We start from the raw sequence: 113,359 nt of genomic DNA on the forward strand, positions 1-113,359 counted from the left end.
GGCACCGTGCACCTCCCACCCATGACAGTTGTCATGCCACCCCCGCAAGCCCCGCGATCTTGCACTTTCCGTCGCTGCATAAGCCGCATAAGCCGTGTATCGGCGACCGAAGGTGCAAGATCGCCGAGGGGAGGAGGTGTTGACGGCACTATTCCTTGGGGGAATAGTGGAGGGATGTCGACCACGCATGTTTTGCTCGGGGTGCTTGCGGCGCAGGGGGTCAGCCACGGTTATGAGCTCAAGCGTGAGCATGACCGCAGGCTGTTCGGAGTCCGGCCGCTGGCCTTCGGGCAGCTCTACTCCACACTGGCCCGAATGCTGCGCGACGGACACATCGCGGAAGCGGCGCACGAGCGGGCAGGCGGGCCGGATCGGGTGGCATACCGGCTGACCCCGCAGGGCAGGACCGAACTCGACGGGTGGCTCAGCCAGGCGATGCCGCCGGCGGTGCACATCTCCGCCGAGCTGTTCGTGAAGGTCATCGTGGCGCTGCTCGCCACCCCGGACGAAGGCACCGCCCGGTCGTTCCTGGCCGCGCAGCGCGCCGCCCACCTGGCCCGGATGCGGGAGCTGACCGCGGTCAAGACCGGCGGACAGGCTTCGGTGACCGAGCTGGCCGCCGCCGACTACCTGCTCAACCACCTCGACGCCGACCTGCGCTGGATGGCCACCACGATGGACCGGATCAGCCAGCTCCGGGCGGAGGTACGGTCGTGACCGAGGCCATCCTGCGCGCCGAGCAGATCGAGAAGTGGTACGGGCCGACCCCCGCCCTGCGGGACGTGTCGTTGCAGGTGGACCCGGGTGAGATCGTCGCGGTCACCGGCCCCAGCGGCTGCGGCAAGTCGACCCTGCTGCACTGCCTGTCCGGCATCCTGCGCCCCGAACGGGGCAGGGTGTGGTTCCAGGAGCGGGAGATCAGCGCCGCTGGTGAGGCGGAGCGCTCCCGGTTGCGTCGTACCGTCTTCGGGGTGTTGTTCCAGTTCGGCCAGGTCGTGCCGGAGCTGACCGGGATCGAGAACGTGACCCTGCCGCTGCAACTCGGCGGCCTGCGCTACCGGGAGGCGGCCCGGCGGGCCCAGGACCTGCTCGACCGGCTGGCCGTCGGCGACCTGGCCGACAAACGCCCCGGTGAGATGTCCGGCGGCCAGCAGCAGCGGGTGGCCCTGGCCCGCGCCCTGGTCACCGAACCTCAGGTGCTCTTCGCGGACGAACCGACCGGGGCCCTGGACAGCCTGGCCGGTGAACAGGTCATGGTGGAGTTGGTCCGGCTGGCCCGCCAGCACGGCACCACCGTGCTGGTGGTGACCCACAACGCGCAGGTGGCCGCGTACGCCGATCGGGAGATCACCCTGCGCGACGGCCGGGTCGACAGCGACGGCCGGGTCGACAGCGACGGCCGCTTCCACGGCGGCGGTCGGGTTCTGGCCCGGGAGGAGGCGCGGTGAGACCGGCCAGCCTGTTCCGCCTGGCCTTCGTCGGTACCCGCACGGACCGGGCCCGGGTGCCGGTCACCGCTGCCGGTGCGGCGATCGCGGTGCTGGTGCTGCTCTGCTGCGCCACCGTGCTGGCCATCGCTCCGGCCGTCGGGCGGTACCACAACCGGATGCTCACCCAGCCGAGCCTCCTGCTCAATGTCGCCGTGGCGATGCTGCTGTGCAGCATCCCGATCCTGTTCCTGGTGGCACAGTGCGCCCGACTCGGGGCGCCCGCCCGCAACCGCCGACTGGCGGCCCTGCGGATGGCCGGCGCCACCCCTAGGCAGATCACCTGGGTCGCCGCCGTGGAGACCGGGCTGGCGGCGATGATCGGCTCGGTGGTCGGCGTGGTCGGGTACCTCACCGGGCGGGTGCTGCTCGACCGCCCGAACCCCGAGGGGGTACGACCACTGCCGACGGACGTGCTGCCGTCGACCACGGTGATCGTCGCCGTAGCGCTCGGGGTGCCGTTGCTGACCACCCTGCTCACCGTCGTCCTGCTGCGTCGGGTGGCGATCACCCCCTTCGGGGTGCTGCGGCAGAGCCGACAACAGCCGGTACGGGCCTGGCCTACCCTGCTGCTGGGGCTCGGCCTGGCCGGCCTGGTGTCGATCAGTGCGGTGATGCGCAGCGAGTACGTCCGGCAGGGCGGGTTCGGTGCCAACCGGGACGACCTGTTCGTCATCGCCCTGCTCGGCTGCACCGTCGTGATGCTGCTCGGTCTGATGTTCACGGTGGCCTGGATCGGCTACCGCAGCGCCCGGCTGCTGCTGCGGGTGACCCGGCGACCCAGCGCGTTGATCGCGGCCCGGCAGATCCTCGCCGACCCGCACGCCGGCAGCCGCAGCTTCACCGTCATCCTGGTCGTCACCGCCTTCGGTGCCGCCGCGATGATGCTGCACTCCTGGCTGGACACCGAGGTGGCGGTGCGGACGGCCGCGATGCTGGACCCGGCGCTGGGCTACGACACCCCGCCTTTGGACCTCGGGGGCACCGCGGCCTTCCGGTCGGAGGTCCGCACCCTGGTCGACGCGGTGCTGGTCAGTCTCATCGGGGTGGCCGCCCTCACCCTGCTGATCGCCCTGGTCGAGGCCGGGGTGGCTCGCCGCCGGGCCATCGCCGCCCTGGTGGCCGGCGGCACCCCGAGGGCGGTGCTGGCTCGCGCCCTGTGCTGGCGGGTGCTGCTGCCGGCGGTACCCGGCATCGCCATCGCGGGCCTGGTCGGACTGGCCGGGATGCGGGCCTTCACGACGACCGCCACCGCGGGTTGGAGCCGGATGGTCTGCGTCGGCACCCCGGCCGAGTGCGCCGGGCCGGACGCCCAGCGCCACCTGGAGTACCGCCAGGTCACCCACACCCTGCAGACCTCGGTGCCGTGGGCCGATGTCGGGGCGGTGATGTCGATCGCGCTGCTGGCCGTGCTTCTGGTGATCGGGGCTAGCGTGCTGATGCATCGCTCCGCCACCGATCCCGCCGAACTGCGGGCCGGCTGAGCCCTCGGCGTCGGGGGTGGGCGACCGTCGGGGGCGCTGACCAGGTTGCTGTCCTTTGTGGCCGGTCCGGATGCGGGTCCTTTCCAGGGGTGTCATAGGCTGCCGTCCGGTCGTAGCCGGGCGAGGAGTGAGATGACGCGCACTGTCCGTGGTCCGTTGCACCGGCTGGCCGCCCGGTGCCAGGCCCTCGTCGGCGCCTCCTGGTTCAACCTGGCCAGCTTCGCCGTGGTCATCGTCAACGCGGTGGCCCTGGGCCTGGAGACCTACGGTGTCGTCGTAGCGATCGTGGGCAGCGCGTTGCGGGCGGTCGAGTACGTCTGTCTCACCCTGTTCGTGCTGGAACTGCTGGTGCGTCTCGGTGCCCACGCACCGACCTTCGGCGGGTTCTTCCGGGACCGGTGGAACGTCTTCGACCTGCTGATCGTGGCCGCCCCGCTGCTGCCCGGGGTGCGGGAGAACGTGACCCTGCTGCGGCTGTTGCGGCTGGCCCGCATCGTCCGGGCGTTCCGACTGTTCCCCAGCCTGCGGGTGATCCTGGTCGGCATCCGGCGCAGCCTGCCCGGACTGGCCAGCTTCCTGCTGGTCACCGCCCTGCTGCTGTACGGGTACGCGATGCTGGGCTGGATGCTGTTCGGCACCGCGTACCCGGAGGAGTACGGCAGCGTCGGGCAGGCCATGCTCACCCTGTTCCTGCTGCTGTCGCTGGACGGCATCACGGACACCCTCCAGGCCGGCCGTGAGGTGACCGGCTGGGCGGTGCTGTACTACGTCTCCTACATGGTGGCCGCCTGCTACCTGCTGACCAATCTGCTGGTGGGTCTGGTGCTGACCGCTCTGCAGGAGGCGCACCAGGACGAGCAGGTCGCCGCCCAGCGGGGCGACCGCCCGACCGGTGGGCACGCCGAGGAGGAGCCGTCGGTCCGTGAGCAGTTGGCCCGGGTGCAGGCCATCATCGCCGACCTGGAACGGCGGCTGCCGGAGCAGGAACTCATCGGCACGGCCGCCGGTCGGGTGGAGGCCGCCTCGGCCGCCTCGGCCGCCCCGGTCGCCTCGGCCGCTGACGCCGTTGACGCCGGGTCGGCCGCCGAGGTCGGCACCCTCGTGCTGCCCAAGCCGCCGGTGCAGCGGCGGACCCGGACCAGGGGACGCCGCCGGCGCCGGTGACGGCCCCTACCGGGTGGCGGTCAGGGTCACCGGTACGGAGACCAGCTTCGTGGGGGAGCCGTCGACGGCGGACACCTCGTACGCCTCGATGGTGCCGGGTTGCTCCCGGGCCAGCCGGTAGCGGAGGGTCAGCCGGTAGCCGCCCCGGCAGCCGGTGCCGCAGGTGGCGGTGGTGAAGGCAGTGGCCCAGGTGATCGCGCAGTACGGCTCACCGGTGGCCGCCGTCGTCGTACCGGCGGTGGCGGTCGTGGCGGCGGTGGTCAGGAGTACGACGCAGGTCACCGTCAGGGCGGCCAGGGTTCTGCTGATCCGCATCGCGGTCTCCTCTCTGCCGTCGGCCAGCCCGTGCGGGCCGACGTTCGTGGACTCCACCATCGACACGCCTCGACACCGAGCCTTCACCATGACGTCACAGCGGGGTAACAGCCGGTAAGGCGGTATGACACTTCCGCGATGACACCCTATTGACCGATCTCTACTAACATCCACGGACATCGATCGTGGTGCGTCGATGCGCCACGGGTATCCGCAGGGGAGTAGAGATGATCCGACGACGACTGCTGCGCGCGGCAACCGTCGCGCTGGCAGCGGTGCTGGCCGCGACCGGGCTACAGGTGGCCACCGCCGCCGGCGCTTCCGCCGCCCGAACCGTCTACTACGACGCCAGTCGGGCCGGCGAGTTCCGGACCAACTTCGACCAGGCCGCCCAGATCTGGAACAGCAAGGTCAGCAACGTCCGGCTGGTGCCCGGCACTCCCGCCAACGTGACCATCCTGGTCGACACCGGCTGGCCCCGGGCCCAGGTCACCGGGCTCGGCTCCGGCCGGATCTGGATGGGCTGGCAGGCGGTCAACCAGGGCTACCACCGCACCCGCATCGCCACCCACGAGTTCGGTCACATCCTCGGCCTGCCCGACCGGCGTACCGGCCTCTGCTCGGACCTGATGTCCGGCAGCAGCGCCCCGGTGTCCTGCACCAACGCCAACCCCAGCGCTGCCGAGGCCAGCCGGGTCAACCAGCTCTTCGCCGGCAGCCGCAGCACCGCCGAGGTCGCCGAGACCTACACCTGGACCGGGGACGAGACCGGCGGGATCGGCATCCAGGTGGTCAACGGGCGCCCGGCCACCGAGAACTACCCCTGGCTGGTCTACACCTCCGGCTGCACCGGCACCCTGATCAAGGCCAACTGGGTGGTCACCGCCAAGCACTGCTCGACCCCCTCCTCGGTGCGGGTGGGCAGCACCAACCGCAGCAGCGGCGGCACCGTGGTCCGGGTCAGCCGGGCGGTCAACCACCCGAGCATCGACGTCAAGCTGTTCCAGCTGGCCAGCTCGGTCACCTACGCGCCGGCCCCGATCCCGACCACCTCGGGTGCGGTCGGCACCGCCACCCGGATCATCGGCTGGGGCCAGACCTGCGCCCCCCGGGGCTGCGGCTCCGCCCCGACCGTCGCGCACGAGCTGGACACCTCGATCGTGGCCGACAGCCGGTGCCTGGGCATCAACGGCCCGTACGAGATCTGCACCAACAACACCAACGGCAACGCCGGTGCCTGCTACGGCGACTCCGGTGGCCCCCAGGTGCGGAAGATCAACGGCGTGTGGAACGTGATCGGTGCGACCAGCCGCGCCGGTAACAACAGCTCCACCTGCGCCACCGCCCCGTCCATCTACGGTGACCTGCCCTCGATCCGCTCCTGGATCAACACCCAGGTCGGCGGCCTGCCCGCCTGACCCTGACACCACTCGATCACGTGGTGCCCGCAGGTCCGACGGTGGACCTGCGGGCACCACCCCGCTGCGCGGGGCGGCGGGGGAGGGCGGCTGCCGCCGTGGAATAGTGGCTGGTCGTGAAACGGTATGGGGTACTGATCCTGCCTTCGAGCAACCGGGTGTACTCCGGGGCGGCGGTCGAGCTGACGCGGGCGGAACTGGAGATCTTCGGCGAGCGGGTGCTCGGCGGACGCCTCGGGGCGGTGCAGACGGCCACCGTGGGCGGGGTCGACTACGTCACCTTCGAGGTCGAGGAGGGGCTCAGCGAGCGGGAGGTGGCGCTGCTGAGCAACCTGTCCAGCGCGTACGCCATCTTCGAGTTCGTCGAGGATCTGCTGCGCCCGGTGCCGCTGACCCGGCTGGACCGCTTCGACGACGACCTGATCACCATCCTCAAGTACCCCGGCAAGACCAACGAGCAGTTCACCAAGCTGCTGCTCAACCTCACCCTGCTCGCCTCGGACTCGGCCGACGAGCTGCTGACCCGGCGGTTCCGGGTACTCGATCCGCTGTGCGGCCGGGGGACCACCCTCAACCAGGCCATGATGTACGGCTTCCACGCCGCCGGCCTGGACCGCGACAGCAAGGACTTCGAGGCGTACCAGGCCTTCCTCACCACCTGGCTCAAGCGCAAACGGGTCAAGCACCGGGTGCTGGAGTCCGGTCCGGTACGCCGGGAACGCAAGGTGGTCGGCCGTCGACTGCGGCTGGAACTGGCCGCCTCGAAGGAGGCGCACAAGGCCGGCGACGTGCAGACCGTGGACGTGGTAAGCGCCGACACCACCCGGGTCGGTGAGTTCTTCCGCCCGGAGAGCGTCGACCTGGTGGTCGCCGACGCACCGTACGGCGTGCAGCACGGCAGTCGTACCAACGACGGGCTGGCCCGCGACCCTCTGGCCCTGCTCGCCGCGGCCGTGCCGGGCTGGGCCCGGCTGCTGCGCCCCGGCGGCGCGCTCGGCATCTCCTGGAACACCAATGTGGCCCGCCGGGAGGCCGCCGCCGAACAGCTGACCGCCGCCGGCCTGACCGTGCTGGACCACGGCCCCTGGCGCACCCTCTCTCACCGCGTCGACCAGGCCATCGTCCGCGACATCCTCATAGCCCAAAAACCCACTCCCTGACCCCACCCTGGCTGCCCCTCGCCCCGCCCGCCCTCCCTGTCCGCGCCCCTGTCCGCGCTGATCTTGCACTTTTGGTCGCTGTTACACGGCTTTTGTGGCTTATGCGGCGACACAAAGCGCAAGATCGCCGGGGTGGGTCGGGCCGGCGGGGCGGGGACGGGGCGAGGTCAGCCGTGGCGGGGCGGGAGTGGGAGTGGATGTTGACGGGGGTGGGTGGGGGTGGGAATATCGACTCCTATGAGTGTTAGCGCTCACAGTTTCAGTGAGCTGCGGGACTAGTGGCAGGAGTGGGGATGGGTAGGAAGGCGCGATGGCTTGCGGTGGCGGCTGCGGTCGCTCTCGCGGTCAGCGGTGTGGTGGTGTCGGGCGGGGCCGCCAGCGCGGAGTCCAACGGTGGGGTGCGGGTGATGCCGCTCGGTGACTCGATCACCGAGGGCACCCAGATCCCGGGGGGCTACCGGATCGGCCTGTGGCAGCGCCTGGTCAACGGCAGATACACGGTGGACTTCGTCGGGTCGCAGTTCAACGGGCCGACCAGCCTCGGTGACCGGGACCATCAGGGGCACCCGGGCTGGCGCATCGACCAGATTGACGCCAACATCGTCAACTGGCTGAACACCCAGCGGCCGCAGACCGTGCTGCTGCACATCGGCACCAACGACATACTCCAGAACTACCAGGTCAGCACCGCCCCGAACCGGCTCTCCACCCTGATCGACCGGATCACCAACACCGCTCCCACCGCGGAGGTGTTCGTCGCGCAGATCATCACCCTGTCGAACACCAACCAGGCGGCGGCGGTACGCACCTTCAACGCGGCGATCCCCGGCATCGTGCAGAGCAAGGTGAACGCGGGCAAGCGGGTGCACCTGGTCAACATGCACGCCGCCCTGACCACCGGCGACCTGATCGACGGCGTTCACCCGACCGCCAACGGCTACGACAAGATGGCCGCGGTCTGGTACAACGCCCTGCAGTCCGTGCCCGGCAGCATCGGCACCCCCGGTAACGGCGGCACCCCCACGCCCACCCCCACCCCGGCTCCCGGCACCGGCGCGATCGTCGGCAACCAATCCGGCCGGTGTGTCGACGTGCCGGGTTACAGCACGGCCAACAGCACCCAGTTGCAGTTGTGGGACTGTCACGGCGGCACCAACCAGCAGTGGAGCTACACCTCCGGTCGGGCCCTGACGGTCTACGGCAACAAGTGCCTGGACGCCGAGGGGTACGGCACCTCCCCGGGCACCCGGGTCACCATCTACGACTGCCACGGCGGAACGAACCAGCAGTGGAACTTCAACGCCAACGGCACCGTCACCGGCGTACAGTCCGGCCTCTGCCTGGACGCCAACAGTGGGGCATCGGCCAACGGCACCCGGCTCATCCTGTGGACCTGCAACGGCCAGCCCAACCAGCAGTGGAGCCGACGCTAGCGGCAGCCGGCCACCACCGACGGTAGCCGCATGCGGGGGTGCGGCCGGCGGTACGACCACCGCCGGCCGCACCGTCAGCGGGAGTGGGCCTGCGGGCGGGCCGGGGTGGAGCCGAAGGCGGTGAGGAAACGGTCCCGGAAGGAGTCCATCGGCCAGACCGGGGCGGCGGCATCCGGGGTCAGACCGTCCTGCCAGCCCCAGTCGGCGATCCGCTCCAGTACGGCGGGATCCTTCGCGAGCAGGTGGATCGGCACGTCCGCGCTGGCATTGTCCCCGGTGATCACCGGGGCGGGCTGGTGGTCACCGACGATCACCAGCACGGTGTCGTCGTCGCCGTAGGTCTCCAGGTAGGAGATCAGGGTACGCAGGGTGTAGCTGACCCCGTGCCGGTAACCCGTCCGGGCCTGCGCCGCCGGGGTACCGATGATGCCCTTGCGGAACACCTCGCCGTCGTCGATGTCCGCCCAGTCGACCAGGGAGGGCACCTTGGTCCAGGGGGAGTGGCTGGAGACCAGGGCCAACTCGGCCATCACCGGACGGTCCCGTGTGCCGACCCGTTCCCGCTGGTGGAACTCGTTGATGGCGTACTGGTCCGGCATCGGGGAGAAGGCGAACCGGGGGCCCCGGTAGCCGAGGTCGGGGCCGTTGTAGAACTGTTCGTAGCCGTAGAACTTCCCCTCCGGCCAGGCCTGGTTGACCGCCGGCATCACCCCGACGGTACGCCAGCCGGCGCCCTGGAAGGCCTCCCCCAGGGTGAACCGGTCACTGGCCAGCAGGCTCTTGTGTCGCTGGTTGTTGTCGATCCACAACCCGGACAGCAGGGTGGCGTGCGCCAGCCAACTGCCGCCGCCGATGGTCGGTGAGGTGAGGAATCCGCTGCGCGAGGAGAATCCGGCCGCCTGCAACCGACCGGCGCCCTCGTCCAGCAGCCGCTGCACCGAGGCGAACTCCGGGTCGGAGACGGCGTCCCGGCCGTAACTCTCCACGAAGGCGATCAGGACGTCCTTGCCTCGCAGCCCGGTCAGCAACTGGTCGGCCGGTACGTCCCGGAACTGGTCGGTCCCCACCTCGTTGCGGAAGGCCGCCCGGTCGTTGATCCGCTCCCGTACCTCCGCCACGTGGTCGTAGACGATCGCGCTGGCGTTGGTGTCGGCGACCAGCACCCCGGTCACGACCCGCGCCTGGAAGACGGCGAGCAGAGCCCACACCAGCACCAGCGACGCCAGGACCCGGGTGCTGGCGGTGCGGTGGCGCACCAGCAGCTTGGACAGTCGTACGGTGGACAGGGCGGTCAGCACCGGCAGGGCCACCAGCACCAGCACCACCCCCACGGCGATGGCGGTCGCCGCAGGCCGACCGATCGACTCGGCCAGGAAGGCGAACGCCTCGTCCAGCAGGGACCAGTCCAACACCAGGTCGAACGGGCGCCCCAACGAGGAGTAGAAACCCAGGTCGCCGATCTTCACCAGCACCACCAGGCCGAGCAGCAGCCCGGCCAGGGCGGCGACCATCCGGCGGGGTCGGCCGGGCAGGGCCAGCAGTGCGGCGGCCAGCAGCAGGGCCTCCAGCGGGATCCGCAGGAAGGCCCCGGGCTGCATCCGCCAGGGCTGGTGAGGCAGGGTGAAGGCGGCCAGCACCAGGGTGACGGCCAGCACGGTGACCACTCGGGACAGCACCCGCCGACGCCGGCTGACCGGCTTGTCGACGCTGGTCGCCTCGGCTGCGGAGTCGGTCGTGGGGTGGCTCTCGTCGGTGCTGGTCGTCAGCACCGCATCAGAGGTCGACAACTGGTTTCTCCCGATCAGCGCAGCGACAGCACGGGCGCGGCGGACAGGTCGCGTTCGTCCACCCGGTCGAGCGGGCGTACCCCCCGGGGAGCGGTCGCCACGACGATCGCGGCGGCGGTACGCGGCACCCGGTGCCGCCACAGCCAGACCACGTCCCGACCGAACGACTCGACCAGCAGGCCGAGCGCCACCACCAGCAGCAGGGTGTTCACCGGCGCGGGCAGTACCGGGGAGGCGGCGACGGCCAGGGTGATCCCCTGGACCGCGGCCACCACCTTGCGCCAGTACCGGTACGGCAGCCGGGCGTCCATCCAGGGCAGTACCCCGCCGGCGGCGAGGAAGGCGTACCGCATCAGGCCGATGGCGAGCACCCAGATCCCGACGGAGGGTGCCACGTAGATGCTCAGCACCAGCACCAGAATGGAGTCGACCTCCATGTCGAAGCGGGCGCCGAACGCGCTGGCCGTGCCGGTGCGCCGGGCCACCTTGCCGTCCACGGCGTCCAAGGCCAACGCCACCGCGGCCAGGCCGCCCAGCACCGCCGCCGGGGCGGGCCGCCCGGTGAGCAGGGCCTCGGCGATCAGTGCGGTCACCGCCCCGACCAGCAGGCCACGACCCATGGTGACCCAGTCGGCCGGACCCAGCCGGGATGAGCCGGCGCGCCCCAGTCCCCGTAGCAGCGCCAGGCAGGTCCCGACCCCGTACGCCAGGCCCGCCAGCCAGCCCGCGACACCGAGACCTACCGTCATGGCGAGCCCGGCCAATAGGACAACCTGGACGATCAGCCCGATGTACGGACCGGTTCGAACTGTGGACACCGTGCCTCCGTGTTTATGATCGACGACCCCTGTCGAGAAGTACGGAAAACATGACGGATCGGTTCGGTCCGGACGCAGGTGAGGAGAATTGCCCGTGACGCGACCCGCCCGCGCCTTCTGGCTGCGCGCACCCGGTGCGGGAGAGCTCCGTCCGGTGACGCTACCCGAGCCCGGCCCGGACGAGGTGCAGGTACGCGCCCTGTTCTCCGGAGTCAGCCGGGGCACCGAGACCCTGGTCTTCACCGGCCAGGTGCCGGAAAGCCAGTACGCCACCATGCGCGCCCCCTTCCAGGAGGGCGACTTCCCGGCCCCGGTCAAGTACGGCTACCTCAGCGTCGGCGAGGTCGAGCGGGGGCCGGCCCACCTGCGCGGACGTACGGTGTTCTGCCTGTATCCGCACCAGAGCGCCTATGTGGTGCCGGTCGACGCGGTGACGGTCGTACCGGAGCAGGTGCCGGCCTCCCGCGCGGTGCTGGCCGGCACGGTGGAGACCGCGGTCAACGCACTGTGGGACGCACCACCCCTGCTCGGCGACCGGGTCAGTGTGGTCGGCGCCGGCATGGTCGGTTGCGCCGTGGCGGCCCTGCTGGCCCGCTTCCCCGGGGTGGCGGTGGAACTTGTCGACACCGACCCCACCCGGGCCGAGGTGGCCGCCGCCCTGGGGGTCGACTTCGCCGCGCCGCAGGCCGCGACCGGCCGGCGGGACCTGGTGGTGCACGCCAGTGCCAGCGCCGCCGGCCTGCAACTCGGCCTGGACCTGCTGGCTCCCGAGGGGACCGTGCTGGAACTGAGCTGGTACGGCGACCGCGCCGTGGAGTTGTCCCTGGGGGCGGCGTTCCACTCCGGACGGCTGACCATCCGCAGCAGCCAGGTCGGCCGGATAGCCCCCGCCCGGCGCAGCAGCCGGGGCTACGCCGACCGGATGGCCCTGGCCCTGGACCTGCTGGCCGACCCGGTGTTCGACACCCTGATCACCGGGCGGTCGGCCTTCGCGGAACTGCCCGAGGTCCTCGCTCGACTCAGCGCGGGCAGCCTGCCCGCGCTGTGCCACCTCATCACCTACGACGGGGAGTGAATCCGTGTTCAGTGTGACCGTCCGTGACCACATCATGATCGCCCACAGTTTCCAGGGCGAGGTCTTCGGCCCCGCGCAGCGGCTACACGGTGCCACCTTCGTGGTCGACGCCACCTTCCGCCGCCCGGATCTCGACCCCGACGGCATCGTGGTCGACATCGGACTGGCCACCGACCAGCTCAAGGCGGTACTGGCCGAGCTGAACTACCGCAACCTGGACGAGGAGCCCGCCTTCGCCGGCACCAACACCACCACGGAGGTGCTGGCCCGCACCATCGCCGACCGGCTCGCCGACCGGGTGCACGCCGGTGACCTGGGGGCGGGGGCGCACGGGCTGACCGGCCTCACGGTCACCCTGCACGAGTCGCATGTCGCCTGGGCCAGTTACGAACGGTCACTGTCGGGGGCGAGCGGCACCGGCGCCTGACATGCCGACCGTGCACGTGGTCCTGCCCGGCGACATCGACGACCCGACCACCCCCAGCGGCGGCAACGGCTACGACCGGCGGGTCTGCGCCGGACTGGCCGGCGCCGGTTGGTCGGTGCACGAACATCCCGTACCGGGATCGTGGCCGACCCCGACGGCGGCGGAGCAGGCCCGGCTCGCCGAACTGCTCACCACTCTGCCCGAGGGGGCTCTGGTCCTGATCGACGGGCTGGTCGCCTCGGTGGTGCCGGAGGTCCTGGCGGCACACGCCGGCCGGTTGCGGCTGGTCCCGCTGGTGCACCTGCCCCGCGACGACGACACCGAGGCGCGGGCCCTGGCCGCCGCCGCCGCCATCGTCGCCACCAGCACCTGGACCCGGGACCGGCTGCTGCACCGGTACGCCCTACCGCCGTCCCTGGTGCATGTCGCCGCCCCCGGGGTGGACCCGGCGCCGCCGGTAGCCGGATCGCCGGCCGGGTCGGCGCTGCTCTGCGTCGCCGCGGTCGCCGCCCACAAGGGCCAGGACCTGCTGATCGAGGCGCTGGCGGGGGTGGCCGACCGGCCCTGGACCCTGACCTGTGTAGGCCCCCTGCACCGGGAACCGGACTTCGTCGACCGGCTCCGCACCCGGATAGCCACCCACCGCCTGGGTGACCGGATCCGGCTGACCGGTCCGCTGACCGGTGACCGGCTGGCCGCCGAGTACGCCGCCGCTGACCTGCTGGTGCACCCCTCACGGGGGGAGACCTACGCGATGGTGGTCACCGAGGCCCTGGCCTGCGGCCTCCCGGTGCTGGCCACCGCGGTCGGTGGCCTGCCCGACACCCTCGGCCGGGTGGCCGGGGAACGCCCGGGGCTGCTGGTGCCCCCGGAGCAGCCGCAGGCGTTGGCCGAGGCGCTGCGGCGCTGGCTGGAGGACCCCACCCTGCGCGAGCGACTGCGTGGCGCCGCAGCCCGGCGCCGAGCCACCCTCGACGACTGGACCAGCACCACCGCCCGGATCACCACGGCCCTGGAAGAGGCGATGGCGTCATGACCGAACACCGGACAGTCCAGGAGGTGCCCATCGAGCTGCCGCCGGACTTCGCCCAGTGGCTGGCGCTGCGGGAACCGGCCGACGTGGCCGCCCGCGCCACCGACCTGGTCGAGGCGGTACGTGCCACGTTGACCGGTGACCGGCCGTACGTGGTGCACGACCTCGGGGCCGGCACCGGGTCGTTGGGCCGCTGGCTGGCCCCCCTGCTGCCCGGCCCGCAACACTGGATCCTGCACGATCAGGACCCCGACCTGCTGGCCCGGGCCTGCGCGAACATGCCCACCCGCGCCGCCGACGGCGCCCCGGTGACGGTGCAGACCCGTCGGGGTGACCTGACCCGGCTGAGCGCCACCGACCTGGCGGGTGCGGCGCTGGTCAGCGCCTCGGCCCTGCTCGACATGCTGACCGGAGCCGAGATCGACCGGCTGGTGGCCGCCTGTGCGAGGGCCGGCTGCCCGGCCCTGTTCCTGATCTCGGTCACCGGCACTGTGCGGCTGACCCCGGCCGACCCCCTGGACGCCGAGGTCGCGGAGGCGTTCAACGCCCACCAACGTCGTGCCGTGGGCGGCCGGCAGTTGCTCGGGCCGGACGCCGTGGAGGCCTGCGCCGCCGGGTTCACCCGGCACGGGATGACCGTGCGGACCCGGCCCAGCCCCTGGCGGCTGGGGCCGGAGCAGGCCGCCCTGACCGGGCAGTGGTTCGACGGCTGGCTGGAGGCGGCCTGCGCGCAACGCCCGGAACTGGTCGACCGGACCCGTGAGTACGCCCAGCGTCGGCGACAGGAGGCTAACGCGGGCCGACTCGGGGTACTGGTCGACCACACCGACCTGCTGGCCGTCCCTCGTTGAACCGGCGGCGTGCCGGTTACGTGCGTACAGTCAGGGAAAGATCACCATGCCGGGGAGGCTTGCGTGGCGGATGAAGCTGGTGGCGCCGGGTCCCCGGCCGCCCCGGCCGGCCGGTCCTTCTGGGGCTGGCTGCGTCTGGCGCTCGGGCTCGCCGTACTGGTGGGGCTGCTGTGCTGGCTGGGCATCGACCCCTTCCTGGTCGGGCTGCGGCTGATCGACGCCCCCGCCCTGGCCGCCGCCCTGGCCCTCGGGGTCCTCACCACGGTCTGTGCCGCCTGGCGGTGGAGCCTGGTGGCCGGTGGGCTCGGGGTGCGGCTGCCGCTGCGTGAGGCGGTGGCCCACTACTACCGGTCGGTGTTCCTCAATGCCACCCTGCCCGGCGGGATCCTCGGCGACGTGCACCGGGCGGTGCGCCACGGCCGTGACGTCGGTGACCTGGGTCGGGGCATCCGGGCCGTGGTCTGGGAGCGGGTAGCCGGTCAGGTGGTGCTGGTAGCCCTGGCCGTGGTGCTGCTGTTCGCCTTCCCGTCGCCGGTGCAGCCGTACCTGCCGGTGGCCACCCTGGTCGTGCTGGCTGCCTTCGGGGTCGTGGTGCTGGCCGCCCGCCTGCTGCCGGACTCCGGTGCCTCCCGGTTCACCCGTACCCTGGTCGGCGCCGTGTCCGACGTGCGTCGTGGGCTGCTGGGCCGACGGGTCTGGGTCGGGGTGCTGGTCGCCTCCGCCCTGGTGGCCGCCGGGAACCTGGCCACCTTCCTGGTGGCCGCCCGCACGGTCGGTTCCACCGCCCCGCTGACCCTGCTGCTGCCGTTGACCCTGCTGGCCCTGCTCGCGATGGGGGTGCCGGCCAACGTCGCCGGGTTCGGCCCCCGCGAGGGGGTGGCCGCGTGGGCCTTCGCCGCCGCCGGCCTGACCGCCGCCGAGGGGGTGGTCACCGCAACGGTGTACGGCGCCCTGGTGCTCGTCGCGAGCCTGCCGGGGGCGGCCGTGCTGCTGGCCCGTCGTGTCCGTGTACCCGCCACCGTATGACGAGGAGAGCCATGTCCGAATCACTGCCTGTCGCCACCATCCGGACGCAGGTCACCGTGCCGCTGCGCTTCTCCGACGGCTACCACACCACCGCCCGGCTGCACACCTTCGACGGGCTGGTCGACGGCCGCGAACACCTCGCCTTCGCCCTCGGCGACCACACCAACGGGGCGGTGCCGCTGGTCCGTCCGCACAGCGAGTGCCTGACCGGCGACGTGTTCGGCAGTCAGCGCTGCGACTGCGGTCCCCAGTTGCGCGAGGCCGTGCAGCGCATCGCGGAGGTCGGCGGGTACCTGCTCTACCTGCGGCAGGAGGGTCGCGGCATCGGTCTGTACGCCAAGCTCGACGCCTACGCCCTCCAGGACGCCGGGCTGGACACCTTCGAGGCCAATGTGGCCCTGGGCCATGACGAGGACGAGCGGGACTACACGGTCGCCGCGCAGATGCTCGCCGCCCTGGGGGTCGGGCCGATCGCTGTGCTGACGAACAATCCGGAGAAGACCGACCAGCTCAGCAGGCTCGGTGTCACCGTGACCGAGCAGGTGCCCACCGGGGTGTTCCTCTCCCCGGCCAACGCCGACTACCTGGCGGCCAAGGCCAGCCGCGCCGCCCGCGCCGCCGACCTCCCCGCCGTCCGGTGACCGGCCGGGCCACGGCCCGTCGGCCGTACGTGCTGCTCAGCTGCGCCACCTCGATCGACGGCTACATCGACGACGCCAGCGACGAACGGCTGATGCTGTCCAACGACGCCGACCTGGACCGGGTCGACGAGGTACGCGCCAGCTGCGACGCCATCCTGGTGGGCGCCGGCACGGTCCGCCGCGACGACCCCCGGCTGCTGGTGCGCTGCGCGGATCGCCGCGGCGACCGGATCGCCCGTGGCCTGCCGGAGTCCCCGATCCGGGTGACCGTGACCGGCTGCGGGGACCTGGACCCGACGGCCCGGTTCTTCACCGTCGGTGACACCGAACGGATCGTCTACTGTGCCAGCGCCGCGTGTGAGAAGACCCGGCACCGGCTGGGGGAGCGGGCCACAGTGGTCGACGCCGGTGACCCGATCGACCTGGCCCGGGCCCTGACCGACCTGGCCGACCGGGGGGTACGCCGACTGCTGGTGGAAGGGGGCGCCCTGGTCCACGGCCAGTTCCTCACCGCCGGGCTGGCCGACGAACTGCACCTGGTGGTGGCACCCTTCTTCGTGGGCGACCGCCGGGCACCCCGCTTCGTCGGTGACGGCCGCTTCCCGTGGCATTCCGCTCGACGGGCCCAGGTGGTCGAGGCCCGCCAGATCGGCGACGTGGTGCTGACCCGCTACGCCCTGTCGGAACGCTGCGAGCCGGCCTGAGCGCCCGGGTCCCCCTCTTGGTGGCGGTCTCCGGCCCTGTCGAGCTGATAGCGCAGACGGGTCGAGACGCCGGTGAGCTGGTCGGCTCGGTACCAGCGGCCGTCGTTACCTGTTGGGGCATCGCGCAGCACCCGGGATGTGGTTACCTGCTGACATGCCGCATCCCATCATGTTCGACGAGGCAGACCCGATTCTGGGCCGGGTGCGGACGCTGGCCCTGGCCTTTCCCGACGCGGCCGAGAAGGTCTCCCATGGGCGTCCGGCCTTCTTCACCACCAAGGTCTTCGCCTACTACGGCGGTTCGGTGAAGGTCGACGGCGGCTATCGCCAGCACGATCAGTCGGTGATCGTGCTGGTCGACCCCGAGGAGCGTACGGCCCTGCTGACGGAGGAGCGGTGCTTCGTGCCGGCCTACCTGGGGGCCTACGGGTGGGTGGGGGTGGACCTGACCGACGACACCGACTGGGACGAGGTCGGTGAGCTGCTCGACGCCAGCTACCGACGGACGGCCGGGGCCCGCAGGATCGCGCGGCTCGACTCCCTAGGGTCCTGAACACCCCAGCGGCTCAGCCGAAGGCACCGGCACGGGCGGCGGTGGCCACGCTGCGGGACCGACCTGGCGCGAATCCTCAGGGGATGAGCCGGTCGAGCAGGTCGAACCGCTCGTACGGCTGGTCGTGGTCGCCGAAGTGCCCGTCGTCGCGCACGATCTGGGTGCCGCCGAGCCGCTCGAACATGGCGCGTCCCTGCCGGTCGTCGCAGCCGTACGGATCGGTGCGGGAGTTGATGAAGTAGATGTCCCGCACATGGTCCCGGATCGCGGCCCAGTCGTAGCTCGGTTGCAGGACCGGCTCCTCCTCCGTGTGGGGTGGGGTGCAGTAGCCGGCCACCAGGATCGCCTGGGCCACGGTCACCTCCAGATGTTCCAGGAGGGCCAGCAGCAGGGCCGCCCCGCCGGAATGACCCACCAGGACGGTGTCCTCGTCGAAGGTGTGGCTGCTCAGCAGCTTAGGTAGCAAGGTGGTGATCGGCTCGATGTTGATGCCCGGATGGTGCGGCACCTCGACGGCGTACCCCCGGGTGGCGAGCCGCTCGGCCAGCCACGGGTACCAACAGTAGGTCGGTTTGCCGCCGGTCCCGTGGAAGATGATCGCGTTGCGTCCCACCGTGCCCCCTTCGAGTCCCGCCGATCCAATCACCCGGGTCCGACACAGTGGCGGCCGGATCACCGCCCCTGCGCCGGAGCGGCGGGGTGCGGGGCGCGGTTGAGGAACATCAACCGGGCCCGCTTGTCCGGCAGGTCGATCAGGGGTCCTTCGACGAAACCGGCCCGCTTCAGCCGGGCGATCGCCTTGTCGTTGCGGGCGTCCGGCTCCATCACCAGCCGCCGCCGGGTGGGGTCGGTGAAGACGAAGGCGATGAACTCGGCCAGCAGGGTGCCGGTGAAGCCCGGCTCGGGGCGTACCGGGGTGCCGATCAGCAGGTGACCGCCGTGGTCGCCGGGGCGTACCGGGTAGCACTCGCCGACCGGGTCGTGTTCGGGCTGGTAGGTCTGGAACAGCGCCACCGGCTGCCCGTCGCGCAGGGTCAGCCAGGCGTGGTGGGTGGGCAGGGAGTCGACGTACCGGTAGATCTCGGCCACCCGGTCGCGGTCGGCGTCGCGCATCCCCCAGAACCGGGCCCGTTCCTGGCTGACCCAGCCGTGGATGACCTCGGCGTCGGCCTCCGGGTCGACCGGCCGGAAGGTGACCGTCCCGAAGCCGGGGACCTGCCGTCGGTAGTGGTCAGTCATCGGTCTCCTCGGTCAGCCGGTCCCAGTCGCAGGTCACCTCGATCAGCTCACCGCGTACCCACCGGGGTAGTTGGTCGTCGTGATGCGGCCCGGCGCCGGTGGCGCCCAGCGGCACCACCCACCGGCTGTTCTCCCGCCGGGCCAGGTCCCACACGTAGCGGGCGGACGGGCCGCGCCCGCACAGGTCGGTGACCCCGGGCAGGCTGGAGGTGGCCAGCACGCAGTCGTGGTCCCCGGCCAGTTCCGGTCCCGGCGGGGCGGCCGGGTCGGGCAGGGCCCGCCACGGTGCCAGCCGGTGCCGCTCGCCCCAGGGGCGGGTGTCGTCCGCCGCCGCGACCTGTTCGGCCGCCGCCCGCACCAGCTCCACCGGGTCCAGGCCGGGCAGGTCGGCGCGGAGCAGGGAGGGCAGGGCGTACCCGATCCGGGTAGGCAGGGTCAGCCAGGGCGCGAACACCTCCGGGTGGGCCGGTGGTGCGGTCAGCTCGGCCAGCGCCGGATGGGCGGCGAGGGCGTGGACCACGGCCGCCCGCAGGTCGGCGAAGCGGGCCGCGTCCCGGCTGTCGGCGGCCATCCGGCGGTCCCAGCGCAGCAGCCGGTCCCGCAGCGCCTGCCCCTGAGCGCTGAGTCCATCCACCTCGGCCAGCAGGTCCAGCAGGGGACCGGCCGCCGCCAGGTAGGTGTCGGTGTGTACGGCGGCCAGCTGCTCGGTCCGCCAGTCGGTGCGCTCGCCGAGCAGCTCACGGATCCGGTCGGCCCGGTACGGCGGGGCGTACTCCACCCCCAGCCCGGCGGAGATGCCCCGTTCGTTGGCCATCACCGCCACCTGGTCCACCGGGCGTTTCGGCATCGGATGCCAGCCCTGCCAGGCGTACCCCGGCTCCCAGGCGGGCACCACCCGCAGCCCGTTGTCCGGGTGGCGGCGGGGGACCCGGCCGGCCACCCGGTGCAGCAGCCCACCGGCGGTGTCCGCGGCCAGCACCACGTTGACCGGCTCCACCCATCCGTCGAGGGCGGCGTCCAGGTCGTCGACCGTACGGGCGTGCAGCAGGGCGGGCAGTACGGCGAAACCCAGATCCCCGGTGACCCGGGGCGGATACCGCAGGCTGACGGTCACCTCGGGCTGCTCGTCCGGACCCCCGGAGATCACCGGCCCCCGCTCGGTCTCGATCACCTCGACCTCGACCGGTGCGCCACCGGCCACCTCGATGGTCTCGACCTGCCGGTGCACCGGCTGCCACCCCTGCGGCCCGTACGCCTGCACCAGTTCACCGTCGCGGCGCAGGCGTTCGGCGTACACGTCCTGGTAGTCGGCGGAGGCGTTGGTGATGGCCCAGGCGAGGCTGCCGGCGTGCCCGAAGTGGGCGATGCCCGGCACCCCGGGCACGGCGAAGCCGAGCACGTCGTACGCCGGGCAGGCCAGCCGGATCTGCTGGTAGATGCCGGGGGCCTCGATGAACCGGTGCGGGTCACCGGCGATCAACGCCGCCCCGGTGGCGGTGCGGTCGGCGGCGAGCAGCCAGCCGTTGCTGCCGGAGGTGAGGTGCCCGTCGACGGCGAACAGCCGGGCCGCGCCCGGACCGAGCCGGCGGATCACGTGTTCGCGCCAGAGCTTGCCCGGGAAGCCGGCGAAGAGCACATGGTGGCCGAGCCAGATCGCCAGGGGTGTCCACGGTTCCCAGCGTCCGGGGCTCAGCCCGGTGGCGGCGAACTCGGGGGCCCGCGCCGCCCCGGCGGCCAGCCCGGCGTTGACCCCCTCGACGTAGCGGCCCACCCAGGCGGCGGTAGCCGGGTCGAGGGCGGCGTGGCAGCGGCGGGCGGTGTCGTCCAGGCGTACCCGGCGGGCGAAGCTGTCCCAGGCCAACGCCTCCGGCCCGAGGAAAGCGGCGCTGGTGCCCTGGGACCGGTGCCGTTCCACCTCGATCTGCCAGGCCCGGTCCCGCGCGGTGACCTGGCCCTGGGCGAAGGCCAGCGCCAGGTGATCGTCGGCCCGCAGATGCGGAATCCCGTACCCGTCGCGGTAGCGCTTGCTCATGCCCGGCCTGCCGTGCGGATCCGGGCGGCCGGGATGACCAGGGGGGTGCCGGTCTCCGGGTCCTCGATGACCCGGCAGGGCAGCCCGAAGACCTCCTCGACCAGTTCGGCGGTGACGATCCGGCCGGGTTCCCCGGCGGCCACCACCCGCCCGCCGCGCATCGCGATCAGGTGAGTGGCGTAGCGGGCGGCGTGGTTGAGGTCGTGCAGCACCGCGACCAGAGTACGGCCCTGCTCCTCGTGCAGCCGGGCGCACAGGTCGAGCACCTCGATCTGGTGGGCGATGTCCAGGTAGGTGGTCGGCTCGTCGAGCAGCAGCAGGGGGGTCTGCTGGGCCAGCGCCATGGCCAACCAGACCCGTTGCCGCTGGCCGCCGGAGAGCTCGTCGACCAGCCGGTCGGCCAGGTCGGCGACCCCGGTAGCGGCCATCGCCTCGGCCACGATCCGTTCGTCCTCGCGGGACCACTGACGCAGCAGCCCCTGGTGCGGGTAGCGGCCCCGGGCCACCAGGTCGGCCACCCCGATGCCGTCCGGTGCGATCGGTGACTGGGGGAGCAGTCCGAGGGTACGGGCCACCGCCCGGGCCGGCCGTCGCTGGATGTCCTCCCCGTCCAGCAGCACCGCCCCGGCGGCCGGTTTCAGCAGCCGGGACAACGCCCGCAGCAGGGTGGACTTGCCGCAGGCGTTCGGGCCGATGATGACCGTGAAGGACCGGTCCGGCACCTCGACGGTCAGGTCCTCGGCGACGATCCGCCGTTCGTAGGCCAGCCGTAGTCCGCTGCCACCCAGCCGGGAGGTCGGCATGCTGGTTGCTCCGTTCTCGTTGTCGCCGGTCACAGCCGGCCCGCCCGGCGCTGCGTGGCCAGCAGCCAGACCAGGTACCCGCCGCCGAGCACCCCGGTCACCACACCGACCGGCAGTTGACTGGGGAAGGCCCGCTGGGCCACCTGGTCGGCGACCACGATGATCAACGCGCCGATGATCGCGGCGGGCAGCAGGTTGGTGCCGGGTGCCCGGGTCAGCCTACGGGCCAGGTGCGGGGCGGTGAGGGCGACGAAGGACACCGGCCCGGCGGCGGCCGCCGACAGGGAGACCAGCAGCACCGCAGTGGCCAGCAGCAGCATCCGCAGCCGGGGCACCGGCACCCCTAGCCCGGTGGCCGCCTCGTCGCCCAACTCGGTCATCCGCAGCGCCGGACCGCAGGCCAGCAGCACCGGCAGGGCCACCGCCAGGGCCGCCAGCAGCGGGGTGGCCTCGGACCAGCCCCTCCCGTCCAGGCTGCCGGTGAGCCAGAGCATGGCCCGGGCCGCCTCCATCAGCGGGGCGCGGGTCAGCAGGTAGCCGTTGACGCCGGTGAGGATTGCCGACACCCCGATGCCGACCAGCACCAGCCGGTAGCCGTGGACCCCACGCCGCCAGGCGACCAGGTAGATCAGCAGGCCGGTGAGCACCCCGCCGACCGCGGCGGCCCCGGCCAGGGCGGCGCTGCTGCCGCCGACGACCACCACGATCAGTGCCCCGGTCGCCGCCCCCTGGGTGAAGCCGAGCACATCCGGGCTGCCCAGCGGGTTGCGGACCAAAGCCTGGAACACCCCACCGGCCAGACCCAGGGCGGCGCCCACGGCCAGCGCGGTGACCAGCCGGGGCAGGCGCAGTTCGAGGACGATGAAGTCCTCGGCCGGGCTGCCGCCCCCGGTCAGGGTGCGCAGCACGTCGGCCGGGGACATCGGGTAGTCGCCGTGGCCGACCGCCAGGACCCCGACGGCCAGGGTCAGCAGCACCCCGGTCGCCCCGACGGCCAGGGCGCGCAGGTGCAGCCGCAGCGACAGCCCACCCGGAACCCGAATCACGATCATGGGCGGCCCGTCCTGGTCCGGGTAACCAGCCACAGGAACAGCGGACCGCCGAGCACGGCGGTGACCAGCCCCACCTGCAACTCGCCTGGACGGCCGAGGACCCGGCCGAGCACGTCGGCACCGAGCAGCAGCACCGGCGCCAGCAGCGCACAGTACGGCAACAGCCAGCGCAGATCCGGCCCGGTGAGGGTACGCACCAGGTGCGGCACCAGTAGCCCGACGAAGACGATCGGTCCGCAGGCCGCGGTGGCGGCCCCGCAGAGCAGGGTGATGGCGGCGATCACGGCAGCCCGGATCAGGGTGGGGCGGGCCCCCAGGGCGCGGGCGGTGTCGTCGCCGAGGGCCAGGGCATTCAGGGGTCGGGCGGCGGCCAGGGCGGCCACCAGGCCTACCGCGATGAAGGGCAGGACCCGCCGTACGGTGGCGTCGTCGGCGCTGGCCAGGGAGCCGACCGTCCAGAACCGCAGCCGTTGCAGCCCGGCGGAGTCCAGCAGCATCACCGCGCTGACGTAGGAGTACAGGGCCGCGTTGAGGGCCGCACCGGCCAACGCCAGTCGGGCCGGGGTGGCGGCCCGGCCACCACCGACGGCGTAGACCCCCACGGTGACCGCGGCGGCCCCGGCCAGGGCGAACCACACCTGACCGGTCCCACCCCCCACCCCGAACAGCAACGATGCCGTGGCGATCGCGGCGGCGGCCCCGGCGTTGATGCCGAGCAGGCCAGGGTCGGCCAGGGGGTTGCGGGTCAGCGCCTGCATCGCCGCCCCGGCCATCCCGAGGGCGGTCCCGGCGAGCAGCCCGAGCAGGGTGCGGGGCAGCCGCATCTCGTGCACCACGGCGTAGTCGGGGACCCCGGGGTCGGTGAGGGCGGCCCACACCTGCGGCAGGGGGATCGGCTTGGCCCCGACGGCGATGCTGAGCACCGCCACCGTCACCAGAGCCACCGCGGCGGCGGCCAGGCCGGCGGCCCGGTAGGCCACCCGAGGCGGCCGGGGCGGTGGTTGTGCCCGGGACGGCGTCTCGGCTGGTGAGGACTCGATGACGGACAGGGTGGGCTCCAGTGCGGTGCGAAACGCCGGGCGGGAACTTGACAGCAAGTTAGGTTAGGTTAACCTAACGCCGGTTGTCCATCGCTACCTGTGAACCCGATCGGAAGACGACACCATGCCTGATCCCGTTACCGCACACCGGCTCTCCCGTCGGGGCCTGCTGGCCGCCGGTGGTGCCGCCACCCTAGCCGCCCTGCTCGCCGGATGCGGCCGGGAGAAGGACCCGAAACCCCGCAGCGGCAGCAGCTCCGGACCCTGGTCCTTCACGGACGACCGGCCTGAGACGGTCACCGCGCAGGCCCGCCCGGCCCGGGTGGTGGCCTTCACCGGCTCGGCCGCCGCCCTGGTCGATTTCGGACTAGGGCCCGAGGTGGTCGGGGTCTTCGGCGAGACGAAGAAGGCCGACGGCAGCAAGGAGCCGCAGGCCGGTGACCTGGACGTGGAGAGCGTGGAGATCCTCGGCAACGTCTGGGGCGAATTCAGCGTCGAGAAGTACGCCGCCCTGCGCCCGGAACTGCTGGTCACCCACATGTACGACCCGGGGGCCTACTGGTACGTGCCGGACGAGAGCAAGGACAAGATCCTTCCGCTGGCCCCGGTGGTGACCATCACCACCGCCCGCGTCCCGATGACCAAGCCGATCGAACGGTACGCCACCCTCGCCGAGTCCCTCGGCGCCGACCTGTCGGCACCGAGGGTCACCGACGCCAAGGCCCGCTTCGAGGCCGCCGCCGAGGCGGTACGCCAGGCGGTCAAGACCAACCCCGGCATCAAGGTGCTGGCCGCCTCCGGCAGCCCGGACCTGTTCTACGTCTCCAACCCCAAGGTCAGCACCGACCTGATGTACTTCGCCGAACTCGGGGTCGACATCGTGGTGCCCACCAAGCTGGAGTCCGGCGACTACTTCGAGGCCCTCAGCTGGGAGAACGCCGGCAAGTTCCCGGCCGACCTGATCCTGCTCGACAACCGCAGCACCGCCCTGCAACCGGCCGACCTGGCCGCCAAGCCCACCTGGCAGCAGTTGCCCGCCGTGCAGGCCGGCCAGGTGACTCCATGGGACGCGGTGCCCCGCTTCTCGTACGCCGGCGCAGCCCCCCTGCTCGAAGACCTGGCCAAGGCGATCCAGGGCGCCAAGAAGCTGACCTGATCCGCCACGGACGACCGGCGTGACCCGTGACCGCCGGTCGTCCGCCCACCACCCGCATCGACACCAACCCGCCGCGCGCCGCGCGGGCGGCGGGTTCCGGCTGCCCGAAAACCGAACCGCCGAGCGTGGAGGACACGTCCATGACCCTGCCGGTGCACACCGCGACACCGCCGAGCGCCGCCCGAGCCCACCTGCTGCACGAGGGCACAGTCGACGACTACCGGGCCGCGGTGACAGCCGGTGCCGACCGGGTGGCCCGGCGGATCGCCACGGCGACCGGGCCGTTCACCGGGGTCCGGCCGGAGCAGTTGGCGCCGCTGGTGGCGGCGATCGACCTGGACCGGCCGCTGCGCGACACCACGGCCGCCCTGAACGAACTCGACGAGGTGTACCTGCGCGACGCGGTCTGGTTCCACCACCCCCGCTACCTGGCCCACCTCAACTGCCCGGTGGTCATCCCGGCCCTGCTCGGCGAGGCCGTGCTCAGCGCCGTCAACTCCTCGATGGACACCTGGGACCAGAGCGCCGGGGCCACCCTGATCGAACGGCGACTGATCGACTGGACCGCCGCCCGGATCGGTCTGGGCCCGGCCGCCGACGGAGTGTTCACCAGCGGCGGCACCCAGTCCAACCTGCACGCCCTGCTGCTGGCCCGGGAGGAGGCCCTGGCCGGGGCGGGCCCGACCGACCGTCGGATCCTCCTGCCCCACCTGCGGATCGTCACCTCGGCCGCCGGTCACTTCAGCGTGCAGAAGGCCGCCAAGCTGCTGGGCCTGGCCCCGGAGGCGGTCGTGGTGGTGCAGACCGGCCCGGACCGGCGGATGCGTCCCGGTGCCGTGGCCCACGAGATCAGCCGCTGCCGGCGGGCCGGCCTGACCGTGCTGGCGGTGGTCGCCACCGCCGGCACCACCGACTTCGGCACCATCGACCCCCTCGACGAGATCGCCGAGGTGTGCGCCACCTCCGGGGTGTGGCTGCACGTCGATGCCGCGTACGGCTGCGGATTGCTGGTCTCGCCCACCCGCCGGCACCTGCTGGACGGCATCGAACGGGCCGACTCGGTGACGGTCGACTACCACAAGTCCTTCTTCCAGCCGGTCAGCTCCAGCGCGGTGCTGGTCCGTGATCGGCGTACCCTGCGGCACGCCACCTGGCACGCCGACTACCTGAACCCGGCCCGGATGGTCAGCGAAGGCATCCCCAATCAGGTCGACAAGTCCCTGCAGACCACCCGCCGTTTCGACGCCCTCAAGCTCTGGCTGACCCTGCGGGTGATGGGCCCGGACGCCATCGGGGAACTGTTCGACGAGGTCTGCGACCGGGCCGCCCAGGCCTGGCAGATGGCCGGCGCCGACCCCCGCTTCGAGGTGCTGACCCCCTCGGCGCTGAGCACGGTGGTGTTCCGCTGGCGGCCCGCCGGCACCCCGGCGCACCTGGCCGACGCGGCGAACCTGCACGCCCGGTCGGCGCTGGCCGCCTCCGGCCTGGCCGTGGTCGCCGGCACCCGGGTCGACGGTCGGCAGTACCTCAAGTTCACCGTGCTCAACCCGAGGACCAGCATCGACGACGTGGCGTACGTGCTCGACCTGATCGCCGAACACGCCGGCCGATACGCCCACACCGCGTCCACTTTGGACCTCTCTTGTCCGGTGGGCTGAACATGTCGACGCCGAACCCCAGCCTGGAGGGCCGGATGGACAGCTACGACCTCATCGGGATCGGTCTGGGCCCGTACAACCTGGGCCTGGCCTGCCTGACCGCGCCGCTCGCCGAGATTGACGCGCTGTTCCTGGAGGCCCGCGACGACGTCTCCTGGCACCCCGGCATGTTGCTGGAGTCCTCCCGGTTGCAGACCCCCTTCCTGGCCGACCTGGTCACCCTGGCCGACCCCACCTCGCCGTACTCCTTCCTGGCCTACCTGAAGGAGATCGGTCGGCTCTACCCCTTCTACATCCGGGAGAGCTTCTTCCCGCTGCGCGCCGAGTACGACGCCTACTGCCGGTGGGCCGCCGCCAAGTTGCCCAACCTGCGCTTCGGTCACCAGGTCACCAGCGTCGAGTACGACCCGTCCAGCGAGCAGTATCTGGTCACCGCCACGGTCGGCGGCGACACCGTCACCCACCGGGCCCGGCACCTGGTGCTCGGCACCGGCACCCCGCCGTACCTGCCGCAGGCCTGCGCCGGGTTGGACTCCGACGCGGTGCACAACTCCCGCTACCTGGAACACCGCGAGGCCCTGCGGGCCAAGGACAGCATCACCATCGTCGGCAGCGGGCAGAGCGCCGCCGAGATCTACCACGACCTGCTCTCCGACATCGGCACGTACGGCTACCAGCTGAACTGGGTGACCCGCTCACCCCGGTTCTTCCCGCTGGAATACACCAAGCTGACCCTGGAGATGACCTCACCGGACTACGTGGACTACTTCCACGCCCTGCCCGAGCAGACCCGCTACGACCTGGAGGCCGAGCAGAAGGCGCTGTTCAAGGGCATCTCCGCCGACCTGGTCAACGACATCTTCGACCTGCTCTACGCCACCAGCGTGCCCGGCCCGGTGAACACCCGACTGTTGACCAACACCGAGCTGACTCAGGTCACCTACGACCGGTCCACCGGCCGGCACACCCTGCGGCTGCGCCATGTCGAGCAGGGACGGGAGCACACCCTGGACACCGAGGGGCTGGTGCTGGCCACCGGCTACCGCTACCAGGTGCCGGCCTTCTGCGACCCGATCCGGGACCGGCTGCGCTTCGACTCCCACGGCCGTCTCGACCCGGCCCGCAACTACAGTGTCGACCACACCGGGCGGGGGATCTTCCTCCAGAACGGCGGCACCCACACCCACAGCATCACCTCACCGGATCTGGGCATGGGCCCGTACCGCAACTCCTGGATCATCCGGGAGCTGCTCGGCCGGGAGGTGTACCCGATCGAGAAGTCGATCACCTTCCAGGAGTTCGGGGTGCCGGCGTGAGCGACCTCGTGCACACCCGGATCGACCCGGTGCTGGGGGAGTTCGCCCTGCGTACCCTCGAGGTGGCCGCCGACGCCCCGCTGCTGCACCGCTGGGTGACCCACCCCAAGGCGGGGTTCTGGCTGATGCAGGACGCCGACCTGGCCGCGGTGATCGAGGAGTACGAGCGGATCGCCGCCCACCCGCACCACGAGGCCTTCCTGGGGCTGTGGCGGGGCGAGCCGGCCTTCCTCGCCGAACGGTACGACCCGGCCCAGGTCGAGTTGGTCGGGCTCTACCAGGCCCAGCCCGGTGACGTGGGCATGCACTTCCTCTGCGCCCCCGCCGAGACCCCGGTGCACGGCTTCACCCGCGCCGTGATCACCACGGTGATGTCCTGGCTGTTCGCCGACCCCACCACCGTCCGGGTGGTGGTCGAGCCGGACCTCCGCAACACCGCCGTGCACGCACTCAACGCGGCCGTCGGCTTCGAGGTGATCGGGCCGATCGCCAAGCCGGAGAAGCAGGCCCTGCTGAGCATCTGCACCCGCGAGCGGTTCCTCGCCGCCACCCGTGACCAAGGAGCAACCCTGTGACCACCCTCGACCCGGTAGCTCACCTGCGCCCGCAGACCTGGGAGCGGGCCAACCGGCTGCTGGTGCGCAAGGCCCTGGCCGAGTTCGCCCACGAACGGCTGATCACCCCCGAACCGCAGGGCCCGGCCGCCGCAGGCCGCCGGTGGTACGCGGTGACCAGCGACTGCGGCATGGTCCACTACCGGTTCGCCGCCCGGCTGCGCACCCTGGAGCACTGGGACATCGACCCGGACAGCATCACCCGGCACCGCGACGGGGAACTCCACCCCCTCGACGCGGTCGACCTCTGCCTGGAGCTGCGTACCTCCCTGGGGCTCAGCGACCGGATCCTGCCGGTCTACCTGGAGGAGATCAACTCCACCCTGGCCGGCAGCGCCTACAAGCTGGACCGGGCCCTGCCGGGGGCGGCGAAACTGATCGAGGCCGACTTCCAGACCATCGAGACCTCGATGACGGAGGGACATCCCTGCTTCGTGGCCAACAACGGCCGCCTCGGCTTCGGGGTCGACGAATACCACCGTTACGCCCCGGAGGCCGCCCGGCCGGTACGCCTGATCTGGCTGGCCGCCCACCGCGACCACGCCACCTTCACCAGCGCCGCCGACCTGGACTACGACACCCTGCTCCGCACCGAACTGGGCGAGGCGACCCTGGCCCGGTTCGCCGAGACCATGGCCGCCCTCGGCCTGGACCTGGCCGACTACCTGCTCATTCCGGTGCACCCCTGGCAGTGGTGGAACAAGCTGTCGGTCACCTTCGCCGGCGAGGTGGCCCGCCGCCGCCTGGTGCACCTCGGCGAAAGCGACGACGACTACCTGGCCCAGCAGTCCATCCGCACCTTCTTCAACCTCAGCGCCCCCCACCGGCACTACGTCAAGACCGCGCTGTCCGTGCTGAACATGGGCTTCATGCGGGGCCTGTCGGCGGCGTACATGGAGGCCACCCCGGCCATCAACGACTGGCTGGCCGACCTGATCGCCGCCGACGAGGTGTTCCAGACCACCGGCCTGACGATCCTGCGGGAGCGGGCCGCGGTCGGCTACCGCCACCGGCAGTACGAGGCCGCCACCGACCGCTACTCGCCGTACCGCAAGATGCTGGCCGCGCTGTGGCGGGAGAGCCCGGTGCCGGGGCTGGCCGACGGAGAGCGACTGGCCACCATGGCCTCCCTGCTGCACCTCGACGCCGAGGGCCGGTCCTTCGCCGCCGAACTGATCACCGCCTCCGGGCTGGCGCCGGCGCAATGGCTACGCCGCTACCTGCACGCCTACCTGACCCCCCTGCTGCACGCCTTCTACGCCTACGACCTGGCCTTCATGCCGCACGGCGAGAACGTCATCCTGGTGCTGCGCGACCACGCCGTACAGCGGGTGATCTTCAAGGACATCGCCGAGGAGATCGTGGTGATGAGCACCGAGGCGACTTTGCCCCCGGCGGTCGAACGGATCCGGGCCGAGGTGCCGGAGGAGATGAAGCTGCTGTCGATCTTCACCGACGTCTTCGACTGCTTCCTCCGGTTCCTCGGCGCCACCCTCGCCGACCAGGGCACCCTCGACGAGGAGACCTTCTGGCGTACGGTCGCCGACTGCGCCACCGACTACGCCGCCCGGGTGCCCCACCTGGCCGACCGGCTGGCCCGCTACGACCTGTTCGCCCCCGAGTTCGCCCTGTCCTGCCTCAACCGGCTGCAACTGCGCGACAACCAGCAGATGGTCGACCTGGCCGACCCCTCGGCCGCTCTGCAACTCGTCGGCGCCCTCACCAACCCCCTCGCCCGCCACGCATCATCCTGACGCCGCAGCGTCAACTGGTGGCTGAGTCGTCGTCGCGCCCTCCGGGGCAGGGGGTACGGGCTGGCCCTGTCGAGCTGAGAGCGTGAACGGATCGCGCGGCGGGCGGCAGCGGGCTATGAACTACAGCTCCGATTGCACCCTGGGTCCTATCGGCCTTGCGATAGCACCGACGAATCAGCTCGACAGTGCCCGAAGTGGGTACCCGGCGGCCGGCTGCGCCCGACCGGTGGCCTGCTGTCCGCGCCCCGCCCGGGCGGCCATGACACGGATTCGAGTGGCGTGTGGTCCGGGCACACCTCTGTCAGGGGCGACTCAGGTCCGTCAGGTCTCGGTCGAGTAGCTCGGCTAGCAGGGTGTGTCGGCCGGGGTCGTTGTCCACGGTGATGCCCCGGCTGGGCATCTCCACGGTCATCAGCAGGTGCAGGTGCATCCGGTACAACGCCAACCGGCGGCGTACCCCCTCGTCGAAGACCAGCGGGGTGCCGGTGGTGTCGGCGTAGCCGCGCAGGAACGGATGCTCCGGCTCGTCCTCGGCGCGCCGTAACTGCAGGGGGGAGACCAGGTCCAGCATCGGGTCGCCGTAGAGGAACCGTTCGCCGTCGACCAGCCCGCACATCCGGTACGTCCCGTGCTCGTCCGGCGCGGCCAGCACGTTGCCGTCCCAGCCGTCGTAGTGCAGCAGGGCGGGTCGGCGCACCTGGTCGAGCAGGTCGGCGTGCCGGGCCAGCAGCTCGCGGAACCGCTGCGGCGGGGCGGGAAGGGTCACCTCCCAGTCCGCGGCGTCGGCCAGCAGATCCTCGATGATCGCCGTGAAGGCCGTCGACCAGGTCTCGCCGCCGGTGCGGCCGTCGTCGTAGCCGAACCGGTCGCCGGTGATCCGGTGCAGGGTGGCCATCGCGGCCCCGAAGTCGTAGCGTGCGCCCTCGTCGGCGCCGTCCAGGTCGGGCAGGGCCCGGCCGGGCAGCCGGCCGGTGACCAGCCATTCGCCGAGGCGAGGGTCGTGACCGTGGTGCAGCACCGGGGGCACCGGCACCTGCGGGGCCCGGGCGGCGACCAGCCGGAAGTAGCGAGCCTCCGCGGCGAGCATCCCGGCCTCGTAGCGCAGCAGCGGCACCTGCGGCGGCGGCCCGACCTTCAGGACGACCTGCGCGCCGTCGTCCAGGCGTACCCACCAGACCGTGGCGAAGCCGCCGCCGGTCAGCGGCCCGCAGTCGGCCACCTGACGCGCACCGGAGAAGGAGGCCGCGATGTAGTCGGCCACCTCGGTGGGGGTGAGGACCTGCTGGGTGGGGCTCAGCGGCGACACCGGCACAGGATAGGTGCCGATGCCGCCGCCGCGCCGCCCCGCGCTCAGGTCACCACACCGGTCAGCACCGGCTCTTCCTGGTCGAAGTGCAGCTCGTTCCGCGCACCTCAGCCCGGTGGCGGCCCGGAGCTGTCTCGGCGGACCAGCTCGGCGGCCAGGGTCTCCGCCCGGGGCGCGGCGGAGCCGCCGTCCAGGGCCAGGGCCATCGCCCGGGCCCCCATCTCGACCAGCGGCAGCCGGATCGTGGTCAGGGCCGGGGTGACATCGCGGGCCATCGGCATGTCGTCGAAGCCGAACACGCTGACCTGGTCGGGTACCGCGATCGATCGGGACCGCAGCACCGACAGGGCGCCGATGGCCATCGAGTCGTTCAGCGCCGCGATCGCGGTCAGCGCGGGCTCAGCGTCCAGCAGGGCGGCCGTGGCCTCCGCACCGCTGTCCCGGTCGAAGTCGGCGTACCGGACGAGCTGCTCCGGTAGTTGTCGGCCGTGTTCGGCCAGCGCCTGGCGCAGCCCGGTCAGCCGGTCCGTGGTGGTGGTCAGCACCCGGGGGCCGGCCACCACCCCGATCCGCCGGTGGCCGAGGCGGCAGATCTCCTGCCCGAGCAGCCGGGCGCCGTCGCGGTTGTCCGGCATCACCGCGTCACCGGAGTGTTCGTGGCGACCGATCACCGCTACTCGGCCCCCGGTGGCCTCGTACGCGGCCAGCTTGCCGTTCAGCAGGGTCGTGAACTCGGGATCGTGGTAGCCGGAGCCGGCCAGGATGATGGCGGCCACCTGCTGTCCGCGCAGCAGCTCGACGTACTCCAGCTCCCGCTCCGGGTCCCGGTAGCTGTTGCAGATCATCAGCAGCCGCCCCTGGTCGGTGGCGACCCGTTGCAGCCCTCGGGTGATCTCGGAGAAGTACGGATCGGAGACGTCGTGCACGATGACCCCGACGGCGCCCCGGTGGGAGCGGGCCAGCAATTGGGCGTGGGCGTTGGGCACGTACTGCAACTCGGCGACGGCCTGCAGGACCCGTTCGCGCAGCTCGTCGGTGACCGGCTTGCTGCTGCCGTTGATCACTCGGGAGGCCGTGGCGGGGGAGACTCCCGCCCGCCGCGCCACATCGGACAGCGTCGCCACCGGCGTCCCCTCCCGTGTCGCGTCGGCCGTGCCTGCGACGGCCAGCGTCACCGTACCGCAGGGGGTGTCGCGGGCCGTCGGACGGTTGCGCAGCCCCAGCCGACAGGAAAGCCCTTGCCTGTCGGCTGGGGCTAGCTCTAGGCTCGCAGGAAAGCGCTTACCTGCCATCGCGGAAGGACCCCCATGACCCGCAGGTCGATCGGCATCATCGTCAACGGCGTCACCGGCCGGATGGGTTACCGGCAGCATCTGGTGCGTTCCCTGCTGGCCATCCGGGACGCCGGTGGCCTGCCCCTGGCCGACGGCACCACCATCTGGCCGCACCTGGTCCTGGTCGGACGCAGCGAGACCAAGCTGCGCGAGATCGCCCAACGGCACGGCCTGGAGGACTGGACCACCGACCTGGCGGCGGCCCTGGCCCGCGACGACGTCGAGATCTACTTCGACGCCCAGGTCACCCAGCAGCGGGAGAAGGCCATCCGGGCGGCCATCGAGGCCGGCAAGCACATCTACACCGAGAAGCCCCTGGCCGCCGACACCGCCGCCGCCCTGGACCTGGCCCGGGCGGCCCGCTCCGCCGGGGTACGCACCGGGGTGGTGCAGGACAAGCTGTTCCTGCCCGGCCTGCGCAAACTCAAGCGACTGCTCGACGGCGGCTTCTTCGGCCAGGTGCTGTCGGTGCGTGGCGAGTTCGGCTACTGGGTCTTCGAGGGCGACTGGCAGCCCGCCCAGCGCCCCTCGTGGAACTACCGGGCCTCCGACGGCGGCGGCATCGTGGTGGACATGTTCCCGCACTGGCACTACGTGCTGGCGGAGCTGTTCGGCGAGGTGCGCTCGGTCTCCGCCACCATCGCCACCCACATCTCGCGTCGGGTCGACGAGGCCGGCCGGCCCTACCCGGCCACCGCGGACGACGCCGCGTACGCCGTCTTCGAACTGGCCGGTGGGGTGATCGCCCAGCTCAACTCCTCCTGGGCGGTGCGGGTGTTCCGCGACGAACTCGTCGAGTTCCAGGTCGACGGCACCGAGGGCAGCGCGGTCGCGGGGCTGCGCCGCTGCCGGGTGCAGCACCGGGCCATCACCCCGAAACCGGTGTGGAACCCCGACCTGCCGGTCACCGAGGACTTCCGGGCCCAGTGGTCCGAGGTGCCGGACAACGAGGACTTCGACAACGGCTTCAAGGTGCAGTGGGAGGCCTTCCTGCGGCATGTCGTGGCCGGTGAGCCCTTCCGGTGGGATTTCCTGGCCGGTGCCCAGGGGGTGCAGTTGGCCGAGTTGGGGCTGCGCTCGGCCCGCGAGGGCCGCCGCATCGAGGTGCCGGAGCTGTCGCTGTGAGCGGCACGAGCGTCACCCTGCCCGGCGGACGGCGACTGCGGCTGGCCGGGGGGACCGGGCATCCGCGCCCCGACGGCCCGCCGCGCAGCCGCATCGCGTACGCCGCCGCGCATGTGGTCGCCGACCCGGGGGCGGACAACACCCCGGGCACCTCGGCCACCCTCGACTGGGACCGCACCCTGGCCTTCCGCGAGCACCTCTGGTCGTACGGGCTGGGGGTGGCCGAGGCGATGGACACCGCCCAGCGGGGCATGGGCCTGGACTATCCGACCACCCGGGAGCTGATCCGGCGCAGCGCCGCGCGGGCCCGCGCGGTCGGCGGCCGGATCGTCGCCGGGGTAGCCACCGACCAGTTGCCGCCCGGCCCGGCCACCCTGGCCGAGGTCACCGCCGCCTACCACGAGCAGCTGGCCGACGTGCAGGCCGCCGGTGCCGTGCCGGTGCTGATGTGCAGCCGCCACCTGGCCGCCGCCGCCCGACACACCGAGGACTACCTGCGGGTGTACGACGAGCTGCTGACCGCCGCCGAGGGCCCGGTGGTGCTGCACTGGCTGGGCCCGATGTTCGACCCGGCGTTGACCGGCTACTGGGGCTCGACCGACCTGGACCTGGCCGCCGACACCGTCATCGAGCTGATCAAGGCCCACGCCGCCCGGGTGGACGGCATCAAGATGTCCCTGCTGGACGCCGGTCGGGAGGTGGCGCTGCGTCGGCGGCTGCCCGCCGGGGTGCGGCTCTACACCGGCGACGACTTCCACTATCCGGAGCTGATCCGGGGGGACGAGGCCGGGCACTCCGACGCCCTGCTGGGGGTCTTCGCCGCGATCGCCCCGGCCGCCGCCGCAGCCCTGGCCGCCCTGGATCGAGAGGACCTGACCGGGTACGACGAGATCCTCGCCCCTACCGTGCCGCTGGCCCGGCACCTGTTCGCCGCCCCCACCTGGTACTACAAGACCGGCATCGTCTTCCTGGCCTGGCTGACCGGCCACCAGGACCACTTCACCATGGTCGGCGGCCTGCAGTCCGGCCGGTCCCCGGAGCACCTGGCCACCCTGCTGGCCCTGGCCGAGGAGGCCGGTCTGCTCCCGGACGCCGACCTGGCCGCCGCCCGCGCCCGGGCCTTCTTCACGGTCGCCGGGGTGGCCCAGTGACCGCCGACCGTACGGCGCTGTGCCGCTTCTCCCTGAACCAGGCCACCACCCAACACTGGCCGCTGCCCGAGGCGGTGGCCGGTTGCGTGGCCGCCGGGGTGCCCGGCATCGGGCTGTGGCGGGAACCGGTGGCCGAGTACGGCCTGACCCGCACCGCCGACCTGGTCCACGACGCCGGGCTGGCGGTGACCACCCTGTGCCGGGGCGGCTTCTTCAACACAAAGGACTGGCGCGACGACAACCTGCGGGCCATCGAGGAGGCCGCCACCCTGGGCGCACCCGTGCTGGTGCTGGTCTCCGGCGGGCTACCGGAGGGCAGCAAGGACCTCGACGGGGCTCGGGCCCGGGTGGCCGACGCGATCGCCGAACTGGCCCCGCACGCCGATGCCGCCGGGGTCACCCTAGCCATCGAACCCCTGCACCCGATGTTCAGTGCCGACCGCTGCGTCATCTCCACCCTGGGCCAGGCCCTGGACATCGCCGAACGGTTCGACCCCGGGGTGGTCGGGGTGGTGGTGGACGCCTACCACGTCTGGTGGGACGACACCGTGTACGCGCAGATCGCCCGGGCGGGGGAGTGGATCGCCTCCTTCCAGATCTGCGACTGGATCACCCCCCTGCCGGAGGGGGTGCTGCTCGGCCGGGCCCTGCCCGGCGAGGGCTGCATCGAACTGCGGCGGCTGCGGGAGGCGGTCGACGCGGCCGGCTACACCGGCCCGATCGAGGTGGAGGTCTTCAACGCCGAGGTCTGGGCCCGCCCCGGCGACCAGGTCCTGGCCGCCTCGATCGACGGCTACCTGCGCGAGGTGGCCTGACCGGCCCGTGCACTGCCGACGAGGGAAGGGTGACTACTCGGTGTCTCGGGCGGCCAAAGCGTCGACCAGGCGGCGGGTGGAGCCGGCCAGGTTCCACCGCTGGGCCAGGTCGAGGAGCCGCTCCGGGTCGGCGGGGGCGGTCGGCAACTCGGTGGGCAGCGGCGGCAGCGGCACGTCCAGGGCCACCCGGACCACCTTCGGGGCCACCGCCAGGTAGTCCCGGGCGGCGGCCAGCTTGGTCCGCAGCCCGGGTGCGAAGCCGGAGGCCGGGTCGTCCAGGGCGGCCAGGATGCCGGCGATGTCGCCGTACCGGTCGATCAGCCGGGCGGCGGTCTTCTCCCCGACCCCGGCCACCCCGGGCAGCCCGTCGCTGGGGTCCCCGCGCAGGGCGGCGAACTCGGCGTACCGGTCGGCCGGCACCCCGTACCGGGTCCGCACGGCGTCGTCGTCGCAGTCCTCCAGTTTGGCTACCCCTCGGCCGATGTAGAGCAGCCGCACCCCGCGGGCGTCGTCGATCAACTGGAACAGGTCACGGTCGCCGGAGACCACCTCCACCGGCCCGGGTTGGGTGACCGAGAGGGTGCCGAGCACGTCGTCGGCCTCGTAACCGGCCGCCCCGACCACGGTGATCCCCACCGCCTCCAGCACGTCGAGGATCATCGGCACCTGGGGGGTCAGGGTGTCCGGCACGACCTCACCGCCCTCGGGGGCCACCCGGTGCGCCTTGTACGACGGCAGCAGGGCGACCCGCCAGTCCGGTCGCCAGTCGTGGTCCATCGCGCACACCATCCGCCCCGGGCGGCGGGTCCGCACCAGTTGGGCGAGCATGTCCAGGAAGCCGCGTACGGCGTTGACCGGCTGGCCCTGCGCGGTCTTCGCGGCGGACTCCGGAATGCCGAAGTAGGCGCGGAAGTAGAGACTGGGGGCGTCGATGAGCATGATCGGGGTCTGCGGTGCCACGCTCGATAGCCTGGCACACCGCACCGACATTCGGCGTTTCCGGCACGACCGACCAGGAGGACCAGATGCCCTTATCCACCCGGTTGACGCTGACCACGGTCAACCTGGACACTCCCGACCCGGCCGCGCTGGCCCGCTTCTACCTGCGGCTGCTGGACTGGGAGATCGGTGTCGAGGAGGCCGACGACGTCATCCTGCGTGACCCCGAGGGCGGGGTGGGGCTGTCCTTCCAGCGGGAACGGGCGTACGTGCGCCCCACCTGGCCGGCCGAGCCGGGTCGGCAGCAGATGTCGATGCACCTGGAGATCGGCGTGGCGGATCTGGACGCCGCCCTGGATCATGCCCTGGCCTGCGGGGCGACCCTGGCCGACTATCAGCCGCAGGACGACGTCCGGGTCTGCCTGGACCCGGACGGTCATCCCTTCTGTCTGTGGTTGATGTCCTGAGTCGACATCCGGGTCAGCTCGTGGCGCGTCGCCGTCTGACGGCGTACGGCAGCACGAACAGGTACAACCCGGTGAGCAGGAGTACGGCCAGGGGGAGCAGCGGCAGGTAGAAGACCCACTCGACGGGTTCGGCCCGGGTGGCGGCGACGAAGGCGGCGATGACGGTCACCACGAAGGTGACCGAGATCCATCGATGGGTCTGTCGGACTATGGTGTTCCAGCGCATGGCGACCTCCAGCGGAGACGAGCTGCCCGGCCGGCGTGTGACGCCGAGCGGGATGTCCTGAAGGTCAGCTTGCTGCGTCGCGGCGTGAAGTGCTTCTCGATTCCTGACCGGTCGGGGGGAACCCCCGCGGCGTGACCGTCCACCGGTCCGCCCCCAAACGACCGTTAAGCTGTCCGGGTGGGAATCGACGAACTGTACCCGCCGCAGCGGCTGGTAGCCGCGCAGCGCGCCATCGCCACCGCCGGCCTGGACGCTCTGCTGCTCAGCCCCGGCTCCGACCTGCGCTACCTCACCGGGTACGACGCGCACGCCGGCGAGCGGCTGACCCTGCTGGTGCTGCCCGCCGAGGGTGAGCCGACCCTGATCGTGCCTACTCTGGAACGACCGGCGGCCGAGGCCTCCCCGGCACCGGCCACCGGGGTACGCATCATCGACCACACCGACGGCACCGACCCGTACCCGCTGGTGACCGCGGCCCTGGGCGGGTCGGTCGAGGCGGTGGGACTGGCCGACCGGATGTGGGCCGAGCAGGTCCTGGCCCTGCGTGCCGCGTTGCCCGGCGCCCACCAGCGGCTGGCCTCCGAGGTGCTGCGGGAGTTGCGGATCGTCAAGTCACCGGCGGAGGTGGCCGCATTGGCCGAGGCCGGTGCGGCCATCGACTCGGTGCACGAGCGGATGGGCGAGTGGCTGCGGCCGGGGCGTACCGAGGCGGAGGTGGCCGCGGACATCGCCGCGGCGATCCGGGCCGCCGGGCACGTCACGGTCGACTTCGTCATCGTCGCCGCCGGGCCGAACGGGGCCAGCCCGCACCACGGCACCAGTGACCGGCCGATCGGGGCGGGGGAGCCGGTGGTGGTGGACATCGGCGGCACCATGCCCTCCGGTTACCGCTCCGACTGCACCCGCACCTTCGTGGCCGGTGGCCGCCCACCGGCGGAGTTCGTCGACTACTACACCGTGCTGCGGGACGCCCAGCAGGCCGCCGTGGCGGCCGTCCGGCCGGGGGTGAGCGCCGAGGCGGTCGACACGGCCGCCCGCGAGCCGATCGCCGCCGCCGGGTACGGCGAGGCCTTCCTGCACCGCACCGGCCACGGCATCGGCCTGGACGGTCACGAGGAGCCCTACCTGGTGGCCGGCAACGACCGTCCGCTGGCCGCCGGGATGGCCTTCTCGGTGGAACCGGGGATCTACCTGGCCGGGCGGCACGGGGCCCGGATCGAGGACATCGTGGTCTGCACCCCCGAGGGCGTACGCCGGCTGAACACCACCACCACGGAGCTGATCGAGCTATGACCGTCGAGCGGATCCTGCCCACCGACGAGGCCCACGACCTGCTGGAGTTGGCCACCGAACTCGCCGACCGGGAACTCGCCCCCAAGGCGGTCGAGTACGAGCAGCGCGCCGAGTTCCCCCGGGAGACCCTGCGCACCCTGGGCCGGGCCGGCCTGCTGGGGCTGCCCTACCCCGAGGAGTACGGCGGTGCCGCCCAGCCCTACGAGGTGTACCTGCAGGTGCTGGAGATCCTGGCCGGGCGCTGGCTGGCCGCCGCCGAGGCGGTCAGCGTGCACACCCTGTCCTGCTACCCGGTCGCCGCCTTCGGCACCGAGGCCCAGCGGGAGCTGCTGCCGGACATGATCGGCGGGGAGCTGCTGGGCGCGTACTGCCTCTCCGAGCCCCAGGGGGGTTCGGACGCCGCGGCCCTGACCACCAGGGCGGTCCGCGACGGCGAGGAGTACGTCGTCACCGGCACCAAGGCCTGGATCACCCACGCCCACACGGCCGACTTCTACAACATCTTCTGCCGCACCGGCGGCCCCGGCCCGAAGGGCATCTCCTGCCTGCTGGCCGACCGGGGCACCCCCGGCATCGCCCCGCAGGCCGCCGAACGCACCATGGGGCTGCGCTCCTCCCCGGTGGCGCAACTGGTCTTCGAAGAGGCCCGGGTGCCGGCCGAGCGGCTGATCGGCGGCGAGGGCAAGGGCTTCACCATCGCCATGGCCGCGCTGGACTCCGGTCGGCTCGGCATCGCCGCCTGCGCGGTGGGGCTGGCCCAGGCGGCGCTGGACTACGCGGTGCAGTACGCCCGGGAGCGCCGGCAGTTCGGGCGGGCGATCATCGACTTCCAGGGCCTCGGCTTCATCCTGGCGGACATGGCCACCCAGATCTCCGCCGCCCGGGCGTTGATGTTGGCCGCGGCCCGGCTGCGCGACGCCGGCCGGCCGTACTCGGTGGAGGCGGCCAAGGCGAAGCTGTTCGCCTCCGACGTGGCGATGCGGGTGACCACCGAGGCCGTGCAGGTGCTCGGCGGGGCCGGCTATGTGGCCGACCACCCGGTGGAGCGTTACTTCCGGGAGGCGAAGGTGTTGCAGATCGTCGAGGGCACCAACCAGATTCAGCGGATGGTGATCTCCCGGGCCCTGGCCAAGGGGTGAACGTCGCACATCGGGCGCATTCCGGGTAGGTTGCACGCCGTGGAGGAGATCGATCGGGCCATCGTCGCGGCGTTGACCGCGGACGGTCGGCTGTCGTACACGGACCTTGCGGAGCGGGTCGGCCTGTCGGTCTCGGCCGTGCACCAGCGGGTCCGTCGGCTGGAGCAGCGCGGGGTCATCAAGGGGTACGCGGCCCGGGTCTCCTTCGAGGCCCTGGACCTGCCGCTGACCGCCTTCGTGGCGATCCGGCCCTTCGATCCCTCGCAGCCGGACGACGCCCCGGAACGGCTGGCCCACCTGCCGGAGATCGACTCCTGCTACTCGGTGGCCGGTGAGGACTTCTACCTGCTGCTGGTGCGGGTGGCCGGGCCGGGGGACCTGGAACGGGTGCTCCAGGAGATCAGGACTTCGGCCAATGTGACGACCAGGACGACAGTGGTGCTCTCCACCCCGTACGAGCACCGCCCGCCCAAGGCCGCCCAGCCGATCGAGCAACCCAGGCCGCGGGGCGTCCCCGCCGAGCCTTCCGGTTCCTAGCCGGAGGGCTCGCGAGGGGGCGGTCCGGGGTCGGCGGTGATCAGCCGAGGCGATTGTGTGAAATGGGACGAGATGATCAAGAACATCCGACCCCGGTTCAGTGAACTCACGGGATGCGGAGCTAGGATCCATCCCTGATTCGGCGGAAGTGCGACCCGATCGTGAGCGGCGCGAGCCGATCTGCGGCGTGCCTGCCGGCGCCGCGGCACGGTCTCGTCAGGTGTGTCGTCAAGGGGAGGATTGAGATGTTCCGACCGCTATGGTCGAGGTTCAGCCAGTCGGATTCCGAGGTCCGGTCATGACGCGTATCCTCGTCCGCGCCGGCAAACATCCGGCCACGGTGCTGTCCCACGAGCAGAGCCTGGCCACCTCCCGGCTCGGGGTCTTCGGCTCCAACTCCGGCAACATGCTCTTCTACAGCGCGGTCTTCCGGGCCCTCAGCGTGCCCGGCGCCGAACTGGTCGCCAACTCGTACGTGCACGAGCGTCCGGTGCATCTGGGCCGGTACATCGAGCGGACGAACGAGGAGTTCGACCGGTTCGTGCTGCCGATGGCCAACTCCTACCGGGACACCTTCCTGCCGCACCTGGAACGGCTGGCCAAGGTCATCGAGAAGCTCACCATTCCGGTCACGGTGGTCGGCATCGGCGCCCAGCTGCCGTACGGCACCGAGTTCGACTCCCTGCCCGACGAGTACAAGCGGATCGTCACCCGCTTCACCCGGGCCGTGCTGGACCGCTCCGCCTCGATCGGGGTACGCGGCGAGTACACCGCCCGGATGCTGAAGTACCTGGGCTTCGGGGACGAGCACGTGCGGGTGATCGGCTGCCCGTCGATGTTCGGCAACGGCCCGCTGGGGCCCCTGGTGCGCAAGGTCGGACACCTGCGCTACGACAGTCCGCTGGCCATCTCGTACACCCCCAAGGTCAAGGGGGTGGACCGGCTGGTCGAGGCGAACACCAACCGCTACCCGAACAGCGTCATCGTGCCGCAGCAGCATCACCGGCTGGCCCTCATGCTCTGGGGCGAGAACCCGGCCAAGGTCGGCAACAAGCGGATGCCGATCCACACCGAGCACCCGCTGTACGTCAACGACCGGATGCGGTTCTTCGTGGACGCCTCGACCTGGGTCGAGTTCATGGCCGAGCAGCACTTCGCCTTCGGTACCCGCATCCACGGCAATGTCGCCGCCGTACTGGCCGGCACGCCGGCGGTGGTGCTGGCCCACGACTCCCGTACGGTCGAACTGGCCGAGTACCACGGCATCCCGTACCGCCTCTACGCTGACCTGCCGCCGGACGTCGACGCCCAGCGGCTGTACGAGGAAGCCGACTTCGACGCCTTCCTGCCCCGCCAGGTGCCGACCTTCGAGACCTACCTGCGGTTCCTGGAGCACAACGACCTGGAGCACGTGTTCGCGCCGGGCAAGGAGAACCCCGACTACGACAAGGCCCTGGCCGCCGCCAAGTTCCCCGGCCCGGTGCACACCCTGATGGCCTCGGACGAGGTCGGACGCCGTCAGATCATGTCGCGCCTGCGGTGGCTGCGGCAGGGCCACGAGGGTGACCTGGCCCGGCCTGCCTATGACTTCGAACCCCCCTTCCGCGAGCCCCGCGGATACAAGTCACTCGAGGAGCGGGTAACCCAGTTGGAGAAGGAACTCAAGGTTCAGCAGAACTTCCTGGCGTCCTGGCGTGGCCGGGTCAGCCGGGTGCTGCGGATGAACGGCACGTCGACGGGCGCCCGGCGGTGAGCGCCAAGTCCGGCTTGCGGGGGTGGTTGGCGGGTCGACTGCCCACCCTGGCCGCCGAGGTGGCGGCGGTGGTCGCGCTGTTGTCGGCGGCGGTGGCGGACTCGCCGTTGTGGGCCCTGCCCCCGGCCCTGATCGCGGTCGGTCTGCTCGGCTACACCTGGCGCAACGCCGTCAGGGGCGGCTCGGCGGCCTCCGGTTCGACCATGGTGATCCGGCTGCTCCTGCTGGCCTGCGCCTACCTGCTCGGGGTGGTGCACTCCGGGGCCGGCATCGTCCTGGCCCTGGGGGTCGGCGGGGCCGCTCTGGCTGTGCTGGCCGAGTCCGCGGTGACGGCAACCTCCCGCTCGGTCTATCCGGTGTCGGCGAACCTGCGCGGCAGTGGCCTGCGGCCCAATCTGCGCCCGAACACCAGCCGGGCGGTGCTGGTCAACGGCTTCGCGGTGGTGGTGGCCCTGGGCTGCGGGTTCCTCGGCACCCTGGAGGTGGTCTCCCTGGTGGTGTCGGCTGCCGCGCTGGCCCTGATCGGGTTCACCGGCTGGCAGGCGGTGACCCGGGTACGGGCCCGGCACGCCAGTGAGACGAGGCTGAACGCTGCGCTGGCCGCCTACGAGCCGGCCTTCCTGCTGCACTGGGAGGCACCGGCCGGCACCGCGTACCAGGTCGGCATGTGGCTGCCGTACCTGGAGCGCCTGGGCAAGAAGTTCTTCGTGCTGGTGCGGTCCGAGGCGAACTTCAACGAGGTGCTGCGGCTGACCACGGCGCCGGTGGTGCTGCGGGCCGGGTTGACCCAGATCGACGACGTGATCGTGCCGTCGCTGCGGGCGGCCTTCTACGTCAACACCGCGACGAAGAACAATCACCTCGTGCGGTACACCAACCTGACGCACATCCAGCTCAACCACGGTGACAGCGACAAGGTGCCGAGTCACAACCCGGTCTTCCGGATGTATGACCGGAACTTCGTCGCCGGTCAGGCCGCCATCGACCGGTTCGCGGCCAACGGGGTGAGCATGCCGGCGGAGATGTTCCGCATCGTCGGGCGTCCGCAGGTGGAGAATGTCGCCATCGCCGCGGCCCCGATCGCCTCGCTGACCGCGCCTCGGGTGCTGTACGCCCCCACCTGGGCCGGCTTCTACGCCGACTCGAACTACTCGTCCCTGCTGGTGGGCTACGACATCGTCAAGGCCCTGATCGCTCGGGGATGCAGCATCGTGTTCCGGCCGCACCCGTACACCATTCGCTCGGCGGCCCTGACCCAGGAGTCGGAGCGGATCAAGACGCTGCTGGCCGAGGACGCTCGCACGAGTGGGCGCAAGCATCTGTTCGGCGCCCAGGCCGAGTCGAAGATGTCCGTGGTGGACTGTTTCAACGCCTCGGACGCGATGGTGTCGGACGTGTCCAGTGTGGTGGCCGACTACCTGTACTCGGAGAAGCCGTTCGCCATGGTCGCGGTGTCGACGCCGGCCGACCGGTTCACCGACGCCTTCCCGCTGGCCCGGGCGGCGTACGTGATCGACGCCCACACCGGCCGGCTGTCCGGTCTGGACCTGGTGCTCGACGACCTGCTCGGCAGTGACCCCCTGGCGGCCACCCGCCACGACCTGAAGAAGTACTACCTGGGGGACATCCCCGCCGAGGGGTACGCCCAGCACTTCCTCGACGAGGCCAACAGTTACCTCTGATCGGCGCCAGGAACTGGCTCCGGCATTCGGCGTGGCAGCGCCGGGGCCGGAGCCGGTTCTCGTTGGTGGGTCAGTGCCGGGCCGTGGTGGGGGACAACCTGGCCGGTGGGGTGGGCGGGTGGTTCCAGCGCAGGACGACCCGGCGGGCGTGTTCGTGGCCGAGCAGGCTGAGGGTGCCGGTGTCCAACCGCAGCAGTCCGCCGGCCGAGGGGGGTAGCCCGATCCACCTGGCGGCCAGCACCCGCAGCGAGTGGGCGTGTCCGATCAGGGCCACCCTGCCCTGATCGAGGAGGGGGTGCACCCGGGCTAGCAGTCGGTCGATGCGTTCGCCTACCTCGTTGGGGGACTCGCCGCCCGGGCATCCGTCGGTCCACACGCTCCATCCGGGTTGTTCCTGGTGGATGTCGGCGGTGGTCCGTCCCTCGTGATCGCCGTAGTTCCACTCCGCCAGGTCCTCGTCGGTGTCGGTGATGCCCAGGCCGGCCAGTCGGGCGGTGTGCACCGCCCGGAGCCGGGGACTGGCCAGCACGGCGACGAACCCCTCCTCGACCAGGGCGGGGCCCAGGGAGCGGGCCTGTCGCTCACCGTCCGGAGTCAGCTCCAGATCGGTGTACGAGGTATGCCGGCCGGCGGTGCTCCAGGCGGTGGCGCCGTGCCGGATGAGCGTGATCTGTCCCATTGGCCCAGTCAACCAGCCGCCGCCTTCACCCGACTACCTAGCGTCCTAGGATGCCCTACGCGATGTACGCCCCACCACCGGGTTTTCACCGACGGTGCCCGGGGACACCGACAAGAACGGGGTTCACCCGTCCCGGCCGAGCAGAGGAGGCGAGATGAGCTTCATCGACAAGGCGAAGAGCAAGGTCGAGGAGATGAGCGGCACCGCCAAGGAGCGCATCGGCGACATGGCCGACAACGAGCGGATGCGGGCCGAGGGGGCCGGTAAGCAGGCTGAGGCCCGGGCCCGGCAGGCCGGCGAGGACGCCAAGAGCAAGGCGAAGAACGCCTTCAACAGGTGAGACGCCGACGCCAGGGGCCCCCGGATCAATCCGGGGGCCCCTGGCGGTACGTGTGGTCGGTTGCTACTCGTCGCGGTGGGTCAGCCACCACTGCTGGCCGGCCTCGGGCAGGGTGTCGATCGGGTCGTAGTAGGCGTACCGCTTGTTCAGGGCCGCCAGGTCGGCGGACTCGATCGAGGTGCGGTAGTTCTTGGTCCAGTAGGAGATGCCGCGCTCGCGGTCGTACTCGGTGATCATGTGCACCCAGCGCTTGCCGACGAAGGGCACGTCGCAGACGATCCGGGGGGTGGCGTACCCGGGCAGGTAGCCCATGATGTCGTGCTGGAGCTGCTGGGCGTGCCAGACCGGGACCCGCCAGTGTTCGGCGTTGGGGATCATGTCGCACATATAGAAGTAGTACGGCAGGATGCCGGCTTCCCCCTGCAGGGCGAAGCACAGGTCGAGCAGGTCCTTGCTGGTGGCGTTGACGCCACGCATCAGCACACCCTGGTTGCGGACGTCGCGTACCCCGACGTCCAGGGCGGTCTGGGCGGCCTTGGCGACCAGGGGGGTCAGCGACTGGGCATGGTTGACGTGGGTGTGGATGGCCAGGTTGACGCCGCGGCGGGCGGCGGTGCGGGCGACCCGTTCCAGGCCCTCGACGACGTCGGGCTGGAGCCAGTGCTGAGGCAGGCCCATGAGGGCCTTGGTGGCGAGTCGGATGTCCCGGATGGTTTCGATCTCCAGCAGGCGCATCAGGTAGGACTCGAGATTGCGCCAGGGGACGTTTGCCACGTCGCCGCCGGAGACGACCACGTCGCGTACGCCGGGGTGGGTTTTCAGGTAGTTGATGTGGGCGTCGTACCGGTCGACGGGTTTGAGGCTGAGTTTGAGCTTGTCGACCGCGGGGGTGGAGTTGCCGACCAGGTCCATGCGGGTGCAGTGGCCGCAGTACTGGGGGCAGGTGGCGAGGAGTTCGGCGAGGACCTTGGTGGGGTAGCGGTGGGTCAGGCCCTCGGCTACCCACATGTCGTGTTCGTGCAGGGAGTCACGGCTGGCGTAGGGGTGGGAGGGCCAGTCGGTGCGTCGGTCGGAGGCCACCGGGATCATGTAGCGCCGGATGGGGTCGGCTAGCAGGGCTTCGGTGGTCGGTGGCGCGAAGGGCACCATGGTGTTGATCATCTGCGGTGGCACCAGCATGGACATGGTGGCCAGGGCGCGTTGGTCGGCTTCCAGGTCGGCGTAGAAGCTCTCGTCGACGGTGTCGCCGAGCACGGTGCGCAGTTGTTTGACGTTCTTGACGCAGTTGACCCGCTGCCATTGGGCGTTCTCCCACTGGTCGCGGGTGACGTGGCGCCAGCCGGGGAAGCGGGTCCAGTCGGGTTCGACCAGGGGGGTGCGGCGGTATTCGTAGGGCTGGCCGGGGGTGTCGACGGGGGCCGGCTGGGGTGGCGCGGTGCGCTGCACCGGCGGGTGGGTCTGGGTCACGGCCCCTCCTGGTGGTTGATCGATGACCCCGAAGGGTACTGGAAAATATCCGGTCAAGAAATTAGTCTGCCGTAAGTTTTCCCGCCACGCGACTCCCAGCCGGGGGTTCAGGCGGCCATGCAGGGGAGGTCGGGGTGACGTCACCGGTGGGTCTGCACCGCGTCGTGGAGCCGGCGGGGGTGCTGCCGCAGGCGGCCTGGCGGCTGGATGCGGGTCCGGAGATCGCGGCGAACGAGGTGCGGATCCGGGTGGAGCGGCTGAACCTGGACGCGGCGAGTTTCCGTCAGCTGTTCGACAAGCACGGCGGTGACGGTGCTGCGGTGCGCGCCGAGGTGCTGGAGATCATCTCCACCCGGGGCAAGATGCAGAACCCGGTGACCGGGTCGGGTGGCATGTTGATCGGCACGGTCGAGGAGGCCGGGCGGCGTTCGCCGTTGGGTCTGAAGCCGGGGGAGCGGGTCGCCACCCTGGTGTCGTTGACCTTGACGCCGCTGGTGGTCACGGACGGTCTGGCCCGGTGGGACGGGCTCAGCGAGCAGGTGCCGTGTGAGGGGTGGGCGATTCTGTTCGCCCGGTCGATCGCGGCGGTGTTGCCGGAGGATCTGGATCCGCAGTTGTCGCTGGCGGTGCTGGATGTGTGTGGGGCGCCGGCGTTGACGGCGCGGGTGGTGTCGCGGTGTGTGGCCGAGGGGTCGGGGGATCGGCCGGTGTCGGTGGCGGTGATCGGTGGTGCGGGCAAGAGTGGCTCGTTGTCGCTGGCGGCGGCGCGGCAGGCGGGGGCGGGTCGTACGGTCGGGGTGGTGCCGGTGGCGGCGGAGCGGGACGCCCTGGTGGCGGCCGGGTTGTGTGATGCGGTGGTGTTGGCCGACGCGCGGGATCCGGTGGGGTTGTCCACGGCGGTGACGACCGCGCTGGGGGTGCCGGCTGATGTGACCGTGGTGTGTGTGGATGTGCCGGGGTGTGAGCACGGGGCGGTGTTGGCCACGGCGGACGGCGGCACAGTGATCTTTTTCTCGATGGCGACGAGTTTCGCGGCGGCGGCGTTGGGGGCCGAGGGGCTGGCGGCGGACGTGACGATGCTGGTCGGCAACGGGTACGTGCCGGGGCACGCGGAGTTGGCGTTGGGGTTGTTGCGCAGTGATCCGGGGGTGCGTGGCCTGTTCGAGGCGCGGCTGGCGGCAGACTGAGGCCATGAACGAGAACCTCTCGACGTTGTTCCGCGGTGGCGTGTTGCATTGTCCGGCGGATCCTTCCGCTACGGCGTTGTTGGTGCGGGATGGGCGGATTGCCTGGTTGGGGGCGGACGCGGATGCGCCGCCGGCGGACCGGGTGGTGGAGCTGGGTGGGGCGTTGGTGACCCCGGCTTTCGTGGACGCGCATGTGCATGTCAGTGACACCGGGCTGGCGTTGTCGGGGCTGGATCTGTCCGGGGTGCGGTCGGCCGGGGAGTTGCTGGACGCGGTGTCGGTGTTCGCGGCGGGTTTGCCGGCGGATGCGGTGGTGTTGGGGCACGGCTGGGACGAGTCGACCTGGGCGGTGCCGCAGCCGCCGTCGGCGGCGGAGTTGGGGCGGGCGGCCGGTGGGCGGCGGGTGTACCTGTCCCAGGCGTCGATTCATTCGGCGGTGGTGTCCTCGGCGTTGTTGGCGGCGTGTCCGCAGGCGGCGGAGGCGGTCGGGTACGACGGGTCGGGTTGGCTGCGGCTGGACGCGCACCATGTGGTGCGGGCGGCGGCGCGGGGGTCGGTGACGCGGGCGCAGCGGGTGGCGGCGCAGCGGGTGGCGTTGGCGCATGCGGCGTCGTTGGGGATCGCGGCGGTGCACGAGTGTGGTGGGCCGGAGATCTCCGACGAGGAGGATTTCACCGGGTTGTTGGCGATCTCGGGTGCCGGGGTGCCGGAGGTGTACGGGTACTGGGGTGAGTTGGGTGGTGCGGCGCGGGCGCGGGAGTTGGGTGCGGTGGGTGCCGGTGGTGATCTGTTCGCCGACGGTGCCCTGGGGTCGCGTACGGCGTTTCTGTCGGATGCGTATGTCGACGGTGCGGGCTGTGGGCACGGGTATCTGAGCGCGGAGCAGGTGCGTGATCATCTGTTGGACTGTGCGGCGCATGGGATGCAGGGCGGGTTCCATGCGATCGGGGATGCGGCGATCTCGACGGTGTTGGAGGGGTTCGCGGGGGCGGCGCGGCGGTTGGGTACGGATCGGGTGCGGGCGGCTCGGCATCGGGTGGAGCATGCGGAGGTGATGGATCGGCGGTTGATCGCCGGTTTCGTGGAGTACGGGGTGGTGGCGTCGATGCAGCCGGCGTTCGACCGGTTGTGGGGTGGTGCGGGGCGGATGTATGAGGCGCGGTTGGGGTTGGAGCGGTCGTTGGCGTCGAATCCGATGGGGGCGATGCACGGGGTGGGGGTGGCGTTGGCGTTCGGTTCGGATTCGCCGGTGACGCCGTTGGATCCGTGGGGTTCGGTGCGGGCGGCGGTGGCGCATCACAGTCCGGTGCAGCGGATGACGGTGCGGGCGGCGTTCGCGGCGCACACCCGGGGTGGGTGGCGGGCGGTGCATCTGGACAGTGAGGGGGTGTTGGCGTTGGGGGCGCCGGCGACCTTCGCGGTGTGGTCGACGCCGGCGGGGCTTCAGGGGGGTCTGCCGGTGTTGCAGGCGGAGGATCCGGAGTTGCGGGGGGCGCAGGATCCGACGCCGTTGCCGGTGTGTCAGGCGACGGTGTTGCGCGGTGATGTGATCTTTCAGCGGGAAGGGCTGTCGTGACGGGCAAGCTTGATCTGGATCCGGTGTTGGTGGCGCGGGCGCGGGAGTTGGCGCGTCGGGCGGGGCAGCCGGTGGTGGAGTTGGCGCGTAGCCACACGACGGTGTCGGTGGAGCGGGCGGTGTTGCGGTTGGCGGGGGTGGCCGGGGCGGATCCGGATGGGATTCCGTGGGTTAACCGGCTGGTGGATGCGGTGGTGGCGGATGTGGGGTTGGGGCATGGGGTGGCGGTGCCGGTGTTCGATGCCCTGGCGCGTGAGCAGATCACCGATGTGACGTTGTTGGCGCAGAAGGCGGCGGCGGGGTCGGTGCGGTTCGAGGTGCCGTCTCAGAAGGCGGCGACGGCGGCTCGGCGGGCGGCGCGTAGGGCGGTGGGTGCGGGGATTCGGTTGATCGATCGGCGGCGGGCGGAGCGGGAGCGTCTGGTGCGGCGGTTCGGTGATCCGGTGCGGCGGCCGTGGATTTATCTGATCGTGGCGACGGGGGACATCTACGAGGACATTCCGCAGGCGCAGGCGGCGGCGCGGGCCGGGGCGGATGTGATCGCGGTGATCCGGTCGACGGGGCAGTCGTTGTTGGATTATGTGCCGGAGGGGGCGACCCGGGAGGGGTTCGCTGGCACGTACGCCACTCAGGAGAATTTCCGGCTGATGCGGGCGGCTCTGGATGTGTCCTCGAAGGAGTTGGGTCGGTATGTGCGGCTGACGAATTACGCGTCGGGGTTGTGTATGCCGGAGATGGCGACCCTGGCGGGTCTTGAGCGGTTGGACATGATGCTCAACGACTCGATGTACGGGATTCTGTTCCGGGACATCAATCCGATTCGTACGTTCGTGGATCAGCGTTTCTCGCGGCAGGTGCATGCCCGGGCGGGGATCATCATCAACACCGGTGAGGACAACTATCTGACCACCGCTGATGCAGTGGATGAGGCGCACACGGTGACGGTGTCGCAGTTGCTGAACGAGTACTTCGCGCATGAGGCGGGGTTGGCGGACTGGCAGCTGGGGTTGGGGCACGCGTTCGAGATCAATCCGGATGTGCCGGAGTCGTTGCGGTTGGAGTTGGCGCACGCGTTGTTGGCGCGGGAGTTGTTTCCGGATGCGCCGTTGAAGTGGATGCCGCCGACGAAGCACATGACCGGTGACGTGTTCCGGGGGAATCTGCTCGACGGGTTCTTCAATCTGGTGGGCACGCTGACGGGGCAGGGCATTCTGCTGGTGGGGATGATGACCGAGGCGGTGGTGACGCCGTGGTTGTCGGATCGGGACATCGCGTTGCAGAACGTGCGGTATGTGCTGGGGGCGGCCGGGGGGTTGCGTGAGGATTTCGTGCCGGCGGCGGGTGGGTTCATTCAGCAGCGTGCGCACCGGGTGTTGGGTGAGGCGGTGGAGCTGTTGGAGCGCATCGGGGAGCAGTCGTTGTTGACGGCGATCGCGGAGGGCACTTTCGGGATCATGAAGCGGCCGGCGGACCGGGGTAAGGGCCTGGCCGGGGTGGCGCGGCATGAGGCGGATTACTACAACCCGGCCACGGAGATCCTGGAGCAGCCGGCATGAGCGAGGGTCGTGAGGGCGTGCCCAGCCGGGAGAAGACCGTCGTGCGGCCGTACGGGGACACCACGGGGGACGGCATGGTGCAGGTGTCGTTCACGTTGCCGGTGCCGCATGACAAGCGGGCCGAGGGTGCGGCGGTGCAGTTGGCCAACAAGATGGGGTTGGACCCGGCGATGTTGGTGCACGCCAAGCCGATCGGTGAGGGGTTCACCTTCTTCGTGGTGTACGGGCGGGTGAATCATCTGGTGGACCTGGCGAAGGTGCAGGTGGTGGAGCGGGATTTTCCGCTGCTGAGCGCCAAGGAGGTCAATGCGGTGGTGAAGCGGCGGCTGCGGCGGAAGTTGTCCGTGGTGGGGGCGTGTATCGGCACGGATGCGCACACGGTGGGCATCGACGCGATTCTGAATGTGAAGGGGATCGCCGGTGAGAAGGGGTTGGAGTATTACCGGGAGTTGAAGGTGACGAATCTGGGTGCGCAGGTGAGTGTGCCGGAGTTGGTGGAGGCGGCGCGGGCGGAGCGGGCTGATGCGGTGTTGGTGTCGCAGGTGGTGACGCAGCGGGATGCGCATCTGCACAACACCCGGGAGATGTCGGCGGCGTTCCGGGAGGCGTTGCCGGTTGACCGGCGGCCGTTGCTGATCGTGGGTGGGCCGCGGTTCGACGAGTCGATGGCGGCCGAGTTGGGGGTGGATCGGATTTTTGGTCGGGGGACGACTCCGGGTGAGGTGGCCAGTTACCTGGTCCACGCGTTGATCACGAGCAAGAGGGTGAAGTGATGACTGATTCGCGGGTCGGGTTGACGGTGACCCATCGGCGGTATGTGCCGTATTCGCATGCCCATTACGCCGGGAATCTGGTCGACGGGGCGTACGCGTTGGGGTTGTTCGGTGATGTGGCCACGGAGGTGTGTATCCGTACCGATGGGGATGAGGGTTTGTTCGCCTCCTATTCGGAGGTGCAGTTCCGGGCCCCGATCCGGGCGGGGGATGTGGTGGAGGTGGTGGCGGAGGTGACCCGGGTGGGTACCCGCAGCCGCACCATCGATTTTCAGGCGCGGGTGGTGTGTCGGGGGCGTCCGGATCGGGGTGGGTCGGCGGCGGAGGTGCTGGCGGAGCCGGTGGTGGCGGTGACGGCGACCGGCACGGTGGTCGTGCCGCCGGTGGCGTGAGGGTAGCGGTCTGCGCCGACGTGGGGTCGACGTTCACCAAGGTGTCGGTGGTGGACCTCGACGGGGGTGGTCTGGTGGCGTCGGCGGCGGCGCGTACGTCGGTGGACACGGATGTGTGGCACGGCCTGGAGGTGGCGGTCGGGGCGGCGTTGGCGGGCCGCTGGTCGCCGCAGGTGCCGTGGTTGGTGTGTTCCTCGGCCGGTGGTGGGCTGCGGCTGGCGGTGGTGGGCTATGAGCCGCTGGTGACGGCGCAGGCGGGTCGGCGGGTCGGGTTGTCGGCCGGCGCGGATGTGGTGCATGTGGCGGCCGGTCGGCTGGGTCGGGCCGAGTTGACGGCGTTGCGGGCGGCCCGCCCGGATGTGGTGTTGCTGGTCGGTGGCACCGACGGTGGGGACGCCGAGACCCTTACCCACAATGCGACCCGGTTGGCGCGGGCCCGGTTCCGGGTGCCGGTGGTGTTGGCCGGCAATGTGGCGGTCCGCGACGGGTTGCAGGAGGTGTTGGCGCAGGCGGGGGTGCCGGTGACGGTGGCCGACAACGTGTTGCCGCGGATCGGGGTGTTGGCGCCGGCGTCGGCGCGGGAGGCGATCCGTCAGGTGTTCCTGCGGCATGTCATCGGGGGTAAGCGGCTGTCGCGTGGGCGCCGGTTCGCCCGGTTGGTGCGGGCGGCCACCCCGGATGCGGTGTTGACCGGGGTGGAGGCGTTGGCGGAGCTGGCCGGGGGTGATCTGGTGGTGGTGGATGTGGGTGGGGCCACCACGGACGTGTATTCGGTGTTGACGCCGGACGAGCGGGCCAGTGGGCCGGGTCGGGAGGTGGCGGGGTCGTTGTGGCGGGCCCGCACGGTCGAGGGTGACCTGGGGATGCGGTGGAGCGCCCCGCAGGTGGTGCGGGCCGCGGTCGAGGAGCGGCTGCTGGGGGAGCCGGAGGGGGCCGAGTTGGTGGGGGAGGCGGCGCGGCGGGCCGCCGATCCGGGGTTCCTGCCTGCGGATGCGTCCGGGCGGGCGGTGGATGCGCGGATCGCGGCGTTGGCGGCGACGGTGGCGTTGCGGCGGCATGCCCGTGGGGTGGGCACGGGGGAGCGGTCGGGGCGGGATCTGCGGGATGTGCGGTTGGTGGTGGGTTCGGGTGGGGTGTTGCGGCACGCCCCGCGGGAGGTGGCCGAAGGGGTGTTGGGGGCGGTGTTGACCGATCATGCCGGTGGGTGGGCGTTGCCGCGGGCGGCGCGGCCGGTGGTGGATGTGGACTACGTGTTGGCGGCGGCGGGGCTGCTGGCCGGGGAGTATCCGGTGGCGGCCCGGGGCCTGCTGCGGCCGCTGCTCGGCCCTTCCGCCGGCGGCGACACGCCGGGGTGTGGGGGCGACTCGGCGGTGGCGGGTTGACAAGGGCGGGGGTGGGCCACGTACCGTCTTTGAGTCCTACCACGGGAAGTGGCTGTTGTTCGCTTCGTCCCTTCGTCCGCTGGCCGAGCGAGATGGTGTCGCGGCGGCCAGGTCCAGCGGGCGGGGGTCGGCGGGGCGGCGCGAACCGGCCGCGTTTACCGGTGTACGGGCAGGGTGAGATACACGGCCAGTAGACAACGGCCTGACGGGGGCAGCCAGTCGCCGTCCGGTCGGTCCGAAGGTCGAGGTGTCTCGTTCTCGCCCCACCGGCCGTGGAAGGGGCCTGGGAGCATCGGGGCGCGGCGTACGCCGCGCCCCGACTTGGTTGCCGGGGTCAGTCGGTGGCGGGTCGGGCCCGTACGTGCAGGCGTTCGCCCTGTGGGCCGAACAGGTTGAGCACCTCGACGGGTTCGGGGCCGGGGTTGCTGACGCGGTGCGGGGTGCGGGTGTCGAATTCGGCGACCTCGCCGGCTTCCAGCATCAGGTCGTGTTCGCCGAGTTGCAGGCGCAGCCGCCCGGAGAGCACGTAGAGCCATTCGTAGCCCTCGTGGGACTGAAGTCGCGTCTCGGCGGGGCTGTGTGGGGGCAGGATCTGTTTGAAGGCCTGCAGGCCACCGGGGCGGCGGGTCAGGGGCAGGAAGGTCATGCCGTGGCGGACGATCGGGCGGGGCCGGATCCGGGGGTCGCCGACGGCGGGGGCGCCGACCAGTTCGTCCAGGGGCACCTGGTGGGCGCGGGCCAGGGGCAGCAGCAGTTCCAGGGTGGGGCGGCGGTGTCCCGATTCGAGGCGGGACAGGGTGCTCACCGAGATGCCGGTGGTGTCGGCGAGTTCGCTCAGGGTGGTGCCCCGGTTCTTGCGTAGGGCCCGCAGGCGGGGACCCACCGCGGCCAGCACCACCGCCTCATCGTTTGCCATGTTGGCAACAATACTTGTCGAAGTTGGGGGTGCGGGTGGATGGTGACGCACGAAACCGACAAGGGGAGCACAAGATGGACGACAGGTACGACGTGGTGGTGGTCGGTGGTGGGGCCGCGGGCCTGGCCGGGGCGTTGACCCTGGCCCGGGCGCGCCGTTCGGTGCTGGTGGTGGACGCCGGTGAGCCGCGTAACTCCCCGGCGGCCGGGGTGCACACCTATCCGGGGTTGGAGGGGATCCCGCCGGCCCGGTTGGCGGCGATCAGCCGGGAGGAGGTGACCGGCTACGGCGGGCAGTTGATGACCGGTCAGGTCACCGGCGTCGACCGGGTCGGTGAGGAGTTCACCGTAACCGTCGACGGCGGGCGGCAGGTGCGGGCCCGGCGGCTGCTGGTCACCACCGGGCTGGTCGACGAACTGCCCCCGCTGCCCGGCCTGGCGCAGCGGTGGGGCCGGGACGTGCTGCACTGCCCGTACTGCCACGGGTGGGAGGTGGCCGACAAACGGATCGCCGTGTTGGCCACCGGCCCGCTGTCGGCCCACCAGGTGCGGCTGTGGCGGCAGTGGAGTGACCAGGTGCTGTTCCTGCTGCACGGCCAGCCGGCCCCGCAGGCCGAGGAGGCCGAATGGATGGCCGCCCTGGAGGTGGCGGTGGTGCCGGGCCCGGTGGCCGGGCTGAGGGTGCAGGACGACCGGCTGACCGGGGTGCGGCTGGCCTCCGGGGAGCAGGTCGACTGTGAGGTGCTGGTGGTGGCCTCCCGGCTGACCGCCCGGGCGCAGGTGCTGTCGTCGTTGGGGTTGACGGCCGAGCCGGTGGAGAGGCACGGGCAGGTGATCGGTGAGCAGGTGCCGTCCGGGCCCGCGGGTGCCACCTCCGTGCCGGGGGTGTGGGTGGCCGGCAACGTCGCCGACCTGACCGCGAAGGTGATCCCGTCCGCCGCCGCCGGGATCACGGCCGCGGCGGCCATCAACGCCGACCTGGTCGAGGCCGACACCCGGGAGGCGGTGGCGCGGCACCGGCGGCAGCGGGAGGAGGCCTTCACCGAGGCCGGGTGGGAGCAGCGGTATCAGCAGCGGCCGGCGGTGTGGAGCGGCCGACCCAATCCGCAGCTGGTGGCCGAGGTGTCCGAGGTCACCCCCGGCCGGGCCCTGGACGTGGGCTGTGGTGAGGGCGCCGACGCGGTGTGGCTGGCCGAGCGGGGTTGGCGGGTCACCGGGGTGGACATCTCCACCACCGCCCTGGAGCGGGCCGCCCGGCACGCCCGTGCGGCCGGTGAGCTCCTCGCGCAGCGCATCGAGTGGGTGCACACCGACCTGCTGCACGGCGAGGTGAAGGAAGGCGCCTACGACCTGGTGTCGGCGCAGTTCATGCACCTGCCTCCGCAGGACCGGCGGGAGTTGTACGCGCGGCTGGCTGCGGCGGTCGCCCCGGGTGGGCTGCTGCTGATCGTCGGGCATCACCCGCAGGACCTGTGGTCCCGCGCGCATCGGATGCACTACCCGGAGATGATGTTCACCGCCGAGCAGGTGGCCGCCGACCTGGACCCGCAGCGGTTCGAGGTGCTGGTGGCGCAGGCCCGGCCACGGACGGCCGTGGACCCGCAGGGTCACGAGATCTCGGTGCACGACGCCGTCCTGCTGGCCCGCCGCCGGTGAGGTCCCGCCCCGACCCTGCGGCGGCGTCACCGGCGGTCCGGCCGGTGGTACGGGCCGGGGGTCGGGGCGGGTAGCCTTCGGCGCGTGAGCGCGCCCGATTCGCCCGTGACGACCGTGGACCCTGCCGTCGCGGCCACCCCACCGTCTCGCCTGCCGGCGGTGCCGCTGCCGGTGGCGCTGGCCATGGCGGTGGCCGCCGGGTTGGCGTTGCTGCTGGCCTTCCCGCCGTACGGGTGGTGGCCGTTGGCGCCGGTGGGGGTGGCCCTGCTGGCCGCGGCCACCCACCGGCGGCGGCTGCGGGCCGGCGCCGGACTGGGGTTCGTGACCGGTGTGGCCCTGTTCGCGCCGCTGCTGTCCTGGACGAACCTGCACACCGGCTACCTGCCGTGGGTGTTGTTGTCGCTGTTGCAGGCCGCCTACCTGGCGTTGCTGGGTGTGGCCACGGCGTGGGTGTCGCCGCTGGTCGACCGGTTCCCGCGGGTGTGGCCGGTGGTGACCGGGGTGCTGTGGGTGGGTCAGGAGGCGCTGCGGGACCGCACCCCGTTCGGCGGGTTCCCGTGGGGGCGGCTCGCGTTCGGGCAGGACGGTTCGCCGTTGCTGCGTCTGGCCGCCCTGGGTGGCGCGCCCCTGGTGACCTTCGCGGTGGCGTTGGCCGGTGGGCTGCTCCTCGCCGCCGCCTGGTGGCTGGTCCAGGCCCGCCGGCAGCCCACCACGGCACGCTGGTGGGTTCCGGCCGCCGGGGCCGGGGCCGCGGTGGTGGTGCTGCTCACCACCGCGCTGCTGGTGCCGGTGGGCGGGTCCGCGAGCGGGGGGAGTGTCACGGTAGCCATCGTGCAGGGCAACGTGCCGCGCCTGGGGTTGGACTTCAACGCCCAACGGCAGGCCGTGCTCGACAACCATGTCGACGCGACGATCGAGCTGGCCGCCCAGGTCGGCGCCGGTCAGCGGGAACAGCCCGACCTGGTGGTGTGGCCGGAGAACTCCTCCGACATCGACCCGTTGCGTAACCCGGCCGCCGGGGCTCGGATCTCGGCCGCCGCGGACGCCATCGGGGTACCGATCCTGGTGGGGGCGGTGTTGTCCGGTCCGGAGCCGGGGCAGGTGCGCAACGCGGGGCTGCTGTGGCGTCCCGGGGTGGGCCCGGATTCCGACCAGCTGTACATCAAGCGGCATCCGGTGCCGTTCGCCGAGTACGTGCCGATGCGGGATCTGGCCCGCATGGTGAGCAAGCAGGTCGACCGGGTACGCGCCGACTTCGTCGCCGGCACCGAGGCGGGGGTGGTGCGTACCCCGGCGGTGGTGCTCGGTGACGTGATCTGCTTCGAGGTCGCCTACGACGGGCTGGTCCGGGACACCGTGACCGGTGGGGCCCAGCTGCTGGTGGTGCAGACCAACAACGCCACCTTCGACGAGGCCGAGGCCCGTCAGCAGTTGGCCATGGTGCGGTTGCGGGCCGTGGAACACGGCCGACCCGCCCTGATGGCCTCCACGGTCGGGGTGTCCGGGTTCGTCACCCCCGACGGGCGGGTAAGCGATGCGACCGGGTTCAACACCCGCGCGGTCGTGGTACGGCAGCTGACCCTGAGCGAGGGGCGCACCCTGGCCACCCGGATCGGGGTGCTGCCGGAGGTGCTGCTGGCCGGGCTGGCCGTGGTGGCGCTGGCCGGCACGGTGGTGCTGCGGCGGCGCCCCGTTTAGATCCGCACGCCGGCACGAGGGAGGCAGCGGTGATGCAGAAGACCGACATCCGTCCGGCGACGAACGAGGTACCCGGGGTGGGCCGGGTCCTGGTGGTGATCCCCACCTACAACGAGGCCGACAACCTGTCCACCATCGTGGGTCGGGTCCGGCGGGCCGCCCCGCAGGTGGAGGTGCTCGTCGCCGACGACAACAGTCCCGACGGCACCGGCGACATCGCCGAGGACCTGGCCCGTGGCGACCGGCAGGTGCATGTGCTGCACCGGGAAGGCAAGCAGGGCCTCGGCGCGGCCTACCTGGCCGGGTTCGGGTGGGCGCGGCGGCGGGGGTTCGACGCCGTGGTGGAGATGGACGCCGACGGCTCCCACGACCCGCAGGACCTGCCGGCGCTGCTGGCCGCCGCCGCGGACGCCGACCTGGTGATCGGGTCCCGGTGGACCCGGGGGGCCCGGGTGCTGAACTGGCCGCTGCGGCGGCTGCTGCTGTCGCGGGGCGGCAACCTGTACGCGCGGCTGGCGTTGGGGATGCCGGTGGCCGACGCCACCGGCGGCTACCGGGTCTACCGGTCGAGTCTGCTGGACCTGCTGGACCTGGAGTCGGTGTGCTCGCAGGGCTACTCCTTCCAGGTGGAGTTGTGCCGGTTGGCGCATCGGGCCGGGGCCCGGATCACGGAGGTGCCGATCACCTTCGCGGAGCGGGAACGGGGCGCCAGCAAGATGAGTCCGCTGATCGTGGTCGAGGCGTTGTGGCGGATCACCGGGTGGGCGTTCGACGACCGGCGGGCGGCCGTGCGGCACGGGTGGCGGGCGGTCACGGCGGGGCAGGCCCGGTGGCCCTGAGTCGGATCGTGTCATGCTGGAGGTATGCGGACGGCTGCGCCGCCCCGGCCAGCCGCCGACGATGACACGCCATACGGCGGATGGGGTGATATGCGCCGGACACTACGGTTCGTACCGTTGGCCCTGCTGGTTTCCGTGCTCGTGGAGCTGGCCGTGTTCGTGCTGGTGGGCCGGGCGGTCGGCTTCGGCGCGGCGACCCTGATGGTGTTCGCGGCGTCGCTGCTCGGCATGGTGTTGCTGCGGCGGGAGGGCATCCGCGCCTGGCGGGGGTTCCGGGAGGCCGCGCAGTCCGGTCGGCCGCCGGGTCGGCAGGTGACCGACGGGCTGGTGGGTCTGCTCGGTGCCCTGCTGTTGGCGACCCCCGGTCTGGTCAGCGGCCTGGTCGGGCTGGTGTTGCTGGTGCCGCCGGTGCGGCGGCTGGCCCGCGGCGGCGTGCAGCGGACCGCGGAGCGTCGGGTGTCCTCGATGACCGCCGGTGACCTGTTCGGGCCCCGCCGGGTGCGGGTGTACCGGGGTGCCCCCCAGCCGGGGCAGACCACCCCGGCCGAACCGGCCGCACCGCCACCATCGGCTCCGCCGGTGGCCGACGCGGGTCGGGCCATCGAGGGTGAGATCGTGGAACCACGCTGACGAAAACGCCCCCGGGAGATCAACTCCCGGGGGCGTTTTCGTCGGATCGGTCAGGCGCGACCGCGGCGGGTGCGGACCTCCTGCAGCCGCTCTTCGAGGATGTCCTCCAGCTCGGCGATCGAACGCCGCTCCAGCAGCATGTCCCAGTGGGTACGCGGCGGCTTGGCCTTCTTCTGCTCCGGCTCGGTGCCGTCGACCAGCCGGGCCACGCTGCCGTCGAACTTGCACTCCCAGGTGGTGGGCACCTCGGCGTCGACGGCGAACGGAACCTCGAACTGGTGACCCTTGGCGCACAGGTACTCGCGGGTCTGCCGCGGCGCGAGCTCCGTGTTGCGGTCGGATTCGTAGCTGACCGCGCCCAGTCGGCTACCGCGGAGCATACGCTCGCCCATGATCGACTTCCCCTCTTCGGTGGTGCTGGTCCTGTCGGTGTAACGGTCCGCCGTCGCCGGGCCATTCCCGCAGCCACGTCTGGACGGCCCGCTACCCGCGGGTGCGCAGTCAAGGGTAACCGGCCACAGCAGCCGCCCGGCGGGGTCCGCCCCGGCCGGGTCGTGGCGGCGGACGCCGCCGTCAGCGCAAATGGTAGCCCGACCCGCCACCGAGGCGACGGCACGCCTCGCCACCGGAAGAACCGGTCAGCCTGCGGAGACGTTGCGGGTCAGGGCGGTGGCCAACTCGGCTACCTGACCGGCCAGTTGGGCGACCCGCTGGCGGGCCTCGTCCCGGTCCGCCTCGACCGTCCGCAACAACTGCGCCTGCCGCACCGCCCGACCGTCGGCCTCCGCCGCCGCCTGCTGCCCGGCGGCCACCTCGGCGCGCAGGGCCTCCACCCGGGCCACCGCGGCGGCCAGGTCGGAGCGCAACGAATTCGTGTCGGCCAGGGCGGCCGCCAGATCCAGACCGACCTGCCGGGCGGTGGCCTGCGCCCGCTGCCGGTCCGCCTCGGCCTGGGCCCGGGCCTGCTGCGCCTGATCGAGGTCGGCGCGAACCGCGGTCAACCGCGCGGCCAGATCCTCGGCCTCGGTACGCAACTGGGCCAGGTCGGCCTGGGCCTGCTGCGCCTTCGCCCGGGACTGTTCCACCTCGGCGCGCAGCGCCTCGACCCGGGCGGTGGCCTCGGCGGCGGAGGTCTCCGCCCGGTGGGCCTCGGCCCGGGCGCTGTCCCGTTCGGCGACCAGGGCGGCGCTGCGAGCCCGCTCGGCGTCCAACTCCGCCCGCAGAGCCGCCACCTGGGTGCGGGCGGAGTCCCGGTCGGTCTCGGCCTGAGTCCGCAGGGCCTCGGCGGCGACCGCAGCCCGGCGGGCGGTGTCCCGGTCGGCCTGCGCCTGCGCGGCCCGCGCGTCGGCGTCCTCCGCCCGCTGCACGGCCTGGTCGGCCTCGGCGCGGGCGGTGTTTCGGTCGGCGGTGGCGGCCTGGGCCTGCCGCCGGTCCCGCTCGGCCCGGGCGGCGGCGTCCTCGGCCGCCCGGATCGCCTCGTCCCGTTCGGTCTGCGCGGCCGCGACCGCGGCGGCGGCATCCGCCCGGACCTGGGCCAGTTGCCGTTCCACCCCGGCGGGGGACAACTCGGCGTGCAGGGCCTCGGTCAGGGTCTGCACGATCTGGTCGAGGCGGTCCACCGCCTCCCAGGTGCGGGCCACCTGACCGGGCAGACCGGGGGCGTTGCGGTGGCGCATCCGGCTGTTGCGGGAGGCCCGCTGGCAGGCGCCGTCGTTGTCCCGGCAGTAGCGGAAGGGCCGTCCGGCGCCGGCCCGCTGCGGCACGTCGGCACCGCAGTGGGCGCAGGGGCGGGTGTCGGTGGCGGGCTCGGCGTCCATCGAACGGGCAGTCTAGTGGCCCGCCCGGGCGGTGCTGTCGCGTACGGTCAGCCGGGGCGGCAGCAGGGTGACCTCCGGTACGGGCTCGTCGCGCAGTTTGCCCATCACCAGGGACACCGCCTGCCGGCCGATCTCCTCCGCGGGCACCGGCACACAGGTCAGCCGGGGGCTGGCGTGTTCGGCGAACTGCTCCGGGCAGACCGCCACCACGGACACCTCCTCGGGCACCCGGCGTCCCAGGGCGGCCAGGGCCGCCTGCATCGGCCCGACCGCGGCCTCGTTCTGCACGATCAACGCGGAGATGTCCGGGTGGCGGGCGAACAACCCGACCACCCGGTGGTGGACGTCGGCGGCGTTCTCCTCGCAGGGCAGGGTCACCGCCTCCACCCCGTGGCGGGCCGCCGCCTCGATCACCCCGGCCCGGGTGCGGTGGGCGAACCCGGTGCCCCGGTCGTAGACGGCGGCCGGGGCACCGAGCAGGGCGATCCGCCGGTGACCGAGCCCCGCCAGGTGCTCCACGCACAGCTGCCCCGCCCGGTGGAAGTCCAGGTCCACACAGGTCAACTCGCAGGTGTCGGCGGGCAGGCCGATCAGGACGCTGGGGCGCCCCAACTGCCGCAGCAGCGGCACCCGCACGTCGTGCAGCTCCACATCCATCACCAGCACCCCGTCGACCAGGGCGCCGGCGGCGATGCGGCGCAGCCCCTCCGGGCCCTCGTCGGAGGTGAGCAGCAGCACGTCGTGGTCGTGGCGGCGGGCCGAGGTCACCACCGCGGTGGCGAACTGCATCACCACCGGCACCTGGATGCCGGAGCGCAGCGGCAGCACCAGCGCGATCACGTTGGCCCGGCGGCTGGCCAGGGCCCGGGCCCCGGCGTTGGGGTGGTAGCCGAGCACCCGGATGCTGGCCAGCACCCGGCTGCGGGTCACCTCGGAGATGGCCCGTTTGCCGCTGAGCACGTACGACACCGTGCTGACCGCCACCCCGGCGTGCCGGGCCACGTCGGCGATGGTCGGCTGCCCGGAGGCGATCCGTCCGCGCCCGCTCACCGGGCCCCGCTCGTGCTGGGCAGCCGCGAGGACGACGACAGGGCCTCACCGCGTACGGCCACGATTCCGGTGAGCCGCACATCGGTGGCGGAGCGTCCGACCAGGACGGTGTGGGTGGCGTCCTCCACCACCTGGCGGCCCTGTTCGGCGTCCCACCAGCCCAGCTCGGCGCTGCGCAGCCGCAGGGTGACCGTCGCGCACTCCCCGGGGGCCAGGGTGACCCGGGTGAAGTCCCGTAGCTGCCGCAGCGGCTGCTTGACCCGGGAGCGGCGCTGCCGGGTGTAGAGCTGCACCACCTCCTCCCCGGCCCGCTCGCCGCTGTTGGTGATGTCCACCCGCACCTCGATGTCCGTGCCGACCGGCACGGTCGTGGCGTTCAGCCGCAGGTTGGTGTAGTCGAAGCGGGTGTAGGACAGGCCGTGTCCGAAGGGGTACAGCGGCTCACCCCGGTAGTACAGGTAGGTGAAGTCGGCGCCGATCACGTCGTAGTCGAGCAGGTCGGGAAGCTCGGCGGTGTCGGCGTACCAGGTCTGGGTCAGCCGGCCTCCCGGGTCGGCGTCGCCGAGCAGCACCTCGGCCAGGGCGTTGCCGTGTTCCTGCCCGCCGTGCGCCGACCAGATCACCGCCGGCAGGTGCTGTTGGGCCCAGCCGATCGCGTACGGGTAGCTGCTGGTCAGTACCAGCACGGTACGCGGGTTGGCGGCGTACACGGCGCGCAGCATCGCCTCCTGCCGGGCCGGCAGGGCCAGGTCCACCCGGTCCTCGGTCTCCCGCCCGTTGACCATCGGGTGGTTGCCCAGCGCCACCACGGCCACGTCGGCGGCGGCGGCCAGGGCGGCGGCCTCGGCCGCCCCGTCGACGCCGAGTTCGATGCCGAAGGCGGTGCCGGCCTGCGGGCCGTGACCGTCGACCCGTAGCCGTCCCTCGGTGTCGAGGGTGACGTACCGGTCGGTGGCCAGGTGCCGCAGCAGCACCGTGCCGTCGGGCAGCGGGTCGAACTGGAAGGTCTCCCGCACCACCCAGCCACCGGGCCCGGGGCGGTCGTTGACCAGCACCCCTTCGTCGTCGGCGCCGACATGGCGGCCGTTGCCGACGGCCCGCAGGGCCACCGTGTCCCGGCCCCAGTCGAACACGTCGAACCAGGTGGGTTCGGTCCCGAGGGTCAGCGGGCCACCGGCGGGGTCCTCCGGGCAGCCCACGTAGCCCTGGGCGGCCACCCGCAGGGCGATCCGGTCGGTGCCCGGATGGGTGGTGACCTGCGGCGTGCGGGCGGCCAGGGCCTCGCGCAGGGTCACCCCGTACGGCAGGGTGCCGCTGTACCAGTCGGCGTGGACGGTGTCGGCCAGGGGGCCGAGCACGGCGATGCGTGGTGGTGCGGCCAGGGGCAGCAGCCCTTCGTTGCGCAGCAGCACCACGCCCTGGCGGGCGGTCTCCCGGGCCAGTCGGCGGTGCGCCGGGCAGTCGATCACCTCGGTGGTGGTCGTGGCGTACGGGTCGTGCTGCGGGGGGTCCAGGTCACCCAGCCGCCAGCGCAGGGTGAGGATGCGTCGTACCGCCCGGTCCACCTCCGCCGCACTGATCAGTCCCTGCCGCAGGGCCTCGGTCAGGCGGGCCTGGGTGGGTTCGCTGTCGGTGTCGTCCTCGGTGAAGCTGTCGATGCCGGCGCGCAGGGCGGCGGCGAAGCCGTTGACGTGGTCGGGCAGGTGGCCCTGCACCCCGGCCAGGTTGCTGACCGCTCCCGCGTCGCCGACGACCAGCACCTCCCCGGGCGCCCACCGGCGCAGCTCGGTCTCGATCAGGGGGCTCAGGTGTGCCGGCACCCCGTCGACCAGGTTGTAGGAGGCCATCGCGGCGACCGCGGCCCCGGCGGCGATGGGGGCGCGGAAGGCCGGTAGTTCGTACTCGTGCAGCACCCGGGGCGGCAGGTCGCTGGAGGTGGTGGCCCGGTCGGTCTCGTTGTTGTAGGCCAGGAAGTGTTTGACCGTGGGGGCGGTGCGTAGCCGCTGCGGGTGGTCACCGCGCAGCCCCTGGGCGTATGCGGTGGCCAGGGTGCCGGTCAGCCACGGATCCTCCGACCAGCCCTCCTCGTTGCGTCCCCAGCGGGGGTCCCGCAGCGGATTGACCACCGGCGCCCACACGTTGAGGCCGACCCGGTGCGGGTCGGCGTGGTGTTTGGCGCGTACCTCCTCGCCGATGGCGACCCCGACGGCCCGCATCAGCTCGGGGTTCCAGGTGCTGGCCAGGCCGATCACCTGGGGGAAGACGGTGGCCGTTCCCAGCCAGGCGACACCGTGCAGCGCCTCGGTGCCGGTACGGAAGCCGGGCAGGCCGAGCCGGGGCACCGGCGCCTGCCACTGGTGCAGCAGACCGATCTTCTCCGGCAGGGTCAGCTGGGCGACCAGGTCGTCGACGCGTGTCTGGGGGGAGGGCGTGCTGCGGTCGGTCATGGTGGTTCGCCTTCCAGTGCCCGGCACGCCGAGGGTCGAAGCGCTTCGACGACCGTCGGCCGAGCGGCATCGCAGGTCAGGGTGGGATGACGGTCGTCGGCCCGGACGCTGGTGAAGCGCTTCGACAAACCGTGGAAAGCAAGCCGCCCCGGGTGCCCGAGCGGAGCGGCTCGCTTCGAGGTTGGCACCCGGGACGGGTCCGGTCAAGACTCGACCGTGGTGGGGTCAGCGGGCCGGCAGGCGTCCGGCTTCGACCCCGGCCAGGGCGGCGGTGGCGCCACCCAGCGCCGCCGCGGTGTCCAGGGTGGAGGCGTCCAGCCGGCAGCCACCGGCGCCGGGGGCGTGCGCGCGGGCGGCCAGCCCGGACCGGGCCGCCGGCAGCAGCCAGGGGGCCAGGGTGGCTAGGTGGTCACCGACCACCACCGCCTCCGGGTTGAGCAGGTCCACCAGGACGGCCACCCCCCGCCCCAGGTGTCGGCCGATCTCGGCCAGCCCGCTGAGTACGGCGGGATCCTCCTGCCGGGCCAGCGCCACGATCCGCTGCACCTCCGGCAGGTAGTCGGTGACCGGGCCGTCGGCCTCGACGTCGGGCAGCAGTCGGCGTACCACCGCGGGCAGGCCGACCAGGGCGGTCAGGCAGCCCCGGTTGCCGCAGGAACACGGCGGGCCGGCGGGGTCCAGGCACAGATGGCCGATCTCGCCGGCGAAACCCCGCCCGCCGCGCAGCAGCCGGCCGTCGGCGATGATGCCGGCGCCGACGGCGAGGCCGCCGGTCAGGTGCACCAGGTCGGCGGTGCCGGCGTGACCGCCGTGCCGCTGTTCGGCCAGGGCGGCCAGGTTGGCCACGGTGTCGACACCGATGGTGAAGGCCGGTTCCCGCAGGGCGGCGCGCAGGTCGGCCGCGACCGGGACCTCCTGCCAGCCCAGCGCGGTGGCCGCCGGCACCGTGCCGGCCGGGTCGACCAGTCCGGGCACCCCGACGGTGAGGCCCAGCACGGTACGGCCCTGGGCGGAGACCCGCCCGATCGCGCGGCGGGCCAGGGCGGCCAGCGCGCGCAGGGTCTCGGCGGGGGGGACCGTGCCGGGGGTGAAGGCCCGCCGCCAGGTCAGCAGGCGGCTGCCGGCCAGGTCGATGGCGACCGCGACGAGTTCGTCGGCGCCGATCTGCAGGCCCAGGGCGGCGTACGGTTCGCCGTCGAGCACCAGCATGGTCGCGGGGCGGCCGACCCGGTTCTCGGTCAGCCCGATCTCGCGTAGCAGCCGCTGGTCGATCAGTTCGGCGACCAGGCTGGAGACGGTGGCCTTGTTCAGCCCGGTACGCGCGGCGATGTCGGCTCGGGAACAGGGGGCGTGCAGACGGACGTGTCGCAGCACGACCGCCCGGTTGGCGACCCGCACGTCACCGAGGTCGGTCGGCTGCGGCTCGCTGTGGATGCTGATCACGATCTGCCCGCTCTCTGCGCCGGTGTCGCGGCGTGCGTTCATCATCGCGTACCGCCTGGCGGGGCCGGGCACGCCACCGGCCGCGCTGACTCTTGCCTGTCCTGGGACGGATCGTCGTCGATCGGTCTATTCGATTGGAAACCCAACTAATGCTAGTCGTGGCGCCGGTCGCCGCAAACTCCTCGCCGGGCCCGGTGGGCGGCCCCCTGCGGCTCGGCCTGGCGGGGTGCGGGCACTGGTGGCGGGTACGGCATCGGCGGCTCCTCGAACGACAGCTCAGGGGTGTCGACAGTTTCTTTAACTTTCCAACGAACTGTCAACGACATAGCCGGTCCCGGAAGTATCGGTCGTGTTTGACATGGGCAAATCCGCTCCCTAGTTTGGACGGGCCGCAAACTAAGTGGACGGTGGTGGCATGTTCGACGACGGTCGGCTCTGCTTCGGCGGCGACTACAACCCGGAACAGTGGCCGCCGTCGGTGTGGGCCGAGGACATCGCCCTGATGCGCCAGGCCCGGGTCAACCTGGTCACCGTCGGGGTGTTCGCCTGGTCCCGCCTGGAACCGGCCCCCGGCCGGTACACCTTCGACTGGCTGGACCAGGTGCTCGACCTGCTGCACGCCGGCGGCATCCGGGTAGCGCTGGCCACCCCGACCGCCTCCCCGCCGCCCTGGTTCTCCGTGGCCCACCCGGGAGCCCTGCCGGTCACCGCCGAGGGGGTACGCCTGCACCACGGCAGCCGGGACACCTACTGCGCCGCCGCACCGGCCTACCGCGCCGCCGCGCTCCGCATCGCCGGCGCCCTGGCCGACCGGTACGCCCACCATCCGGCCCTGGCCCTGTGGCACGTGCACAACGAGTACGGCACCATCTGCCACTGCGAACACACCGCCCAGGCGTTCCGCCGCTGGCTGGCCGACCGCCACGGTGATCTGACCGCCCTCAACGAGGCCTGGTGCACCAGCTTCTGGAGCCAGCACTACAGCGACTGGGCGCAGATCAGCACCCCCCGCGCCACCCAGTACCTGGCCAACCCCGGTCACCTGCTCGACTTCCGCCGCTTCTGGTCGGACACCCTGCTGGCCGCCTACCGGGAGCAGCGGGACCTGCTGCGCGCCGCCAACCCGGCCCTGCCGATCACCACCAACTACGTGCTCGGCGACTGGGTGCCGGTCGACCACGCCCGGTGGGCCGGCGAGGTGGACCTGGTATCGGTCGACCACTACCCCTCGGCGGTCGACATCGGCGCGGAGGAACAGACCGCCCTGGTCGGTGACCTGGCCCGGGGCTGGGCCCGGCACGGCGGCCGGGCCCCCGCCGGGGCCTGGCTGTTGATGGAGAGCGCCCCCGGTCACATTCAGACCCCCGGGCGGATGCACACCAGAGAACCCGGCCGGATGTTGCGGCACAGCCTGGCCCATGTCGCCCGAGGCTCGCGGGGGGCGATGTTCTTCCAGTGGCGGGCCCCCACCGGCGGCGCGGAACGTTTCCACTCCGCGTTGGTGCCCCATGTCGGCCCGGACAGCCGGGTCTTCCGGGAGGCGAGGGCACTCGGCGCCGCCCTGCAACAACTCGGCGAGGTCGAGGGGAAAGTCGAGGCCAGCGTGGCGCTGGTGGTGGACGCCGCCAGCGGATGGGCGCTGCACCACCCCGGCCTGCCCTCACCCCGGCTCGACCACCAGCAGGAGACCGCCGCCGTGCACCGGGCCCTCTGGCACGCCGGGTACGGCTGCGACATCCTGCCGCCCGGCGACCCCCTCGACGGCTACCGGCTGCTGATCCTGCCCGCCCTGTACCTGGTCGACGACGCCACCGCACAGTGGGTCCGCGAGTATGTCGCCGCCGGGGGGCACCTGCTGGCCACCTACCTCAGCGGGGTAGCCGACGAACACGCCCGGGTGCGCCTCGGCGGCTACCCGGGCGCACTGCGTGACCTGCTCGGGATGTGGGTCGAGGAGTTCCACCCGCTGGCCGAGCAGGACCAGGTACGGCTGCGCGGCGGGGGGAGCGGGCGGATCTGGGCGGAGTCGCTGCGGCTGACCGGCGCGGAGGTGATCGATGCGTACGCCGACGGGGTGCTCGACGGCCGACCGGCCGTCACCCGGCACCGGGCCGAGGCGGGCACCGCCTGGTACCTCTCCACCCGACCGGACGAGGACACCTACCGGCGGCTGCTGGACGAGGTGGCCCGGAGCGCCGGTGTCACCCCGGTCTGCCCGGGCGCACCGGCAGGGGTCGAGGCGGTCCGGCGGCGCGGCGAGCACGGAAGTTGGCTGTTCCTGTTCAACCACACCGATCTGCCGCAGCAGGTGCCGGCCCGCGGCACCGACCTGCTCACCGCCACCGGGGTCGACGAGGCGGTGCGGTTGCCACCGGGTGGTGTGGCCGTACTGCGCGAGCACTGACCCCCGGCAGGGTCAGGGGACCGCGACCGCGGCGCGAGAACGGTCGGCGGCGATGCGTACGGCCAACGCCGCCAGCACCGTCCCGGTCAGCAGTCGCTGCACCCGCAGCCACACCGGTCGCCGGGCCAGGAAACCGGCCAGGCCACCGGCGGTGAGCACGATCATCGCGTTCACGGTCAACGCCACCGCGATCTGGGTGGACCCCAGCAGCAGACTCTGCACCGCCACGCTGCCCCGAGCGGGGTCGATGAACTGGGGCAGCAACGACACGTACAGGATGGCGATCTTGGGGTTGAGCAGGTTGGTGACCAGTCCCATGGTGAACAGCCGACGGTTCGGGTCCGCCGGCAGCGGAGCCGGGGTGAAGGGTGAGTGCCCACCCGGACGCATCGCCTGCCACGCCAGCCACAACAGGTAGGCCGCCCCGGCCAGCTTAACCGTCGTGTACAGCGCCGGCACCAGCACGAACACGGTGGCGATGCCGGCCACCGCGGCGGCCAGGTAGACCGCGAACCCGGCGGCCACTCCGAGCAGTGACACCAGCCCGGCGCGTCGCCCCTGGGTCACCGACCGGGACACCAGGTAGACCATGTTCGGCCCGGGGGTGAGCACCAACCCCAGAGCGATGAGCGCGATGCCGATGATCCCCGTCGTGCTTACCATCACCGTTCCCCGTTCCCAGTCCTGCCCGGAGCCTAATGCGTCCCGCCGCCGGACCCGGTACCCGTGGTCGGGGTCGCGTTACCGTGGGTGGAGGAGGTGGCGGGGATGGACGGCTGGCAGGCCTCGGTCGAGGCGCAGATCCGCTCGGCCCAGGAACGGGGCGAGTTCGACAACCTGCCCGGTGCGGGCAAGCCGATCCCCGGGCGGGGTCTGCCCTACGACGAGTCCTGGTGGCTCAAGAGCTTCCTGGAGCGCGAGCAGCTGCCGACCGACCTGCTGCTGCCCACCCCGCTGCTGCTGCGCCGCCGCATCGAACAACTCCCCGACGAGGTGCGTGACCTGCCCACCGAGCAGTCCGTACGGACCTGTGTCGCCGACCTGAACGCCGAGATCCTGGCGTGGCTGCGCAACCCCACCGGGCCGCGGGTCGTGCTGCGTCCGGTCGACGCCGACGAGGTGGTACGCCGCTGGCAGGTCGATCGGGCAGCCGCCGGGCCCACCCCGACGGCTGCCCAGCCGCCCCGGCGTGGCTGGTGGCGTCGCGGTCGCGCGGGCACGTGAGCGTCCTGCCCTAGGAGTTGTGGGTCGCCACTGCCCGCTCCCGCCCGGGGTGGAACTCGGGCTCGGCGCGATCGGGGTCAGGGTCGGATCGGCGGGTGCGGCGCAGTTGCAGGACGGCGACGCTGGACAGCACCAGGGTGCCACCGAGGAGCTGGACCGGGGTCAGCGACTCACCCAGGATCAGGGTTGCCAGGGCGGCGGTGACCACGGGTTCGAAGGTGGACAGGATCGCCGCGGTCGACGGGCCGGTGCGTTCGAGCCCGGCGAAGAAGGTCAGCATCGCCACGACGGTGGAGAGCACGGCGATGCAGGCCAGCCAGACCCATCCCGACGCACCGAGGTCGAGGTCGACCCCGCCGGTGAGCAGGGCCCGCACCCCCAGGGTGCCGGCGGCGCCGGTCATCACCAACACCGACAGCACCACCGGGGCCAGCCGGTGCACCACGGTGTCGGCGACGAGGATGTAGCCGGTGTAGGTGATCGCGGAGGCGAAGGCCAGCAGGGCCCCGAGGGGGTGGAAGCTCACCCCACCGGCACCGAGCAGGACCAGCAGGGTGCCGACCGTGGCGGCGGCCAGGGCGACACCGCGGGTGGGGGTCAGCCGGTCACGACCGAGGGACACCGCCGCCACGGTCACCATCACCGGGTAGGTGTAGAGGATCAGGGCCAGCAGGGACGCGTCCATCAGTTCCAACGCGGAGAAGAACAGGCTGGCCTGGGTGGCGTACCCGATGGCACCCAGGCCCACCGCGATGGCCAGCACCCGCCCCCGGGTCATCGGCCGGACGGGCCTGTCGCCGCCGCGCAGGTCCGGTCCCCGACGGCGTAGGCCCGGCCGCACCAGCAGCATCATCCCCAGCAGGACGGCGGCCAGGCTGAAGCGCACCAGCAGCAACGCGGCCGGTGACACCCCGGCGTCGTACGCAAGCTTCCCGAAGATCGCCATCGCGCCGAAGCAGGCCGCGGAGAGAAGACACAGTGCTGCACCCATGGCTGCTAATGATCTTGAGACTGACCCCTCAGGTCCAGTGATGATTCCCGTAGCTGAATCATTAGGATTCCCGCATGATCGAAATGGATCTTCGTCGGCTGCGGTTCCTGCGGGAGTTCGAGGAGCGCGGCACCCTGGCCGCCGTCGCCGCCGCCCTGGGCTACAGCCCCTCCACGGTGTCCCAGCAGCTGACCCTGCTGGAGAAGGAGGTCGGCGCCCGGTTGCTAGCCCGGGCCGGGCGGGGGGTACGGCTCACCGACGCCGGGCGACTGCTGGTGCAGCACGCCCGGGTGCTGCTGTCGGCGGCCGAGGCGGCGGCGGCCGACCTGGCGGCCCTGGGCGACCAGGTCCGGGGCACCGTACGCGCCGGCGGCCTGCAGTCGGCGGCCCGGCGCCTGCTGGTGCCTGCCCTGGTACGCCTGCGGGCCGACCATCCGCAGATCCGGGTGGAGATCTTCGAGCTGGAACTGGAACAGTCGCTGCCCGGTCTGCGGCTGGGGGCGGTGGATCTGGTCATCGGGGACGAGTACGACGGCCATCCCCGCCCCCGCCCGGCCGGACTGCGTTTCACCCTCCTGCTGGAGGAACCCCTGAAGATCGTGCTGCCGGCCGACCACCCGCTCGCCCGCCCCGAGGGTCCCGTAGCGGTGGCCGAGCTACGCACCGCCATCTGGACCGCCTCGGCCGAGGGCACCGGTCACCACGCCATGGTCGTCGGCACCTGCCGCGCCCTGGGTGGTTACGAACCCGACCTGCGGCATCGCGCCAGCGACGCCGACGTGCAACTGGAACTTGTCCGTACCGCCGGGGTGGTCTCGCTGATGCCGGCCCTCACCCTGCCCGACGGCGACCCCACCCTGGCCATCCGGGACATCGCCGAGACCACCCTGAACCGGCGGCTGGTCGCCGTCACCCGCGACACCCCACCCCCGCCGGCCCTCACCACCCTCCTGGCGGCCGTCATCGACCAGGTGCACCGACTTCAGCCGAGGTGGTCACCGCTGTCGGCCCGGACAGGGCTGCCGCAAGGTCGGTAGCGGCCTCATAGGCGGCAGCGGCCCGGGTGGCTTCGTCCGCGCTCAGAGCGACACGGTCGACGCGGGCCAGCATCTCGGCCGCCGTGGTCGGATCGTTCAGGACCATCGCCACCTCAGCGCGGTAGACGAGCGCCTCCACCAACGCGACCGGGTCGTCATCCGGCTCGGGATGGGCCAATGCGCTGTCGAGAATCCGGGCCGCCTGTCGGGCGTCTCCTCTGGAGTCGGCCTGCACGACGGCGTTCGCCATCGCCTTGCCCAGCCGCCCGGTCGGCGCCGGCGCGGGGGAGGCCGGGGTGTTCTGGAAGAAGCGGATCCAGTTGCCGCCTGGATCGATGACGCTGAAGCCGCTCAGCCCGTCGGCGTTCTTCCGCGCCCGGGGCCGGGTCATCCGCGGCGTCCCGGAACCAACACCTTGCCGTACGCGGCGCGCATGCCCGCCGCGAAAGCCCGGTACAGCTGTCCCGTGTCGGAGGTCAGCACGATGCACGAACCGTAGGACTGCGCCGGATCGAACCCCGCGATCTCGAAGAACTGCAGATTCAGATCTTCACGTTGTAACCCCACGGCCGGGTGGGCTTTGCGCTGCTGGTACGTGGTGTGGAAACCGAGCACCGCGTAGAAGGCCCGGCGCTTGGGTAGCTGCCCCAGCCCGCCAAATCTTTGATCTGGATGTCGGGGGCGGGGACGTGGAACGGCCCGAGAGCGAAGTGCTGCTCTCGGGCCGTTCCGGTGTGTTTGTCAGCCGATGGTGTCGCGCTCGTGGAGGTCGAGGGGTTCGAGGTCGTCTTCCTCGTCGTCTTGGTCGTCAGGCTCGGCGGGGGTGTAGAGGTCGGGGTAGCGCAGGGCGTCGGGGCCTTCGTCCCAGTCGAGCCGGTCGGGCCATTCGCGGTGCTCGGCGATGGTGATGGCGCGGGTGGCGGCGCGTTCGTCGACGGAGACGCGTTCCATGGTCCCGTCGTAGACGGCCAGCTCTCGCGCGAGCCGCCAGCCGGTCGGCTCGACCTCACCCGGTTCGGTGGTCACGACGCGGCCGGCGTGCCGCTGAGCAGGGCGTCGTACTGGTGGATCGTCGGCGGCCCAGGGCGGACGTCGGCGGGCAGGGCGGCGATCTGCGCCGTCAGGCGTTCCCGGGCGAGCTGCGGTGGCACGAGTTCGGGCAGGGCCTTGTAGAGGGTGCTGCGGGAGATACCGAGCAGTTTGGCGATCGACGACATCGACCGGTCCGGCTCGGCGAGGAGCTGGAGCGCGTAGGCGACCTTCTCCGGGGTCATCGCCGGTGGGCGGCCGAGGCGTTGTCCTCGGGCGCGGGCGGCGGCCAGGCCCTCGTTGGTGTTGGCCACGATGATGGTGCGGATGAACTCGGCCAGGGCGGCGAAGACGTGGAAGACGAACATCCCCCCGGCGGTGGTGGTGGTGTCCAGCTTCTCGTGCAGGGACTGGAACCCGACCCCGCGACGCTTGAGCCTGCCGACGATGGTGATGAGGTCTTCCAGGGAGCGGCCGAGCCGGTCCAGGGACACTACGGTGAGCGCGTCGCCGGGGCGTAGGTACTCGAACGCGTCGTGCAGGCCGGGCCGGTCGGCGTTCTTTCCGCTGGCCCTGCCGAAGAAGCACTTGCCGCAGCCGGCCGCGCGGTGAGCGCGGCCGGCTGGCGGGCGAGGTTCTGCTCCCGGGTGGAGCCCGGCCGTAGCCGACGAGCACGCCGGCGAGCGGGGTGGGCGCGAGCAAGTCGCCGTCGGCGGGCGGGGGGATGATGCTCATGCTCCAGTGGCCTGCCGGGCCAGTTCGTCCGCCACGGTCTGGCACCACTGCTCGGTGAGCGGCCCGTCGCCCCACCGCGCGACGATGTCGACCCGGGAGGCGATGACGGTCATGCCGGCCTCGGTGGCGAACTCGGCTGGGACCGCCTGCCTCTGCCCGATCCGCTGGCGGCACCTCTACACCCTGATCGAAGACACCCGCTACGAGGTGACACCGAGTCCCGTCGACACCGCGACCAGCCTGCTGTTTCGAGCCTGGTGCACCGGCTGCAGCGCCGAGTACACCCACCCGTTCCGCATCAGCGCCGCGCGTGACCAGGCAGCCTGAACGAGCCGCCTGTCAAGATCAAAGATTTGGCGGGCTGGGACAGCTACCCAAGCGCCGGGCCTAGAAGGCGACGACGTCGTCGATCGACGCGCAGGGCAGCAGGGGAATGGTCACCTCCTTCATCATGCCTACTTCGTAGCCGTGATGAAGGGACACGCGCACATGGATATAGCCGATCGTCAGCGACGGACGACCGACTTCCCGGCCCATGCGGCCCGGACGCACCCTTCACCAGCCGCGTCACTCCGGCTGATCCACGAGCATCACCGTCGACGCCCCGGGGCGCTGACGCCGCGTCCCCCACGTGACCGAGATCCAGGAACGACCGAGCGACTGCCGGTTACCCCACCCGCCTGAATTACTGGATTATTTTGCTCAGCAATCCAGAAATTCACCGCCACAAAGCGGGCATATCGGGCACGCATCATAATGACTGTTATTATGCGTAATCAGTTGGGCTGGTGTAAGCGTGCTGCTGTCCCAAGGCGTCGTCCTGGTCGGGTTGCGGCTGTGGCCCGGTTGAGACATCCGGCTACCCGGAATCACCAGCCGCCCACGATGCCATGGTGGCGAGTTCCTCTTCGGTGACTCGGGCAGCTGGGCGACCCCGAACGTCACCACGAGCACCGACACCATGATCCTGCTTTGCGCCTGGGCGCCCTGCGACTCGTGTCAGGCAAAGATCGACGCCGAGCCCAGGTGGCCCGACGAGACCATGGCAACTTGCCCGGGCAATCAGGACGGCTGGCGTCCGTACGCGGCGCGGGCGTCGGCGACCGTTGCGGCTTGGCGCTCGCGCCACCGCTGCTGTGCCTGTCGGTTGCAGGCTCGACAGGCCCGCCGCAGCCGGCCCGTCACGGGATCGGTTTCCCGGTCGTGGCCGTTGCGGCACTGCGGACGTTGGGTACGTTCCCGGCAGTTGTCGGCGTGGCTGAGCTGACGCAGATGGCTGGGCTCGATGCAGTCCGGGGTGCCGCAGTCGTGGTGGACCTCAAAGGTGGGGTCGTAGCCACCGACGAAGACCACGTATGCGGCGATGTGCGCCCAGGCCCGACCGGCCAGTTTCTGATACACGCCGCGCTGAGGGCCATAGCCACGCACGACGAGGCATCCGTTGTCGGCACGCGTGGAGCGACTCAGCAGGTAGGCCCGCAGGGTCTCCTCAGTGAAATGTCGCGACAGTCCGTTGATCTGGGACAGCATCGGCTCATGCTATGGCCCGACACCGACAGGGTGCCGTCGTAGCAGCCGCCGAACCAGCCCGACCCGGCCTCCAGCCAGCTCGGCTGGTCACAGTCGGCATTTCGTCGTCCCCGCCCAGGGCGGTCAGGTCGACCGCCGCCGGGCAGCTACGGTTGGTCGCCGGGGACGCAGTAGACGTCGCCGGAGTTGGCCTGGTCCAGGCAGCGCAGCGCCACCGACCGGCCGATCGTGGTGAACTCGAACATCTGCAGGGGTGTCGTCCTGGCACAGCGGAGTCGACGCTGGGGATCAGCAGATCTGATGCGGCGCAGTGGATCTGGCCCCGTATGGCGAGGGTCAAGCTCGACATGACCCTCCGGCTGGCACCGAGCACCACTGGCACCAGATTCTGGCCTGCCGACCTGCGGGTGTCCCATTGCGGGCACCTGAACTCAGTCGTGATGACTGGATGGGAAATCCCCAACGCAATGGTGTCACCGTCGCCGACGAGCAGTCATCAGATTGGACGCTCGAAGCAGCGAAGGCCCGCCTGCAGGCCGAGGGCTGGACCCCCGGCGGCAGCGAGATGTATTCCGGAGCCCCGGTCATCCGAGGTGGCAGGCAGTTGGAGGCGGCCTCTGAAGAGTTCTACGCGACCAAGGATGGCGCCGTCGTCACCGTATCCGCCGTCACTATTCTGACGCCCGATGCGGCGGGTACGACTCTGGCGACTCACCTTGGGGTCACCGGGCCGCGCTGGGAACCGGTGGCGATCATGCTGGGCGGACTCGTCGGCGCCGTCACCGGCTGGCTCCTCACCGGCTGGGCAGGGTATCGCCTGCGACGCCGAACATGCCTCGCCGGCTGACCGTCGTCGCTCTCGGCCTCACCGCGCTGTGGCTCGCTGCCGAACCCACCATCGGCCTGTACGGAACGCTGGCCGACTTGACCTTCCCCGGACCTGAACCCCAACCGGCTGACCCCCCGGCCTACTTCTGGCTGTTTCTCGATCACAGCGCCCAACAATTGCACGGAGCACTGGCCATGGGACTTGCGATCCTGGTCGTAGCCGCCATGAGCCGCCGCCAGCCCGAAGCGCGACCGACCGCAACGGTGACCTGACAGGCATCTCGGCTCAGTCGGCCGAACCCGCTGGCTGAGCCGGGACCGCGCCCATCGCTCCCACAACTCTGGCACCGCGACATCGGGTTCACCTCACTGCACGAGAACCTCGACACCACCACCCCCAACTGCCTGGACACCCGAGGAAGCAAGGGTGCAGCGGTGTGACGAACCGCCCACGCTGACGGGCTATCGGCCAGACGCGGTTTGCGTAATGTCGGTTCATGGGTGCGGACTCGAACGTGCGGCGCTGGCTACGGCAGCGTGGAGCTGAGGCAATCCAGCACCCCGGCGGCACTCTCTACGCCCACCTGTGCCGGGTGCATGACCGTCTCGCTGAGCTCGAGTGTGGCGTTGACGCGCAACTGGCCGGTCTCGCGCATGCCGTCTACGGCACGGACGGCTTCGATGTGACGCTGCTCGACCGGAACGATCGAGCCACGCTGCGAAACCTCATCGGTGACGACGCTGAGGCATTGGTCTATCTGTACGGGGCCTGCGACCGTAGGCGGACCTGGCGAGAGCTGGCGACGACCGGTGAGATCGTCGACCGCTTCACCGATCAGACGTGGCACCTGAGCCCCGGCCAGATGCGACCCTTCGTGGATCTCAGCATCGTCAACGAACTGGACGTCATCGAGCAAGATCCTTCTACCGTGGACAAGTACGGCGAGTACTTTCGCTCACTGTTCGCCGCTTGGGCTCCGATCGCTTCCCCGCAGGTTACCAGTGAGGTGCAGCGACTCCTCGGCTAAGGCAACCAAAGCTGGTCGATGTGGCAGATGTCCTGTTCGAGGAGGCGCCGGCGGTCCGCTCGTTCCCGTCGTACCGAGGGCAGGCCTGTAATGGGCGGCCTGCATCGGTGCGCACGTCGGCTTCGAGTCGTGGTTGGAGCGCGACGAGGCGATGGCGCTGGACTTCGACGCGTCCGTGGTGGGCTTCGCCGCGCAGCCGTTTTGGTCGTGGTGGCCGGACACGAGGCGAGCGAGGTCGCATGCGAGCCTCAGCCGGGGATGCAGTAGACGTCGCCGGAGTTGGTCTCGTGCGGCAGTGCGAGCAGGTGGGTGGTCATCTCGGCGGCGTTCACCCAGCCACCGAGGGTCAGGGTCTTGGTGTCGCCGAGGGTCAGGTCGAAGCCGCCGAAGCCCAGGGCGGTCAGCCGGTCCAGGCAGCGCAGGGCCACCGACCGGCCGATCGTGGTGAACTCGAACGACAACGCCGGCAGCGGTCGACTCAGGCCACCGAGTACGGCGTCCTCGAAACCCTCCACGTCGATCTTCGTGAAGGCGGGGGTGCCGTGTTCGGCGATCAGGGCGTCCAGGGTGGTGACCGGTACCTCGATCTCGCCGTCCCACACCTGGTCCTCCCAGCCGCCGGCGCCGGCCGCGGCGGCGACGAAGTCACCGGAGGCGGTGGAGACGGTCGGGTTGGCGGAGTTGACCAGGAAACCGATGCGGCCCGGTCGTGCCCCGCAGGCCGCCGCCACCAGGGTCACCTGGTCGTCGTCGGCGTAGATGGCCCGCAAGGCCCGCAGGCACAGGGGTTGCGGTTCCACCGCGACCACCCGGGCTCCCAGGCGGCGGAAGCTGCCGATGTGGTCGCCCACGTGCGAGCCGATGTCGAACACCAGGTCGCCGGGGCGGACGAAGCGGGCGTAGAAGGCGTCCATCGCCGCGTCGCGCTCCGGGTCGCCGTAGTAGACCTCAAGGGAACGGCGTAGCGAGGCGGTGGCCGGATCGGCCTTGAGTGCCTCGACCGCGGCGGAGTGCAGGCTCATCGCCGCACCTTAGCCCGACCCCGCCACCGGCCACGGCGTTTCGTCGACGCCCCGGTCACCCGCTGTGACGTACCTCGGTCGTCCAGATGTCGGCCCAGGGGCGACGCAGGCCCCGGCACAACCAGATGGGTCCACCGTTCTCGTCGTTGTCCACCCGCACCCGCTGGTCCACCCGACCGGCCAGGGTCACCTCGGTGAACCAGGTACGCAGTTGCTGCGGTTGCCGCCAGCCGACCGCGATCACCACCTCGGCCTCCTGCGGGGGCCGCCCGAAGTCGGCCATGCTGTTGTGCCCGGAGTAGGCGGCCGGCAGGCCCCGGGCCGGGCCGTACCGGGCCACCGCCCCGGCTTCGCCGTAGTTGCCGGTGAGGATCACCGTCCGGGCCTGTTCCTCGGCGGGCAACCCTCGGTGGACGGCGGCGATGGAGTCGACGAAGGCCGGCCAGCCGATGGTCTCGCCGGTGTCGTAGTTGACGGCGACCACGAAGCCGGGCAGCCGGTCCACCGGCAGGGTCGGCAGCAGCAGCACCGTGTTGCTGACGGCGGTGAGCACCACGAGGGCCGCCAGCAGCGTCCGCCGCATCCGGGTGCCCGCCCAGGCGGCGGCAACGACCGCCCCGGCGGCGGTCAGCACCAGCAGCAGCGGGGCCGGATAGTAGCCCTTGCCTCCGGCGAGCAGCACGACGGCGACGACGACCAGCCACCCCCAGCCCAGTGCCCGGTAGGGGCGCCAGGCCGGGTGGCGCAGCAGCACGATCAGGCCGGTCAGCCAGATCGGCACGACGAACGGACTGATGATCAGGAACTGGAGGACGGCCGCGTCGACCCGGCCGCTGTAGGAGCTGTCCCCGCCGGAGATGGTGGCGGCCACCCCTAGTTGGGGGAACCCGTGTGCCGCCTGCCAGGCCAGGGTCGGTGCGGCGAGCAGCGCGAAGAGTCCGGCGGCCAGCAGGGTGTCGCGGTGCCACAGCAGTCGGCGTGGCCCGGCGATCGCCAGCCCGGCGAGCAGGCCGAGGGCCAGCAGGGCCGGCAGCAGCTTGTTGAACATGCCCAGGCCGAGGATCGCCCCGACGGCCAAGGCCCACCGGCTGTCCCCGGTGCGCAGCAGCCGTACCGTGCACAGCGCGGCGGCCAGCCACACCACCAGGTCGATCGTGGTGGTGCTGAGCAGGTGTCCGCTGGCCAGGGTGATGCCGGAGGCGCCGCCGAGCAGCGCGGCCAGGGTCTGGCCACCGCGACCGGCGCCGAACTGCCGGGCGATCGCGGCGACCATCAGCACCGCCGCACCGGCCAGCACCGCGGAGGGGGTACGCAGGGCCAGCAGGCTGCCCGGGGCGATCGTGTCGGCCAGCCGGGCCAGGGCGGGCACCAGCGGCCCCTGGTCGACGTACCCCCAGTCGAGGTGGCGTCCGGCGAGCAGGAAGTACAGCTCGTCGCGGTGGTAGCCGTAGCGGGGGGCCATGATCAGCAGGAGGAGGGTGACCGCGGCGGCGACCACCCACGGTCCGGCGGTCCGGGGGCCGGGGGCGGATGGCTGCGGCCCACGGCGCTGACCGGTACCGGCCGTCGGTGCCGTGGCACTCGTCACGGTCTCCATTGTCGGGCAGATCGGCTCCTGATCGGTAGTAGCGGTCGGTGATCGGGCAACGATCCCGGTTCGGAATATCTTGTTAACCTCAGGGCATGACCTTCCCGTCGCCGGGTCGCCCGTCGGATCTGATGTTCCTGCTCAGCTGGGCCAGTCACGCACTGCGCGCCGAGCACGCCTCCGGCCTGGCTGAGCTGGGTATCTCTCCCCGGGATCACTGCGTGTTGGCGCGGGCCCGCGTCGGTGGTCTGACCCAACGGCAGTTGGGTGAGCTGTGCGGGGTGGACAAGACCACCATGGTGGTCACGCTGGATCACCTTGAGGCCGCCGGGCTGGCCCGGCGGATCCCGTCGCCGACCGACCGACGGGCCCGGCTGGTGGAGGTGACCGCGCAGGGGGAGCGGGTGCTCGACCAGGCCCAGGAGATCGCCGCCGGACTGGAACAGGACGTGCTGGCCGCCCTGCCGGACACCGAGCGTGAGGTGTTTCTCCGCGCGGTCCAACGGCTGGTCGACGGGCGACTGTCCCGGGTCGGCACCTGCGGACCGGCCGGCTCGGTCTGCTAGCCGGTCTCAGGCCGTAGCCGGTTCCAGCGTCCGGGTCAGGAAGTCCCGGAGGTGCTCGACCGCGGTGTCCAGGTGGCTTTCCAGCAGGAAGTGACCGCCGCCGGGGATCAGCCGGATCTCGGCCTGCGGCAGGTCCCGGGTGAAGGCCCGGGCACCCTGCGCGCCGAAGATCAGGTCTTCGGCGCCCCACAGGGCCAGCAGCGGGACCTGGCTGTCCCGGAAGTACTCGTGCACCCTCGGATACAGCGGGGGGTTGGTGGCGTAGTCGCGAAAGAGGGCGAACTGGGCCAGGTCGTTGCCGGGGCGGTTGACGTCGCGGTGGTCGAAGGTCCAGGTGTCCGGGTCGACGAGTTCGGGCCGGTCCACCCCGTGCAGGTACTGCCAGCGGATCGCCGCCAGGCTGAGAGCCTCCCGGAGCGCCGGCTCCGTGTCGGGTCCGGGATTGTCGGCGTACGCCCAGACGGGCTCCCAGAACTCGGTGACGAAACCCTCCTCGTACGCGTTGCCGTTCTGGCTGATCACGGCGGTGATGGCGGGTGGAAGGGCAGCCGCGGGATCTCTGGGCCGAGGACGCCGCGCTGCGGCGGTGGGCGCGCGGGCACGCCGCGACGAAGAATTTGATCTCGCTAAAGATCGTCTCGTACGGGATCATCTGATAACGTCGCTGTAGCGGCAACCAACCCCGAGGAGTGGCCTATGAGCAGCACCACCGCGTCATCCGTCAGCATCAGCGCCGCCCTGCGCCGCCGATCCCTCGGCATCCTGGCTGCGGTCGCGGCCAGTGTCGCGATCTGGCTGGCCGGGGCCCTCGGCGGCACCGACTACACGGTGCACGGCCCCGGTCGGGCGGAGATGGTCGTCAACCTCGTCCCGGTGGTCGCGGTCGCCCTCGGCGCGGCCCTGCTGGGTTGGGCGGCCCTGGCCCTGCTGGAGCGGTTCGCCGGGCAGCGGGCCACCACCATCTGGTTCAGCCTGGTGGTGGCGGCGACCCTGTTGTCCTTCGCGCCCCTGCTCCTGGTCGAGGCCACCCCCGGCGCGAAGATCGCCCTGGGTGCGATGCACCTGGCGGTGCCGGTGGTTCTGGTGGCCCAACTACCGGAGAACGATCACTGACCGCTCGACTTGACGACGACGGAGAAGCGCGCTAAATACGTAGGTGAAGTTGAGCCAGGCAGGCTCAACTCTCGAAACCTTCGGCCAGAGGAACCGAGGAGGCACGACATGCTGATGCGCACCGACCCGTTCCGGGAGATCGACCGGATCGCCGAGCAGTTCTTCGGCACGACCAGCCGTCCGGCCGTCATGCACATGGACGCCTACCGCGACGGCGACCACTTCTACGCCGCCTTCGACCTGCCCGGGGTCGACCCGGAGAGCATCGACTGCACCGTGCAGCGCAACGTGCTGACCGTCCGCGCTGAGCGTCGCCGCCCGCACGGCGACAAGGTCGAACTCGTCGCCGCCGAACGCCCGATGGGGGTGTTCCACCGGCAACTCTTCCTCGGCGACACTCTCGACACCGACAAGCTCGAAGCCGGCTACGAGAACGGCGTGTTGACGCTGCGCATCCCGGTGGCCGAGCGGGCCAAGCCCCGCAAGGTGGCCATCAGCGCGACCGGCAACGGTCGCAAGCAGATCAACGCCTGAGGTCCACCGGCGACGGCGGGGCGGGTGCCGCCCCGCCGTCGCCGGTGGACACCACCCCGGGCAAGGGCATTCCAGGACTGCTGATCATGTTCCGGCGCGCCTGATCGGGAACGGCCCTGTTGGCTGAGAACCTTTTTCACATGGCCGTGTCCAATCCTCCGGTACTGTTCCGCCCGCCGGATCACCCCGCCCTGCCGGGCGGTCCGATCGCCGTCACCGAAGCGTGGCTGCGCAACCGGCGGCTCAGTGAGCACACCCGCGACGCCTACCGGCGCGATGTCGCCAACTGGCTAGCCTGGTGCACCGAACGCCACCTGGACCCGCTGCGGGCCAACTTCCTGCACGTCAACGAGTACGCGCGAACACTGGAGTCGACAGTGGTCGCGCGCACCGGACGCCCCCTGACCCCGGCGACCGTGGCCCGCCGACTGTCCGCCCTGTCCAGTTGGTACGACTTCCTGGTCAAGCTGCGGGCCGTGGACAACAACCCGGTCGCCGACGCCGACCGGCCCCGGGTCGACCGCGACCACTCCGCCACCATCGGACTCACCCCGGACGAGGTCGACGCCCTGCTCACCGCCGCCGACACCGACACCGGACCGACCGCCACCCGCAACCGGGCCGCCATCGCCCTGCTGGCCGACCTGGGCCTGCGGGTAGGGGAACTGGTCGCCCTGGACATCACCGACCTCGGCGCGGAACGCGGACACCGCAGTGTCCGCTTCGTCGGCAAGGGCGGCAAAGCCCGCCGCCGGGCGTTGACCCCCTCCACCGCCCACGCCGTCGACACCTACCTGGCCGAACGGGCCGCCGCCGGCGGCGTACCGGTCAGCCAGCTCGCCGGCCCGCTGCTGGTCACCGCCAGCGGCGCCCGGCTGGACCGGCACTCGGTGTTCCGGCTGGTCCGCCGACTGGCCCGGCTGGCCCAGATACCGGCCTGGGCGCACCTGTCGCCGCACTCGCTGCGCCACGCCTTCGCCACCACCGCCCGCGCCGAGGGGGTACCCCTGGAGGACGTGCAGGACGCCATGGGTCACGCCGACCCCCGCACCACCCGCCGCTACGACCGGGACCGGCACAACCTGGACCGGGACCCGGCGTACGTCATCTGGGCCGCCCGCGCCCGCCGCCGCACCTGACCGGCAGCGCCCACACCCACCAGACGGCGGCGGCTTTCCGCCCGCCGGGGCGGCGAATTCTCTACCGTCTGAGGGTGTGGGCGCTGCGCAGCCGTGGAGCAGACCGGCCCGGCGACGCCATCCGATGCGGGCTGGGCTCACCGTCGCCGGGATCGGGGTGGCCCTGTGCTGCGTCGGCGTCGCCGGCCTGGGCGCCTGGAACGTCCAGGTCGTCACCCAGGCCGCCGGACCGGTGCGGGAGACCGCCGAGGGGTTCCTGCGCCAGGTCACCGCCGGGGACACCGCCGGGGCGTACGAGCGGCTGTGCGGGGACGCGCGCAGCCGGTGGAGCGAGGTCGGCTTCACCAGTTGGGTACGCACCCCGCCGGTGGTGCGCGACTACGAGATCGTGGACGTGTCCGTGGCCACCCGAGGCGGGCGGCCCCAGGGCACCGTCACCGTACGGCTGACCCGCGAGAGCGGCGGCACCGAACAGCGTGAGCTGTCCGTCATCCGGGAGCAGGACGGTTGGCGGGTCTGCGGCGACCCGTACTGACGGCTACACCCCGACCGGCTCGGTCGACTCGACCAGCCGGCCGTCGCGCAGCACCAGCACCCGGTCGGCCAACTCCACCAGGGTCGGATCGTGGGTGGCCACCAGGGCGGTCATCCCCCGGGCGTGCACCAGGGCCCGCAGCAGGTCCATCACCGCCCGCCCGGTCTCCGAATCCAACTGCCCGGTCGGCTCGTCGGCGATCAGCAACGCCGGATCGTTGGCCAGGGCCCGGGCGATCGCCACCCGCTGCTGCTGCCCGCCGGACATCTCGTACGGCCGCTGGGCGGCGTGCCCACCCAACCCGACCATCTCCAGCAGCATCGACACCCGCTGCTCCCGCTGCGCGGCCGGCACCTTGGCCAGTCGCATCGGCACCCCGACGTTCTCCGCCGCCGACAGGATCGGGATCAGCCCGAAGGACTGGAACACGAAACCGATGTCGTCGCGGCGCAGCCGCAGCAGGTCCCGCTCACCGGCCGCGGTCACCTCCTGACCGGCCACCCACACCCGACCCGAAGTGGGCCGGTCCAGCCCACCGATCAGATTCAGCAGGGTGGTCTTGCCGGCACCGGAGCGTCCCCGGACCGCGACCAGTTCACCCCGCCCGGCCCGCAGGGACACCTCCCGCAGGGCGTGCACCACCCGCTCACCGCTGCCGTAGTCGCGGCACAGCCCCTGCACCCGGACCAGATCCTCGCTCACACCCGCACCTCCCCCTGACCGCCCGACACCGCCGCTCACGCCGAATCCCGCTGCTCGCCGGGGCGGACCTGCACGTGGTCCGGCTCCAGGGTCAACCTCACCCGGTCCCGCAACGCCAAGGCGTCGACGAACCCGGCCGGCAACTGCATCCGTCCGGCCCGGTCCAGCACCGCGTACTCCTCGGTGACCAGTTCCTCGACGCCGTCGGCGCCGACTCGGGCCCGGCGGTGCACCTCGGAGGCGGTCCGGCCGTCCCGGATCGCGACCGTCCGCCGCACCTGCGAGGCGACCTGCGGATCGTGGGTGACCACCACGACGGTGACCCCCAACTCGGCGTTGATGGCCCGCAACGCCCCGAACACCTCCGCGGCCGTGGCCTCGTCCAGTTCACCGGTCGGCTCGTCGGCGAACAACACCTCCGGGTCGTTGGCCACGGCCACCGCCACCGCACACCGCTGCTGCTCGCCACCGCTCATCTGCCCCGGTCGGCGATCCGCGCAGTAGTCGACCCCGACCATCTCCAGCAGTTCCATGGCCCGTCGTCGACCGGCCCGGCCACCCCGCCGGGCCAGCCTCATCGGCAACTCGACGTTCTCCCGGGCACTCAGATAGGGCAGCAGGTTACGTCCGGTCTGCTGCCAGACGAACCCGACCGTGTGCCGCCGGTACCGCAGCCGCTTACGCGCCGACATGGTCAGCAGGTCGTAGCCGGCCACCCGGGCGATCCCGGCGGTCGGGGTGTCCAGCCCGGACAGGATGTTCAGCACGGTGGACTTACCGGAACCGGAGGCCCCCACGATCGCCACCAGCTCACCCCGGTCGACGACCAGGTCCAGCCCTTGCAGGGCGACCACCTCCACCCCCTCGGTGGTGAAGATGCGTACCAGGCCGTCGCAGACGATGTGCCCCCGCAACCGGTCCGCGCCACCGGCTCGGGCGGCGGCCCGTTCCGCCGCCCGCCGCTGAAGCGCCGCGAGGTCCGGTGCCTCCCTGACCACGGTCATGCGTTCCCCTCTCCGAGACGCAGCGCCTCACCCAGGCGCATCCGTCGGTTCACCAGGTTCTCCACCAGCAGGCCGGTCAGCAGGCCGAGCACCACCAACCCCAGCACCCCGCCCACGACCAGGGGATCCAGGTGGTCACGCATCGGCACCCCGGGGGCGAACTGGGACAACCCCAGGGTCGGGCCGAGCAGCCTGGGCAGGGCGATGCCCACGGCCGTACCCGTCAGGGCCGCGACCACCACCAGCGGCACCAGCTCGTACACCAGCAGTCGGCGGCCGTGTGCGGCGGACAGACCCATCGTGCGCAGCCGGGACAGCATCCGCCCCCGACCGGCGGCGTCCGCGATCACCGCGAACCCCACCGCGAGTACGGCCAGGGCGGCGCTTCCCCCGGCGCCTGCGGTGAAGGTCAGGGTCAGCACCTCATTGGCGCCGGTACGCTCCAGCCCCTCCCGGTGGGCCCGCCAGGTCTCCAGGGTCGCCGGCAGTTGGGTACGGGTCACCTCCGTGCCGAGCACCGCGGACTGTCGACGGCGCTGGGTGGCGTCGGCGACCTCCAGCAGCCTCGCCTCGTCGATGTCGTCGCCGGCGAGCAGATACCGGTTGGGGATGATCGGGGTCAACTCGTACTCCGGCAGGGCCTGCCAGGGCAGCACCACGAACCGGTCGACCCCCAGCCCCACCCCGGGGAAGGTGTCGGCCACCGCGGCCACCCGGAACTCGTACAGCCGGCTCTGCACATCGGCCACCGCGGTGTCGCCGAGTTCCGCCGCCAGCCGCGGCGACACCACCGCGGGCACCGGCCCGTCGCCGCGGGCGGCGGACCGCAACACGGCGGGCACCTCCACCTCGACCCCGCTGCGGGCCACCACCTCGGCGAAGGCCGGGGCGTCCACCACCAGCACCCGGGCCTGCCCGAGGGAGGTCGCCTGCGGCCCGGGTTCGGACCACAGCCGCCGATTGGACTCCACCGACACCCGGGCCACGGCCTGCACCCCGGGCACCCGGATCAGCTCGTCGGCCGCGTCCGGGGAGAAGGCCCACCCGGTCAGCCAGGCGTCACCGGGCACCGTCAGGGTCGCGGCCCGGTCCCGGGCGGCGGCCACAGTGGTCGTCACCACCCCACCGAACACCCCGGTGCTGACCGCGACGATCAGCACCGCCAACGGCCCCAACGCCACCGGCGCACTCCGCCCGGCCCGGGCCACTCCCAGGAACAGCGGGGCACCCCGGGCCCGTCCGGCCAGCCGGCCGACCAGCCGCAGCGGCCACGGCAGCAGCCGGATCGCCACCAGGGCAGCGGCGACCGCGACCAGCACCGGCACGGAGCTGAGGTACGCGTCGACCCCGTCGGCCGGATCCAGGCCCCGGCGACGCAGCAACACCACCCCCAGCCCGGCCAGCACCACCACGCTGGCCTCCACGGTCAACCGGCGTACCGACGGACGCTGCCGGACCAGGTCGACCCGTCCGGAGGTCGACCCGACCCGCCGCTGGGACAGCATGGCCAGCACCGGCACCACGCCGGTGGTGAGCACCACCAGCAGCAGCACCCCCCAGGGGGTTCCGGTCGACCGGCCCGGCACCCGGGTGGCGATCAGCCAACCCAGCAGCACCGCCACCGGCTGCACCAGGAGCGCCTCGACGCCGGTACGCCACCCGATCGCGGCCAGCGAGGCCCCTCGGGCCCGCAGCAACGCCAACTCGTCGCGGCGACGCTGCACCATCAACCGGGCGGCCAGCAGGATCAGCCCCAGCAGGCTGGCCACCAGGCCGGTCTGCGCGATGGCCAGCAGGGCCTGCACCGCCCGCAACTGTTCGGTGAACCGGACCAGGCTGACGTCCAGCGAGGTGTGCACCCGCGAGCCGGGCAGCCACTCGGTGCGTCGGGTCTGGCTCACCGCGTCGACGACCGACGCCAGGGTGGTGGTGTCCAGTCGCCGCTCATCCAGCCGGTACCGCCACTCGTAGCTGACCGGCACCCCGCTGCCGGCGACCACGTTGTCGATCCCTGCCCAGTCGGTGACCGCCATGGCCAGGTAGGGCTCGCCGTCGACGACCGGCACCACCGGGTTCAGGCCCAGCATCAGGTCGTCCCAGACCGGATCGTCGGCGTCGCGGGGGTCGAACACCCCGACGACCCGCGCCGAGGCCCGCATGCCCGCACTGGCGCCGGTGAACCGCAACCGGCTGCCCGGTCGCAGCGACAGGATCTCCGCCACCGCGGTGGAGACCGCCACCTCGGTAGGGCCGCCGGCCGCGCTGCGCGGCCAACGACCGGCGGTGAGCAGGGCCGCCTCCTGGACACCGGTCTGCGCCCGCAGGCCGATCTTCTTGGTCGCCCCACCGTCCATCGGTGGCTCGTCGCCGGTGGCGGTCAGGGTCTGCTCGTCCAGTACGGCGGCGTACCACCGGCGGTCCACCAGGGCGGGCAGCGGCTGCGGCAACAACCCGAGCAGCCGGTCCAGGTCGCCCTCACCCGCCGCGGCCGGCGCCCCTTCCTCGGGCCGCGGCCGGTCCGGACGCTGCTCGACCGCGAACGACACGTCGCGCACGAGGTGCGGCAGCCGGGCCACGTCGGCGTGCAGACTCCGGTCGGCGTACCCGTTGGCCAACCGGGGCACGGCGGTCACCAGCACCGCCGCCACCAACCCCAGCACCGCCAACAAGCCCACATGCCCGCCGTACGCCCTGATCCGCCGCACAGTCATCGGATCCGCCCTTTGTTCGCGACTGCGGGGCTCGCAAGCTCACTCCTCGCGCTCACGGTGCTGGCCTCGTTCGCGACTGCGGGGCTCGCAAGCTCACTCCTCGCGCTCACCGGTCCTCCCCGATGCGGAGTTGGGTGGCGGCCAGGCGGCGGCGCATGGTCATCGACACGGCGGCGCTGAAGGTCAGCGCCAGCAGCAGCAGGCCCACCCCGGTGGCCACCACCGGTGGCCAGTCGACACTCAGCAACGGCGGTGGATGGGGTCGGTCGGCCGACGGGGTGAGGATGACCAGGGGGGCCATCGTGGCGGCGACCCCCACCCCCACGCCCAACCCGACGAGCACCCCCACCCCGGCCAGGAACGCCTGCTCGGCCAGGAGTGACCGGGCCACCAGGCGGTGCCCGGCACCCAGGGTGTGCAGTACGGCCAGTTCGGTGGCCCGCCGTCGGGCGGTGGCGCTGACATCCACCGCCACCCCGACGGCCGCCAGCAGCACCGCGGCCAGGGCGGCGGCGAACAGGGCACCCCGGGCCCCCACCCCGAAGGGGTCCCGGGCCAGTTCGGCGGCGACCTGCTCACGGTCCAGCACGGCCAGGCCACCCAGCCCGGCGACCGCGGCGGCCACCTGTTGTCCCTGGCCTGCCCGGGTGGCCAGCCACCATTCCTCCGGGGGACGCACGATGCCCTGGTCGTGGAAGATCCGGGTGCTCAGTGACGGCAGGTCGACCACCAGGGCGGCCTCGTCGGCCTCGCCGGGCAGGGCGCTCACGGTGCCGACCACGGTGAGGTCGACCTCGGCGCCGCCGAGGAACAGTCGGGTCTGGTTGCCTACCTCACGTCGCAGGGCGGCCAGGGCCTGCGGGGTGGCCGCCACCGGCACCGGACCCTTGGCCGCCTCCCGGGAGATCCCCATCCGCAGAGTCGTGCTGCGACTGGTGAATCCCTCCGCCAGCCGGGCCGCCATGCCGACGGTCAGGGTGTTTCCGGTGGCCCTGGGGGTGGCCAGCAAACCGGAGGTGTCGACCATCCGCCACCCCCCGTCGGCCGCCAGATCCACCGGCTCCCCTCGGGAGTCGTCCCGGCTGGCCCGCAGGTCGGACAGCCGCCAGTCCAGGGTGATCCGACCGCTGCCGGTGGTCTCGACCGTGAAACCGGCCAGTCGCCACGGCGTGTCACCGGCCGGCAGTTCGACGGAGAAGGGCAGCCGGTCGCCGTTGCCGGTGACCCCCAGCGGCAACCGTCGATGCCTGTGGTCCGGCCCGACCAGCACGACATGGTGGCGTACCGGGGCGACGACACCGAACGGCTGACTGACCTTGGTCCGCAGCTGCCCGGTGAGCCGTCGGGTACCGGCCGGCAGCGGGGTTTCCGGTGCGGTCACCCGCCCGGCGGCCAGACCCTCGAACACCGTGCCGACGGAGCCGCCGGCCAGGTCCGGCCGGATCCGTACCACCTCCCCGGCGGTCTCGGCGTCGAACGCCAGCACGGTCATCGGGGCCTGTTCCGGTCCGGCCTGCAGTCGGTCCCGCCAGCCCGCCAGGACGGCGGCCGTGCCGGGTAGTCCGGCCAGTTGCTCGGCCCGGCCCTCGGGGGCGGAGCCGTTGGTCTCGGTCAGTCGCAGGTCCGCGCCGACCTGATGGGCGGCCTGGTCGTCCAGGGATCGTCGGGAGGTGCTCGCCAGTGACCAGGCCAGGGTGCCGACCGCGACGGCCAGGGCCAGCAGCAGCACCGGGCCGGCATGGGGTCGGCGACCGGCCTGCCAGGTGCCGAGCATGATGGCGGTCCACGACCTGCGGTCCACCCAGCGTTCCGCCAGGCGCACCAGTGGGGGCAGCAGCCGCAGGGCGAGCACCGCCCCGGCCAGCACCCCCAGGGTGGGGGCGGCGGCCAGCAGGGGGTCGATGCCCAGTTCACCACCGCGGGTACGGGACAGTGGTGAGGAGTATCGGCTCAACTGATACCAGGCCAGCACCGCCAGGCCGACCAGCACCACATCCAACCCGGCCCGCTGCACCATGCCCCGAGGGCTGGGCCGGGAACGGCTGGCCAGGTCGGCGACGTAGCTGCCACCCCGGCGCAGGCTGGGACCGATCATCGCCAGCGCGCACCCGGCGGCCGCCGCCCCCGCCACCAGCCAGATCATCGCGTCGGAGACCCCGGCCGAGTGCAGCGACACCGCGGCCAGCCCGGGCCACCGCCCGGCCAGGCCGAGCAGTTCGGTGACGATCAGCGGGGCGGCGACCGCGGCCGGCAGAACGATCAGGGTCGCCTCCCGGGCGGTCAGCCCGGCCAGTTGCCAGCGGCTGGCCCCCCGGGCGCGCAGCAGGGCGGTCTCACCCCGACGGTGCTCGGTGAGCAGCACGGCGACGAGCAGCAGCGCGTACCCGCCGAGCACCACCACCAGCAGCATCGGAGTGACCAACGCGGACCGGCCGACCAGGGTGGCCTGCTGCAACCGGGGCACCAGGACGGCCAGGTCGCCGATGGCCACCGCGGACTCACCCAGACCGGCCTCGGCCGGGGTGGTGGTGACCAACCGGGTGGCCACCTGTGCCAGCCGGTCCAGCTCGCTGGTGGTCCGGACCGTCGACAGGTCGGGCTCGACCAGCCAGCCGGCGGAGGCGTTGGCCAGGAAGTGGGTGAGGAAGTCGTCGCGGTGCACGACCATCGGGCCGTAGGTGGCCGCCTGCGGCAGCGAACCGGTAGCGGTCTCCGGGGCCAGCCGCCAGTACGCGGCCTGCGGGTCCACCGGGGTGAACACCCCCGCCACGGTCACCTCGGTGACCCGTTCGGTGAGGCCGTCGGTGATCGGGATCCGGTCACCGACCCCCACCCCCAGGATCGCCGCCGCCGGGGCGGCCAGCACGGTCTGCGGCCGGATGGCCCCGGCCTGGGGCCAGGCACCGGCGGTGAGCCGGGCGTGCTCCGGCAGGCCGTCGAGGAACATCACCGAGGCGTAGATGCTGCCGGTACGATCGGCTACCGCGTCTCCGGCGTCGCCGCGCAACTGCCGGCCGGCCGCGTACCCGACGGAGGTGATCTGGGCGGCCAACCCGCCCAGGTCGGTACGCAACTGCTCGCGCAGGGCGGTGTCGCGGTCCCGCAGGGCTTCCGGGGTACGCCCGGCCGAGGACCGGATCAGCACCGACCGTTCCTGGGCGCCGGCCTCGGCGAGCACGTTACGGATGCCCGAGTCGACCACGTCCCGGTTGTACGCGGCCAGTCCGGTGAGGGCGACCGTGGCCACCAGCGCCGCCCCGGCCGCGGCCAGCAGCAGGCCCCTCGTGCCTCGGGCACGCCGCCACACGAACCTCATTCGACCTGTACCCCCACCGGTCCGCGGGCCGTTGTCCGCTCCTGATCACCGCCGTCATGGACCAGAAGGGGTCGGACCCCGGTAAAGGTTGGCAGCAGTGATCGTTTCGTTATCCGGTACGGCGTAGGAGACGCTCTCAGGCCTGGGCGGTGGCGCGGGGCCCCAGGTCGCCGCTGCGGTGGTGACGCCGACACAGCACCTGGTACCGCACCTCGGCGGTGTCGACGGTGTCACCGATCACGACCTGCTCGCCTTCGCGGACCACCCGACCACCGGACACCCGGGCGTTGAGCAGCCCCTCGCGGCCACACCAGCAGAGCACCTCGACCTGGATGCGGGCCACCGAATCGGCCAGCTCGAACAGCCGCTGGGCGGCGGGGAACAGGCAGGACCGGAAGTCCGTGGCCAGGCCGAAGGCGTACACGTCTACGTCGTGGCTGTCGACCAGTTCGGCCATCTGCTCCACGTGCTCCACGGAGTAGAAGCTGGCCTCGTCGCAGATCAGGTAGTCCACCCGTACCCCGTCGGCCCAGGCATCCCGGACCAGGGCCCGCAGGTCCACCTCGTCGGTGATCTCGATGGCCTCGTGGGCCAGCCCGATGCGGGTGGTGACCTGCGGGCCCAGGGAGCGGTCGATGCGGGTGGTGACCAGCCCTCGCCGGCCCTGCCGGGCGTGGTTGTAGTTCATCTGCAGGGCCATGGTCGACTTGCCGCAGTCCATCGGCCCCCAGTAGAACCGCAGCGCGGCGGCGTGCGCGGGACGCCCGTCGGCGCCCCGGGCGGCCACACACCCGGCCGGGGTGTCACCCGGCCCGCCCAGTGCGGGCCGGGACAAACAGGTCGGTACGGCATCTGCGGGGCTCGTCACGGACGGGCAGCCTAGCCGATCGGGGACCTCGGGCCGGTCACCGCCGGTGCGGCGATGTGCCTCAGAGCACCCGGGGTGGGGTGTTGCCGGCGGCGATGATCGCCCGCCGCATCGGCACCGCCAGCAGCAGGGCGAACCCGACCACGAAGAAGATCAGCAGGGAGACCAGGCCGACCCGGTAGGAGTTGGTCAGCTGGAACACCAGGCCGAACGCCAACGGGCCCAGCCAACTGGTGCCCTTGTCGCTGATCTCGTAGAAGCCGTAGTACTCGCCTTCCTTGCCGGCCGGGATCAGCTGGCTGAACAGGGAGCGGCTCAGCGCCTGGCTGCCGCCGAGTACCAGGCCGATGGCCGCGCCGAGCACCATGAAGGGCAGCGGGGCCTCGGCTGGCAACCGGAACGCCCCGATGATCACCGCGGTCCACAGCACCAGGCTCAGCAGCACGGTCTTCCAGGCGCCGATGCGCCCGGCCAGGGCACCCAGGCCCAAGGCGCCGCCGAAGGCCAGGAACTGCACCAGCAGGATCGTCACGATCAGGGTGCTCTGGTCCAGCCGCAACTCCTCGGTGCCGTACTGGCTGGCCAGGGTGATGACGGTCTGGATGCCGTCGTTGTAGACCAGGAACGCGAGCAGGAAGAACAAGGTCAGGGGGTACGCCTTGATCTCCCGCAGGGTGCGGCCCAGCTGCCGGAACCCGTCGGTGAGCACGTTGCCCCGGCCCCCGGCGGCCAGCGCCGCTGCGGTGGGGTGTTCCCGCAGCCAGCGCAGCGGCACCAGGGTGAACGCCGCCCACCACAGACCCGCCGAGACGATCGACCAGCGGGCCAGGTCCAGGGTCCGCTCGGCGGTGCCGTCGCCGAAAGACTGCACCGCCACCAGGTTCAGGGCCAGCAGCACGCCACCACCGAGGTAGCCCAGGGCCCAGCCCCGGCTGGAGATGCCGTCGCGTTCGTCCGGGCCGCCCAACTGGGGCAGAAAGGAGTTGTAGACCACGATCGCCGCGCCGAAGGCGATGTTGGCGACCATGAACAGGGCCCCGCCGAGCAGGTACCGGTCCCCGGTCACGAAGATCATGCCGATGGTGGCGAAGGCGCCGGTGAAGGCGGTGGCGGCCAGTAGCCGCTTCTTGTGCAGCGACCGGTCGGCGATCGCCCCGATCACCGGCAGCACGAAGACGGTCAGCAGCACCGACAGCGAGATCAGGTACGGGTAGAAAGAGCCGGCGGCGACCTTGATGCCCAGCGGGTAGACGTACCCGGTGCAGTCGTCGGCCTCCAGTTGGCACCCGGCGGCGACCTTGGCCACGCTGGTCAGGAAGGGCCCGAGGAACACCGTGATGACGGTGGTCTGGAAGGCCGAGTTGGCCCAGTCGTAGAAGTACCAGCCGGTGCGCTCCCGGCGGGTGCTGTTCACCGGCGGGGTGTCATCCTGCGCGGCGGGGGTCGCCGTCTCGGCCATCTCGGGTCCCAGGTGCTCAGGCGGCCCAGAGGCCGCGGCTGCGGTAGACGTCGCGCAGCACGCCGACGTGGTCGGTCATGATGCCATCAACACCAAGATCAAGTAACTCGTGCATCTCGGCAGGTTCGTCGATCGTCCAGACATGCACCTGCAACCCGAGTCGATGCGCCGTACGCAGAAACCGGCGGTCGGCCAGCGGCAGCCGGCCGTAGCGCACCGGCACCTGGGCGGCCACCACGGACGGCGGCAGCCGCAGCTCTCGCCCGGTCAGCGAGGCCCACCGCAGCCGGGCCACCCCCCGTACCCCCAGGCTGGTGGCGACCTGTTCCCCGGTCAACGCCCGCAGCCGACGCAGCCGGGCGTCGCTGAAGGAGGCGAGCAGCACCCGGTCACCGGCCCCGGTCCGGGTCAGGGCCTCCACCGTCGGGGTGGCCGCCCGGTCGGACTTGACGTCGATGTTGAACCGCACCTGCGGCCAGGCGGTGAGCACCTCGTCCAGCCGGGGCACCGCCGCGGCCCCGCCGACCCGCACCGTGGCCAGGTCCGCCCAGCGCAGGTCGGACACCCGGCCGGGCCGGCCGGTGACCCGTCGCAGGGTGGCGTCGTGGAACACCACGGCCACCCCGTCGGCGGTGGCCTGCACGTCGGTCTCCACGTACCGGTAGCCGAGGTCGATCGCGCGGGCGAAGGCCGCGGCGGTGTTCTCGTCGCCGTCGGCCGCACCACCACGGTGGGCGAAGGCCAGGGGAGTCGCGGCGTCCAGGTAGCGGGAACCGGGTGGCACGCTGCGCAGTATGCCCGGCCCCGAGGACCTGTCGGTGACCGGGAGATGACCAACCACCCACGGGGGGCGGTGTCAGTCTGCGGCGGTGCGGCGGCGATGCATCCGGGTGGTGTCTACCGGCCGCCCGGGGTCGACGTGCCGGGGCCGGTCGGGTTCGTCCAGGCGCAGCGGGGCGAGGGTGTCGGTGAGGGCGTCGATGATCCGGTCGGTGGCCAGCCGGGCCACGCCGGGACGGTCGGGGGACAGGTCGGCCAGCCGCACCGGTTCCCCGAAGTGCACCCGCACCCGGGGCCGACGCAGCAGGGCGCGGGCCACCCCACCGAGCAGCCCCTTGGGGGCCTGGTAGGGGAGCACCTCGTGGCTGCCCCACTGGGCGACCGGGATGACCGGGGCGCCGCTGGCCAGGGCCAGCCGGGCGGTGCCGGTCTTGCCGCGTTCGGGCCACAGTCCCGGGTCCAGGCCGATGCGTCCCTCCGGATAGACCAGGATCACCGAGCCCGCGGCGGCCGCCGCTACCGCGTCGTCGAGTGCCCGATGCACCCCGCTGGTGCCCCGGTCCACCCGCAGGTGCCCGGCCGCGCGCATGGCCGCGCCGATCACCGGTGTCCGGAACAGTCCGCCGGTGGCCATGATCCGCGGGGCGATCCGCCGTTGCCGGCAGGCGGCGCTGAGCACGATCGGGTCGAAGGGGCTGATGTGGTTGGCGGCCAGGATCAGCGGCCCGCCGCGCAGGGCGGCGGGGATGTCGCCGGTGACCTCCAGCCGGGCCAGCAAGGCGACCGCGACACGGGCGAGTGCCTGCGCGGCACGCCAGATCAGCGGCGGCCGCCAGGGGGAGTGCACAGGGTCCACCAGCGGGATGGTCGCACGCCCGCGCCCGTCTGCTCGGGCCGGGGCCGAGCAGACGCCATGGCGGGCGGGCCGCACCGGTGGGTCCTCCGGCCCGAGGTGAGCAGGGTCATTGGTCCCGGGCCGGTACGGGCCCCTCGCCTCTGCACTTCCCTGTACGACGAGAGGTAGTATCTACTACGTCTTGTAGTATGAGCAGCATGGGGGTCGCAGGTGGACGCGTTGGACGTCGCCCGCTGGCAGTTCGGTGTCACCACCGTCTACCACTTTCTCTTCGTACCGCTGACCATCGGGCTGTCCGTCCTGGTCGCCATCCTGCAAACCCTGTGGCACCGCACCGGTAACGAGAAATACCTCAAGCTCACCAAGTTCTTCGGCAAGCTGTTCCTGATCAACTTTGCGATGGGTGTGGTCACCGGCATCGTGCAGGAGTTCCAGTTCGGCATGAACTGGAGCGACTACTCCCGCTTCGTCGGTGACATCTTCGGCGCCCCGCTGGCCATCGAGGCCCTGGTCGCCTTCTTCCTGGAATCCACCTTCATCGGCCTGTGGATCTTCGGCTGGGACCGGCTGCCCAAGCGCCTGCACCTGGCCAGCATCTGGGCCGCCGCGATCGGCACCAACCTGTCGGCCTACTTCATCCTGGCGGCCAACTCCTTCATGCAGAACCCGGTCGGCTACCGCTTCAATCCCGAGACCGGACGCGCCGAACTGACCGACTTCGTCGCCGTACTGACCAACAAGCTCGCCCTGATCACCTTCCCGCACACCATCGCCGGGTCCTTCCTGGTCGCCGGAAGCCTGCTGGTCGCCGTGGCCCTGTGGCACCTGATCCGCAACCGCGACAGCCCCGACACCCCGGCCTACCGGTTCGCCGCGAAGTTCGGCTCCTGGGTGACCCTGATCTCCGCCTTCGCCGTGTCCATCACCGGCGACATCCAGGGCAAGATCATGACCCAGGTGCAGCCCATGAAGATGGCCGCCGCCGAAGGCCTCTACCAGACCGAGAGCCCGGCCTCGTTCTCCGTACTGACCATCGGCAGCCTGGACGGCAGCCGCGAGCTGTTCGCCATCAAGATCCCCTACCTGCTGTCGTACCTCGGCACCGGCGACCCCAACGGCACCGTGCAGGGCATCAACGACCTCCAGGCCCTCTACAGCGCCCAGTACGGCCCCGGCAGCTACACCCCGATCATCCCGGTCACCTACTGGAGCTTCCGCTTCATGATCGCCTTCGGGTTGGCCGCCGCCGCCATCGCCCTGGTGGTCCTCTGGACCCACCGCAAGGGCCGCGCCACCCCCAACAGCAAGTGGCTGCTGCGCGCCGGGCTGGCCATGCCGATCCTGCCCCTGCTGGCCAACTCCTTCGGCTGGATCTTCACCGAGATGGGCCGGCAGCCCTGGATCGTCTTCGGCGAGATGCTCACCCGCGACGGGGTGTCCCGCAGCGTCTCCCTGGCCGAGGTCCTCACCAGCTTCGCGGCCTTCACCCTGATCTACGCCGTCCTGGCCGTCGTGGAGGTCAAGCTCCTGCTGCGCTACGCCAAGGCCGGGGTGCCCGACGTCAGCGACCACCCCGACCCCGACGACACCGACGACGACGCCGACCGTCCGCTCGCCTTCGCCTACTGACCCGGAGCCCCACCGTGGAACTGACCACCATCTGGTTTCTCCTCGTCGCCGTGCTGTTCACCGGCTACTTCATCCTTGAGGGCTTCGACTTCGGCGTCGGCATGCTGCTGCCCGTACTCGGTCGTGACGACCGGGAACGCCGGGTAATGATCAACACCATCGGGCCGGTCTGGGACGGCAACGAGGTCTGGCTGATCACCGCCGGCGGCGCCATGTTCGCCGCCTTCCCGGAGTGGTACGCCACCCTCTTCTCCGGCTTCTACCTGCCCCTGCTGCTGATCCTGCTGGCGCTGATCGCCCGGGGGGTCGCCTTCGAGTACCGGCACAAGCGCCCCGAGGCCCAGTGGAAACGACGCTGGGACGCCGCCATCTTCTTCGGCTCCCTCATCCCCGCCGTGCTGTGGGGGGTCGCCTTCGCCAACATCCTGCGCGGGGTACCCCTGACCGCCGACCACGAGTACGCCGGCGGCCTGTTCAACCTGCTCAACCCGTACGCCCTGCTCGGTGGCGCCACCACCGCGGCCCTGTTCCTGACTCACGGCGCGGTGTTCATCGCCCTGAAGACCGTCGGCGACATCCGGGACCGGGCCGCCGCCCTGGCCGTACGGCTGGGGGTCGGCACCGCCGTGCTCGCGGTGGCCTTCCTCAGTTGGACCCTGACCATCCGCTCCAGCACCGCCGCGGTGGTGTTCGCCGTCGGCGCCGCCCTGGCCCTGCTCGGCGGTCTGGCCGCCGCCAAGGTACGCCGCGAGGGCTGGGCCTTCACCGGCACCGCCGTGGCCATCGCCCTGGCCGTGGCCACCCTGTTCGCCGCGCTGTTCCCCAACGTGCTGCCCTCGACCCTGGACCCGGCCGGCACCCTGACCGCGGTCAACGCGGCCTCCACCCCCTACACCCTGAAGATCATGACCTGGGTGGCGGTGATCTTCACCCCGATCGTGCTGGCCTACCAGGGCTGGACCTACTGGGTGTTCCGCAAGCGCATCGGGGTCGCCCACATCCCGCAACACTGATCGGGCATCGGGCCGGGGGAGCACACCCCCGGCCCGATGCGGCACCATGACCCCCATGCCCCGCCTGCACACCCACACCTACGCCACCACGGTCACCTGGACCGGCAACCTCGGCACCGGCACCAGCGGCTACCGCGACTACCGCCGCGACCACGACATCACCGCCGAGGGCCACCCGCTGATCCCGGGCAGCTCCGACCCCACCTTCCGCGGCGACCCCACCCGCTGGAACCCGGAAGAGCTGCTGCTCACCGCCCTGTCCCAGTGCCACATGCTGGCCTACCTGCACCTCTGCGCCGACAACGGCATCGTGGTCACCGCCTATGTCGACCACGCCACCGGCACCATGACCACGGACAACACCGGCAGCGGCCACTTCACCGAGGCCCTCCTGCACCCGCAGGTCACCGTCGCCGACCCGGACACCGTCGAGGCCGCCACCACCCTGCACGACGACGCCCACCGGGTGTGTTTCATCGCCAACTCGGTCAACTTCCCGGTCCGGCACCGACCCGTCACCCGCGCCACCTGACCGGACCTCACTATCGTCAGGGGCGTGCAGCCCACCATCCGGGTACTCCCCGACGAGGACCTTCCCGCCGCCTGGCAGCTCGGTCGCCTGACCTTCGGCTCCGACCCGCAAGCACCACCCTCGACCGCCCCGCTGGCCGGGCGCACCAGCTACGGCGCCTACGACCGGGGTGGCACTCTCGTCGGCAAGGCGGTCGACCTGCATGACGAGCAGTGGTGGAGCGGCGCGACCGTACCGGCCGCGAGCGTCGCCGGGGTCGCCGTCGCCCCCGAGGCCCGGGGTACCGGGGTGGCCCGGTCCCTGCTGCGCGCCCTGCTGCACGGCGCCCACGAACGAGGCGCCGCCGTCAGCACCCTGTTCGCCACCACCACCGGCCCCTACCGGGCCCTGGGTTGGGAGGTCACCGGAGAGCTGCGCACCCTCGACCTGCCCACGGTCGCGCTGCCCCGACACCCCCGCCCGGCACACCTGACCGTACGGGCCGGCACCCCCGCCGACCTGCCCGCCACCACCGGCCTGTACGAACGCCTGGCCCGGCACCGCAACGGTCTGCTCACCCGCACCCACCCCCGCTTCCACCTCGGCGAAGACCTGCCGTACGACGGGCTGACCCTGGTCGAACACGGCGACACCCTGGTCGGGTACGCCGGCTGGAACCGGGGCCGGGGCTACGGCCCGGAGGCCGTGCTGACCGTCGAGGACCTCCTCGCCGGCACCGCCGAGGCCGCCCGTACCCTCGTCGGGGTTCTGGCTAGTTGGCACAGCGTCGCTCCCACCCTGCGGCTGACCCCCCTGCCCGGCGACGCCGTCAGCGCCCAATTGCCCCTGGAACTGGCCCGGCAGCACGAACACGACACCTGGATGCACCGGCCGGTCGACGTCGTCCGGGCCGTGGAGACCCGAGGTTGGCCTGCCCACGTTCGCGGCCAGGTCACCTTCGCCCTGACCGACGATCTGGCCGAGTGGAACACCGGCACCTGGCAGCTGGCCGTCGCCGACGGCCGGGCCCAGCTGCGCCGCAGTGACACCGAGGCGGATCTGCACCTGACTGTGCGCGGCTTCGCCCGCCTCTACACCGCCACCGGCACCGCCCGCACCCTGGCCGAGGCCGGCCTGCTGCACCACACCACACCCGACCCCGGCGCCTTGGACCTGCTGGCCGCCGGCCCACCCGCCCAGGCCCTGGACTACTTCTGAGCACAGCAGCGGGGTCCGGGGCCTGCACCCCGGACCCCGCTGCGACCCTTGCCGCTCAGCCCGCTTCGCGCAGCTCCGCCAGCCGGGCCTCGATCTCCGCCAGCTCCGCCCGCAGCTTCTCCGCCTGCTGCTCGGCCTCGGCCCGCTCGGCCGCCAGAATCTGCTCCACGGCCTCGTGCACCCCCGGCACGTCCACCAGGGCCACCATCCGCAGCGCCTCGGCCGGCTTCACCACGTACGGCTTGGCCAGCACCTTGCCGCCCTGCTGTGCGGCGACCGTCCACTCTCCCTCGGCGTAGGCCAGGGTCACCGTCAAACCCGACGGAGACTTGGGTTTGGTCGCCTTGACGGCCCGCCGCGCCGGCTTCGACTCCACTTTTGGCTCCTCCTGCACGGTGGGTTCCTCCTGACGGGGCTGCGGCACCCGGTCCAACACGAACTCCGGCTCCGCCGCCGGTTCGACCGGGGTCGGCTCCACCTTGGTCTCCGCCTTGGCTTCCGCCTGCCGACGACCCGCGCCGCGCGGCGCCACCGCCAGGTCGGCGGGGGAGAAGGGCAACTCGTCGCGCCCGAACCGCACCACCACGAACTCGTCGGACACCGAGGGGTCGGTCAACTCGACCACCTGTCCCAACTGGCCGGCGATCTGACCCGCCGCCGCGGTGAACACCACCTTCGGCTTGCGGCCGGCGGCCAACGCCTCCCGGATACCGCGTACCTCATCATCGGACAAACCCTGGTCAGCGGCACCCATCACACGACCTCTCCCTCGTACACATGTTCAGCCGCCTGCCTTGATACCAGCCGCCGCCGACAACCCGAAGATCAGCCCCGCTTCCGCGCGGGCTGCGTGACGCACGACGACCGGTGGGCCGGAGCACAGCACGCTGCCACCGCATCGACCGTCACGGTAACGTCGCCACCACCGCCTCGGGACAGGGGGAGTCGATGACAGCGGTCACCGTCATCACCGGCGGCAGCCGGGGCATCGGCGCGGCCACCGCCCGTCGGCTGGCCGCCGCCGGTCACCATCTGGCCCTCGGCTACCGCCGCGACAAGGCCACCGCCGAGGCCGTCGCCAGCGACCTGCGCGCCACCGGGGTACGGGTCACCGCGGTGTGCGCCGACACCCGTGACCCCGACCAGGTGGCCGCCCTGTTCGAGGCCGCCGCCGAGCTGGGCCCGATCACCGGTCTGGTCAACAACGCCGGCGTCACCAGCCCGATCGGCTCCTTCGTCGACCTGCGCCTGGCCGATCTGCGCGAGGTCGTCGACGTCAACCTCGTCGGTTACGTCCTCTGTGCCCAGCAGGCCGCCCGCCGGATGAGCGAGGGCGGGTCCATCGTCAACATCTCCTCGGTCGCGGCCACCCTGGGCAGCCCCGGCGAGTACGTCCACTATGCCGCCGTCAAGGCCGCCACGGACGCCCTGACCATCGGGCTGGCCAAGGAGCTGGCTCCCCGGGGCATCCGGGTCAACGCGGTGGCTCCCGGCATCATCCGCACCGACATCCACGCCCTGTCCGGTCAACCCGACCGGCCCGAGCGTGCCGCCGGCCGCATCCCGCTGGGCCGACCCGGTGAACCCGAGGAGGTCGCCGCCGCGGTCGCCTGGCTGCTCGGCCCGGAGGCCTCCTACACCACCGGCGCCGTGTTGCGCGTTGGTGGGGGTCTGTGACCCCGGAGCGCCCGAGTCGGTCCCGCAGGCGCGCCTGAGGAAGGTGTCATGCCTGGTGAAACGGGGTATGCGCGCGCTCCGGAAGCGATCACGAATGGGTTGACCCGATCCCATCACAGCCCCTATCGTTCCTGTACGTAGAACGGCGTACGGCTCAGTCGAACGATTTGGTGGGTGCTGTGGTCGAAAAAGCTCTGGGCATCATCGTTCCACCGGCCAACCCGACGGTGGAGCCCGAGCTCCGCCGTCTGTTGCCGCTGGAGATCCGCTACCACGTGGCCCGGCTACCGGTGGTGGAGGGTCCGCTGGAGCAGCGGCTGGACCGGTACGCCGAACTGCTGCCGGACACCGCCGCCACCCTGGCGGGCATGGCGGTCGCGGCCACCTACAACGCCTGCACCGGCTGCTACTACCGTCCGGGGCGCACCGAGACCCGGCAGACCGACGACGCGGCGACCGCCCGACTCGGCAGCCCGGTGTTCGGGGCCGCCAGCGCGGTCCGGCACCTGCTCGACCGCCTCGGCGTACGCACCCTGACCCTGGTCTCGCCGTACCCGGCCTGGCTCACCGAACAGGCCGCGGCGTTCTGGCGGGGCACCGGCCGCACGGTCGGCACCCCGGTGCCGGTGCCCGGCACGGGTGCCATCTACGACCTGACCTCGACCACCGTGCGCGACACCGTCCTGCAGGCGTTGCAGGCGCCCGAGGGTGGGTTCCCGCCCGGCCACGCGGTGTTGTTGACCGGTACGGGCGCGCCCAGCCTGGACGCGCTCGACGAGGTCCTGCCGACCGCGCCGGTGCCGGTTCTGTCCTCGAACCTGGCCGGCGCCTGGCAACTGTTGGAGACGGCCGGGTTGACCCACCTGGCGGGCGAGTCGCCGAGCCCGGCGTTGCGGCATCTGGCCGCCGTCGTGGCCCAGTCCTAGATGACCGGATTCGTCGGCGACATCGCCGGCGGGAAGGAGTGAACGTGGCGCTCTCTAGCCACCCCGTGCAAGCACCGGTCGTCGTCCTCGGCGGCGGACCAGTGGGTATGGTTACCGCCCTGGCCCTGGCCCAACGCGACATCCCGGTGATCGTGCTGGAAAAGGGACCCGACGAGGTGCAGTCGGAGTGGCGGGGTTCGACCGTTCACCCGCCGACGACCGAACTGCTCGACGAGTTGGATCTGGCCGCCCCGATGCTCAAGGAGGCGGTTCGGGTGCACCGGCTGGACTACCGCGACCTTGAGCTGCCGGAGACCGCCCGCTTCTCCTACGAGCTGCTGGAGGGCGAGACCCGCTACCCCTTCCGGCTTCAGTACGAGCAGTACAAGCTGGTCCGGCTGCTGCGTCAGGCGGTGGTCGAGGCTCCGAACGTGGACATCCGGTTCGGCCACGAGGTCGTCGGGCTCAGCCAGGACGACGACCAGGTCACCCTTGAGGTCGCGGTCGACGGCACCCGCAGCGAGGTGACCTGCCGCTGGGTGGTCGCCGCGGACGGCGCGCACAGCATCGCCCGCAAGCTGCTGGAGGTGCCCTTCCCCGGCTTCACGTACCCGACGATGAGCCTGGTCGTGGCCACCCCGTTCCGGTTCGAGGACGCGGTGCCGGACCTCGGCGCGGTCGGCTACTGGTCCGGCCCGCGGGGCCGTTTCTCGCTGATCCGGACCCCGGACATCTGGCGGGCGGCGCTGTCGACCGGCACCGGGGTCGACGACGAGCCGCCCTCGGGCACCCACCCGGACTTCCTGGCCGCCGTGGCGCTGCTGCTCGGTGACCGGCCGGACGCGTCGGAGCTGCCGCTGAGCCAGCACCAGATGTACCGCAGCCACCAGCGGTTGGCCGCCTCCTTCCGCATCGGACGGGTGCTGCTGGCCGGCGACGCCGCGCACCTGAGCAGCACCACCGGGGGCATGGGGCTGAACTCCGGCATCCACGACGCGGTGGCGGTCGCCGCCGCGCTGGCCGAGCCCGACCAGGACGCGGCCACCGCGGCGTACGCGCAGCGCCGTCGGTCCATCGCCGAGCAGTTCGTGCAGCCGACCACGACGGAGAACCGCACCTCGGCCGACGGGGTGGAGTTGTCCGGGCGCCGCGAACGGCTGGTTCGCCTGCGGGCGTTGGCGGAAAACCCCGAGGACGCCAAAGAGTATCTGCGTCGTGTCAGTATGCTCGGCATCCAACACTGAGCGTCGGCTAGCGCGGATTTCCGATCGGACCGTGCGCCGGCGTGCGGCAAGGTGTACGACGATTCGCGGCCGAATGGGAGAGCAGCGGTGCCGGTGATGGAACCAGCGGACGGTCACCGCTACACGACAAGTGGCCTCGGTCGTGCGCTGGCCGTGATCGATCTGCTCGCCGAGAGCAGCCCGGAGATGATCGGGGTGTCCACTGTCGCCCGGGAGTTGAATCTCCCCAAGGCGGTGGCGCACCGCATTCTCAAGGAATTGACCGCCAACCAGTTCGTCACCTTCGACGAGGGCACCCGGCGATATCGGCTGGGACCGGGTGCCCTGGCGGTCGGTCTGGCGGCGTTGCGCGCCATCGACGTGCAGGCCGTCACGAACCGTCACATGCGACGGTTGTCCGAGGCCACCGGGGAGACCGCCACCCTGTCGATGCGGCAGGGCTGGATGCGGGTCTACACCGATCAGGTGCTCTCACCGCACGAGATCCGGATGTCGGTGACCCTGGGTTCCCGACATTCGCTGCTCGCCGGGTCGTCGTCCAAGGCGATCCTGGCGGCGTTGCCCGATGCCGAGGTGGCCGAGTATCTGGCCGGCCATGAGCTGGTCTCGCTGACCGCCGCCACCATCACCTCCGTGGAGCAGCTCTGGGCTGACCTGCGGCAGATCCGGCAGCAGGGTTACGCGGTCAGCCGGGGTGAGCGACAGGCCGGCGCCGCCAGTGTGGCCGCGGCGATCCACCTGGCCTCGGGTGAGGTCTACGGTTCCCTGTCGCTGTGCGGCCCCCAGGACCGCTTCTCACCACGTCTGCTGACCGAGTACGGCGACCTGGTGGCCGACGCCGCCCGCCAGGTCAGCGCGGAGCTGGGCTATCAGCCCGCCGCCGCCATCCCTGCTCCGGCTGCGGCGGAGCAGGGGGAGCGTCGGCGGGCGGTCCGGCGTCAGCCGACCCGGTCCGCCGCGGACCAGGCCGACAGCAGCTCGGCCGAGGTCGTGGTCTCGCAGAAGTAGAACCCCAGGTTGCGGATCGCCGCCTCGGCGAGGTCCGCGCGGGTCCAGCCGACCAGGTCGGTCGGCATCGTGGTGGCCAGATCGGCCATGTACGCCTCCCTGATGGTGGAGTCCACGCACACGTTGGCCGCCGTGCCGACCACGACCACGTGCTCGCGTCCGTGCGCCCGCAGCAGGTTGTGCAGGGGAGTCCCGACGAAGGCGCTGTAGCGCGTCTTCTCCAGGTGGCAGTCACCCGGCTCCGGCCGCAGCCCCTCGGCCAGCTCCGCGCCCCAGGAACCGGCGGCGCAGACGCTGAGCGGGCTGCGTCCCATCGCCACGGCTCGGGCCCTGCGGGCCGGTGAGACGAGCTGCTCGTGGGCGGCCTGCCGGACCCACACGATCAGGCAACCGGCGGCCCGTGCCGGGTCCAGGAAGCTCGGCAGACGGCGGGCCAGATCGGCGTTGACGCTGACGTCGGCACCGAGTGCCGCCATCGCTCCGGCGGGGGAGCAGAAGTCGTTCTGCATGTCGATGACCAGCACCGCAGTACTTTGCGCGGGGTAGTTCATGGGGGTTGCTCCCGATTCGGGGGATTTATGGGGAACCAATCGGACTCAGTCCGGCCTCCCGGACCATTGACCTTGCCGCCGAACATAGCTTACGTTCGCACCAACAGAACGGCGTACTGCACAAGCGAACAATCTCGCGATAATTGCGGGCCCGGTGGGCGACAGGGGATTCCATGAGTGCAATCAAAGTGGAGGGCGTCAGCAAGGTCTTCGCCGGCGCCGGCGGGCAGTCGATGCTCGCTCTGAGTGAGGTCTCGCTCGACATCGCCGACGGCGAATTCGTTGTGCTGCTCGGTCCCTCCGGCTGCGGCAAGACCACCTTGCTGCGAATCATCGGTCAGTTGGAGAGCCCCACCGTGGGACGAGTCAGCCTCGACCACGGTGACCAGCCTGAGCGCGCCGACCGGCCGCTGGGGTTCGTCTTCCAGGAGGCGACCCTGATGCCGTGGCGCACCACGGCCGCGAACGTCGCCCTGCCGCTGGAGATGGCCGGCATGGGTCGGCAGGAGCGCGCGGCGAAGGTCCGCGAGATGCTGACCCTCGTCGGGCTGCCCGAGGCGGAGCACAAGTACCCCCACCAACTGTCGGGCGGTATGCGGCAACGGGTCTCCATCGCCCGTGCCCTGGCGCACGACCCCCAGGTGCTGCTCATGGACGAACCCTTCGGCGCCCTGGACGCGCAGACCCGCGACATGATGAACGTGGAGTTGCAGCGCATCTGGCTGGAGAACCGCAAGACGGTCGTCTTCGTCACCCACTCCGTCTCCGAGGCGGTGTTCCTGGCCGACCGCATCGTGATGCTGGGGACCAAGCCCGGCCACATCCACTCCATCACCGAGGTGACGCTGCCCCGGCCGCGCACCGTCGACATGACCGAGTCCGCCGAGTTCCGCCACCTGACCGCCGAGCTGCGCCGTCAGATCGGCGAGGTGCAGGACAGCGAAGCCCGCCCCGCCATCTCGGCCTGACCCGTACTTGAGGTGTCCACGTGACCACTACTGATCAGCGCCAGTCGGCGCCGAAATCGGCTTCCGCAGACCTCCTGCGGCCCCCACCCCCGACCTGGTCGCAGCGACTGCGCAACAACCGCTGGCTGTCCTTCTACACCAGCCCGCTGCTGATCGCGCTGTTCCTGCTGGCCTGGAAGGTCTACGTCGAGCTCACGGACCTGTCCCGGTTCGTGCTCCCGCCGCCGGAGGCGGTGTTCTCCTCCTTCATCGAGCAGATCACCGACCCCTTCGTCTGGAAGACCCACGTCTGGACGACCTTCTACGAGGTCATGATGGGCCTGACCCTGGCGATCGTGCTGGGTGTCGGCCTCGGCCTGATGATCGGCAAGTCCCCCCTGTTCGACCGGATCACCCGACCCTTCATCGTCGCCACCCAGGTGGTGCCGAAGGTCGCGCTGGTGCCGCTGTTCATCCTGTGGCTCGGCTTCGGTCCGTCGTCCAAGGTGGTCATGGCCGCCCTGCTGGCCTTCTTCCCGCTGCTGATCAACACCTCGTTCGGCATCCGGTCGGTGCCCGGCTCCATGCACGACCTGATGACCACCCTGAAGGCCTCGCGCTGGGAGCGGTTCTGGCGTGCGGACCTGCCGTACACCATGCCCTTCATCCTGGCCGGCATGGAGCTGGCGGTCGTGCAGGCCACGATCGGCGCGATCGTCGGTGAATACCTCGGCGGCGACAAGGGCCTCGGCCGGTACGCGGTCAACCTGCAGAACGGCCTCCAGGTGGACAAGCTGTTCGGCGCCATCCTGATCATGGCTCTGTTCGGCTTCACCCTCTACAGCATCGTCACCGGCGCCCGCCGGCTGCTGATCCCCTGGCACGAGTCCGTGCAGCCGCGTCGCACCCCCTGACCGGCCGCACCTCTCGTACCAACCGCCCATCCGTATCCCTGGTCGGCGCCGCGTCGCGGCGCGGGCGGACCTCTCCTTGCCTCATATCCCTCACCCCCCATCCATTACCCCCCTCGGCACTGGGAGCTTCTCGTGAAAAATGACCGTTCCATCGGCGCGCCGGTCTCGCGGCGCTCGTTCCTCCGCGCCGGCGCCACCGCAGGGCTGTTGCTGCCCAGCGCCGGTGGCATGACCCTGCTGCTCAGCGGTTGCGGCGACGACGGCCCCAAGGTCAACGCCGACGGCAGCCTCTCCGGCACGTACATGGCCGCGTCCAGCCTGACGCTGAGCTACGTGGAGACCATGGTCGCCAAGGAGCGCGGCTACTTCGCCGAGTACGGCCTGGACCTGGAGATCAAGGGTGGCCAGGGCACCGCCACCGCCATCCAGGCGGTGCTCGGTGGCTCGGCCGACCTGACCCGGGCCAACGGCATCAACGCGGTCATCGCGGTGGCCAACGAGCAGGCGCCGCTGGTCAGCATCGCCAGCCTGCGGCAGAAGTCGCAGTTCGAGGTCGTCTCCATGCCGGACAAGGCGATCCGCAACCCGGCCCAGCTGGCCGGACGCACCTGCGGCATCGTCTCCACCGGTGGCGCCACCGAGAACCTGCTCGACGTCATGCTGATCAACGCCGGGGTGGACCCCAAGACGGTGAAGCGTCCGGTCACCGGTGTCGGCACGGCCGCGTACGAGCTGGCCCGCAAGGGCGAGATCGACGCCTGGGTCTGCGTCAACACCGACCGGGCCACCATCCAGAAGGACATCGGCGAGGTCGCCTTCTTCAGCACCGACGAGTTCGCCCCGATGCCGTCGGACTCGTACAACACCAGCCTGAAGATGATCGAGTCGGACAGCGACATGCCGGTGAAGTTCCTCGCCGGGGTACTCAAGGCCATCGAGTACGCCAGCAAGGAGGAGAACTGGGACCAGGTCATCGCCGACCTACGTAAGTACAACCCGGAGGCCAACCCGGAGCAGGCCCGCGCCGAGCTGCCCCTGCTGGTGGAGAGCTGGCTGGCCGCCGGCCCGGACAAGGCCCTGCAGATGAACGAGCAGACCTGGCTGTCCGGCCAGGAGAGCCTGATCAAGGCCGGTCTGGTCAAGTCCGCAGCTCCCATCGAGAAGCTGATCTACAAGGACTACCTCGATCGCGCGAGGAACCTGTGACCGGCGGCCCGGCCGCCGCCAGCGCCGCAGCCGCGGTGCTGGCGGCGGCTTCGGCCAGCGGTGTTCAGCGGCTGTGGTTCAACAGCGGCTCCGAGTTGACCTCCTTCCAGGAGGCCAACGCCCAGGCCCGCCACCAGGGGGAGCCGACCCCGGAGCTCATCACCTGCCCGCACGAGCATGTAGCGCTGACCGCCGCGATGGGCGAGACCATGGTCTCCGGCCGACCGGCCATGACCGTGGCCCACGCCGACCTGGGGCTGCTGCACCACGGCGGCGCCATCCACAACGCGATGTGGGGTGACCACCCCATCATGATCATGTCGGGTTATCCGCCCACCCGGGCGGAGTCCCGCACCTCACCGGTGTTCTGGAAGCAGCAACGCTGGGACCAGGGCTCGATCGTTCGGCAGTACGTCAAGTGGGACTACAAGCTGTCCCCCCTGGACGACGCCGGCCTGGTGGTGGCGCGCGGCCTGCAGGTCGCGCTGGCACCCCGGCGCGGCCCCGTCTACCTGGCGATGCCGGAGGAGGTGGGCCGGTACCCGCAGGCCGGTGACCGACCCGTTCCCAGCGCCCAGATGCTCGGCATCCCGGTCCTCGGACCGGGTGACCCCGGGGTGGTCAGCGAGGTGGCCCGCCGCCTGACGACCGCCCGGCGGCCGGTCATCGTCACCGACCGGGTGGGGGTGAACCCGCAGGCCGTGGCCCTGCTGGCCGAACTGGCCGACACCCTCGGTGTGCAGGTCCGCGCCTCCCGGTACCGGATGAACCTGCCGGACGACAGCCGGTGGCACTGCGCCGATCCGCTGGACCAGTTCGACGTCATCATCGTGCTGGACCACCCGGTGCCGTGGATGCCCGCGCTGGAGAAGCCGCGCGACGACGCCTGGATCGGCTGGGTGGGCCCCGACCCGATCGAGAGCCGGGTACCGCTCTACGAACTGCGCGCCGACGCCCGTACCACGGCCGATCCGGCGGCCTTCCTGGCCGCGGTGCTGGCCGAGGTGGGCTCGGCCGGACCGGGTGACGCCGACGCCGTACGCCGGCGCCGGGACGCCGCCCCGGCCGGTCGCCGCACCGACGATCCGGCACCCGCCACCGGGGTACCCACCCCGGCCCTGATCGCCGCGGCCCTGGACCGGCACCTGAGCCCGGACGACCTGCTGACCTGGGAGGTGTTCGACACCACCAGGATCCGCCGCACCCGACCGGGCACCCTGTTCGAGAAGGGCGGGTCCAGCCTCGGCTGGGCGGTGGCGGCGGCGACCGGCGCCAGCATCGCCGCCGGTGGCGCCCACGCGGTGGCGGTCACCGGGGACGGTTCGTACCTGTTCGGTTCCCCGGACTCCTGCCTGTGGCTGCAGCAGCAGTGCGACGCCCCGGTGGTCACCGTGGTGGTCAACAACGGCGGGTACCGCACCGGCACCACCACCCTGGCCGCCCACTACCCGGACGGCCTGGCGGTCAACGAGCCCACCGTGCGGGGCGGTCACCTCACCCCCTCGCCGGACTTCGCGGCGCACGCCCGATCCCAGGGTTGCTACGGGGAACGGGTGGTCGCCGCGGCCGACCTGGCCGCCGCCCTGGACCGGGCCCGTACCGCCGTGCAGCGGGACCGGGTGCCGGCCGTGCTGGACGTCTGGGTGCCCGAACATCTCACCGGGTCGATGGACCCGCGACGCCGGGCGCGTACCCCGGCCGAGGAAGGAAACACCGATGGCTGAAGTCGTCTCGCCCATCGACGCCCAGGTCCTGGCCAGCGTCGCTCCCACCTCCCCGGCGCAGGTGGACGCCGCCGTCCGGGCGGCCCGCGCCGCTCAGCCCGCCTGGGCCCGGCGTACCGGCAGTGACCGGGCCCGGGTGCTGCACCGCATCGCCGACCTCATCGAGGCCCAGATCGACGACCTGGCCGCGACCGAGACCCGCAACACCGGCAAGATCCTCAGCGACACCCGGCGCGAGGTGCGCCGGGCGGCCGGCAGCTTCCGCTACTACGCCGGCTGGGCGGAGCAGGTACGCGGTGAGACCATCCCGGTCGGACCGGAGTACCACACCTACACGGTGCCGGAGCCGCACGGCGTGGTCGCCGGGGTCATCCCGTGGAACGTGCCGTTCTTCTTCGCCGCCAAGAAGATCGCCCCGGCGTTGGCCTTCGGCAACGCCTGCCTGCTCAAGCCGGCCGAGGAGACCCCCCTGACCGCCCTGGCGCTGGGTGATCTGCTGGTCGAGGCGGGCATCCCGGAAGGGCTGGCGCAGGTGCTGCCGGGCGGCCGGGAGACCGGCGCGGCCCTGGTGTCGCATCCGGACGTGGACCTGATCGTGTTCACCGGGCACCACGACACCGGCAAGGCGATCGCCCGCGCGGCGGCGGACAACCTGACCCCGATCGCGTTGGAGTTGGGCGGCAAGTCGCCGCAGGTCATCTTCCCCGACGCCGACCTGGACCGGGCGGTCGAGGCCGTGGTGCTGGGGGTATTCGCCTCCTGCGGTCAGATGTGCATCGCCGGTTCCCGGCTGGTGCTGCACGAGTCCATCTACGACGAGGTCCTCGACCGGGTGGCCGCCCGGGTGCGGACCCTGCGGGTGGGTGACCCCTTCGACGCCCAGACCGACCTGGGTCCGCAGATCACCGCGGCGCAGCGGGACAAGACGGCCGCCTTCATCGCCGAGACCCGTTCGGCCGGCCGGATGGTGGCCCAGGCCGCCCTGCCGGAGGATGAGCGGCTGCGCAACGGCTTCTTCGTACCGCCGACGGTCTTCGACCGGCTCGACGAGGGTGCCCGGGTGCTGCGCGAGGAGGTCTTCGGGCCGGTGCTGGCGGTGTCGTCGTTCCGCGACGACGCCGAGGCCCTGCGGTTGGCCGACGACACCCAGTTCGGTCTGGCCGCCGGGGTGTGGACCGCCGACATCGCCCGGGCCCACCGGTTCGCCGGGCAGGTCCGCGCCGGCACGGTGTGGATCAACACCTACCGGGTGCTGTCGGACCTGGTGCCCTTCGGTGGCATCGGCCTGTCCGGCTACGGCCGGGAGAACGGCACCGAGGCGGCCCGGCTCTACCTGCGCCCGAAGTCCGTGTGGACCTCCCTGGCCAGCGGCATCCCCCAGGGGTACGGCATGGGAGGCGCGGGTGCGGCAGGCTGATCGCCCGGCCGATCCGCCGGCCGACAGGCCAGCCGAAGATGAGGGACGTGGCGGTCTCGCGTTGCTGCGGGACCGCCGCTTCGGTCCGTACTTCTTCGGGTCACTGGCGTCCAACACCGGTACCTGGTTCCAGAACGTCGCGGCGATCCTGACCATCTTCGCGATGACCCGCTCGGCGTTCATGGTGGGTCTGGTGACCGCCCTGCAGTTCGCCATGCAGCTGGTCCTCGCCCCGGTGATCGGGGCGGTGGCCGACCGCGCCGACCGGCGGGTGCTGATCATCGTAGGGCAGACCCTGGGTGGTGGCGCCGCCGCGGTACTGGCGTTGCTGGCCTTCCTGGACGCCCTGAACCCGTGGCTGCTGCTGACCTTCGTCGGACTGTCCGGGGTGGGGCAGGCGGTCACCGGCCCGGCCGCGCAGGCGCTGGTACCCAACATCGTCGGTCGTGCCGACGTACCCCAGGCCATCGCCCTGCACTCGTTGACCTTCAACCTGTCCCGGGCCATCGGTCCGGTGGCCGGAGCGGCCACCTACGCGCTGGCCGGGGCCGGTACGGCGTTCGCCGTCAACGCCGCCAGTTTCCTGGTGTTCGCCGCGGCGTTGAGTCGCGTACGGCTGCCCCGGCCCGCCGCGGGCGCCCGTCCGCGGGGGCGGTTGGGGGTCCTGGGCGGTCTGACCTATGTGCGGGGCCGTCCCGAACTGCTGCGCTGCCTGGTGGCGGTGGCCCTGATCGGGTTGGCGATGGAGCCGATCAACACCCTGTCGCCCCTGTTCGCCGAGGGGTTCGGTGGCGGGGAGCTGCTGGTCGGTGTCTTCATCACCTTCTTCGGCATCGGTTCGGCGTTGATCGCCGGCTGGGTCGGGCGGCTGCGCCGCACGATGGGCAGTGGCCGCACCGGGGCCGTGGGGGTGTTCGCCCTGGGCGCCGGGATGGTGCTGCTGGCGGTCAGTCCCGGCCCGGTGATGGCCACGGCCGGCATCGCCCTCGGCGGAGCCGGCTATCTGCTGGCCGTCAGCGATGTCAACGCCACCATGCAGCACGGCCTGGCCGACGAGGTACGCGGTCGGGTGATGGCCCTGTGGTCGATGTGCTTCCTCGGCATCCGGCCGGGGGCGGCGATGCTGCACGGCTGGCTGGGGGACACCTTCTCGGCCCGTACCGGGGCGTTCGTCGCCGCCGTGGCGGCGATCGCGGCCGCGGTGGTGCTGCGGCCCCGGCTGACCAGGCATCCGCCGAGGTGAGGGGCTTGTTTGCGTTGACCCCGTACCTGATCACGGACTATTCTGCTGAGCGAAACACCGTTCGCTTGAACCGAACGAAATGGATAGGGGAGGCCCAGTGCACGACGGACCGCTGACCGGACTCCGCGTCATCGACGCCTCGACGATCCTGGCCGGCCCGCTGTGCTGCCAGATCCTCGGTGACTTCGGTGCCGACGTCATCAAAGTCGAACACCCCGTCGCCGGCGACAGCATGCGCGGCCACGGCCACGCCAAGGACGGCGTACCGCTGTGGTGGAAGGAGATCTCCCGCAACAAGCGGACGATCGGCCTGAAGCTGTCCACTCCGGAGGGCGCCGAGCTGCTGCGCCGCCTGGCCACCACCGCCGACGTGCTGGTGGAGAACTTCCGCCCCGGCACCCTGGAACGGTGGGGGATCAGCCCGGAACAGCTCTGGGAGCTCAACCCCGGCCTGGTCATCGTCCGCATCTCCGGCTTCGGCCAGCAGGGCCCCTACGCGCACCGGCCCGGCTTCGGCACCCTCGCCGAGGCGATGAGCGGCTTCGCCCACCTGACCGGCGACGCCGACGGCCCGCCGACCCTGCCGGCGTTCGGCCTGGCCGACAGCATCTGCGGCATCGCCGCCTCCTCGGCCACCATGGTGGCGCTGTGGGCCCGCACCCGCAACGGCGGCAAGGGTCAGATCGTCGACCTGAGCCTCCTGGAGCCGATCATGACGGCGGTCGGACCCGGCCCCACCGTCTACGACCAGCTCGGCGTCATCGGCCACCGGCACGGCAACCGGTCCACCAACAACTCCCCCCGCAACACCTACCGCACCAAGGACGGCGACTGGGTGGCGGTGTCCACCAGCGCCCAGACCATCGCCGAACGGGTACTGCGGCTCGTCGGGCACCCCGAGGTCATCGACGAACCCTGGTTCGCCTCCGGACGTGAGCGGGCCGCCCGCGCCGACCTGCTCGACGAGTACGTGGGCGGCTGGATCGCCGAACGGACCCGCGACGAGGTCATGCGCGCCTTCGAAGAGGCCGGCGCTGCCGTCGCCCCCGTCTACAACGCCCGCGACATCGTCACCGACGAACACGTCCAGGCCGCCGAGATGCTGGTCAAGGTCCCCGACTCCGACCTCGGTGAGGTCCTGATGCACAACGTCATGTGGCGGATGTCGGAGAACCCCGGCCGGATCCGCTTCACCGGCCGCCCGCTCGGCGCCGACACCGACGACCTCCTCGTCAACGAACTCGGCTGCACCCCCGAGGCCATCGCCGAGCTGCGCGCCCGGCAGATCGTGGCCTGACGGCCGCCCCACAAGGTAAGGATTGCCGTGACCACTTCGAGCACCACCCTCACCGGCGCCACCGGCGCGACGCGGGCCCTGCTGGCCGCCGTCGACGCCGGAGTGCGGACCTACGACCTGGGTCGCCGGCTGACCATCGGCATGCCACAGTCGCCGAACCACCCGCCGTTCTGGCACGCCC

The 113,359-nt window shown here is 71.7% G+C and carries 107 protein-coding genes and 2 pseudogenes (1 of these 109 running past the window's edge); 68 read left to right on the forward strand and 41 right to left on the reverse strand.

Annotated features, from left to right (window positions below; translation table 11 throughout):
* Positions 1-174: 174 nt before the first annotated feature.
* The 4 genes from ABZ795_RS01680 (at position 175) to ABZ795_RS01695 (ending at position 4,135) form a co-directional block, all read left to right on the forward strand.
* Positions 175-717, forward strand: coding sequence for a PadR family transcriptional regulator (locus tag ABZ795_RS01680; RefSeq protein WP_357527986.1), 543 nt, complete (start codon positions 175-177; stop codon positions 715-717).
* Entirely contained in the window at positions 714-1,448 is a 735-nt protein-coding gene (locus ABZ795_RS01685) for an ABC transporter ATP-binding protein (RefSeq protein WP_357527988.1), read from the forward strand. Before ABZ795_RS01680 ends, ABZ795_RS01685 begins: the two co-directional genes overlap by 4 nt.
* Positions 1,445-2,971 (forward strand): FtsX-like permease family protein, encoded by a 1,527-nt coding sequence (locus ABZ795_RS01690; protein WP_357527989.1) that lies wholly within the window; start codon positions 1,445-1,447, stop codon positions 2,969-2,971. Before ABZ795_RS01685 ends, ABZ795_RS01690 begins: the two co-directional genes overlap by 4 nt.
* A gap of 132 nt (positions 2,972-3,103) precedes the next feature.
* Positions 3,104-4,135, forward strand: coding sequence for an ion transporter (locus tag ABZ795_RS01695; protein WP_357527991.1), 1,032 nt, complete (start codon positions 3,104-3,106; stop codon positions 4,133-4,135).
* Positions 4,136-4,141: 6 nt separating this feature from the next.
* Here the strand turns inward: ABZ795_RS01695 and ABZ795_RS01700 are convergent, their stop codons facing one another.
* The gene (locus ABZ795_RS01700) at positions 4,142-4,510 is read right to left on the reverse strand and encodes a Gmad2 immunoglobulin-like domain-containing protein (RefSeq protein WP_357527993.1); all 369 of its coding nucleotides are present in this window, start codon (positions 4,508-4,510) and stop codon (positions 4,142-4,144) included.
* Positions 4,511-4,677: 167 nt separating this feature from the next.
* Between ABZ795_RS01700 and ABZ795_RS01705 the strand changes: the two genes are divergently transcribed.
* From ABZ795_RS01705 to ABZ795_RS01715, 3 genes are all read left to right on the forward strand, one after another.
* Positions 4,678-5,868: a snapalysin family zinc-dependent metalloprotease gene (locus tag ABZ795_RS01705; protein ID WP_327026034.1), complete on the forward strand. Its 1,191-nt coding sequence runs from the start codon at positions 4,678-4,680 to the stop codon at positions 5,866-5,868.
* A gap of 116 nt (positions 5,869-5,984) precedes the next feature.
* Positions 5,985-7,028 carry an SAM-dependent methyltransferase gene (locus ABZ795_RS01710; RefSeq protein WP_357527996.1) on the forward strand — a complete coding sequence of 348 codons (1,044 nt, stop codon included), beginning with the start codon at positions 5,985-5,987 and terminating at the stop codon, positions 7,026-7,028.
* Positions 7,029-7,321: 293 nt separating this feature from the next.
* On the forward strand, positions 7,322-8,461 hold the full coding sequence (locus tag ABZ795_RS01715; RefSeq protein WP_357527998.1) for a ricin-type beta-trefoil lectin domain protein: 1,140 nt from the start codon (positions 7,322-7,324) through the stop codon (positions 8,459-8,461).
* A gap of 74 nt (positions 8,462-8,535) precedes the next feature.
* Here ABZ795_RS01715 and ABZ795_RS01720 read toward each other — a convergent pair whose 3' ends face one another.
* Both ABZ795_RS01720 and ABZ795_RS01725 read right to left on the reverse strand, forming a co-directional pair.
* Positions 8,536-10,389 carry a sulfatase gene (locus ABZ795_RS01720; protein WP_357527999.1) on the reverse strand — a complete coding sequence of 618 codons (1,854 nt, stop codon included), beginning with the start codon at positions 10,387-10,389 and terminating at the stop codon, positions 8,536-8,538.
* Positions 10,377-11,066 (reverse strand): annotated as a pseudogene (locus ABZ795_RS01725) (CDP-alcohol phosphatidyltransferase family protein); the annotation flags it as partial. The pseudogene ABZ795_RS01725 and the gene ABZ795_RS01720, both read right to left, overlap by 13 nt.
* A 94-nt stretch (positions 11,067-11,160) precedes the next feature.
* On the opposite strand from ABZ795_RS01725, the gene ABZ795_RS01730 reads away from it, so the two are divergent.
* The 8 genes from ABZ795_RS01730 (at position 11,161) to ABZ795_RS01765 (ending at position 17,376) form a co-directional block, all read left to right on the forward strand.
* Entirely contained in the window at positions 11,161-12,141 is a 981-nt protein-coding gene (locus ABZ795_RS01730; protein WP_327026028.1) for a zinc-binding alcohol dehydrogenase, read from the forward strand.
* Positions 12,142-12,145: 4 nt separating this feature from the next.
* A complete protein-coding gene (locus ABZ795_RS01735; RefSeq protein WP_357528002.1) occupies positions 12,146-12,568 on the forward strand; it encodes a 6-carboxytetrahydropterin synthase in 423 nt (140 codons plus the stop codon).
* Position 12,569: 1 nt separating this feature from the next.
* Positions 12,570-13,604: a glycosyltransferase family 4 protein gene (locus ABZ795_RS01740; RefSeq protein WP_327026026.1), complete on the forward strand. Its 1,035-nt coding sequence runs from the start codon at positions 12,570-12,572 to the stop codon at positions 13,602-13,604.
* Entirely contained in the window at positions 13,601-14,452 is an 852-nt protein-coding gene (locus ABZ795_RS01745; protein ID WP_327026025.1) for a class I SAM-dependent methyltransferase, read from the forward strand. Before ABZ795_RS01740 ends, ABZ795_RS01745 begins: the two co-directional genes overlap by 4 nt.
* Positions 14,453-14,515: 63 nt before the next feature.
* A complete protein-coding gene (locus ABZ795_RS01750; RefSeq protein ID WP_357528004.1) occupies positions 14,516-15,478 on the forward strand; it encodes a lysylphosphatidylglycerol synthase domain-containing protein in 963 nt (320 codons plus the stop codon).
* Positions 15,479-15,489: 11 nt separating this feature from the next.
* Positions 15,490-16,119: a GTP cyclohydrolase II gene (gene ribA / locus ABZ795_RS01755; protein WP_327026023.1), complete on the forward strand. Its 630-nt coding sequence runs from the start codon at positions 15,490-15,492 to the stop codon at positions 16,117-16,119.
* Complete coding sequence (locus ABZ795_RS01760; protein WP_327026022.1) at positions 16,116-16,823, forward strand: dihydrofolate reductase family protein; 708 nt, start codon at positions 16,116-16,118, stop codon at positions 16,821-16,823. Before ribA ends, ABZ795_RS01760 begins: the two co-directional genes overlap by 4 nt.
* Before the next feature lie 154 nt (positions 16,824-16,977).
* Positions 16,978-17,376, forward strand: coding sequence for an MmcQ/YjbR family DNA-binding protein (locus ABZ795_RS01765; RefSeq protein WP_357528007.1), 399 nt, complete (start codon positions 16,978-16,980; stop codon positions 17,374-17,376).
* Positions 17,377-17,452: 76 nt separating this feature from the next.
* On the opposite strand, the gene ABZ795_RS01770 is transcribed toward ABZ795_RS01765, so the two are convergent.
* From ABZ795_RS01770 to ABZ795_RS01795, 6 genes are read right to left on the reverse strand one after another with little or no spacing between them, the layout of a single operon-like run.
* Positions 17,453-17,989: an alpha/beta hydrolase gene (locus tag ABZ795_RS01770; protein WP_357528009.1), complete on the reverse strand. Its 537-nt coding sequence runs from the start codon at positions 17,987-17,989 to the stop codon at positions 17,453-17,455.
* A 59-nt stretch (positions 17,990-18,048) separates the two neighbouring features.
* A complete protein-coding gene (locus tag ABZ795_RS01775; protein WP_357528011.1) occupies positions 18,049-18,615 on the reverse strand; it encodes a GNAT family N-acetyltransferase in 567 nt (188 codons plus the stop codon).
* On the reverse strand, positions 18,608-20,647 hold the full coding sequence (locus ABZ795_RS01780) for a penicillin acylase family protein (protein ID WP_357528013.1): 2,040 nt from the start codon (positions 20,645-20,647) through the stop codon (positions 18,608-18,610). The genes ABZ795_RS01775 and ABZ795_RS01780 overlap by 8 nt, the downstream gene beginning before the upstream one ends.
* The gene (locus ABZ795_RS01785) at positions 20,644-21,450 is read right to left on the reverse strand and encodes an ABC transporter ATP-binding protein (protein ID WP_327026017.1); all 807 of its coding nucleotides are present in this window, start codon (positions 21,448-21,450) and stop codon (positions 20,644-20,646) included. The genes ABZ795_RS01780 and ABZ795_RS01785 overlap by 4 nt, the downstream gene beginning before the upstream one ends.
* Before the next feature lie 29 nt (positions 21,451-21,479).
* On the reverse strand, positions 21,480-22,502 hold the full coding sequence (locus ABZ795_RS01790; RefSeq protein ID WP_327026016.1) for an iron chelate uptake ABC transporter family permease subunit: 1,023 nt from the start codon (positions 22,500-22,502) through the stop codon (positions 21,480-21,482).
* Entirely contained in the window at positions 22,499-23,599 is a 1,101-nt protein-coding gene (locus ABZ795_RS01795; protein WP_327026015.1) for an iron chelate uptake ABC transporter family permease subunit, read from the reverse strand. The genes ABZ795_RS01790 and ABZ795_RS01795 overlap by 4 nt, the downstream gene beginning before the upstream one ends.
* A 67-nt stretch (positions 23,600-23,666) precedes the next feature.
* Between ABZ795_RS01795 and ABZ795_RS01800 the strand changes: the two genes are divergently transcribed.
* From ABZ795_RS01800 to ABZ795_RS01820, 5 genes are all read left to right on the forward strand, one after another.
* Positions 23,667-24,698, forward strand: a complete 1,032-nt coding sequence (locus tag ABZ795_RS01800; RefSeq protein ID WP_327026014.1) for an ABC transporter substrate-binding protein — start codon at positions 23,667-23,669, stop codon at positions 24,696-24,698.
* A 140-nt stretch (positions 24,699-24,838) separates the two neighbouring features.
* A complete protein-coding gene (locus ABZ795_RS01805; protein WP_357528314.1) occupies positions 24,839-26,356 on the forward strand; it encodes an aspartate aminotransferase family protein in 1,518 nt (505 codons plus the stop codon).
* A 35-nt stretch (positions 26,357-26,391) separates the two neighbouring features.
* Positions 26,392-27,672, forward strand: a complete 1,281-nt coding sequence (locus ABZ795_RS01810) for a SidA/IucD/PvdA family monooxygenase (RefSeq protein WP_357528316.1) — start codon at positions 26,392-26,394, stop codon at positions 27,670-27,672.
* On the forward strand, positions 27,669-28,247 hold the full coding sequence (locus tag ABZ795_RS01815) for a GNAT family N-acetyltransferase (RefSeq protein ID WP_357528016.1): 579 nt from the start codon (positions 27,669-27,671) through the stop codon (positions 28,245-28,247). Before ABZ795_RS01810 ends, ABZ795_RS01815 begins: the two co-directional genes overlap by 4 nt.
* Positions 28,244-30,040 carry an IucA/IucC family siderophore biosynthesis protein gene (locus ABZ795_RS01820; RefSeq protein ID WP_357528018.1) on the forward strand — a complete coding sequence of 599 codons (1,797 nt, stop codon included), beginning with the start codon at positions 28,244-28,246 and terminating at the stop codon, positions 30,038-30,040. The genes ABZ795_RS01815 and ABZ795_RS01820 overlap by 4 nt, the downstream gene beginning before the upstream one ends.
* A 301-nt stretch (positions 30,041-30,341) precedes the next feature.
* Here the strand turns inward: ABZ795_RS01820 and ABZ795_RS01825 are convergent, their stop codons facing one another.
* Entirely contained in the window at positions 30,342-31,346 is a 1,005-nt protein-coding gene (locus tag ABZ795_RS01825; protein ID WP_357528020.1) for an aminoglycoside phosphotransferase family protein, read from the reverse strand.
* Positions 31,347-31,453: 107 nt separating this feature from the next.
* Positions 31,454-32,470 carry a LacI family DNA-binding transcriptional regulator gene (locus ABZ795_RS01830; RefSeq protein ID WP_357528021.1) on the reverse strand — a complete coding sequence of 339 codons (1,017 nt, stop codon included), beginning with the start codon at positions 32,468-32,470 and terminating at the stop codon, positions 31,454-31,456.
* Between the two features lie 183 nt (positions 32,471-32,653).
* On the opposite strand from ABZ795_RS01830, the gene ABZ795_RS01835 reads away from it, so the two are divergent.
* The 3 genes from ABZ795_RS01835 to ABZ795_RS01845 are packed head-to-tail and all read left to right on the forward strand — an operon-like array spanning position 32,654 to position 35,771.
* Positions 32,654-33,805, forward strand: a complete 1,152-nt coding sequence (locus tag ABZ795_RS01835) for a Gfo/Idh/MocA family oxidoreductase (RefSeq protein WP_357528023.1) — start codon at positions 32,654-32,656, stop codon at positions 33,803-33,805.
* Positions 33,802-34,956, forward strand: coding sequence for a dihydrodipicolinate synthase family protein (locus ABZ795_RS01840; protein WP_357528025.1), 1,155 nt, complete (start codon positions 33,802-33,804; stop codon positions 34,954-34,956). Before ABZ795_RS01835 ends, ABZ795_RS01840 begins: the two co-directional genes overlap by 4 nt.
* Positions 34,953-35,771 (forward strand): sugar phosphate isomerase/epimerase family protein, encoded by an 819-nt coding sequence (locus tag ABZ795_RS01845; protein ID WP_327026004.1) that lies wholly within the window; start codon positions 34,953-34,955, stop codon positions 35,769-35,771. Before ABZ795_RS01840 ends, ABZ795_RS01845 begins: the two co-directional genes overlap by 4 nt.
* 33 nt (positions 35,772-35,804) lie before the next feature.
* Here the strand turns inward: ABZ795_RS01845 and ABZ795_RS01850 are convergent, their stop codons facing one another.
* A complete protein-coding gene (locus tag ABZ795_RS01850; RefSeq protein ID WP_357528027.1) occupies positions 35,805-36,761 on the reverse strand; it encodes a 5'-3' exonuclease in 957 nt (318 codons plus the stop codon).
* A gap of 35 nt (positions 36,762-36,796) precedes the next feature.
* Between ABZ795_RS01850 and ABZ795_RS01855 the strand changes: the two genes are divergently transcribed.
* A complete protein-coding gene (locus ABZ795_RS01855) occupies positions 36,797-37,177 on the forward strand; it encodes a VOC family protein (RefSeq protein WP_357528029.1) in 381 nt (126 codons plus the stop codon).
* A 13-nt stretch (positions 37,178-37,190) separates the two neighbouring features.
* Here ABZ795_RS01855 and ABZ795_RS01860 read toward each other — a convergent pair whose 3' ends face one another.
* Complete coding sequence (locus tag ABZ795_RS01860; RefSeq protein ID WP_357528031.1) at positions 37,191-37,403, reverse strand: hypothetical protein; 213 nt, start codon at positions 37,401-37,403, stop codon at positions 37,191-37,193.
* A gap of 177 nt (positions 37,404-37,580) precedes the next feature.
* Between ABZ795_RS01860 and ABZ795_RS01865 the strand changes: the two genes are divergently transcribed.
* From ABZ795_RS01865 to ABZ795_RS01885, 5 genes are all read left to right on the forward strand, one after another.
* Positions 37,581-38,696, forward strand: a complete 1,116-nt coding sequence (locus ABZ795_RS01865) for a Xaa-Pro peptidase family protein (RefSeq protein WP_357528033.1) — start codon at positions 37,581-37,583, stop codon at positions 38,694-38,696.
* Positions 38,693-39,835 (forward strand): acyl-CoA dehydrogenase family protein, encoded by a 1,143-nt coding sequence (locus tag ABZ795_RS01870; protein WP_357528035.1) that lies wholly within the window; start codon positions 38,693-38,695, stop codon positions 39,833-39,835. The genes ABZ795_RS01865 and ABZ795_RS01870 overlap by 4 nt, the downstream gene beginning before the upstream one ends.
* Before the next feature lie 39 nt (positions 39,836-39,874).
* Positions 39,875-40,372, forward strand: coding sequence for an Lrp/AsnC family transcriptional regulator (locus ABZ795_RS01875; RefSeq protein WP_327025998.1), 498 nt, complete (start codon positions 39,875-39,877; stop codon positions 40,370-40,372).
* 298 nt (positions 40,373-40,670) lie between these two features.
* A complete protein-coding gene (locus tag ABZ795_RS01880) occupies positions 40,671-42,125 on the forward strand; it encodes a polysaccharide pyruvyl transferase family protein (RefSeq protein ID WP_327025997.1) in 1,455 nt (484 codons plus the stop codon).
* Positions 42,122-43,807 (forward strand): CDP-glycerol glycerophosphotransferase family protein, encoded by a 1,686-nt coding sequence (locus tag ABZ795_RS01885; RefSeq protein WP_357528038.1) that lies wholly within the window; start codon positions 42,122-42,124, stop codon positions 43,805-43,807. The genes ABZ795_RS01880 and ABZ795_RS01885 overlap by 4 nt, the downstream gene beginning before the upstream one ends.
* Positions 43,808-43,877: 70 nt before the next feature.
* On the opposite strand, the gene ABZ795_RS01890 is transcribed toward ABZ795_RS01885, so the two are convergent.
* Positions 43,878-44,486, reverse strand: coding sequence for a histidine phosphatase family protein (locus ABZ795_RS01890; protein ID WP_357528040.1), 609 nt, complete (start codon positions 44,484-44,486; stop codon positions 43,878-43,880).
* A 154-nt stretch (positions 44,487-44,640) separates the two neighbouring features.
* On the opposite strand from ABZ795_RS01890, the gene ABZ795_RS01895 reads away from it, so the two are divergent.
* Entirely contained in the window at positions 44,641-44,826 is a 186-nt protein-coding gene (locus ABZ795_RS01895; protein WP_327025994.1) for a CsbD family protein, read from the forward strand.
* A 63-nt stretch (positions 44,827-44,889) separates the two neighbouring features.
* Here the strand turns inward: ABZ795_RS01895 and ABZ795_RS01900 are convergent, their stop codons facing one another.
* Entirely contained in the window at positions 44,890-46,293 is a 1,404-nt protein-coding gene (locus ABZ795_RS01900; protein WP_357528042.1) for a lysine 2,3-aminomutase, read from the reverse strand.
* A 146-nt stretch (positions 46,294-46,439) separates the two neighbouring features.
* On the opposite strand from ABZ795_RS01900, the gene ABZ795_RS01905 reads away from it, so the two are divergent.
* The 6 genes from ABZ795_RS01905 to ABZ795_RS01930 are packed head-to-tail and all read left to right on the forward strand — an operon-like array spanning position 46,440 to position 53,159.
* Complete coding sequence (locus ABZ795_RS01905) at positions 46,440-47,480, forward strand: zinc-binding alcohol dehydrogenase (RefSeq protein WP_357528318.1); 1,041 nt, start codon at positions 46,440-46,442, stop codon at positions 47,478-47,480.
* Between the two features lie 4 nt (positions 47,481-47,484).
* Positions 47,485-49,056, forward strand: coding sequence for an amidohydrolase family protein (locus ABZ795_RS01910; protein WP_357528044.1), 1,572 nt, complete (start codon positions 47,485-47,487; stop codon positions 49,054-49,056).
* Positions 49,053-50,612: a lysine 5,6-aminomutase subunit alpha gene (locus ABZ795_RS01915; protein WP_357528046.1), complete on the forward strand. Its 1,560-nt coding sequence runs from the start codon at positions 49,053-49,055 to the stop codon at positions 50,610-50,612. The genes ABZ795_RS01910 and ABZ795_RS01915 overlap by 4 nt, the downstream gene beginning before the upstream one ends.
* Positions 50,609-51,385, forward strand: a complete 777-nt coding sequence (locus tag ABZ795_RS01920; RefSeq protein WP_327025989.1) for an OAM dimerization domain-containing protein — start codon at positions 50,609-50,611, stop codon at positions 51,383-51,385. Before ABZ795_RS01915 ends, ABZ795_RS01920 begins: the two co-directional genes overlap by 4 nt.
* The gene (locus tag ABZ795_RS01925) at positions 51,385-51,777 is read left to right on the forward strand and encodes a hotdog domain-containing protein (protein ID WP_327025988.1); all 393 of its coding nucleotides are present in this window, start codon (positions 51,385-51,387) and stop codon (positions 51,775-51,777) included. The genes ABZ795_RS01920 and ABZ795_RS01925 overlap by 1 nt, the downstream gene beginning before the upstream one ends.
* Positions 51,774-53,159 carry a glutamate mutase L gene (locus ABZ795_RS01930; RefSeq protein ID WP_357528049.1) on the forward strand — a complete coding sequence of 462 codons (1,386 nt, stop codon included), beginning with the start codon at positions 51,774-51,776 and terminating at the stop codon, positions 53,157-53,159. The genes ABZ795_RS01925 and ABZ795_RS01930 overlap by 4 nt, the downstream gene beginning before the upstream one ends.
* 334 nt (positions 53,160-53,493) lie before the next feature.
* Here the strand turns inward: ABZ795_RS01930 and ABZ795_RS01935 are convergent, their stop codons facing one another.
* A complete protein-coding gene (locus ABZ795_RS01935) occupies positions 53,494-54,075 on the reverse strand; it encodes an XRE family transcriptional regulator (RefSeq protein ID WP_327025986.1) in 582 nt (193 codons plus the stop codon).
* A 74-nt stretch (positions 54,076-54,149) separates the two neighbouring features.
* On the opposite strand from ABZ795_RS01935, the gene ABZ795_RS01940 reads away from it, so the two are divergent.
* The 4 genes from ABZ795_RS01940 to ABZ795_RS01955 all read left to right on the forward strand — a co-directional run bounded on the left by ABZ795_RS01940 (position 54,150) and on the right by ABZ795_RS01955 (position 58,897).
* Complete coding sequence (locus ABZ795_RS01940) at positions 54,150-55,730, forward strand: bifunctional NAD(P)/FAD-dependent oxidoreductase/class I SAM-dependent methyltransferase (protein ID WP_357528051.1); 1,581 nt, start codon at positions 54,150-54,152, stop codon at positions 55,728-55,730.
* Positions 55,731-55,835: 105 nt separating this feature from the next.
* The gene (gene lnt, locus ABZ795_RS01945; RefSeq protein WP_357528320.1) at positions 55,836-57,428 is read left to right on the forward strand and encodes an apolipoprotein N-acyltransferase; all 1,593 of its coding nucleotides are present in this window, start codon (positions 55,836-55,838) and stop codon (positions 57,426-57,428) included.
* Positions 57,429-57,460: 32 nt separating this feature from the next.
* A complete protein-coding gene (locus tag ABZ795_RS01950) occupies positions 57,461-58,267 on the forward strand; it encodes a polyprenol monophosphomannose synthase (RefSeq protein WP_357528322.1) in 807 nt (268 codons plus the stop codon).
* Between the two features lie 90 nt (positions 58,268-58,357).
* Positions 58,358-58,897 carry an FxsA family protein gene (locus ABZ795_RS01955; protein WP_357528053.1) on the forward strand — a complete coding sequence of 180 codons (540 nt, stop codon included), beginning with the start codon at positions 58,358-58,360 and terminating at the stop codon, positions 58,895-58,897.
* Positions 58,898-58,947: 50 nt separating this feature from the next.
* Here the strand turns inward: ABZ795_RS01955 and ABZ795_RS01960 are convergent, their stop codons facing one another.
* The 5 genes from ABZ795_RS01960 to ABZ795_RS01980 form a co-directional block, all read right to left on the reverse strand.
* Complete coding sequence (locus ABZ795_RS01960) at positions 58,948-59,289, reverse strand: RNA polymerase-binding protein RbpA (RefSeq protein ID WP_327025983.1); 342 nt, start codon at positions 59,287-59,289, stop codon at positions 58,948-58,950.
* Between the two features lie 246 nt (positions 59,290-59,535).
* Positions 59,536-60,714 (reverse strand): hypothetical protein, encoded by a 1,179-nt coding sequence (locus ABZ795_RS01965; RefSeq protein ID WP_357528055.1) that lies wholly within the window; start codon positions 60,712-60,714, stop codon positions 59,536-59,538.
* A gap of 12 nt (positions 60,715-60,726) precedes the next feature.
* Positions 60,727-61,764, reverse strand: coding sequence for a LacI family DNA-binding transcriptional regulator (locus ABZ795_RS01970; RefSeq protein ID WP_357528057.1), 1,038 nt, complete (start codon positions 61,762-61,764; stop codon positions 60,727-60,729).
* Positions 61,761-64,211 (reverse strand): glycoside hydrolase family 3 C-terminal domain-containing protein, encoded by a 2,451-nt coding sequence (locus ABZ795_RS01975; RefSeq protein ID WP_357528058.1) that lies wholly within the window; start codon positions 64,209-64,211, stop codon positions 61,761-61,763. The genes ABZ795_RS01970 and ABZ795_RS01975 overlap by 4 nt, the downstream gene beginning before the upstream one ends.
* A 225-nt stretch (positions 64,212-64,436) precedes the next feature.
* The gene (locus tag ABZ795_RS01980) at positions 64,437-65,699 is read right to left on the reverse strand and encodes an ROK family transcriptional regulator (RefSeq protein ID WP_357528061.1); all 1,263 of its coding nucleotides are present in this window, start codon (positions 65,697-65,699) and stop codon (positions 64,437-64,439) included.
* 370 nt (positions 65,700-66,069) lie between these two features.
* Between ABZ795_RS01980 and ABZ795_RS01985 the strand changes: the two genes are divergently transcribed.
* On the forward strand, positions 66,070-68,058 hold the full coding sequence (locus ABZ795_RS01985; RefSeq protein ID WP_357528062.1) for a beta-galactosidase: 1,989 nt from the start codon (positions 66,070-66,072) through the stop codon (positions 68,056-68,058).
* A 12-nt stretch (positions 68,059-68,070) separates the two neighbouring features.
* On the opposite strand, the gene ABZ795_RS01990 is transcribed toward ABZ795_RS01985, so the two are convergent.
* Positions 68,071-68,721: a LysE family translocator gene (locus tag ABZ795_RS01990; protein ID WP_357528064.1), complete on the reverse strand. Its 651-nt coding sequence runs from the start codon at positions 68,719-68,721 to the stop codon at positions 68,071-68,073.
* A 105-nt stretch (positions 68,722-68,826) separates the two neighbouring features.
* Between ABZ795_RS01990 and ABZ795_RS01995 the strand changes: the two genes are divergently transcribed.
* The gene (locus tag ABZ795_RS01995) at positions 68,827-69,282 is read left to right on the forward strand and encodes a DUF1992 domain-containing protein (protein WP_357528066.1); all 456 of its coding nucleotides are present in this window, start codon (positions 68,827-68,829) and stop codon (positions 69,280-69,282) included.
* A gap of 10 nt (positions 69,283-69,292) precedes the next feature.
* On the opposite strand, the gene ABZ795_RS02000 is transcribed toward ABZ795_RS01995, so the two are convergent.
* Positions 69,293-70,273 carry a DMT family transporter gene (locus tag ABZ795_RS02000; protein ID WP_357528068.1) on the reverse strand — a complete coding sequence of 327 codons (981 nt, stop codon included), beginning with the start codon at positions 70,271-70,273 and terminating at the stop codon, positions 69,293-69,295.
* A gap of 74 nt (positions 70,274-70,347) precedes the next feature.
* Between ABZ795_RS02000 and ABZ795_RS02005 the strand changes: the two genes are divergently transcribed.
* Positions 70,348-71,310, forward strand: a complete 963-nt coding sequence (locus ABZ795_RS02005; protein WP_357528070.1) for a LysR substrate-binding domain-containing protein — start codon at positions 70,348-70,350, stop codon at positions 71,308-71,310.
* On the opposite strand, the pseudogene ABZ795_RS02010 reads toward ABZ795_RS02005, so the two are convergent.
* The 3 genes and pseudogenes from ABZ795_RS02010 to ABZ795_RS02020 form a co-directional block, all read right to left on the reverse strand.
* Positions 71,234-71,961, reverse strand: a pseudogene (locus tag ABZ795_RS02010) (VOC family protein). The gene ABZ795_RS02005 and the pseudogene ABZ795_RS02010 sit on opposite strands and share 77 nt — an antisense overlap.
* Before the next feature lie 90 nt (positions 71,962-72,051).
* Positions 72,052-72,336: a hypothetical protein gene (locus tag ABZ795_RS02015; protein WP_357528072.1), complete on the reverse strand. Its 285-nt coding sequence runs from the start codon at positions 72,334-72,336 to the stop codon at positions 72,052-72,054.
* The gene (locus ABZ795_RS02020; protein WP_357528324.1) at positions 72,333-72,881 is read right to left on the reverse strand and encodes a recombinase family protein; all 549 of its coding nucleotides are present in this window, start codon (positions 72,879-72,881) and stop codon (positions 72,333-72,335) included. The genes ABZ795_RS02015 and ABZ795_RS02020 overlap by 4 nt, the downstream gene beginning before the upstream one ends.
* 295 nt (positions 72,882-73,176) lie before the next feature.
* On the opposite strand from ABZ795_RS02020, the gene ABZ795_RS02025 reads away from it, so the two are divergent.
* Entirely contained in the window at positions 73,177-73,401 is a 225-nt protein-coding gene (locus ABZ795_RS02025; protein ID WP_357528074.1) for a hypothetical protein, read from the forward strand.
* 60 nt (positions 73,402-73,461) lie between these two features.
* Here ABZ795_RS02025 and ABZ795_RS02030 read toward each other — a convergent pair whose 3' ends face one another.
* Complete coding sequence (locus ABZ795_RS02030; protein WP_357528075.1) at positions 73,462-73,611, reverse strand: hypothetical protein; 150 nt, start codon at positions 73,609-73,611, stop codon at positions 73,462-73,464.
* A 525-nt stretch (positions 73,612-74,136) separates the two neighbouring features.
* A complete protein-coding gene (locus ABZ795_RS02035) occupies positions 74,137-74,604 on the reverse strand; it encodes an HNH endonuclease (RefSeq protein ID WP_357528077.1) in 468 nt (155 codons plus the stop codon).
* Positions 74,605-75,052: 448 nt separating this feature from the next.
* On the opposite strand from ABZ795_RS02035, the gene ABZ795_RS02040 reads away from it, so the two are divergent.
* The 3 genes from ABZ795_RS02040 to ABZ795_RS02050 all read left to right on the forward strand — a co-directional run bounded on the left by ABZ795_RS02040 (position 75,053) and on the right by ABZ795_RS02050 (position 76,460).
* The gene (locus tag ABZ795_RS02040) at positions 75,053-75,451 is read left to right on the forward strand and encodes a LapA family protein (RefSeq protein ID WP_357528079.1); all 399 of its coding nucleotides are present in this window, start codon (positions 75,053-75,055) and stop codon (positions 75,449-75,451) included.
* Positions 75,436-75,705, forward strand: a complete 270-nt coding sequence (locus ABZ795_RS02045; RefSeq protein ID WP_357528081.1) for a hypothetical protein — start codon at positions 75,436-75,438, stop codon at positions 75,703-75,705. Before ABZ795_RS02040 ends, ABZ795_RS02045 begins: the two co-directional genes overlap by 16 nt.
* 224 nt (positions 75,706-75,929) lie before the next feature.
* On the forward strand, positions 75,930-76,460 hold the full coding sequence (locus tag ABZ795_RS02050; protein ID WP_357528083.1) for a DUF6817 domain-containing protein: 531 nt from the start codon (positions 75,930-75,932) through the stop codon (positions 76,458-76,460).
* Between the two features lie 248 nt (positions 76,461-76,708).
* Here ABZ795_RS02050 and ABZ795_RS02055 read toward each other — a convergent pair whose 3' ends face one another.
* Both ABZ795_RS02055 and ABZ795_RS02060 read right to left on the reverse strand, forming a co-directional pair.
* A complete protein-coding gene (locus ABZ795_RS02055) occupies positions 76,709-77,482 on the reverse strand; it encodes an FkbM family methyltransferase (RefSeq protein WP_357528085.1) in 774 nt (257 codons plus the stop codon).
* A gap of 55 nt (positions 77,483-77,537) precedes the next feature.
* Positions 77,538-79,079, reverse strand: a complete 1,542-nt coding sequence (locus ABZ795_RS02060; protein WP_357528087.1) for a glycosyltransferase family 39 protein — start codon at positions 79,077-79,079, stop codon at positions 77,538-77,540.
* Positions 79,080-79,165: 86 nt separating this feature from the next.
* Between ABZ795_RS02060 and ABZ795_RS02065 the strand changes: the two genes are divergently transcribed.
* A complete protein-coding gene (locus ABZ795_RS02065) occupies positions 79,166-79,636 on the forward strand; it encodes a MarR family transcriptional regulator (RefSeq protein ID WP_327025955.1) in 471 nt (156 codons plus the stop codon).
* 6 nt (positions 79,637-79,642) lie between these two features.
* Here ABZ795_RS02065 and ABZ795_RS02070 read toward each other — a convergent pair whose 3' ends face one another.
* The gene (locus ABZ795_RS02070; RefSeq protein ID WP_357528089.1) at positions 79,643-80,158 is read right to left on the reverse strand and encodes an alpha/beta hydrolase; all 516 of its coding nucleotides are present in this window, start codon (positions 80,156-80,158) and stop codon (positions 79,643-79,645) included.
* 174 nt (positions 80,159-80,332) lie between these two features.
* On the opposite strand from ABZ795_RS02070, the gene ABZ795_RS02075 reads away from it, so the two are divergent.
* The 4 genes from ABZ795_RS02075 (at position 80,333) to ABZ795_RS02090 (ending at position 82,957) form a co-directional block, all read left to right on the forward strand.
* Complete coding sequence (locus ABZ795_RS02075; RefSeq protein ID WP_327025953.1) at positions 80,333-80,749, forward strand: DUF6069 family protein; 417 nt, start codon at positions 80,333-80,335, stop codon at positions 80,747-80,749.
* A 108-nt stretch (positions 80,750-80,857) separates the two neighbouring features.
* Positions 80,858-81,283: an Hsp20/alpha crystallin family protein gene (locus ABZ795_RS02080; protein ID WP_327025952.1), complete on the forward strand. Its 426-nt coding sequence runs from the start codon at positions 80,858-80,860 to the stop codon at positions 81,281-81,283.
* Between the two features lie 140 nt (positions 81,284-81,423).
* The gene (locus ABZ795_RS02085; RefSeq protein WP_327025951.1) at positions 81,424-82,422 is read left to right on the forward strand and encodes a tyrosine-type recombinase/integrase; all 999 of its coding nucleotides are present in this window, start codon (positions 81,424-81,426) and stop codon (positions 82,420-82,422) included.
* Between the two features lie 76 nt (positions 82,423-82,498).
* Complete coding sequence (locus ABZ795_RS02090) at positions 82,499-82,957, forward strand: hypothetical protein (RefSeq protein WP_357528092.1); 459 nt, start codon at positions 82,499-82,501, stop codon at positions 82,955-82,957.
* A 3-nt stretch (positions 82,958-82,960) separates the two neighbouring features.
* Here the strand turns inward: ABZ795_RS02090 and ABZ795_RS02095 are convergent, their stop codons facing one another.
* The 8 genes from ABZ795_RS02095 to ABZ795_RS02130 all read right to left on the reverse strand — a co-directional run bounded on the left by ABZ795_RS02095 (position 82,961) and on the right by ABZ795_RS02130 (position 94,653).
* On the reverse strand, positions 82,961-83,659 hold the full coding sequence (locus ABZ795_RS02095) for an ABC transporter ATP-binding protein (RefSeq protein ID WP_327025949.1): 699 nt from the start codon (positions 83,657-83,659) through the stop codon (positions 82,961-82,963).
* 35 nt (positions 83,660-83,694) lie between these two features.
* Entirely contained in the window at positions 83,695-84,663 is a 969-nt protein-coding gene (locus ABZ795_RS02100) for an ABC transporter ATP-binding protein (RefSeq protein WP_327025948.1), read from the reverse strand.
* Positions 84,660-87,374, reverse strand: a complete 2,715-nt coding sequence (locus ABZ795_RS02105; protein WP_357528095.1) for an FtsX-like permease family protein — start codon at positions 87,372-87,374, stop codon at positions 84,660-84,662. The genes ABZ795_RS02100 and ABZ795_RS02105 overlap by 4 nt, the downstream gene beginning before the upstream one ends.
* Before the next feature lie 106 nt (positions 87,375-87,480).
* Positions 87,481-90,690: an FtsX-like permease family protein gene (locus tag ABZ795_RS02110; protein WP_357528097.1), complete on the reverse strand. Its 3,210-nt coding sequence runs from the start codon at positions 90,688-90,690 to the stop codon at positions 87,481-87,483.
* Between the two features lie 136 nt (positions 90,691-90,826).
* The gene (locus tag ABZ795_RS02115; RefSeq protein ID WP_357528326.1) at positions 90,827-91,510 is read right to left on the reverse strand and encodes a thymidine kinase; all 684 of its coding nucleotides are present in this window, start codon (positions 91,508-91,510) and stop codon (positions 90,827-90,829) included.
* Positions 91,511-91,619: 109 nt separating this feature from the next.
* A complete protein-coding gene (locus ABZ795_RS02120; RefSeq protein ID WP_357528099.1) occupies positions 91,620-93,017 on the reverse strand; it encodes an MFS transporter in 1,398 nt (465 codons plus the stop codon).
* Between the two features lie 16 nt (positions 93,018-93,033).
* Positions 93,034-93,801, reverse strand: a complete 768-nt coding sequence (locus ABZ795_RS02125; protein ID WP_327025944.1) for a glycerophosphodiester phosphodiesterase — start codon at positions 93,799-93,801, stop codon at positions 93,034-93,036.
* 72 nt (positions 93,802-93,873) lie between these two features.
* A complete protein-coding gene (locus ABZ795_RS02130) occupies positions 93,874-94,653 on the reverse strand; it encodes a lysophospholipid acyltransferase family protein (RefSeq protein ID WP_327025943.1) in 780 nt (259 codons plus the stop codon).
* Between the two features lie 210 nt (positions 94,654-94,863).
* Here ABZ795_RS02130 and ABZ795_RS02135 point away from each other — a divergent pair, with 210 nt between their 5' ends.
* From ABZ795_RS02135 to ABZ795_RS02150, 4 genes are read left to right on the forward strand one after another with little or no spacing between them, the layout of a single operon-like run.
* Positions 94,864-96,282 carry a cytochrome ubiquinol oxidase subunit I gene (locus tag ABZ795_RS02135; protein WP_357528102.1) on the forward strand — a complete coding sequence of 473 codons (1,419 nt, stop codon included), beginning with the start codon at positions 94,864-94,866 and terminating at the stop codon, positions 96,280-96,282.
* Positions 96,283-96,296: 14 nt separating this feature from the next.
* On the forward strand, positions 96,297-97,295 hold the full coding sequence (cydB, locus tag ABZ795_RS02140) for a cytochrome d ubiquinol oxidase subunit II (RefSeq protein ID WP_357528104.1): 999 nt from the start codon (positions 96,297-96,299) through the stop codon (positions 97,293-97,295).
* A gap of 46 nt (positions 97,296-97,341) precedes the next feature.
* Positions 97,342-97,827: an OsmC family protein gene (locus ABZ795_RS02145; RefSeq protein ID WP_357528106.1), complete on the forward strand. Its 486-nt coding sequence runs from the start codon at positions 97,342-97,344 to the stop codon at positions 97,825-97,827.
* Between the two features lie 24 nt (positions 97,828-97,851).
* Complete coding sequence (locus ABZ795_RS02150) at positions 97,852-99,024, forward strand: GNAT family N-acetyltransferase (protein WP_357528108.1); 1,173 nt, start codon at positions 97,852-97,854, stop codon at positions 99,022-99,024.
* A 55-nt stretch (positions 99,025-99,079) separates the two neighbouring features.
* Here the strand turns inward: ABZ795_RS02150 and ABZ795_RS02155 are convergent, their stop codons facing one another.
* The gene (locus ABZ795_RS02155) at positions 99,080-99,778 is read right to left on the reverse strand and encodes a hypothetical protein (protein WP_357528110.1); all 699 of its coding nucleotides are present in this window, start codon (positions 99,776-99,778) and stop codon (positions 99,080-99,082) included.
* Positions 99,779-99,972: 194 nt separating this feature from the next.
* Between ABZ795_RS02155 and ABZ795_RS02160 the strand changes: the two genes are divergently transcribed.
* From ABZ795_RS02160 to ABZ795_RS02175, 4 genes are all read left to right on the forward strand, one after another.
* Positions 99,973-100,701, forward strand: a complete 729-nt coding sequence (locus ABZ795_RS02160) for an SDR family oxidoreductase (protein ID WP_357528111.1) — start codon at positions 99,973-99,975, stop codon at positions 100,699-100,701.
* Positions 100,702-100,880: 179 nt separating this feature from the next.
* Positions 100,881-101,627 (forward strand): hypothetical protein, encoded by a 747-nt coding sequence (locus ABZ795_RS02165; protein ID WP_357528113.1) that lies wholly within the window; start codon positions 100,881-100,883, stop codon positions 101,625-101,627.
* Positions 101,628-101,671: 44 nt separating this feature from the next.
* Positions 101,672-102,871 (forward strand): NAD(P)/FAD-dependent oxidoreductase, encoded by a 1,200-nt coding sequence (locus ABZ795_RS02170; protein ID WP_357528115.1) that lies wholly within the window; start codon positions 101,672-101,674, stop codon positions 102,869-102,871.
* 96 nt (positions 102,872-102,967) lie between these two features.
* Positions 102,968-103,879, forward strand: coding sequence for an IclR family transcriptional regulator (locus ABZ795_RS02175; RefSeq protein ID WP_327025934.1), 912 nt, complete (start codon positions 102,968-102,970; stop codon positions 103,877-103,879).
* Here the strand turns inward: ABZ795_RS02175 and ABZ795_RS02180 are convergent.
* A complete protein-coding gene (locus ABZ795_RS02180) occupies positions 103,810-104,430 on the reverse strand; it encodes an isochorismatase family cysteine hydrolase (RefSeq protein WP_327025933.1) in 621 nt (206 codons plus the stop codon). The genes ABZ795_RS02175 and ABZ795_RS02180 overlap by 70 nt on opposite strands.
* Before the next feature lie 173 nt (positions 104,431-104,603).
* On the opposite strand from ABZ795_RS02180, the gene ABZ795_RS02185 reads away from it, so the two are divergent.
* From ABZ795_RS02185 to ABZ795_RS02220, 8 genes are all read left to right on the forward strand, one after another.
* Positions 104,604-105,398, forward strand: coding sequence for an ABC transporter ATP-binding protein (locus ABZ795_RS02185; RefSeq protein WP_327025932.1), 795 nt, complete (start codon positions 104,604-104,606; stop codon positions 105,396-105,398).
* 20 nt (positions 105,399-105,418) lie between these two features.
* Positions 105,419-106,291 carry an ABC transporter permease gene (locus ABZ795_RS02190; protein ID WP_357528117.1) on the forward strand — a complete coding sequence of 291 codons (873 nt, stop codon included), beginning with the start codon at positions 105,419-105,421 and terminating at the stop codon, positions 106,289-106,291.
* A gap of 132 nt (positions 106,292-106,423) precedes the next feature.
* Positions 106,424-107,497: an ABC transporter substrate-binding protein gene (locus ABZ795_RS02195; protein WP_357528119.1), complete on the forward strand. Its 1,074-nt coding sequence runs from the start codon at positions 106,424-106,426 to the stop codon at positions 107,495-107,497.
* Positions 107,494-109,221 carry a thiamine pyrophosphate-dependent enzyme gene (locus tag ABZ795_RS02200; RefSeq protein WP_357528120.1) on the forward strand — a complete coding sequence of 576 codons (1,728 nt, stop codon included), beginning with the start codon at positions 107,494-107,496 and terminating at the stop codon, positions 109,219-109,221. Before ABZ795_RS02195 ends, ABZ795_RS02200 begins: the two co-directional genes overlap by 4 nt.
* On the forward strand, positions 109,214-110,638 hold the full coding sequence (locus tag ABZ795_RS02205) for an aldehyde dehydrogenase family protein (RefSeq protein WP_357528122.1): 1,425 nt from the start codon (positions 109,214-109,216) through the stop codon (positions 110,636-110,638). Before ABZ795_RS02200 ends, ABZ795_RS02205 begins: the two co-directional genes overlap by 8 nt.
* The gene (locus tag ABZ795_RS02210; RefSeq protein WP_357528123.1) at positions 110,625-111,881 is read left to right on the forward strand and encodes an MFS transporter; all 1,257 of its coding nucleotides are present in this window, start codon (positions 110,625-110,627) and stop codon (positions 111,879-111,881) included. Before ABZ795_RS02205 ends, ABZ795_RS02210 begins: the two co-directional genes overlap by 14 nt.
* 97 nt (positions 111,882-111,978) lie before the next feature.
* The gene (locus tag ABZ795_RS02215; RefSeq protein WP_327025926.1) at positions 111,979-113,178 is read left to right on the forward strand and encodes a CoA transferase; all 1,200 of its coding nucleotides are present in this window, start codon (positions 111,979-111,981) and stop codon (positions 113,176-113,178) included.
* A 27-nt stretch (positions 113,179-113,205) separates the two neighbouring features.
* Positions 113,206-113,359 carry the 5' end (the start) of a cyclase family protein gene (locus tag ABZ795_RS02220; protein WP_327025925.1) on the forward strand. 710 nt of this gene lie beyond the right edge of the window, so the window shows 154 of its 864 coding nt (coding positions 1-154); the start codon lies at positions 113,206-113,208; the stop codon falls past the right edge of the window.

Source organism: Micromonospora sp. NPDC047134, from assembly GCF_040643455.1.
Classification (GTDB): Bacteria; Actinomycetota; Actinomycetes; order Mycobacteriales; family Micromonosporaceae; genus Micromonospora.

What these genes read in the sequence shown, in the direction of transcription:
- ABZ795_RS01680 (WP_357527986.1), top strand. Translation starts at nt 175, where the DNA reads ATGTCGACCACGCATGTTTTGCTCGGGGTGCTTGCGGCGCAGGGGGTC.
- ABZ795_RS01695 (WP_357527991.1), top strand. Translation starts at nt 3,104, where the DNA reads ATGACGCGCACTGTCCGTGGTCCGTTGCACCGGCTGGCCGCCCGGTGC.
- ABZ795_RS01700 (WP_357527993.1), bottom strand. Translation starts at nt 4,510, where the DNA reads ATGGTGGAGTCCACGAACGTCGGCCCGCACGGGCTGGCCGACGGCAGA.
- ABZ795_RS01705 (WP_327026034.1), top strand. Translation starts at nt 4,678, where the DNA reads ATGATCCGACGACGACTGCTGCGCGCGGCAACCGTCGCGCTGGCAGCG.
- ABZ795_RS01715 (WP_357527998.1), top strand. Translation starts at nt 7,322, where the DNA reads ATGGGTAGGAAGGCGCGATGGCTTGCGGTGGCGGCTGCGGTCGCTCTC.
- ABZ795_RS01740 (WP_327026026.1), top strand. Translation starts at nt 12,570, where the DNA reads ATGCCGACCGTGCACGTGGTCCTGCCCGGCGACATCGACGACCCGACC.
- ABZ795_RS01745 (WP_327026025.1), top strand. Translation starts at nt 13,601, where the DNA reads ATGACCGAACACCGGACAGTCCAGGAGGTGCCCATCGAGCTGCCGCCG.
- ribA (WP_327026023.1), top strand. Translation starts at nt 15,490, where the DNA reads ATGTCCGAATCACTGCCTGTCGCCACCATCCGGACGCAGGTCACCGTG.
- ABZ795_RS01765 (WP_357528007.1), top strand. Translation starts at nt 16,978, where the DNA reads ATGCCGCATCCCATCATGTTCGACGAGGCAGACCCGATTCTGGGCCGG.
- ABZ795_RS01775 (WP_357528011.1), bottom strand. Translation starts at nt 18,615, where the DNA reads ATGACTGACCACTACCGACGGCAGGTCCCCGGCTTCGGGACGGTCACC.
- ABZ795_RS01780 (WP_357528013.1), bottom strand. Translation starts at nt 20,647, where the DNA reads ATGAGCAAGCGCTACCGCGACGGGTACGGGATTCCGCATCTGCGGGCC.
- ABZ795_RS01785 (WP_327026017.1), bottom strand. Translation starts at nt 21,450, where the DNA reads ATGCCGACCTCCCGGCTGGGTGGCAGCGGACTACGGCTGGCCTACGAA.
- ABZ795_RS01790 (WP_327026016.1), bottom strand. Translation starts at nt 22,502, where the DNA reads ATGATCGTGATTCGGGTTCCGGGTGGGCTGTCGCTGCGGCTGCACCTG.
- ABZ795_RS01800 (WP_327026014.1), top strand. Translation starts at nt 23,667, where the DNA reads ATGCCTGATCCCGTTACCGCACACCGGCTCTCCCGTCGGGGCCTGCTG.
- ABZ795_RS01805 (WP_357528314.1), top strand. Translation starts at nt 24,839, where the DNA reads ATGACCCTGCCGGTGCACACCGCGACACCGCCGAGCGCCGCCCGAGCC.
- ABZ795_RS01810 (WP_357528316.1), top strand. Translation starts at nt 26,392, where the DNA reads ATGGACAGCTACGACCTCATCGGGATCGGTCTGGGCCCGTACAACCTG.
- ABZ795_RS01835 (WP_357528023.1), top strand. Translation starts at nt 32,654, where the DNA reads ATGACCCGCAGGTCGATCGGCATCATCGTCAACGGCGTCACCGGCCGG.
- ABZ795_RS01850 (WP_357528027.1), bottom strand. Translation starts at nt 36,761, where the DNA reads ATGTCGGTGCGGTGTGCCAGGCTATCGAGCGTGGCACCGCAGACCCCG.
- ABZ795_RS01855 (WP_357528029.1), top strand. Translation starts at nt 36,797, where the DNA reads ATGCCCTTATCCACCCGGTTGACGCTGACCACGGTCAACCTGGACACT.
- ABZ795_RS01860 (WP_357528031.1), bottom strand. Translation starts at nt 37,403, where the DNA reads ATGCGCTGGAACACCATAGTCCGACAGACCCATCGATGGATCTCGGTC.
- ABZ795_RS01870 (WP_357528035.1), top strand. Translation starts at nt 38,693, where the DNA reads ATGACCGTCGAGCGGATCCTGCCCACCGACGAGGCCCACGACCTGCTG.
- ABZ795_RS01880 (WP_327025997.1), top strand. Translation starts at nt 40,671, where the DNA reads ATGACGCGTATCCTCGTCCGCGCCGGCAAACATCCGGCCACGGTGCTG.
- ABZ795_RS01890 (WP_357528040.1), bottom strand. Translation starts at nt 44,486, where the DNA reads ATGGGACAGATCACGCTCATCCGGCACGGCGCCACCGCCTGGAGCACC.
- ABZ795_RS01895 (WP_327025994.1), top strand. Translation starts at nt 44,641, where the DNA reads ATGAGCTTCATCGACAAGGCGAAGAGCAAGGTCGAGGAGATGAGCGGC.
- ABZ795_RS01910 (WP_357528044.1), top strand. Translation starts at nt 47,485, where the DNA reads ATGAACGAGAACCTCTCGACGTTGTTCCGCGGTGGCGTGTTGCATTGT.
- ABZ795_RS01920 (WP_327025989.1), top strand. Translation starts at nt 50,609, where the DNA reads ATGAGCGAGGGTCGTGAGGGCGTGCCCAGCCGGGAGAAGACCGTCGTG.
- ABZ795_RS01925 (WP_327025988.1), top strand. Translation starts at nt 51,385, where the DNA reads ATGACTGATTCGCGGGTCGGGTTGACGGTGACCCATCGGCGGTATGTG.
- ABZ795_RS01935 (WP_327025986.1), bottom strand. Translation starts at nt 54,075, where the DNA reads ATGGCAAACGATGAGGCGGTGGTGCTGGCCGCGGTGGGTCCCCGCCTG.
- ABZ795_RS01940 (WP_357528051.1), top strand. Translation starts at nt 54,150, where the DNA reads ATGGACGACAGGTACGACGTGGTGGTGGTCGGTGGTGGGGCCGCGGGC.
- ABZ795_RS01950 (WP_357528322.1), top strand. Translation starts at nt 57,461, where the DNA reads ATGCAGAAGACCGACATCCGTCCGGCGACGAACGAGGTACCCGGGGTG.
- ABZ795_RS01955 (WP_357528053.1), top strand. Translation starts at nt 58,358, where the DNA reads ATGCGCCGGACACTACGGTTCGTACCGTTGGCCCTGCTGGTTTCCGTG.
- ABZ795_RS01960 (WP_327025983.1), bottom strand. Translation starts at nt 59,289, where the DNA reads ATGGGCGAGCGTATGCTCCGCGGTAGCCGACTGGGCGCGGTCAGCTAC.
- ABZ795_RS01965 (WP_357528055.1), bottom strand. Translation starts at nt 60,714, where the DNA reads ATGGACGCCGAGCCCGCCACCGACACCCGCCCCTGCGCCCACTGCGGT.
- ABZ795_RS01975 (WP_357528058.1), bottom strand. Translation starts at nt 64,211, where the DNA reads ATGACCGACCGCAGCACGCCCTCCCCCCAGACACGCGTCGACGACCTG.
- ABZ795_RS01980 (WP_357528061.1), bottom strand. Translation starts at nt 65,699, where the DNA reads ATGATGAACGCACGCCGCGACACCGGCGCAGAGAGCGGGCAGATCGTG.
- ABZ795_RS01985 (WP_357528062.1), top strand. Translation starts at nt 66,070, where the DNA reads ATGTTCGACGACGGTCGGCTCTGCTTCGGCGGCGACTACAACCCGGAA.
- ABZ795_RS01990 (WP_357528064.1), bottom strand. Translation starts at nt 68,721, where the DNA reads ATGGTAAGCACGACGGGGATCATCGGCATCGCGCTCATCGCTCTGGGG.
- ABZ795_RS01995 (WP_357528066.1), top strand. Translation starts at nt 68,827, where the DNA reads ATGGACGGCTGGCAGGCCTCGGTCGAGGCGCAGATCCGCTCGGCCCAG.
- ABZ795_RS02000 (WP_357528068.1), bottom strand. Translation starts at nt 70,273, where the DNA reads ATGGGTGCAGCACTGTGTCTTCTCTCCGCGGCCTGCTTCGGCGCGATG.
- ABZ795_RS02005 (WP_357528070.1), top strand. Translation starts at nt 70,348, where the DNA reads ATGATCGAAATGGATCTTCGTCGGCTGCGGTTCCTGCGGGAGTTCGAG.
- ABZ795_RS02025 (WP_357528074.1), top strand. Translation starts at nt 73,177, where the DNA reads ATGACGGTCATGCCGGCCTCGGTGGCGAACTCGGCTGGGACCGCCTGC.
- ABZ795_RS02030 (WP_357528075.1), bottom strand. Translation starts at nt 73,611, where the DNA reads ATGGGCCGGGAAGTCGGTCGTCCGTCGCTGACGATCGGCTATATCCAT.
- ABZ795_RS02035 (WP_357528077.1), bottom strand. Translation starts at nt 74,604, where the DNA reads ATGCTGTCCCAGATCAACGGACTGTCGCGACATTTCACTGAGGAGACC.
- ABZ795_RS02040 (WP_357528079.1), top strand. Translation starts at nt 75,053, where the DNA reads ATGGGAAATCCCCAACGCAATGGTGTCACCGTCGCCGACGAGCAGTCA.
- ABZ795_RS02045 (WP_357528081.1), top strand. Translation starts at nt 75,436, where the DNA reads ATGCCTCGCCGGCTGACCGTCGTCGCTCTCGGCCTCACCGCGCTGTGG.
- ABZ795_RS02050 (WP_357528083.1), top strand. Translation starts at nt 75,930, where the DNA reads ATGGGTGCGGACTCGAACGTGCGGCGCTGGCTACGGCAGCGTGGAGCT.
- ABZ795_RS02055 (WP_357528085.1), bottom strand. Translation starts at nt 77,482, where the DNA reads ATGAGCCTGCACTCCGCCGCGGTCGAGGCACTCAAGGCCGATCCGGCC.
- ABZ795_RS02060 (WP_357528087.1), bottom strand. Translation starts at nt 79,079, where the DNA reads ATGGAGACCGTGACGAGTGCCACGGCACCGACGGCCGGTACCGGTCAG.
- ABZ795_RS02065 (WP_327025955.1), top strand. Translation starts at nt 79,166, where the DNA reads ATGACCTTCCCGTCGCCGGGTCGCCCGTCGGATCTGATGTTCCTGCTC.
- ABZ795_RS02075 (WP_327025953.1), top strand. Translation starts at nt 80,333, where the DNA reads ATGAGCAGCACCACCGCGTCATCCGTCAGCATCAGCGCCGCCCTGCGC.
- ABZ795_RS02080 (WP_327025952.1), top strand. Translation starts at nt 80,858, where the DNA reads ATGCTGATGCGCACCGACCCGTTCCGGGAGATCGACCGGATCGCCGAG.
- ABZ795_RS02085 (WP_327025951.1), top strand. Translation starts at nt 81,424, where the DNA reads ATGGCCGTGTCCAATCCTCCGGTACTGTTCCGCCCGCCGGATCACCCC.
- ABZ795_RS02100 (WP_327025948.1), bottom strand. Translation starts at nt 84,663, where the DNA reads ATGACCGTGGTCAGGGAGGCACCGGACCTCGCGGCGCTTCAGCGGCGG.
- ABZ795_RS02105 (WP_357528095.1), bottom strand. Translation starts at nt 87,374, where the DNA reads ATGACTGTGCGGCGGATCAGGGCGTACGGCGGGCATGTGGGCTTGTTG.
- ABZ795_RS02110 (WP_357528097.1), bottom strand. Translation starts at nt 90,690, where the DNA reads ATGAGGTTCGTGTGGCGGCGTGCCCGAGGCACGAGGGGCCTGCTGCTG.
- ABZ795_RS02120 (WP_357528099.1), bottom strand. Translation starts at nt 93,017, where the DNA reads ATGGCCGAGACGGCGACCCCCGCCGCGCAGGATGACACCCCGCCGGTG.
- ABZ795_RS02145 (WP_357528106.1), top strand. Translation starts at nt 97,342, where the DNA reads ATGACCCCCATGCCCCGCCTGCACACCCACACCTACGCCACCACGGTC.
- ABZ795_RS02155 (WP_357528110.1), bottom strand. Translation starts at nt 99,778, where the DNA reads ATGGGTGCCGCTGACCAGGGTTTGTCCGATGATGAGGTACGCGGTATC.
- ABZ795_RS02160 (WP_357528111.1), top strand. Translation starts at nt 99,973, where the DNA reads ATGACAGCGGTCACCGTCATCACCGGCGGCAGCCGGGGCATCGGCGCG.
- ABZ795_RS02175 (WP_327025934.1), top strand. Translation starts at nt 102,968, where the DNA reads ATGGAACCAGCGGACGGTCACCGCTACACGACAAGTGGCCTCGGTCGT.
- ABZ795_RS02180 (WP_327025933.1), bottom strand. Translation starts at nt 104,430, where the DNA reads ATGAACTACCCCGCGCAAAGTACTGCGGTGCTGGTCATCGACATGCAG.
- ABZ795_RS02185 (WP_327025932.1), top strand. Translation starts at nt 104,604, where the DNA reads ATGAGTGCAATCAAAGTGGAGGGCGTCAGCAAGGTCTTCGCCGGCGCC.
- ABZ795_RS02205 (WP_357528122.1), top strand. Translation starts at nt 109,214, where the DNA reads ATGGCTGAAGTCGTCTCGCCCATCGACGCCCAGGTCCTGGCCAGCGTC.